Here is a 113517-nt window from a genome sequence, read left to right as displayed (position 1 = left end):
GGTTGATACTGCCAACGGAGTCGTACCCCGACTGGGTTTGGGTTTATCCAAGCTAGAATGGATGTTTCCCAATACCGATCTGCAAATCCATATGCACCGTGCACCAAAGGGTCGCTGGCTCGGTATCGAAGCGGTGCAGCAATACGGTGATGATGGTATTGGCCTGACCAGTGCAGTGCTGCATGACATATATGGGCCATTTGGTCGTAGCGAGCAGATTTTGACCATTCGACCAATGCCGCGCTAATACTTTAGATGTTTTGGTAAATAAAATAATATGTTGTATTCAATTAATTATACAAATGGTTGAAAACCCGTTTTAATAAACCTCACCAGATGATATTAATCATTGTAGAGTAAGGCAGAGGTTGTTATGAAAACATACATTCATTTTTCCAAAAAATTGACGACTATCTGGGAGATATTGCTAGCAGCCTATTCAGAATAGTCGCTCACATTCGCGCTTTGCGTCTTAAGTTTGACCCTCAGGGATACTAAAACACCGCTTTGATAGACAAATGCGGTGTTTTTTTATGGAATATCGCTTTAATGCTTGAATTTTTTTTGCCTGCCCCTATCTGTATAAACAGCCTAATGGGCATTAACGCAAAGCGCAGCCAGCACGATACGCGGTGTCTTTGTTATTGTGGTCATTATTTTTTATACCAAAAGGAGTCTTTTAATGAGTGAGTCTACTCAAGCAGATAGCCAAAACCCTGAACTAAAAAAACACAGTTTTGAAGCTGAGGTCGCGCAGTTATTGCACTTGGTGACCCATTCTCTTTATTCAAATGCCGACATCTTTGTCCGCGAATTGGTATCAAATGCTTCTGATGCTTGCGACAAATTGCGCTTTGAAGCCAACAACGATGACAGCCTTTATGAAGATGACGGCGAGCTGCGTATCCGCATTGCAGTCGATACCGAGGCAAAAACCATTACCTTTACCGATAATGGTATTGGTATGAATGAAACTGACGCCATCGAAAATCTGGGTACGATTGCCAAATCAGGTACCAAAGCCTTTTTGGACAAGCTGTCTGAATCACAAAAACAAGACGGTCAACTGATCGGTCAGTTTGGTGTGGGCTTTTACTCAGGTTTTATCGTGGCCGATACCATCACTGTCGAATCACGCAAAGCAGGCGAGCCTGCGGATAACGGCGTACGCTGGGTATCAGATGGTACAGGCGTGTTTACCGTTGAAACCATCAACAAAGCTGAGCGCGGCACGGCCATCACCTTGCACCTAAAAGAAGAATATTCTGAGGGCGAAGACAACTATCTTGATCGCAGCAAAATCAAGCGTTTGGTGAATAAATATTCAGACCACATCAGCTTACCGATCCAGATGCGTAAAGAAGTATGGCAAGAAGACGCCTCAGAAACCGATAGCGATGATGAAAACGCCGCACCAGCCAGCGGTGAGATGGTATTGACCGACGAGTGGGAAACCATCAACAAAGCCAGTGCCTTATGGACACGCTCAGCGTCTGACATCGAAGACGACGAGTATGTCGATTTTTATAAAAACATCACTTATGACATGGATGCGCCGCTGACTTGGACGCATAACCGCGTTGAAGGTCGTGTCCAGTATACCCAGCTTTTATATATCCCCAAAAACGCACCGATGGATCTATACACACGTGAGCAGCAGCATGGTTTAAAGCTGTATGTGAAGCGCGTCTTTATCATGGACGATGCTGAGCAGTTGTTGCCAATGTACTTGCGCTTTGTAAAAGGGGTGATTGATTCTGCCGACTTGCCGCTGAACGTCAGCCGTGAGCTGCTACAAGAGTCGCGTGATGTGAAGTCTATCCGTGATGGTAACGCACGCCGCATCTTGACCTTACTTGCCAGCTTAGCCAATAGCGAAGACAGTGATAAGCAAGAAAAGTTCGCCCAGTTTTATAGCGAATTTGGCGATGTGATTAAAGAAGGTCTGGGCGAAGATATGGGTAACCAAGCGCGCATCGCGAAGCTCTTGCGTTATGCGACCAGCACCCATGATGGCGTTGAAACCAGCTTTGAAGATTACAAAGCCCGCATGAAAGACGGTCAAAAAGCCATTTATTACCTCACCGCAGACAACCTTGCTGCCGCCAAAAACAGCCCACAACTTGAGCTGTTTAAGAAAAAAGGCATCGAAGTGATCTTGATGACCAGCCGCGTTGACGAATGGGCGATGAACTTCCTGACCTCGTTTGATGAGACGCCACTACAAAATATCGCCAAAGGCGCGGTAGATTTGGGCGACCTACAAGATGAAGAAGAAAAAGCAGAAGCGAGCAAAGCACAAGAAACGCTCAAGCCTGTGGTTGATAAGCTCAAAACCACCCTTGGCGAGCGTGCTAAAGACGTTAAAGTCTCAACGCGTTTGGTTGATAGTCCTGCCTGTTTGGTGGTTGGTGAAGGGGAGCTGTCACCGCAAATGATTCAAATGCTTAAGCAAATGGGTCAAGAGGTGCCAGAGAGTAAGCCCACGCTTGAGATCAACCCTGACCATCCACTGATCCAAAAGCTCGATAGCAGCGCGCAGTTTGATGACTTGGCACAGGTTATTTTTGATCAAGCCTTGTTGGCAGATGGTGGTCAGTTAGAAGACCCAGCTGCTTACCTCAAGCGCGTTAATGAATTGTTGATGAAGTAAGCGGTTTACCGTACTTTAATAGATAAGTGATACAAAAAAAGAGGCCTATTATTTGAGCCTCTTTTTTTATGGGTATTTGCTTTGGTCGCGGTGTCTTAGAGTATTACGACAGCTTGCAACAATAGCGTGAGTAGGACGTTATGATACTTATATATCAAGTGGTATTGTGAGTTTGGTGATAAAAGCTGGGCTTTACAAATTAGTCTTATCCTCTTAACTCACAATCCGTTACAATTCCGATAGGTTAGCCAGATAAACTGGCTAAGCTGTTAAGCTGGCACTGTCAAAATAGCAGGTCAGCTTATTGCGCAGGCCGCGTGTTCGCCACTAGATACTATGATATGAGTGGCTATGTGATAACGACAAATGGGTGCGATGCTATTACCCATTGGTGGTTATGTCTTCGTGTTTCGTCAGCCGAAAACTGGATAGAGGTTCAAGTCTTTGTCACTCTCGTCGCTCAAAACCATTTCCTTACAGCGTTTTTCGCTCAACTTTGCTGCCAATATTATTGCGTCGCTGTGGATGCTGGTGGGCTCAACACGCGCTTTTTCTTGGGTGAAACCTACCTTTATACAGTTTGCCGTCTTCGCACTGTTGGCGCTTGGCAGTAACGTGCTGTTTTCGTGGCTGGCTGCAGAGAGTGGCAGCATTTTTAATGAGCAGGGCTTGGTCAGTTATCTGATTTGGCCGACCATTATCTTGCTTGGCGGTATTATTTTAGCCAGACGCTCAGGCAATCAGACGCTGGTATTTGTACCTGTGGTACTGTGGCTCACCGCCGATACGCTTTCCGCACTTTTACAAAGTATCGTCCAGTTTCTGGGCAGTCATGGCTGGCTGCCAGAATGGAGCTATTCGTTTTTACCCATTTTATTTTTGGTGTTATTTTTGTGGCAGACGCTGGCGCTTTTGTGGATTTTTGCGCGCCGCATGCGTACCCCGTGGTGGGAGCGTATCATTGTACTGATCGGCTCAGTGGCACTATTGACTATTTGGCAAAGCAATGTGACCGATCAGCCGATATTCAAACAAATTCCTGTTCAGCCAGTGCTCGCAGAAGCCGCGTTTTATCAGCAGCCAATATTGTTAGATCAAGCCTTAAGCAGTATTGATGCGGACATCCCTGGCAAGACTGATTGGTACTTTATGGGCGTGGCAGGATTTGCTGAGCAGGACGTGTTTCGCTCGGAGATTAATAAAGTAAGGCAGTTATTTGATGTGCGTTTTGGTACCAGCGGTCATTCATTGGCATTGATCAACAATACCTATAGCTGGATGGATGAGCCAGTGGCAAGCAAAACCAGTATCCTACGCGGTCTTAAGCGCATTGGTCAGCAGATGAATGCCGATGAAGATGTGCTATTTCTGACGTTATCCTCGCATGGCAATCAAGATCTATTTCAGCTCGCCAATCCGCCGCTTGATATGGAGAATATGGAGGCGTCATGGCTGCGCGACGCACTTGATGCGTCAGGTATCCGCTGGCGTGTCATCGTGGTATCGGCTTGTTATTCAGGGTCGTTTATTGATGAGCTAGCCTCACCAACGACGGTGGTGATTACCGCATCGGCCGCTGACAAAGCCTCATTTGGCTGCACCAATACCGCAGAAATGACCTATTTTGGCCAAGCCTTTTTTGCAGAAAGCTTACGTGAAAACACCAGTTTCGCTGCTGCCTTCAATGATGCCAAATTACGCGTGAGCGAGCGCGAGGGTTTTATGGGCTTTGAGCCGTCTGAGCCGCAAATGGCGGTTGGTAGCCTAATGAGAACCGCGTTGCCAGCATTCGAGCGGGTACTGTTTGATCAGTCAGGCGTATCTACTGCAGTCAGTAACTCGGTGAGCGTAGGATCAGAAACAACGGTAGACCATCTCCCAACCACGCCCTAGTGGGTATTGCGAGATGCTAAATAGTTAGCAACTTTTATACAACAGTCTGTCTTTAGACCTCGCTCATTTGAGCGATCAGTTTTTGTTATAATACTGGACGGATATGACTATTAGAGTGGTCTATTATTGCTCAGCAATGAGTAACGGCAAGGCTCAGGATGACCCTTGCCCTCAAGTCCGCCCAGTTTTGTTCACATAAAAATTTTGTTCGCAAAATAATAACCATAGCATAACCCTCACTCTCGTACTTATTAGGAGCATATTATGAAAACCACTGCTGCCATTGCTTGGGAAGCCAACAAGCCGCTGACGCTGCATGAAGTCGATTTACAAGGGCCAAAAGACAATGAAGTTTTGATTGAGCTAAAAGCCACTGGTATCTGCCATACTGACTATTACACATGGTCAGGTGCCGATCCTGAAGGCCGTTTTCCTGCAATTTTGGGTCATGAAGGTGCGGGTATCGTGCTGGAAGTGGGCAAAAATGTAAAAAGCCTTAAGCCTGGCGATCATGTGATTCCGTTATACACCCCTGAGTGCCGCGAGTGTAACTTTTGTCTACATCCAAAAACCAATTTGTGTCAAGCCATTCGTACCACGCAAGGTGAAGGGGTAATGCCAGATGGCACTTCACGCTTTAGCTTTGATGGTGAGCCAATTTTGCATTACATGGGCACATCGACCTTTGCCCGTCACACCGTGTTGCCTGAAATTGCGGTTGCCAAAATTCGTGAAGACGCCCCGTTTGATAAAGTCTGCTACATCGGCTGCGGCGTGACCACTGGGGTAGGCGCAGTTGTATACAGTGCCCAGATGGAAGCGGGCGCGACAGTTGCTGTGTTTGGTTTGGGCGGCATTGGTCTAAACGTCATTCAAGGCGCCAAGCTCATTGGCGCACGCCGTATTATTGGTATTGACTTGGACCCAAGCCGCGCTGAATGGGGTCGCCGTTTCGGTATGACTGACTTTATTAATCCAAGCGAAGTGGATAATGTGGTCGATCATATCGTACAAATGACAGGTGGCGGTGTTGACTATTCATTTGAATGTATTGGCAATGTTGAAGTGATGCGCCAAGCGCTAGAGTGCGCTCATAAAGGTTGGGGCCGCTCGATTGTGATTGGTGTGGCTGGCGCAGGACAAGAGATCAGCACCCGTCCGTTCCAATTGGTCACTGGTCGTAAATGGGAAGGCTCAGCCTTTGGTGGCGCGCGCGGCCGTACCGACGTACCAACCATCGTAGATTGGTATATGGAAGGCAAGATTGATATTGATTCACTCATCACGCACAAGCTTAAGCATGAAGAGATCAATAAAGGCTTTGAGCTGCTCAAAGATCCAAACTGCATTCGTAGCGTGATTGAATACTAATACCAGTGTTATTCGTGCATTGATCGTTTGGTAAAAAATCATTTTGGTAAGACCCCACTAAGCAGACATGACGACCATCGTCGTTGTGTCTGCATTTTCGCCTTCGATGCACCATCACTCATAAATGACGAACGAATCAAAGGATAAAGCGGTATGAATTATTATCATCATAGCTTACCTGCAGGCTCAGTACTGACCAGAACCAGTCGCAATCGCTGTTTTGACGGTGAGCAGCATTATTACCGTCATGAGTCCAGCGCGACGAAGACTCCCATGACGTTTAGTATTTATTTGCCCGATGAAGCATTGCTCGGACATCAGTGTCCTGCGATACTGTATTTATCAGGGCTTACCTGCACAGCGGACAACGTCACGCACAAAGCGCATGTGCAACAAAAATGTAGCGAGCTTGGCATGATCTTTATCGCTCCTGATACCTCGCCGCGCAGCACAGATGACAACGACGTGGCCAATGATGAGCGCTATTTTGTTGGGCAAGGGGCCAGTTACTATGTCGATGCCACCAAAGCGCCGTGGTCTGAACATTTTAATATGGAAACCTACATCGTTGACGAGCTTTATGATGTGCTGCGCTCTGAGTTTCCCATCAGCAATGTCGGCATTATGGGGCATTCGATGGGTGGACATGGCTCGTTATTGCTAGGGTTCAAGCATCCAGGTAAGTTTATCAGTGTCTCGGCGCTGTCGCCTGTGTGTGCTGCCAGTGAGTCGATGTGGGGGCAAGCGGCCTATACTGAATATTTTGGCGATGACCAAGCGCTGTGGGATGAAGCCGACGCCTCAAAAATGATCGCTAAGGTAGGACGTCAATACTCTGCTATTTTGGTGGATCAGGGCGGCGACGATGAGTTTTTGTTAGAGGGTCATTTGCAGACTGAAAAGCTACAGCAAGCATGTAGAGAAGCGCAGCAGCCACTGACCCTGCGTTATCACGCCAGCTATGATCACAGCTACTATTTTATCCAAACCGTGGTCAACGATCATATTGAGCATCACTGGCGCATGGCACAACTTGGCTGATAGCGCTATGCTATAATCAAGCCATGAATAATGGGGCGCACTTGCTGATATCCAGTATACAGTCAGTGCGCACTATGATGATAAGCCGTTTATTAGGCTTTTTTTACCCTTATATCAAAGCTACTGCTGGATACCATTATGACTAAGACCGTTGCCAATACAAAACCTGCTAACTATCTGATAGCACCGTCCATTTTGTCTGCTGACTTTGCTCGCTTGGGTGAAGAAGTAGAGCGTGTGCTTGCTTCAGGGGCAGATGTGGTGCACTTTGATGTGATGGACAATCACTATGTACCCAACTTGACCTTTGGTAGTATGATTTGTAAAGCGCTGCGTGATTACGGTGTTGATGCGCCTATTGACGTGCACTTAATGGTGACACCTGTCGATAGTATGATTGAGCAGTTTTTGGAAGCAGGGGCGAGCATCATCACCTTTCATCCAGAAGCCAGTCATCACGTTGATCGCTCTCTTCAGCTTATCAAAGATGGCGGCGCTGAGTGCGGCTTGGTATTAAACCCTGCCACATCACTGCATCATCTTGATCATGTGATGGATAAGGTGGATCAGATCCTACTCATGAGCGTCAACCCAGGCTTCGGCGGCCAATCATTTATTGAGGCCACTTTGGATAAAGTGCGCGCCGTACGCAAGCTTATTGATGCCAGCGGCCGTGATATCAGACTTGAAGTGGATGGTGGTATTAAGGCCAATAACATTCGTGCCATTGCTGAAGCGGGAGCTGATATGTTTGTTGCAGGATCTGCAATTTTTAATCAAGACGATTACCGCGCCGCTATCGATGCCATGCGCGCAGAATTGGCGCAAGTACAGGCATAATGAATATGCAACCATCTGATCAACAGACGACCGACAAGGCAACATCGGTACCAAGTAATGAGCAGCACCTTGTGCCCAAATACATCACCGTTGGGCTGGCACTGTTTTCGTTGGTATTGAGCCTTGCAGGCTACGGTTTTCGCTTGGCGGTTGGCCATGAGACAATGGCGGTCTTACGTCATGCGGCAGTGATTGTGCCGGCGTTTGTACTGGGCATCCCGCTGCTGTTTTGGCTGGGCTCGCGGCTGTTTAACAAAATACAGCACACCAATATCGAGACCAGAAACGCCTTGAGTCTTGGCTGGCTGACAGCTTGTGTGTCTTTATTATGGTTGATGGGCTCTTATAGTTGAGCGCCTGCGTTACCAACAACCCACCTTCTTTTTTATCGCTAAATAAGCAGCGCTAACCTTGCGCGGCTGGATGCTTTTATGCAAAAAACATGGGCTAAGATCACGGATACTATTTTTCCTAAAGACATTCCTAACGGCTTGATTCTCACGCTAATCATCGCCTGTCTGCTGCTTGGGCTTGCCTCATTACGTCACGGCACGGGCATTCAAGGGTGGCTAAATGTCATTGAAAACTGGTTGCTGATGCTGCTTATCTTGCCAACAGCCACGGCAACTGTTGCACTGCCATTTAAATACCGTGATCCAAGTTTTGAACTAAAGCTCACCTACTATATGGGTATGTTCGTCGCCTTTTTATTTACCCTTGGTAAACTGCGCTACTGGCATTGAACAATGATGATATAGTCAAAGGACAATGCTATGAAGACAATACAAGACGACTCCGAGTGCCTGCTGACCGGTTTGCTCTTGAATTTTACTGATAATGCATCCATTGAATGATTATTACATATGTGCCTGAGCTGAGGGTTGGTAATTAACCAACCCTCAGCTCAGGACAACGAGGAACAACTGATATGCCCCACAATACAGACAATGACATAGAAGCTGATTACGAACATAGTGATCCGTTTGCAGGCTTTGCCAAAGAAACCACATTGGAGCTGATCGCTGCAGATGATGGTACGCTGATGTTGCGTGATGCGGATAAAAGTGAAGAGCCGCTGATGACGATTGATTTTTCAGACAAACTTAAAGAACTGCTGGGTAATGATACCCAAGCGATCGGTCAGCATATGATCCAAGCTGCCATACAAGTGATCATGCAAAAGCAGATGAGTCAATGGCATGCGCACGTTTATGATAAAGAGCCAACAAACTATAGCTGATGCATTGACGCCAAAATATACAATAATTCAAACGTATTTATAATAAAAAAAGGGCTTATCCGAAGATAAGCCCTTTTTTTGTGCATATGATATTAGATGATAGATACAACCGTCGTCTGAATATCAAATATGCCATCAATGATGGTTAACCACCATTATTTGATTTTTGCTTCTTTAAAGATCACATGCTGACGGACTTTAGGATCAAACTTTTTGATCTCCATTTTGCCAGGCATAGTGCGCTTATTCTTAGTAGTGGTGTAGTAGTAACCAGTACCAGCGGTCGAAACCAATTTAATTTTATCTCTCATAATCGCTTTCCTTTAAGTGGTGGCATGCAAGTGCGTGTTTTAGATTTTTTGACCTTGTGCACGCAAATCAGCTAGCACTTTATCAATACCAAGTTTATCGATGATACGCATACCTTTGGTAGAGATACGAAGACGGACAAAACGGTTTTCAGATTCTACCCAAAAACGATGGCTTTGAAGGTTTGGTAGAAAGCGACGACGGGTTTTGTTGTTTGCGTGCGAAACATTATTACCCACCATAGGGCGCTTTCCAGTCACTTGGCAAACTCGAGACATGGCGAACTCCTAATCTATGAGGTATGAGGGTTTCTCATACCAGTCTGGGCAAGTTGCGCGATTTTGCGGCATGGACACAGCAAGCGACATCATTGCACCAAACAAAACTATATGAAGGTTGAGCTGGCAGTTCTGCTATCTAAAGGCAAATAACAGGCCCACCAATTCAGAAAATTTTAAAGCCGACATTTATACCACAAAACGCATCGATATTCAAATTATTTTGTAATTAACGTCGTCGTTAAGGGGTGTCATTATACCTGAATTAAGCAAGCTATGTTATTGATTACTGAATGCTAATAGATGAATTTTTGGTTGTAAGTTATGACAAAAGTCAGTAAAGTTGTTGTTAGAAATTTCACACAATTTGTTAACATGAATGATATGATAGCGATATCGTTTATGTTTACTTTTTTTTGATATTGGTATGATGCATGGAGACGGATTGTCTTGCCTTGCGCATGCTGCTACGGAGTTCAAAACCATGTCACATTGCTTGTTGCCACTCGGCTCTAAATTCTTTCAGTTAACGACGCTTAGTGTTGCATTATTGCTAGCCGGTTGCGGTGGTGGTGGCACAGATACGATCGCGCCAGTTCCTGATACAGGTTTGGTTCAAGTTACCGATCCTGCTGATCCTAACTTGCCACCTGATAGTAGCACCACTCAGGCAAGTGAGATTTATTTATTGTCTAACTATAGTGGCATCAAAATGACTCAAGGGTCGACTATCAACATTACGGCTTTAGTATTGGATGAAAAAAATGGAGTAGCGAGTGAGCAGGCAGTCACTTTTAAAATTTCGGATCCAGAAGTAACAGGTGTTTTTAGTAGTTCCCAATCTGAAATTATAACTGACGAAAATGGTAAAGCTACTATTAAACTGGAAGTTATAAACCCTTTGACTGACGTGCAACGTGAATATCTCATTAATAATGGAATAACTGTTGAGGCCAGCATTGGCAATATCACTAAATCCATTAAACTATACGGATCAACAGGCAATACGGACCTTGAAAAACAAGATATTTATGATGCATTTATTTCATCTGAGAAAAATAAACTGTTGACAGGTGAGGATCAAACCTCGGTCAATATTAGAGTCACGGACAAAAATGGCGGTATTGTGGCAGGTGTCCCTGTGATCATCGGTATCGCTGACGCTGCAACTTATGGACTGTCTTTGAACACTACGTCTAAACAGCTGACAAATAGTGAAGGCTTAGTCACAGTTGAGTTACTGCAAAGTAGAGTAAGCACTGATGCCCAGCTGAATCATGAAAGTGTATTAACTATCGTTGTAGATGATGAGAAAAATAGTATTGTAGAGCAAAGCTTTCCCATTATTGTATCAGGTACAGAGACAGAAAATGTCAGTTCCACTAAAAACACGGTTACTGATGCGGAAAATTTCAGCATATCCGGTCGAATCATTGATGGCGCCTCAAAGCCTGTTGCTAATGCAAAAGTTATTCTGTATAGCAATGTTCAAGAAGCAGGTGTTGGAACGACTGACGTTAATGGCAGTTTTATATTTGATTTGAATGCATCTAATTTGACCCCTGATGCAGATGATAATTATGTATTTAGTATTGAAGTGAGTGGTGATGAGGTCAGTCAACGCATTCCTGACATATTGACGGTAGTATCTATAGATAGCTCCAGTATGAGCTTTTCGCAGCCAAATGATGTTATTACCGGCCAAAGAGAAAGGCTATTGCTCAATGTTCCAAACGCTAATGATGGTGACTTTGTAGCTATCTCAACCAATAAAGGCAAAATTTTTACAAGCAGTACGGAAACTCAAGGTAGCTCACGCCGCTTGTTGCCAGTTGTCAATAATTCAGTAGAATTTTATATAGCATCGGATGTTCTAGGTTCTGTATCTATAACGGCAGAGTACGGCCAAGAGCAAAAGAGTACGGTTCTAAATATCGTATCCATCGATCCTCGTAAGTTGCTTTTGCAGACTAAGCGTAGTGTGCTTACAACAGGTGGGTCTACTACGGTTATGGCAAAGATTTTAGATAATAACGATGCACCTGTCAAAAATGCCATTGTACAATTTACCACGACTAGAGATTCTTCTGGCGGAAGACTAGATCGCAGTGTTGCGTATACCAATAACGACGGTGAAGCTGAAGTAACCTACTTTGCAGGCAACAATGCAACCAGCACGGATGGTGTTGTTATCGAAGCGCAGGTTCAATCTATCAGGTTACCTAATGGTCAAGAGAAAGCAGTTAATTCTATCAGCAACATCGCAAAAATTACTGTGCAGACCATCTCATCGTTTATTAGCTTTGCTTTTGCTGATAAAGTCGCAGCAGGCCCTAATGAGGTATACTATTATCGTCAAGGGTCAATCAGTGTACTTAACAGTACCGGTAAACCTGCACGACAGCAGCCAGTATCAATCAATGTAAGAAGCGAAGATTATCTCAAAGGCTATTATAGTATTGTTAGACAAACTATTGATCCAGATTACTGGGTTCAGAACTCAGTTCTTTGTAAGAATGAAGATGACAACAATAATGGTATTTTAGATCCAAATGAGGATTTTAATGGTAATGGTCAGTTAGATCCCATTAATATTGCTGCCGTACTTAATGAAAATCGCCAAGAGATTGACTCTACACAAAGTTTTAACTTTGTAACAGACGATGCGGGAAAAGTCGATTTCTCAATACGCTATCCAAAGCAATATGCTGAATGGTATAGAGCCAAAGTGACTGTCAATACCAGAGTGGATGGTAGCGAATCCCAGCAGTCACGAGTTATTGATTTTCCAGTTCTGGTTGACGATGTCGCAATTGGCTCGAACCCAATACGTCCAAACTTCAGAAGCCCTTTTGGTACTGATTTAAACTGTTCATCACCTAATTAATATTTGGCTTACTTTCACAAACCCCCAACTCGTTGGGGGTTTTTATGCTAAACACCACAGAAATACTAAAAACCACAAACATCCTCAGCAAAACACCACAAAAGCGATTAAAATAGCCAGCTACTCATACTGCGCGAGCATCAGCGTGGTCATTGATTACTATTTTCTTTTTTAATTGGGCGTATTATGTCAGAACAAAAAACCGATACCTCTTCTATTGATACCGCAACGCTACTGATCAAATGTAAAGATCAAGCGGGCATCGTGCAGGCGGTCTCCGAATTTACGCATCGCTATGGCGCTAATATCATCACGCTAGATCAGTATTCGACCGCGCATGAAGGCGGTCAATATTTTATGCGTTTAGAGTTTGCGCTGGCAGGTCTTAGCAGTATTATTGATAATTTTGAGGCCAGCTTCGCGCACACTGTGGCCAAACGCTATGACATGACGTGGCGTTTGCATGACAATGCGATCAAGACCAAAGTGGGTATTTTGGTCTCTAAGTTTGATCATGCGCTGCTTGACTTACTGTGGCGTCATCAGCGCGGTCTGCTTGACTGTGAGATCACCTCAGTGGTGAGCAATCACCCAGATTTGCGTCAAGCAGTAGAGAACTTTGGCATTACCTTTCATCATGTGCCCGTGACCAAAGCCAATAAGGCGGAAGCAGAAGCGGAGATTCATGAGTTGATGGCGGATAATGATTTACTGGTATTGGCGCGCTATATGCAGATATTATCGTCTGACTTTGTTGAGCGCTGGCCAATGCAGATTATCAATATTCATCATTCTTTCTTACCCGCCTTTGTCGGTGCCGACCCATATCGTCAGGCGTATGATAAAGGGGTTAAGCTGATTGGGGCAACGGCGCATTATGTGACCGCAGAGCTGGATCAAGGGCCGATCATTGAACAAGATGTACACCGCGTGACGCACCGTCAATCAGTGACTGAGCTGCGTGCAATTGGGCGTGACGTTGAGCGTAATGTGCTGGCGCGTGCGGTCAACTGGCATGTACAAAATCGCGTTATCGTTGCGGGGAATAAAACGGTGGTGTTTAACTGATTTGTGACAGCTGGGTGTGATATGTAGCGCGGCGGCAGCTGATGGGTTATCGTCGATAAAAGGGCCGAGATCAAGTATCTTGACCCTTTTTTTATAACACCAGTTCTAACACAAATTTACTGCCCACAAAACCAATCGCTAATAAGATAAAGGCATAAATGGTGATGTTTGCCGCCCGTTTACCGCGCCAGCCTGCGCGCCAGTTACCGATCAGCAGCGTTCCAAGTAGTAACCATGATAGCACGCTAAACACGGTTTTATGAGCGATATGCTGTGTCATCAGGTCTTGTACATAGATAAACCCAAGGCCGAGCGCCGTACTGAGTAGCACAAAGCTGACCAATATCATATCGAGCAGCAGCCCCTCCATGCTTTGTAGTGACGGCAGCTTATTAACCCAAAAGCGATGAATGGTATGGTGCTTGAGTTCACGAATCTGCAAACGTAAAAAAAGCGCTTGTACCGCTGCCATCAATAGCACACAGTAAGCAGCGAAAGAGAGCACGATATGCGCTTCCAGACCGACGGTGACATTAGTTAGCGGCTGATAAGGGGCGCGACCCACAAAACCGATGGTCAGACCAAGCAGCCCTGTGGGCGCGGCGAGAATACCAAGACTGAGTATGGGACGGTACAGACAAAACAGGATATAAAACAGCAAAAACAATAAGCTGATAAAGCTGATAACATTGAATATGTTAAAATTTAAACCATATAACGTGACGATATACGGGTACAAAAGTATGGCGTGTGCCGTAATGCCGATCAGCAAGGTACTTATGCTAATAACTTTATGAATCGGCACATTTTTTGTCAATGCCCAACTGATGTGGATACTGACTGCGATATACGCCATACTAGCTATCACAAACGCAAGTAACACAGGCAAGCCTCATTGAGTATCAGGAGTGCTTGGATCAGATGATCACTTAAGGGCACTCAAGTTCACGCTAAAGTGGTATGATTAGAATAATGCTTCAATTTATCATAAAATAGAGACGGATTGAGAATCATCTCGCTTATTCTTTACGTTAGATGCATTGCATGTCATCGTAATCTTAAAAATGCATGGCTATCAACCAATGCTCAAGCCGCCACGTTATTTGGCCACTGTTATTTCAAATACTTGTTTTTTTAATTGCTTGCCACATTCATTATTCACTGAGAGTTTTATATGTTTGATACCTTAACCGAACGCCTATCATCGAGTTTGCGTAATATCGTTGGCAGTGGGCAGCTGACTGAAGACAATATTAAAGACACGCTACGTGAAGTGCGTATGGCACTACTAGAAGCAGATGTGGCTTTGCCTGTGACGCGTGATTTTGTCAAACGGGTCAAAGAACAAGCTTTGGGCGCTGAAGTGCTTAAAGAGTTGGCTCCAGGCCAAGCCTTTGTCAAAATCGTCCATGATGAGTTGACCGAAATGATGGGCAGTGCTAACCAGCAGCTAGAGATGACGGGTAAGCCGCCAGTGGTGTATTTGTTGGCAGGTTTGCAAGGGGCGGGTAAAACCACCACTGCAGGTAAACTGGCCAAACACTTACAAGAGCGCCAAAAGAAAAAGGTAATGCTGGTATCGGCCGACGTTTATCGCCCTGCTGCGATCAAGCAGCTTGAGCAAGTGGCAGGTCAAGTTGATGCTAAGTTTGTCAATTCAAGCAGTGACGAAAACCCAATTGATATTGCCAAGCGTGCGATTGAAGAAGCTAAGATTCAGTATCAAGACATTCTGATTATTGATACTGCAGGTCGATTGCATATTGACGACACCATGATGGATGAAATCAAAGCACTAACTGCTGCGGTCAATCCTTCTGAGACATTGTTTGTTGTTGATGCCATGACGGGTCAAGATGCCGCCAATACTGCCAAAGCCTTTAATGATGCACTGCCATTGACAGGCGTTATCTTAACCAAAACAGACGGTGATGCGCGCGGCGGTGCGGCGCTGTCAGTACGTGCCATCACAGGCAAGCCAATTAAGTTTTTGGGTCGCGGCGAAAAGCTGGACGAGCTAGAAGTTTTTCATCCTGAGCGTATCGCGCAGCGTATCCTTGGTATGGGTGACGTACTGAGTTTGGTCGAGGAAGTAGAACAAAAAATCGACCGTGACAAAGCCGAAAAAATGGCGAAAAAGATGCAAAAGGGTGGTGATTTTGACCTTGAAGATCTATTGACCCAGTTCCAACAAATGAAAAATATGGGCGGTATGGCAGGCTTTTTAGATAAGATGCCGGGTATGGGCGGCTCAGACATGCAAAAAGCGGTTGAAGATGCCAAGCCTGAAGAAAAAGTGCGTGAAATGGAAGCACTAATCAACTCGATGACGCCATTTGAGCGTCAAAACCCAGACAAAATTAACCCAAGCCGCAAGCGCCGCATTGCTGCAGGTTCTGGCCGTGAGATTCAAGACGTTAACCGTTTGCTCAAGCAGCATAAGCAGATGGCAAAAATGATGAAAATGATTTCCAAGCCTGAAGGTATCAGCAAGATGATGAAAGCCATGCAGGGTCTGACTGGTGGTGCATCTGGTGGCGGTGGCCCCTTATTTGGTGGTGGCAACCAAGGACAGGGCGGCATGAAAGATGTTAATCAAGCCGAAATGGCCAAACAGATGGGTCTAGATCCCAACAACCTGCCAAGCACCGAAGAGATGCAAAAGCAAATGCAAGAGATGCAAAATCAAGGGCCAAAGAAATTTAAAACCCGCTTTTAAATCATTGGTCGTTAACGATTAGCTGCTATAGCTAAAAAGAAAACCCCAGCACTGGACTTAGTACTGGGGTTTTTTATGGGATATCAATATATGGTTGAGATGTTTTAAAGCCATATCAGCAGCACCTCTCGTAGTGATATTATTGTCCCCAACGATCGTAAAGGGTTCATTATGCCATTAGTCGAGATTTGGTAGATGCTGATCAAAGCGGTAGCTTTGCTCGTCAAGCAGATCAATACCGCAATCAAGCTGGCTGATCCAATCTAAAAACTGATGAAACATCTCAGACCCTTCAAGGCGGCAGCCATGCTGTGGCACCATCATATTGACATCCAAATCCCGTATCGCTTCTGCCCACAGCCGTGTTACCTTTTTACTGGTCATATAGCGGCGGTGAAAACCTTCCATATTGCTGATATGAGTACGGAAGTTCTTGACCATCTCGCCTGAATTACCAACTAAGGACGCGCCCATATCACCTGAAAATAAAATCTTACTGATGGGATCATAAAATTGGAAATTACCGACTGAATGCAAAAAATGAGCAGGTAAGGCGACGATACCGCTACTGCCAAGTGGATAGTAGCCACCACTGTCTGGCATGGTAATGAGGCGCTCAGCCAGATTTTGTTTTAAACGACCTTTGGTAAACGCTGAGTTGTAATGCGGCAAAAACCGCTCCCACAGCTTAGGAATCAGTAGCTTGGCATGCTCGACATGAATGAGCCAGCGCGGCATAGAGGCAATGATATCAGGGTCTTGGTGAGAGCCGATTACGTAGCGGATGGTGTTTAGCCGCGTGTGTTTGACAATGTTTAGCGTCAGCGGGCTAAAGGTCAAATCACCACCCGGGTCAATCACTGCTGCATCTTTGCCATCAATAATTAAAAACTGGTTGGATGGGACGCTCTCTTCATCATGCGGCATAGAAAACGCCACACATTTGTGATGGCCATCATCGTATAAGACGTGGTGATGCATGCAGTGCTCCGGCAGGTCGTGCTAGGAAAAGAAAGGGGAAAGTCATTATAGGGTATGTGGATTTAAATATAAAGCGCCTATGTCGCTAAACGCTGTCTCTATAAGCGATGCGCACGATGGCATGATATGTAGATACCTCACAAAGTTATGAATAAGGTATGAAAAACGTAGAAAGTCATAAAACTTACCCATGCTAAATGCTATCATAGGCGCACTTTTTTACCGCCTGTCAGTTCAGCCGAGGTCATGATGTTTTTAGCAATGGATACCGTATTTGATCAGTGCTCAGTCGCTATATTGGATGACACTGGTGCGGTACTGTTTAGTCATACGTTATCAGGTAAGCGCCAGCAAACGCAGCAAATTTTACCGATGATTGATGCTGCAATGGCTGACTGTCAGTGCAGCCTTGCAGATATACAGGCGCTCATCTTTAACCGAGGCCCTGGAGCCTTTAGCGGTATTCGCATTAATACCGCTGTGGTGCAGGCGCTGTCGGTGGCACATGACTTGCCTTGCGTTGGTGTATCAAGTTTGCAGGCCATCGCTCAAAACGCCTATCATCAGCACGGCTTTACTGAGTTATATAGTGCTCTTGATGCACGCATGCAGCAGGTCTATTTTGGCCATTATCAGTTGCAAGGCGATATCATGCAGCCAGTAGTCGATACCAGTAGTGCTCAAAAAAAGGATAGCGAGCAGCTATTTGATTACGACTGCCAAACGGTACTCAATATTCCCATCGTCGGTAATGGCGCAGGCTTACTCAACTTGCACACCGCACAAATCTGCTATGAGGATATCTGCCCTGATGCAGTAATCATCGGTGAGCTTGGTCGTGCGCAGTTTTCGGTATCTGGCGGGGTTGAGGCGGCATTGGCATTGCCCAAGTATCTGCGCAATCAAGCATGGAAAACCCTCAAAGAGCAGGGCAAAGCGTGAGCATGCATTTTATAAATTGATGACACGCCCTAAAGTATCAAACGGTCTGTATCACTGGTATTCATAGCAGCGTACCGTATCATAATAATAGAAAGCCGCCCGTAGGCGCGTTTTTAGGAAAGCGATTGTGGATATATTTTTATTAATTCAAGCGGTCATCATGGGTATTGTCGAGGGCATCACCGAGTTTTTGCCCATCTCCAGTACTGGCTATCTCATTTTGTCAGCAGATGTGATGCAGTTTTGGGACAAAGACAAAGTCGATTTATTCGTCGTGGTGGTACAGCTGGGGGCTATTTTGGCCGTCATTTATGACTATTGGGGGCGGTTGTGGCAGGCGCTGATGGGGCTGATTACGGGTAAAGCGGAAGGTCTGAGCAATCCAAGACAGCTGGGTCTGAGCCTGATTGTGGCGACCATTCCTGTGATGATTGTGGGATTCACCTTTGCCGATCAGATTAAGGCGTATTTGTTTAACCCGATTACTGTGGCTATTATGCTGATTATTGGCGGCTTATTGATTTTTTATGTGGAAAAGCGACCAAAAACCATTGTGGCGCACGAGGCAGAAGAGATCAGTCTAAAAACCGCGCTGTTGATTGGTTTGTTTCAATGTTTGGCGCTGATACCCGGCACGTCGCGTTCAGGATCGACCATTATTGGTGCGCTGTGGCTTGGTGTATCGCGCAAGGCATCCGCTGAGTTTTCTTTTTTCTTAGGCATTCCTGTGATCATTGGTGCCGCTTTACTTGATTTGCTAAAGCATGGTGATGTATTGACCAGTAGTGAGGATTGGTTGGTACTTGGGGTGGGTACGGTGGTGTCGTTTATTGTGGCGCTACTGTGTATCCGCTGGCTGGTTGAGTGGGTCAGTCGCCGCGACTTTACCATTTTCGCATGGTTGCGTATCGTAACCGGGGTATTGGTACTTATTGCGGCCTGGGGCTTTGGTTATCAAATTTCTGCGTAAGTGTCCATATTAGGGGCACGCTCTAGGGCATGTCTCTAATTCAAACGTTTATCACCATTTTTAAAATAGGGGCACGCCCTAGTGTCCGCGTTCACAATAAGATGTTATCTGTAAATAAAGAAGCCATGACGATGTCAGTAACTTCAGCGCAACATATATCCCATTGCCAGCTGCTCTATACAAACGAGTCGCAGCAGGCGCAAGTGGCGCAGCTTTGTCAGCTGGCGAAGACGCATTGTCCATCGTTAAGGCTGAGCGTGGAACAAAGTTTGGTCAAGCTGACCCAAAAGCGCCGCGAGCAACTCAGTATGGTGGCGGCGCAGCCGATATTGTTGCTCGATGATAAAGGTAAATTATCATGGCTGAGTGCAGGGCTAAGCGTGGCTCCAGAGTGGGATAAGCTACAACGGCGAGTGGTAAGTGCAGGGCGCAAGTCTGAGCTGTTGCTGCAAGCAGCTAAAATCAGTGCCGATAGCTGTGTGCTGGATGCGACAGCAGGGTTTGGTCATGATAGCCTAATACTGGCGAGTACCGGCGCGCAGGTGACCATGCTTGAGCAGCAGCCAGTGATGGCGCTATTGCTACTTGCTGAGCAGCAGCGAATGGCGGCGCAGCCCAACTGGCAAAAGCTGATGGCGCGTTTGCAAGTCATCAATATCGATGCGATAAGCTATTTTGAGCAGGCTAAGCAAGCCAAGGATACTGATTTTGATGTGGTGTATCTGGACCCGATGTTCCCAGAAGACAGTTATCAAGATAAAAAGACAGGCAAAGGGGCTAAGGTAGGCAAGCACATGCAGGCGCTGCATCATTTGGCATTACCGCCCACACCTAGTGAGGAGCGGGTGCTTTTGAGCCAAGCGTGTGGTTTACTGGACGGACAGAAACCTATCAACCATCAAGACCGCGCTAGCGCGGTAATTAACCGCCGCGTGATTGTTAAGCGCCCTCAGCATGCACCGCATTTGGCCGATCAAGTCCCTGATGACAGCTGGCACAATGATGCGGTACGTTTTGACGGCTATTTTATAGCAACTTATTTATAGCAACTTAGTGCCTGTTGTGCCTGTTTTTGTACCGATTACCCATCATAGCATACGGCGTCTTGCCGATTCGTTTATACTGTCTAACATCCCTTTTTTTACTGCGATAAACTGCCATTCTTATGACCATTACGGCACCAACCATGACTCTAAAAGATAAGTTGCATGCTTATATTCAGCTGACTCGCTTTGACAAACCCGTGGGCATTGAACTGCTATTGTGGCCCACTCTCTGGGGCGTATTGTTTGCCGCGATGGGCGCAGCGCAGCAGCAAGGCTTAACGGCAGGATTGCCGAGCCTCTCTATTTTTGTGATTTTTGCGTTGGGTGCAATTTTGATGCGCGCGGCGGGCTGCGCAATCAATGATTTTGCTGATCGCAAAGTTGATGGTCACGTGAGCCGTACTAAGGGCCGACCACTGGCTGATGGTCGCCTGTCAGGCATCGATGCGGTCAAGGCCTTTTTGGTATTGACCTTGCTCAGCGCCAGCTTGCTGTTTTTATTACCGCTATCTGTATTTTACTGGTCACTTGGGGCGGTGGTGCTGGCGTTTATTTATCCGTTTATGAAGCGCTTTACCCATTTGCCGCAGGTATTTTTGGCCGCTGCGTTTGGGTGGGCGATACCAATGGCTTATGTGGCGACAGTGGGCGCGCCCGATATCTGGTGCTGGCTGCTGTTTGCTGCTTATATGTGTTGGACGGTGGCGTATGATACGCAGTATGCGATGGCCGATCGTGAGGACGATCTAAAAATTGGGGTAAAATCAACGGCAATACTCTTTGGCCGCTTTGATGTGGTAATCGTTTCTATTTTACAGACGCTGTTTTTGTTACTGATGGGCGTGGTGATGTGGCATTATTTTGCGCCCACGACGCTTGGTATCGCGCCGATCTTTGGTTTGGCGCTGGTGGCGATGATGTTTGCCAAACAAAACAGCGCCTGCGCCACGCGTGTGCCGATGGCTTGTTTTCAAGCTTTTTTGGCCAATATCTGGGTAGGACGTTATGTATTTGCACTGGTCGCGGCAGTTTGTCTGTGGACCAGCTTAAATGTATAAGTCCAAACAGCCAAATCAATCGCTGTCCGCTATCAGCGAGGCACAGCAGCGCAATTTGGCTGAGCAAGGTCTGACGCGTGAGCAGGTGATTGCGACAGAACGGCAGCTGGCTAAGTTTGCCAACATGATGGATGCGGTAGTGCGCATACCGTTTACCAAGCAAGGGGTTGGGGCTGATGCCGCGCTTTCGACATTGCCGCTGGCGGGAGATGTTGCAGGGCTGATATTGACCAGTTATGCCTTTATCTTGGGCCGTCGCCTTGGCGTACCCGTACAGAAGATGACGCCTGCTGTGAGACTGGCATTACTGGATATGGTGGTGGGAGTGATTCCGGTTGCAGGGACGCTGATGGACGTATTTATCCGCCCAAGTCGCAAGACCTTGGAGATCGTGCATCAGCACTTGCAGACTGAATATGGTATCAGTGATACCCGTCATCTGGATCGACCCTTTTTACATCAGCGCCTTGAGCAAAAACAACAGCAGCATGCGTTTTGGCGAAAGCCTGTTGTTGCGTGGCTGTATCTGCATATCCCTGATTTTTTGGGCGTAGTGGTGTTGGTGTTGTTAGGTTGGGCACTATGGAGTCTAGCAAGCTGGCTGGTGGGTATATTTGGTCAATTAGCTGGCTTTGGGTAAGGCATCGATTGCGCCACCGTGATGTCGCTCACGATACTGGCGCTAGCCTCTCACGCTACTATTGTTACCGCCAGTCTTGTTTTGATATTATTTTTTCATCCGCTTTTTTATGATATAGGTAATGGTCATGATGCAACGTCTAAAAATCGTTTTTAGTGGTCCAATGGGCGCGGGCAAAACCGAGGCCATTGCCAGTTTGTCTGATATTGATGTGGTGTCGACTGAGGTGCAAAACACCGATTTGGGCGCGCATACCAAGTCGTTGACCACGGTAGGGATGGATTATGGTGAGTTAACCGTTGATGGTGGCACCAATATCGGTCTATACGGCACGCCCGGTCAGGAGCGTTTTAGTTTTATTTGGCCAATCCTGGCACAAGGCGCGCTGGGGGTGATTATTTTAGTCGATCATTCTGCGGCTGATCCGATTGCTGATATGGCACACTATTTGGAAACGTTTGATAAGATTTATCAAGGCCGCATTGTTATAGGTGTCAGTCATTTTGATGAACAGCCTGAGCGCCCCTTTGATATCTATCGTGAATGGCTGCGAAAAAACGATCGGGTGCTGCCCATTTATCCTGTTGATATGCGCAAAAAAGACGATGTATTGCTTTTGGTTGAAACCATCATCACCGCACTTGAGCAAGAGTAGCTACGCGCTTCTTGAGTGTCATTATCCCACTGATACCTCGTTAACGTAAATGGAGAGTTTATGCTAAATGACACGCTATTTCAGACCGATGCCAGCCGCGTCAAACCTTCTGATAAGTACTTGGCTGCTGCCAAAGAAGTGCTGCATAATTTGGTACATACCACCAGCGGTATTGATGGGGTGCTATTGGCATCAACAGATGGCTTTGAAGTCACTTCAATTTTTCAAAAAGATTACGATGCAGGCAAGCTGTCTGCTGTAGGCAGCTCTATTTTGGCATTGGTACAGGCCTTGACTACTGAGGCACGGTTGACTGGTTGTCGTTCGGTGATTTTAGATGCGGAGGATGGCAAAATCATGATCAGTGCGGTTACCAATAAAAATCAGCCGATGATTATTATTCTTGTCACCAAGCAACAAGTGCTACTCGGTCAAATCATGCATGGGATGACCAAAGCCACCACTCAGCTGGTGACCTTAGATGCGCAGTATCATAGTAAGTAAATAAGCCCTATCCTCATGAGCATACTATCAAAAGCCTATCGTTACGATCACGATAGGCTTTTTTGTACATGATAGGTTTTTTTATAAGGGTTATTTCTTAAACTCACTGATAGCGGCTTTACGCGCTGCTTTGTGATCGACCATCGGGGCAGGGTAGTCGATGTCAGCAGCCTGTGCATCTGTTTTATCTTTCTTTTTGTTTTTCTTATTTTTGTCGTCTTTTGAATCGTCGCCCAATGCTTTACGCAGCTTGGCTTCAGAATGTAGGCTGCTGGCGGGTAGATCAGCAAGCTCAGGCAGCCACTGCTTGATAAACACGGCGTCCTTATCATGGCTTTTACCTTGGCTAAAGGGATTCATGATACGAAAGTAAGGCGCGGCATCGGTACCGGTGGAGGCGCTCCACTGCCAGCCGCCGTTGTTGGACGCAAAGTCACCGTCAATCAGGTTTTGCATAAAATAACGCTCACCCCAGCGCCAGTCAATCAGTAAGTCTTTGGTCAAAAACATCGCCGTCACCATGCGCAAGCGATTGTGCATAAAGCCAGTGGCGTTCAAGCAGCGCATGGCGGCATCGACTAGCGGCACACCTGTCTTACCCATGCGCCATGCGGCAAAATCGTCTTCATCATATGACCAGTCAATCTTATTATCCACGTCTTGCTTGTAGGCTTGATGTCGAATCAACTTAGGCTTGTCGCTCAGCACATGGCGATAAAAGTCGCGCCATGCCAACTCACTGATCCAGCGGTTGATGTCTTCGTTATCGCCGTCGTTGCCGTGCAGTTTGTCTTGCGCTTTGGCTGCTGCTAGGTAGCAGACGCGTGCGCTGATCGCGCCGATGGTAAGGTAGGCCGATAGGCGACTGGTGGCATGGTAGCTGGGCACATCATAATCGTTGATATCGTCACTGATAAAGGCTTTAAGGCGCTCGTTGGCTCCACTTTCTCCTGCTGCATAGATGTCACGCGCCTCTGCCAGCTGAGCCTCGATATCAATGTGGCTTAAGTTTTTTTGCTTGGCGCCCTGCTTCTGATAGTCTTTGACCACTTGTTTTGCCAGCTTGTCGATATTTTTGGTGCCATGAACGCTATCGTAATTTGACGGCAGTGATGACGTTAACGAGTAGGTGGTAGTGACCGCCGCTGCCGTGTGTGACTCAATGGATGAAGCATCCACGGTATGTCGCCATTTTTTATAAAATGGGGTGAATATCTGATACATGGTGTCATCGTTGGTGGTGATGCTTTGCGGTGGCAAGATACATTGGTCATGATGCAAGATAAAATCGATGTCTTGCTCAGCCAAGCGATCCGCAAGCGCATTATCACGGTTGATCTCGTTTTCTTCGTATTCATGGTTGGCGGTCACGCAGCTGATATTCGCCTTTTGGCAAAGCGCGTCCAGCGCATCGATACAATCCTCAAAGCTGGGACAAACCGCAACGCTGAGCGTGATACCCAGCTGATCTTGTAAGTCTGCTGCCAGTTTGGGTAAGGTGCGGCAGATCAAATCCACCTGCGCGGCAGAGGTGTCATGCTGCTGCCACTGCTCAGGGGTCAAAAAAAACAGCGCTGATACCGCCGCCTCATTGTCTTTTGCTTGCTCGCACAATGCCGCAAGTGCGGTGTTGTCTTCAAGCCGCAAATCGCGCCGAAACCACATCAAATAATGTGGCGGGTGTTGGTTGTTGTCCTCGTCTGCTGGCGCGGCATCTGGCATAAAACTTTCCTTTTTTTTGTTGTAAGCGAAACTGTGAATCACAGCTGATAAAAGTATGCTAGGATAAGTTTTCGCATGCAATTTATTCCCGCTTGGGTTAACAAATTGCCATCATTTCTTAACGGTCATCCAGACAGGGTGGCGGTATTTTTTTATCTGATTTTTTGCGTATGCCCCAAATCATGGTGACGATAAAAGACAGTAAGTGAGAAAATAACAAGGCGGTATGATGCAGGTTAAGTTTTGCGGGTTTACTGAGCTTGCGGATGTGCGCGCCGCAGTCAAGATGGGCGCTGATGCCATTGGTTTGGTATTTTATCCGCCAAGTCCGCGTGCTGTCACGCCTGAGCAGGCAGCGAGGTTAAGTGCGGCCGTGCCTGCCTTTACCAGCGTGGTAGCGTTGGTGGTCAATATGTCTGAGCCTGAGCTGGTCAGCTTGGCGCAAACCGTACCCTTTGATGTGATCCAGTTTCATGGTGATGAGTCGCCTGATCTGTGCCAGCAGCGTGCTGCTGCCGTCAACAAACGCTGGATCAAGGCTTTACGTATCGATCAGCAGACCGATACTCTCGATAGTATTCATGAGCAGATTGACGCCTACGCTCATGTGGGTGCCAGTAGTATCTTGCTTGATGCTTATCACAAAGCGGCTTATGGCGGTACAGGGCAGCGCTTTGATTGGTCATTGATTCCTTCTGAGGCCAGTTTGCCGATTGTGCTCGCCGGCGGCCTGACGCCTGACAATGTCGAAGGTACGTTGTCGCTACCGATTGTGGCGGTCGATGTGAGCGGCGGCATTGAGTATGCCAAAGGCCGGAAGGATGCGGAAAAAATGCAGCGCTTTATGACAGTGGTGCGCGCTTAGCCGTGTGGATATCGCCTAGCGTGGCAAGACGCTGCTGACAACTCTTGAAAGGACGACAACATAAATCAACAACATAAATCAACAACATAAATCAACATGGTAACGGCTGTATCGGCCACATTGACCATCATCACTGAATGATGGTCACAATAATAATGAGGACAAGACAATGCTCGTGATGGTAACAGGTGCAAGTGCTGGTTTTGGTGAAGCAATCGCTCGCTTATTTGTAGAAAAAGGCCATACGGTGATTGGTACAGGTCGCCGCAGTGACAAGCTGCAAGCGCTACAAGGCGAGCTGGGTGAGCGCTTTATTCCGCTGGCTTTTGATATCAGCTCGCAGAGCGACACCAAGGCGGCGCTTGAGTCATTGCCCACCTCGTTACCAAACATCGATGTATTGGTCAACAATGCAGGCTTGGCACTTGGTTTGGAGCCTGCCCATGAAGCCAAGCTGGACGACTGGCAACGCATGATTGACACCAACGTCACTGGCCTGTGCAACATGACACGCATGATCCTACCCAGCATGGTTGAGGCCAACTCAGGATTAATCATCAATATGGGCTCTATTGCGGGCACGTACCCTTACCCAGGCGGTAATGTATACGGCGCGACCAAAGCCTTTGTTAAGCAGTTTAGCCTCAACCTGCGCGCTGATCTTAGAGACACTGCTGTGCGCGTCTCAAACGTGGAGCCGGGCCTGTGCGAAGGGACAGAGTTCTCTAATGTGCGCTTTAGAGGCGACGATGCCGCTGCCGAAAATGTCTACAAAAATGTCAATGCGGTTACCCCAGCCGATATTGCTGATATCGTCTTATGGATTGCCGAGCAGCCCAAGCATGTTAATATCAATGCCATTGAAGTTATGCCGACGGCGCAAACATTTTCACCATTATATGTGGATCGCAACCACTAGAATTCATCATACACAAGGATATACCCATGCCAAGTGCAGACACCATTAACTTTACTGCCCAGCCCGATGCTCGTGGCCACTTTGGCGTACACGGCGGCCGCTTTGTCTCCGAAACCCTCATGGCAGCGCTAGAAGAGCTTGAGACGCTATACACCAAGGTAAAAGCCGATCCACAGTTCTGGGAAGAGTATCACAATGATTTGGTCAATTATGTTGGTCGTCCAACCCCGCTGTATCACGCCAAGCGTTTGAGCGATGAAATTGGCGGCGCGCAGATTTATTTTAAACGTGAAGATTTAAACCATACGGGCGCGCACAAGGTCAATAACACCATTGGGCAAGCACTACTGGCGAAGATGTGCGGCAAAAAACGCATCATCGCCGAGACAGGCGCAGGTCAGCACGGCGTGGCCACCGCCACCATCGCCGCTCGTTTGGGCCTTGAGTGCATCGTCTATATGGGTGCTGACGATGTTGAGCGCCAAAAAATGAACGTTTATCGTATGCGCTTGCTGGGCGCAAAAGTCGTGCCTGTCACCTCAGGCTCGCGCACGCTAAAAGATGCGATGAACGAAGCCATGCGCGATTGGGTCACCAACGTCGATAGCACCTATTACATTATTGGTACCGTTGCAGGCCCGCATCCTTATCCGCTATTGGTTCGTGATTTTCAAGCCATTATCGGTAAAGAAGCCCGCATTCAGCATCTAGAAAAAACAGGCAAATTGCCTGATGCACTGGTTGCTTGTGTGGGCGGCGGCTCTAATGCTATTGGTTTGTTCTTTGATTTCCTAAACGATCCTGAAGTCAAAATGTATGGCGTTGAAGCCTCAGGTGATGGTATCGAGACAGGTCGTCATTCCGCACCGTTATCAGCAGGCCGTATCGGCGTTTTGCATGGTAACCGCACCTATCTGATGGCAGATGATGACGGTCAAATCCAAGAGACGCATTCCATTTCGGCAGGTCTGGACTACCCAGGCGTCGGCCCTGAGCACAGCTTCTTAAAAGATATGAAGCGCGTCGAGTATGTTGGCTGTACTGATAAAGAATCTCTTGACGGCTTCCATCAAGCAACCAGCAAAGAGGGCATTATCCCCGCGCTTGAGTCTGCACATGCCGTTGCTTATGCCTTAAAGCTTGCCAAAACCATGACCCCTGACCAGACCATTATCGTTAATATGTCAGGTCGCGGTGACAAGGATCTGCATTCTGTCATGCAAGCAGAAGGGATTGAGATGTAGGCCAGTCGTACACAGCGCATAACCACCGTGTTATGCGCTTCTATTACAAAATGCGCTGAGCTTGATTTAGAGCAATGATTGAACCCTTATTATTGAGAATTTCTATGACCCGAATTGAAAGCATCTTTGATATTTTAAAAGCAGACGGTAAAAAAGCCCTGATTCCTTATGTGATGGCAGGCGACCCTCACCCATACGTCACTGTTGACCTATTGCATGACTTGGTAGCACATGGCGCGGATATGATTGAGCTGGGCTTGCCTTTTTCTGACGCGATGGCAGATGGCCCGACGGTTGCACTGGCAGGCGAGCGAGCACTGGCCGCTGGAACCAGTACCCGTGATGCGCTAAAAATGGTTGCGGAGTTTCGCAAAAAAGACACGCATACCCCGATTATTCTGATGGGCTACCTAAACCCAGTCGAGATTATCGGCTATGATAATTTTGTCGGCTTGTGCGAGCAGGCGGATGTCGATGGCGTCTTGATGGTGGATTTGCCGCCTAGCGAAGCAGGCAGCTTTACCAAGCATTTGACCAATCACACAATGAATGAGATCTTTTTGCTCTCACCAACCACGCTGCCTGAGCGCCGCCAGCAAGTGCTCAAACACTGCGGAGGTTATATTTACTATGTGTCGTTAAAAGGGGTCACAGGCTCCGCCACCCTCGATACCGACGATGTGGCGACTCATGTACAAGCCATTAAAGCAGAAACTGACCTGCCCGTATGTGTGGGCTTTGGTATCCGTGATGGCGCCTCTGCCAAAGCGATCGGCGCGCATGCTGATGGGGTGATCGTTGGTAGCGCCTTGGTGCAGAACTTTGCAGACGTGGGCGATGATGCTGTCGCCATCGAAACGGCCAAGCAAAACATCTTGGCAAAAATGGATGAGCTGCGCAGTGCGCTTGATAGCTTGTCTGCATAAACTGGGTGCAGCACGGCTGGCTATGTCAGGCGGTGCTAACCCAGTGATCAGTGCTTGTATCATCTGGATACGGAATCACTTTGCTAAATTTAGTTTACGTGTGTAAACTAATACCACGTATAATTTGTTACAAATGACCCGATAGCGTGTCTCATAGCCATATCGGGCATGGCTGATTTTTTATTCCTAAGAGCAGGTGTATGAGTAAACGTGCTCCCAAGCCTTTGATAATGGCGAACATTATGACCGATACGATAAAAAAAACCGATGACACGGCAAACCCTGCTGCTACTGCGCGCAAATCATGGTTTGATCGTTCTGTGCCTGGCGTCAAGCAACAGCTGACCGCGCCATTGACGGCTATTGAGACCGAGCCATCAACAGAATGCCCAAACTGCCATTCAAAAATCACCAATACCGCCCTGATTTTTAACAGTTATGTGTGCCCGCATTGTGACCACCATTTGATCATGACCGCTCGTGAGCGCTTGCAGTGGTTTTTAGATGACGTTCAAGGTGAGCTGGGGCAGCAATTTACGGCTAAAGATCCGCTCAGCTTTGTCGATAGCAAGCCCTATCCGCAGCGCATGAGTGAAGCGCAAAGCAAAACGGGTGAGACCGAAGCCTTGATCGTCATGCATGGCAAGCTGCGCAATCTGGATGTGGTGTCTTGTGCCTTTGATTTTCGCTTTATGGGCGGCTCCATGGGTTCAGTGGTTGGCGATCGCTTTGTTGAAGCGGCGGAATATGCCCTTGAGAACGAGATGCCATTGGTCTGTTTTGCAGCATCTGGTGGCGCACGTATGCAAGAAGGTCTGTTGTCTCTCATGCAGATGGCTCGTACAGCCTCGGCTATTGAGCGTCTGAGACTGGCGGGTATTCCTTACTTAGTGATTTTGACCAACCCTGTTTATGGCGGCGTGACCGCCTCATTGGCGATGCTTGGTGATATTCACTTGGCTGAGCCAAAAGCCATGATTGGCTTTGCAGGCAAACGCGTGATCGAGCAGACGGTGCGCGAGACATTAGAAGAGCCGTTCCAGCGTGCTGAGTTTTTGCTTGAGCACGGCGTGGTTGATGAAGTGGTGCATCGTCATCAGCTTATTGATACCACCTATCGCTTGCTGGCCAAGTTGTGTAAACAGCCCAATATCAATGCCTAAGGGTTAGGCCTGATACCTTATTGATACTGGTTATCTACGTTTGCATTCGCTGATTATCATAAGGTTGTCACAAAATAGCATTTATCGCCTACCGCGATAAGTGCTATTTTTGGTTTTGCGCTTTGGTTTCAAGCGTGGTTGTTATACACTGCGTTAAGTTCTGATCGTGCATCTTTTTCAATAGGTTTTGTCCATGTCTGCATCTCCCTCAGCTGTATCTTCTAACCAACCACCGTTGTCTACCAGCGCTACGGTTGCAGCCAGCCCAAGCGCGACAGCCAGCCTGACCGAGTGGCTTGATTACATGCAGCAGATACACGTCTCTGCTATAGATATGGGATTGTCACGGGTGCTTCCCGTGGCCGAAAAGTTGGGGTTGCTCACCTCAGCAAAAGAAAATGCCTATGTGTTTACCGTGGCAGGGACAAATGGCAAAGGCTCCACCACAGCAGTCATCAGTCAGATGTGTACGGCGGCAGGCTATAAAACGGCGCTGTATCAGTCGCCGCACTTGAGCCAGTTCAACGAGCGTATCCGTATCAACGGTGAGATGGCCAGTGATGAGACGTTGGTGGCAGCTTTTGTGCAGGTAGAAGATGCACGGCTGGCGTGTGAGTTGACCTTATCTTTTTTTGAGATGACCACGCTTGCGGCATTACTGATATTTGCACAAGCAGATTGTGATGTATGGGTGCTTGAGGTGGGACTCGGTGGTCGCCTTGATGTGGTCAATATCATTGATCCTGATTTGGCGGTGATTACCAATATCGGCATCGACCATGTTGACTGGCTGGGTGACAATATTGAGGACATCGGTCGCGAGAAAGCAGGTATCCTGCGCGACGGTATTCCATTGATTTATGGTTCAGAGCAAATGCCAGCCAGCGTTCAGGCGCGCATTGAAGCGCACAAGGTCAACTGCTACCAAGCGGGTCGAGACTTTGCCTATCGCGAGCAGGATAGCGACAGCTGGCTATATAGCAATGCGGCGGTAACGCTAAGCTTGCCGCGACCAGCCTTGTCACTAATCAATACCGCCAACGCGCTTTCGGCGGTGCTGGCAAGTCCTTTGACTATCAGTCAGCAAGCGATTGAAACAGCGCTCAGATCAGTACGTTTGGCAGGACGTTTTGAGCGTCGCAGTATTGCGCACCGCCAATGGTTATTCGATGTGGCACATAACGAGCAAGGCGTGGCATTTTTGCTGAGTCAGTTAATACCATTATGGCAGCAGTATAAAGTGGCGCAACAAGATACCGCTAACAACGCGGCACCTGCACGCATTCAAATGGTATTTTCGATGCTTGCAGACAAAGACATTGAGCTGGTAGTGACACAGCTCACACAGGCAGGTCTTCCTATCGACAGGTGGTATATCGCCCCGATCGATCACCCACGAGCTGCCGATATCGCGCAGCTACAAGCAGCCTTAAACAGCCATGTTAATGCTGACAATATTTATAAATATGCTGATTTGGCCACCGCCGCGCAGGCTGCATGTGATGAAAGCGGCGCTCAGGACTTGATCGTCGTGTGCGGTTCGTTTCATACCATTGGCGAAACACTGGCCGCGCTTGGTGCTTGATATGGCTCATGATATGGCCGCTTTTTACTCAGCATAACGCTGGACTCGCGGCAGACATAAATAAAAATATGCTTTATAATCAATGTGTTTTGACAAAGTATAGACTGTTTTGATAAGCGGAAGACGCAGAATTGACTGCGTTTGACCATGTAACCTGATTACCGACGACGAGATGTGAACGAATGAATTTTTCGAGACAAGCCCTATTGGGCATGGGTATGATTATTGGTGGCAGCGTGATGCTCTACGCCGTGGTAAATCAGGTTACTACCTCCAATACGCCGCCAGCTGAGCCTGCCATCGTCGAACCAGCCGCCGCGCAGACAAACGCCCCTAAGCCATTGACCACGGATGTCGAGACTGAAAAGCGTCTGCTGGCTCAAAAACAAAAAGAGCGTGCTGCCCGCGTGGCTGAGCAAGAAAAACGCGCGCAGTTGTTTTTAGCAGAGCAAGAAGCGGCAGAAGCCCAAGCGCTGGCCAAGTCGCGTGCTGAAAACCAGCAATATGTTGAAAACAGTGCCTCTATTGGCGGTGAAAGTGATAGCCCTGAGGCTGCTGCACAAGAAGAAACGGCAGAAAAAACAGATGAGAGTTCAAAAGAGCCAGAGCTTGCAAAACCAATAGTACCAGAAGCCTCGCAAATTGCAGAGGACAAACAAGACGCCAAAAAAGCGGCTGAAGAAAAGGCAGCCGAAGCCAAACGTGCTGCTGAAAAGGCAAAACAAGAAAAAGAGCAAACTGCTAAAAAAGCTGAACCTGCACCCAAAGATGGCTATAAAGTCCAAAGTGGCGACGTTCTCGGCAAAATTGCGCGCCGATATGGCGTGTCGGTTGCCGCATTGGCACAAGCCAACAACATGTCACCCTCTGATTCGCTCAAAGCGGGTAAAACAATCGTGATTCCCACGCCAAGCGAAACCAAAGAGCTGGAGCGCAAAGCAGAAGCGGCCAAAAAAGAACAAGAAGCTGAGCGCAAAAGACAGAAAGAAAAAGCGTTGGCAAATAAGTCAGAAGCCTCCAAAGCTAAGGCGCAAGAAAAACTGCGTGAAGCGCGTCAAGAAGTCAAAGAGACGGATGCCAAAGGCAGCTTTGGCGTTCAAGTGGCTTTAGCAACCAGCCAAAATGCGGCAGATGATGTGGCTAAGAAATTCGAGGCAGCAGGCTACAAAGTCAAAACCAGCCGTACCAGTCGCGGGGTACGTGTCGTCGTTGGCCCTGAGCGCGGCAAAGTGGCCGCTCTCGCGCTAAAAGACAAAATCAATAGCGATCCTGAGGTCAAAACCACCAGCGCATGGGTGTTGTACTGGTAGGTTCTCTACTGGCAATCATGGTTGTCTCGGCACAAAAAAACACGGCTCAAATGGTCGTGTTTTTTTGTGCCTTTGTTTTATAAAATCAATAGATACTAGGGCGTGTGCCTAATTCAAACGTTTATCACTAAATGGGCTAAAAATGGCTAAATTATTGGCAGTACAGACATGGCTATCATACGCTTTCACACTGAATAGATGATAAGTATAGAGAGGCCTAGATATGAGCTAATGCAAGTGAGTGAGGATGAGTAAGTATCAACCACGCATTTCAATTAACTATTTCTGATAAATGGTGTTCATACGGGTTGGGTGTGGTTTTGGCTAGATTTACCAGCAGGCGGATAAATCACCAATGGTCGCCCATCTTCAAAATACAATCCCGTTCTAGGCGGCGCGTCTTCCTCCCATATTATGGGTGGCTGGCGTGTGTCATAAAAGTCCCGCCGCGTAAACCATTCAACATAGCGTGCGCGGCGTAGGCGGCTGGTATCGATGTGATGAAGATCGTCGTTATTGTCTCTGTCATACCATCGGTGTAGCGGAAAATCCCCCGCCATCCAGTCAGGCCGTACAAAGTCAGTCACGCCCTGAGGCAAAAAGAACCGTCCTTTAATCACCCCATAGCGTTTATCAATTATCACACGCCCATAGTCGGCAATATCAACCCAGACACTGCTGAATTGCTTGGTCTGCATGTGCGTCATCTTACGCTGTAGGTTGTCTCTTGAGTTGATACCGACCCAGTTGATTGGCTCAAACGGATAACTGCCCATAAAAAACTTAATCGCCAGCTCCCAATGCTCGTTGGTCTGTGCTGCATGGTTGTATAAGATCAAATCCAGCTCGCCTGCGGTCTGTTTGCCGCGAAACAGCTGTACGTTGCTGGCCAGCAGCTCATAAGAATGTGTACCGCAGGTAAAGCCATCCTCAAGCCAAAAGGACAACAAGCCCTCAAAGTGAAAACCCAAACGACTTGGGCTGGGGCGCGACATGAGGTAGCGGGTTAACGCTTGATAGGCATTGGTCGTATCCAGCTCTGTGAGTCGCTGCCCATACGCCTCAAATTGGGCGTGCCAAAAGCTGGGCGGATGTACCTCGACTTGGTGAGTATTATGATGCGGTGCAACATCAAGCCATGTGGTCAGCACGTCTGGGCAGGATATGACGTATGCCAAGTCACGGACAAAAGGTCTTTGGTAACGCTCCCAAGGGGCGGGCGGGACAGTGGCAAGCTCGGTCATAGGGCAACCCAAATCATTAAATCAATGAATGAAACCTTACCGTACCCACTGCGCCGCCTAATGTCTAGAGGCGGCAGGTAGCGTGGGTATGGACTGCGTAAGGGTAGTCAGCGGTTTTGTTATATGGGCATGATCAGGGTGATATTGTGAATGGTAATGTTGATATCGTTTGGAAAAAAAAGATAGGGTACGAGAATAAAAATCAGCTTGGCTAGTAACGGCGATAGCCATTGCCATAGTTTGGTTAACAGATGGCGGGGTTGATTTGGGGTGTTAGGGTTGGTCATGTCCAATAGCTCCATATTATGCCGTGACGGTGGGTCACGGCTTATATGGTTCTATGATATTCCTTGGCTTCATCTGAGAAAATTCCCGAACCCCAGTGTTTATTGATATAAACGGGAGCTTTATGTGTTTAGGGATATTACTTCTTCATGATTAGGGATATTTCATCAGAAGTATTTTTTGAGGGTTTACCGCCTTTTTTTGCATAATCTGGGGCGATATCTGATAGCCAGCCTCTTATAGCTTTGTTATCAGGGAGTAAACTAGGTGCTACATTATGCATTACGTGTCTTATCTGCTGCACCATATCACCCGTTCTAATCATCTTATTGGTATCCATACTCCAAATATAATTAGCAAGTGCTTTACTTGTAGAAATAATGTAGGCTTTGTCAACATTGTATTTGAAAATACCTTGTAACTGAATATCATCAATTGGTTGGTTTGCTAATTTAGCCTTGGCTTGTGCAAGTTGATCTTCAAGATCTGTTATTCTCGATTGAAGTTCTAATGTAGATACTTCATTCCTTCTATATTTAGTCATCGTTAATGCTAATATTTCATCATAAATAATTGACTTGGAAATTCCAACTGGTGAGTGATATCCATATTCTTTAGTGCTAGGTTCTACATCTTCAACTGTAAAATGGTCTTTTAAACCTATTAATTTAAACAACTTTTGATTTCTTGATTTTTCAGCTTTCACTGTATCATTACTGTAAACTGTATAATCTAGACTACTAGAGCTTTTTAAATCTAAATTTAGTTCTTTTATAAATGAAATTTCTTCAAGCGCATCTATACTGTAGTAAAAATCAATCCTGATTGGTACATAAAAACCTAAGTCGTCATCAGTGCTCAAGCAATCATCAAAAAATTCATTACAAAACATCATATAGTTAAAAAAACCATCTTTTGTAATCTCCCGAAGTAGTATGCCAGTTTTATATTCGCAACAAATATCATCATAGTCATAGATACGATAGTGACGATCAATATAATACTCGCACACTTTTTCATCAAAATAATTGTGTAGCAGAAATGAAGCTATATCTTCAATTGGATCTCCCAACTTGTGAGATATGTAACACAAAAAATCTTTAGGTGTAATATACCTGCTTGCTTTCTCTCTTGCCTCATCTAATAAACCCACATTTACACCTCTATACCTTGAAAGATTAGTTAGAAATCAATACCAGCTTAACAGTACGTGAAAGGCTATCATTTCGTTCGGGTAATTACTTTTAGCCTTGCAAAATCATGATCTGTCCAACTCAAACCAATGTATTTTCTTAGTATAAATACTTCTGCTAGCCGTGTGCCAAATTTAAGCCAAAAAAAAGAGCCAGCAACCTAAGTTACTGACTCTTTTTAATATTTGGTCGGAACGGCAGGAAGTAAATATTAGTTATAAGATACTGTTTTATATAGATATTAATTTATAAAAATTTCTCAATACCAACGATAATACCAACAATTGATTTTGATAAGGCTATTTTTGGGGCTGTTTGCTTCTGCTATCGCTATTAATTTGTAATTGCTCGCTATTGTTATTTTTTAATATTACTCAGCATCAGGGTGTTAAGCATTTCACACCCTTTCATGGGGTTAATTTGGTAACGGCTGCACGCGCTCGATTAATACCGCGTTTATGCGTGCAAATATGGCGCGTTTTGTGCGCGTTAATTCTCCCCACTGGGGGTTATCTCCTAAATTTCCGCCATTGGTGGATATTGGCTGTGCTGCCAGCCTTGCCGTTTTATTGCCGTTCTGTGCGCGCTTTCTCAGTCTGACCTATATAAATCTATACCGAAAAATACCCGCTTGATGCGCTAATGCCTCGGATAAGTCCAAAGCTGGACGCATCTTAGGTGATGATTTTGCTTAACTTCCGCCATTGGCGGGGATTAAATGCCAGAAAAGATATATCCAAAAATGGGGGCATCTATTTACATTTACGGCTTGCCCTAGTTTTATTGATAGCCATCTGCTATAGGCTAATATTGATAAGGGTTTGCGCTGTTTTCATCGCCATTCGCTTTTTGTTTCTCGTATCACTAGGTAAACCTAAATGCCGCATTTGGGTGCTGTGTCTGTCCTCATTTTGAGGCTGGGATATAGCATCTTTGGTATTCCGCATTTGGGGTGAGCTTGGTAGATATGCTACTGATTGCCACCGTAAAATTGCGTTGGCTGTGCTTCCTGCTTCCATGATCGCGCTATTTCCTGATTTCTTTTTAAAGCAGTCCGAAAAACCTTAACCGCTGCTTTGGGTGGTGGTGTTCTTGCTTCCTTTTGTGCGTGCTTTCTATGGGTGTCGTAGCGCCTACGCCCTCCCCAAAGTGGGGGAAGGGTTGAGATGCGCTCAGATTTGGGCGTATCTCTGATATACGGGTATCCCCAAAAGTTTGCACGTTCAGCCCCCAATGGGGGACGTATCTTAGATGGGGCATTGCTAGTGCTGCCCTTGCTCTTTACGGGTATTTGAGCCATTGGCGCTGATTTATTGATGGCGTAGGCTGTCATGGGTAGATGATCGGATTTGAAATCTAGGCAAGGTGGTATCTTTACACTATAAAAAAAGCAGACGATAAACTCCTACCTTTCATTATTTTTTACTGTACCTTATGTTTTTTAACGGGACAGACGGGACAAGCGGGACAGCCCCCGTGGTTATTGGCTTTCAGCCGTCCCGTTTGTGTTTTTCGCTACGGGACAGAACGGGACAAAGTGTTATATTATAACAATCCTGTCCCGTTTGTCCCGTTTCCGTTTTTGCTTGCGGGACAGCGCTATCCCTTGCTGTGTAAGGGCTGTCCCGTCTGTCCCGCTTGTCCCGTTAGTTTTTAAGATTCACAGCAAAGTATGTTGGCAGTAACCGCGTAAACAGACGGGCGCACGTTGCCGCTAAATAAGGTATTTGGCGTTTTGTAGGTTTTACGGTCGCCCTGATTTAAGAGTAACAAGCCCGCATCATCTAACACCTGCAATACCTTTCGCTTATTAAAAGGCGAACATACTTGGCTAAAAGTTTGGGTAGAAAAGTAATAGTCCCCTGTGTCCTCGTTGCGATAGCCTACACGGTTGGGTGTTCTTTCCTCAAAGTTTGGGCGGCTGCTGGTGGTCTGAAAACAGGGCTGAAAGCGACTTGATCCGTGCTGTTCAATAAACGCTTTGATATGCTCTATGATTTGGCGCTGCTCATGCTCACCATCACGCCCATAGTTATCAAGCCAATTATTTAAACAAATCATAACGGCTGTCGTTGCCTGTCCTGCTTGCCAGCCTGTTATACCTGCCTGTGTTGCCAGCTCTCCAGCTGCGCCCACGATAGCGAACCGTTTAGCCACTCTATGCGCCTGTGCTGTCAGGTCACTGTACTGGCTCATAAAGTTATCAATCAGCGTCCTTGCCGCCTCTGTGGTGGCTGTCTTATCGCTGGTGATATGCTCAAGCCATGCTATGCCAGCCGCGCCATAATGAGCGCGTGATAATTCGTTGATCCTATCGGCTTGTGCTGCGCCTGTTGTTCCCAGTACCAAGCTATCAAAGGTTTTTAAGTCTTTGCCAGCATCAGCATCAATGTGAGCCACCCGAACCTCTATACCTGCATTGGTTTTTTGTCCCGCTTGCGCCATGAAGTTTTGTAGCGACTCCTCACCATTGGACAAAAAGATAATGCGCCACTCTTTGGCTAGGCGATTGTGTCCCGTGGTGGTGCTGCGTCCTTTACCTTGACCATTAGCCAGCATATAGACGGTCTTACCGACTATCTTAGGATCACATTCGCTGATCTCATCAAGTGGCAGAAAACTGTCGTTGTGCTCGCTTGCTGTGCCCTCTAGGGCGTTGTCAGTGCTGCGCCACGTTTTAACGTACCTATCAGGGTTGCCCCACACGCTAGCCGCCACTTTAAGCGATAGGGATTTACCCATACTTGATGATCCTAAGAGGTGAAAACCGCCGCCATCATATTCTAGTAGCTCCAGTAATTGCCCAGCAAACGCGCAAGCAATAGAGAAAACAAAACGGCTTTGTTCGGCTAAAGGTTTGCACAACTTATCACGCCACTGGGCAAGCTCTCCTTGCTGGGATAGGGTGCTATTGATGGCATGGGCAGACTGATAAACAATCAGCTGCTTACCATCACTGCCTATTGCCCTGTCAGGTAGTATGTATTGCTTTTCATGCCAGCCCAGCTTATCAACACATAACGCCCGTTTGTGAATTGGGTAGTTTTGAATATAGGTGTCTAAGTAGCTGCGCTGTTTGGGGTTGGTGGTAATATTCAAGCCTTGGCTGGCAAGCTCTTTGCGGTATTCCCTTGCATCACCTTGTAATAGTGCTAAAGGCATTGACCACTTATGAATGATACCGTCATCATCACGCCACTGTAGCAGCCGCCCCCATGTTCCGCTGGCTGTGTCCCGTGTCTTAGCGATAACCTCTATAGGCGAACACACAAACGCCTTAAACTTGAAAGTTATGTTTGCTGGGTCATCAAGATTATATTTCACGAAAAATAGCCCATCATGGTAAAGCTCAAAGCGACCATCAGCATAGATCATAGGTTCATTCATCTGCGGATCATCTCGCCATTCAGGATAGTATGCCGTATCTTGCAAGCTGATTAATTGGGTGTCATCAGCGGACAATATGGCATCATAGCTACCACTTTCTAGCATAGTGATGATATGAGCCACCGTAACCAATGCTTGCGCCTTTACGCCTGCCAGTAGATTTATCAAGCCCTTATCATCAAGTGTCATCGGTACGGTAACCTGTGATCCGCTGCCCCAGTGCTGCACCATCTTTTTAAGGGATTGCTTTGTTTTTTGTGGGCTGACAATGATTGTCTTATCACTACCCATTAGGTAGGTATAAGCCTCAATACCGTCATCTATATTATTGAAAGCGATCACTTCATTGGCTTTGTTTGGCTCACCAATGACGATAGCGCCATAACCTGTAGGATCAATGACAATGGGCTGTGCTTTGCTGTTTGGTGTGTAGAATATCGCGCCTACTGTACTGCCTTGCTTGTCTTGCAGTCTTAGGGCGATTGTGCCCGCCGTGGCTATCACAGACGCATCATCTGTAGTAAGATTGTCCGTGACACTTATTAAGCTGTGGGGCGGTAATAGTCCGAACAACTGGTTTAATAGGTGATCGTCTGCTAGCCCTTGCTGTGGGGCATCGTCAAAGCTGTTGAGCATGTCCGAAAAGCCTGCGCTAAATGCGCGGGCTTTTTCATGGGTGTTTGTTTGGGTTGAGGTGGTCATTTATTCCCCCTTAGCTGGTGACTGGTTCGGCTTACGCGCTGCCTTATACTTTTGGTAATGGCGTTTGCGCTTGGCGTGCTTGCGGCTGTATTTACTAGATGGGCGGCTCATAGATCGCCCACCTTACCGAAGCGTGTCTTTGCTAAGGTTTTATTGATGCTCTCCAGTTGGTCAGTAAGTAGGTTTGACCATGTGCAAGTGGCATCATGGGCAAGGCGTGCCATAGACTTGGCGGCTTCACCCTCTATCCTTTCATAATGGATAAGCCCCAGTAAGTGACCAATATCATTAATGACATTGATTGCCCCATATATATCATCTGCGATATGTGAGAAGTCAAAGGCAGGTATAACAATTACTTCCTTATCATCATCAGCGCTGGTATCAATCACCTTGCGGCTGGGCGTGCCTGCCATGTTAAACAAGGTGGCCACCGCTTGCCGATTGGCTGGCGTGTCGTGGAATAGTGACGGCAAAGCATCGTTAGGTAATACGCGCCCATCACGGTAAAAGCCGTGGCTATTATCACCATGTCGGATAATCAGCCTTGTGCTGTCCTTATCGCTGCCATTAAGGTAAAGCGTATAGCTACTATCACCGATAGACGGGCATAGCACGCTATCGCCTGCCTTAAAGGTGGCTGGTGCGTGGTTGGTCATGGTTTGGGTATTGGCGGTGGTATTGATTGACTTAGGCATGATGATTGCCTCCTGTTATTTTTTGAGTGAATGCCACGCTATACGGTAAAAGTATAGGGTGACGGGTCTTACTCTCGGTCTTAACAGTGACCGCCCCGCATATTCGCCTTTCGGCTGTTGTATTTTGCAGCGTCAACCCGTCATAGTCGGTCGGCAAGGGGATTGCCTTAGATATGATGGTTTGCCCCCTTGTGGCGCTGTTATATGCGCGTGGGGCTGTGCTTGATTGTATAGTGACAGCTTGAGAGGCTGCGCTATTATCAGGCACAAAAAAAGCCAAAGGTTTACGACTTGGCAAGTCGCTGTTAAGTTTTGAGAGGTCTATATAGTAACCGCTTGTGCCATCTGCTGCAATCAGTTTCGCAGGGGCAGGCTGGCAGGCAGTAATCCAAAATACCAGTGAAGCAATGCCCAGCCATAGGGCAAAGGTCACTAGGTAGGATAGTATGCCGTTGGTTTGTGCTTGTGGCTCACCGTGTGCCCCGTGCTGGGGCTCTGGCGTGGTGTGGGTGTGCTGGTGCTTGCTCATGCTGCCGCCCCTTTAGATAGGCGCTCAGCGTCATCTATCCAATACTCTGCATAGTGTTTGCCGCTGTCACTGGTCACGATTTTACTTTTAATAGGTTCGCCGCTGGCGCGTAAGTCACTGATACGCTGGGCAAGGCAGGTAATGCGGTATTCCTCAAACGCCTGATAGGTGCTGATTGTCTTGCCAGCCAGTAGGTGCGCCATGATGATCTGGCAGTAAGTTTGTTTTGTCTGCTGTGGATTCGTCTTAGCTGTCATGGCTTATACCTCGCTGCTGGTTGATGCAAGGTTGTTTAGCCATTGATGCACGTCTGCATAGCGCCATGCGGTCATGGTGGGGGACAGTTTGACGGGGGCAGGGAAGCGCCCATCTTTTGACCATTCAAACAAGGTGGTTTTGCTAAAGGGTAGAAATGGCAGAATATCTTTGGCGCGTCCCATGCCCGTTACCGGCATCTGTATTGCCTCAGAATGCGCGGTAACGGGCTGGGTGTCGGTTGGGGTGCTGCCAGTAAAGGGAATCACTGGGGCTGGCTGGTGTGGGTGTAGGTGTGTCATTTTTAACTTCTCCATATCGTATGATTTGTATCGCTGCGTTGTTCTGCGATATGAATAGAATAGACAACAAAAAACCCTCTAAATAGAGGGCTTACGGGCTGTAAAAGGTATTTAACGGGGTGTTTATTCCGTGATAGGTAATTGTTTTTTGAACAAAAGGTCAATATTTACTTTTTGCTTTTCATCATCACTTTGTCTGCCTTGTTTAAAACCTAAGTTTTTTAAGTGATTATCGTACAAGGTGTCATATGTTACCGTTAAATTATTAGCTTTATCTTGCTGTTCATCAGCTAGTACAAACGCTAACTCTTTCATGTATGGCACTATATAGTTAGCTATATCGCCTTTTCTTAACTTGCCTTTGTAGTCTAGATCAATCAATACAGTGGCAAGGCTTCTATTAAACTGCTTGATAGCCTCTTTCTTTATATTGTGAATATCAGTGTTTGACTGTGTAATGCTATCAGCTGGCCTGTCTGCCAGTGCTGCATTAGCTTGTGCTAATTGGTTCTCAAGGTCTGATATTCTTTTTTCTGCTATCTGTTGAGTTAAAGCTGTCTTTTTCTTTATGCTTTCAAAGTTGCGTTTGCAGTAGTCGTAATCTGACTCAAGATTTTTATAATCTACTGATAACCTATCTAACTTATTTTTGCATTTCTCTAGCTCCTCTCTACTACTTTCATATAGCTTCTCTCGGATTTCGTAAAGAGCTTCAGGTGATCCTTTCTTGTTGAATAGTTCTTGATATTGGGCTTTGAGCTTCTCGTTATCAGCTCTCAATATGTCATATTCTTTAGGCAATCCTTGAAAAAAAGCTAACTCGTCACCCTCGCTTGTGTAGTCTGCATCTGTTATATCGGGTGACTCAGTATTAAATATTACTTGTTCAGGTAGCTGCATACCTAAATTAATTAGCTGTTCTACAAATCTCTTTTTGCCAAAACCTAGCTTATAAATTGGATTGCCTGTTCCAATACTTTTATGGTCAATACACTCTTTTAATTCATGAATAATAGACTCAAAAGTAATATAAGGTTCGCAAGTTGATTGCTCGTAGCTACTGCATACATACACGGCTTTAACTGAATGTGGGGTAATCAGTAGTAAATAAGTCTGCTTTCTTAGAAATGAGCTTGTTACAAGTTCAAAGGCTTCTTGTAGAGTACCTTTGCCATGTTCCGATACAAAATAAACGCTATCAAAAATTGATATGAACTGTTTATCTTTACGCTGTTTTTGCTGTTCAAAAAAACTCACATTCACACCCTTACACCCTTTAATCAAAATAGGTGCAAGGCAGTGACAGCATAAGGGTGTGTAAATAGCTGTCGTTCGGGTAATTAGTCCTAGCCTTGCATAGTTGGTGCTAAGCCTTAGCCTAGCTTTTGTTTGTGTTGTTTGAAGTCTGCACGGATCAGGTTGTCCAGCTTGCCAGCGTAAGCGTTATCAATGAAATTTGCCCAGTCATTCATCATGTCTTTTCTATAGGGTAGGTGTTGCGCTCCGTTGTATGCCTTGCTGATCTTGTTTTCTTTTTCATGTGCTAGCTGTAGCTCTATCGCTTCGTGCATGTATTCCTGTTCGTGTAGGGTAGTGCTGGCAAGTCCACGGAAGCCGTGCCCTGTCATACGTCCTTTATAGCCCATGCGCCATAGGGCAGTGATAAAAGCATTGGTACTGTAGGGCTTACGGGTTGAGGTATTAAAGAAAACGTATTGATCCGAAAAACCTAGCGCCTTGATCTGCTCCAGTATCGCCATTGTTTGCGGTGCAAGTGGTACTAGGTGTGGTCTATCCATTTTCATTTTATCGGCTGGTATGCGCCATACCTTATCTTTGTAGTCTATTTCTGACCATTCCATGAAGCGCAATTCTTGAGTACGCACAAACGTATAGCATAAAAACCACAAGCCCAGCTTCACCAATAGATCACCATCATAGGCGTTAATATCTTGAAGTAGTCTAGGTAATTGCTGGCTGGTCACACGGCTATGGTGCTTCACCTTATGCGGTTTTAGTGCTTCGGTTAAGTCGTTGGCTGGGTTGGTATTGGTTAAGCCCTCACGTATGGCTTGCTTGAATATCTGCCCTACTTGACGCATTGAACGCCTTGCCATGTCACTAGCGCCCCTCGCTTCGATAGCTTTACCGATAGCCAAAACATCGGGCGCGGTTATGTCCTCTATATTCATGTGACCAATGACGGGCTTAATATCGCGCTGGTACTGTGAATAGTCACGGCTATAGGTGGTAGGGGCTATGTGTGCCTTGCGGTCATCATGCCAACGCTGGGCTAGGGTATCGAACGCCCTTGATCCGTCATTGTCGGCTTGTGTCTTTTTCTTATCGTCTTTAGGGTTTACGCCATAGGCTATCAAGCGTTTGATCTCAATATTGCGCTGCCTTGCGTTCTGTAGGCTCATGACTGGATAAGTGCCAATAGTTAAGGTTTGTTGTTTGCCTTGCCACCTGTAGGCGCTGATCCATGACTTCACGCCCGTATAACGCACCCATAATTGCAGCCCGTTACCGTCACTATGCTTGTCAGGTCGCTTTGTCTTAATAGAGGTGGGGCTGGGTGATAGCTTATTGATGGCGGTATGAGTTAGGGGCATGAATCTATCCTTTGTTGGTATTGTCCATGTTGGTACTGCTCAATACCAACAATAATACCAACATTCTATATAGAACGCCATACACCTATACAATAGTGAAAACCCAAAAAACGCCCAAAATAAAGGGCATACGGTCTATGACGGTATGCCCTAATATTGTGTTTGGTCGGAACGGCAGGATTTGAACCTGCGACCACTACACCCCCAGTGTAGTGCGCTACCAGACTGCGCTACGCCCCGAATGACTGACTATTTTACGCAAAATCGCACATATTGCAAGGGTTAATTATCACCCGCTGCCAGATGGCCTTTTTTGCCTGCATAAAATCCAGTCATATAGGACACAGCAGAGCAAGACTAGCCCAGCAGTTCTTTGAGGACTTGGTTGACTTGCTGCGGGTTGGCACTGCCGCGACTGGCTTTCATCACCTGACCGACCAAGCCGTTAAAGGCTTTTTGTTTGCCGCCACGATACTCTTCGACCATCGTTTGATTGTTGGCGATAACTTCTTCGACCATGGCCTTGATCGCTCCTGTATCGGTCTCTTGTTTGAGGCCTTTTTCTTCGATGATTTTGTCCGCTGCATCATCGGTATCGCCGCCTTCACGTTCATAGAGCGCGGCAAAGACTTTTTTCGCCATTTTGCCAGATAGGGTGTCGTCATTGATACGCTTGAGTAGACCTGCCAGCTGCTTGGCACTGATCGGGGCATCGATGATGTCTTTGTCATCTTTATTGAGTGCGCCGAGCAAGTCGCCCATCACCCAGTTGGCCGCGATTTTGGCATGTGCGTCGCTGATATCAGCAACCACGTCTTCAAAGTAGTCCGCAATCTGGCGGCTACCCGTCAAGATACGCGCATCATATTCAGACAAACCCAGCGCGGTCTCAAAGCGTTCGCGGCGCGCGACAGGCAACTCAGGCATGGCCGCTTTGATCTCATCGACAGTATGCTGCTCAATACGGACAGGCAGTAGGTCAGGGTCGGGGAAGTAGCGATAGTCGTTGGCGTCTTCCTTGGTACGCATGGTACGCGTCTCATCCAGCTCAGGGTCATACAGCATGGTGGCTTGTACGACCTTGTCGCCATCTTCGATAATATCGATTTGGCGCTCGATTTCACGCTTGATGGCGCGCTCGATAAAGCGGAACGAGTTGAGGTTTTTCAGCTCGGTACGTGTGCCCAGCTCAGCGCCTGGTTTGCGTACAGAGACGTTACAGTCGCAGCGGAATGAGCCTTCAGCCATCACTGCATCTGAGATGCCAAGCCAAGTGACCAACTGATGAATGGCCTTAATGTACGCCAATGCTTCATCGGCAGAGCGCATATCAGGCTCAGAGACGATTTCGATCAGCGGCGTGCCTGCGCGGTTTAAATCCACTCCAGTCATGTTATCGACAGCGTCATGTACCGACTTGCCAGCATCTTCTTCTAGATGCGCGCGGGTGATGCCCATGCGCTTGGGATATTCGTTTTTCTCACCTTCATTCACCATCACATCGATGTAACCGCGCCCAACAATGGGATTGGCCATTTGCGTGATTTGATAGCCTTTTGGCAAATCAGGGTAAAAATAGTTTTTACGATCAAAGGTGTTGAATAACCCCAGCTCAGCATTGACGCCAATGCCGAATTTTAGGGCGCGTTCGACCACGCCTGCATTGAGCACGGGCAATACGCCGGGCAGGCCTAAGTCAACGATACTGGCTTGACTGTTTGGCTCATGACCAAAATCAGTGGGCGCGCTTGAAAAGATTTTACTTTCCGTATTGAGCTGGCAGTGAATCTCGATACCAATGACCACTTCGTAGCCATCGACCATCAAATCCGTACGGACGCTATCGGTTGTGTTTGCTAGAGTCATTATACGGTCTCCTTCGCGATGAGCGAGCGTTGTAAGTGGTGATCAGTGTGCTGCTGGAATAGATGCGCGGTGGTGAGCAGTTGGCTTTCTTGCCAATGCTGACCAATCAGCTGCAAGCCCACAGGTAGGCCGTCATCGGTCAAGCCAACAGGCTGACTGAGTGCAGGCAAGCCTGCAAGGTTGACGCCGATGGTGTAGACGTCGCCCAAGTACATGGTGGCAGGGTCTAGGTTGTCACTGAGTTTGTAGGCGGCGGTTGGCGCGGTTGGGCTGGCGATCACATCACAGTTGGCAAAAGCGTCATCAAAGTCTTTGATGATCAAGCGGCGCACTTTTTGCGCTTTGGTATAGTAAGCATCAAAATACCCAGCCGATAGGGCATAAGTACCCATCAAGATACGGCGCTGTACTTCAGGGCCAAAGCCTTCAGAGCGGGTACGCGTGTACAGGTCGATCAAGTCTTTTGGGTTCTCACAGCGATAGCCAAAGCGCACACCATCAAAGCGTGATAGGTTTGACGACGCTTCTGCAGGGGCGAGCATGTAATAGGTGGCAAGGGTGATTTCAGGATCAGTGATGTTCACCTCAACGATTGTTGCACCCAGCGCTTCATACTGTGTCAGTGCGGCGCGGACCACTTGCTCTACATCAGACGCCAAACCAGTGCCGAAGTATTCTTTTGCCACACCGATACGCAGGCCTGCCAGCGGCTTGTCGCTTGCTTTGGCTTGGGCGTCTTCGATGTCTTGCACATAGTCGGGAATGTCATGTTTGATCGAGGTGGCGTCGTGTGGGTCATGGCCGACCATTGGCTGGAGCAAATAAGCGCAGTCTTTGGCGCTGTGACCCATGGTGCCTGCTTGATCCAAGCTTGAGGCATAAGCGATCATACCAAAGCGTGATACGCGGCCATAAGTGGGTTTAATACCTGTCAAACCACAAAATGAGGCAGGCTGACGAATCGAGCCGCCAGTATCGCTACCAGTGGCCACAGGTACAAAGCCTGCCGCGACGGCTGCGGCACTACCGCCTGATGAGCCGCCCGGTACACGGTCAAGATCCCAAGGGTTATGCACCGCGCCATAATGCGAGCTGCCGTTGTCCGAACCCATTGCAAACTCATCCATATTGAGCTTGCCCAAGCTGATCATACCTGCTTCATCTATCGCCGACACGATGGTGGCATCATAAGGGGCGATAAAGTTGTGTAGCATTTTTGAGCCGCAGGTGGTGAGCACGCCACGAGTACAAAAGATGTCTTTATGCGCCATAGGGACGCCGAGTAAAGGACGGTTGTCGCCTTGCAGACGCATGTTATCGGCAGCGCGTGCTTGGGCGCGTGCAGTATCCGAGGTATGAGTGATAAAGCTGTTGACCTTGCTATCAAGGGCCTCAATACGCTTTAAATAGTGTTCTGTCAGCTCAAGACTGCTGAACTGCTTGTCTTGTAAACCAGTAATCAGCTGCTCAGTGCTTAGATGATGAAGCTCAGACATAATGTGTCGTCCGTCAAAGTATAAGAATGAAAATAAAAAAAGGGGTGAAATCTGCGGTTATCGCATTATTCAATCACTTGCGGTACCAAATACAAACCAGCTTCTACGTTTGGTGCCATCGATTGATTGCGCTCGCGGTCGATTTCGTGATCGGCAAAGTCAGCGCGCAGCTCTTGGCAGGCTTCATGAATATTGGCAAGTGGGGTCAAGTCATCAGTATCAACAGAGGCAAGCGTCTCCATCAAGCTCAATATCTTGCTGATGTCATCAGCGTAGCTGTCAGCGGTGCTTTCATCCACACCCAGACGCGCCAGTTTGGCAACTTCGAGTATTTCTTGGCGACTGACATTGCTGTCAGCGGTTGAGGGCTGCTGTGACATAGTCTCTCCAGTTTGGGACAGTTATTATTTAAACAATTAAAAGGGGAATGTGGTTCAACACAATGGTTGATAAATCAGCCACTTTACTTATCAATGACAAAGTGTGGCGATATTCGCTGTTTATTATAAAGCATCTTCGGTCAGTTTACAGAGCGTAGGCCGAGCAAGTGACCAACGTTTTGTGCTGGCGGGTGATTATCCCTAAGATGGGGTGATGAACCATACATTTTTGCCTACAACGAGTGCTCAAAGCATCATTGACAGACAAGCCGTAGTCAATGCGGCTCATTACCTTGCACAGTTTTGCGGGTTACGACCACATAGCGTCGTCTGCGCCATTTAGTACAAAGCTTGTATCCACAAGGCCAAAGCGCTGTGTTTTCTATGTTGAACTCAGTATAATTTAGCGCAATTTTATCATTATTGTTGGGCTTTGACTTGTTGCAAAAGTAAACTTTCGCTACAGTGAGTGTCTGATGACGGCTATTTAACACCTACGAATAACGTCTTATTTTTTGATCTGCATCACCACAAGACGCTGGATACTGAAGTCATGAATCTGCTTGGATTTTTATCAAATAACATTGCCATCGATCTTGGCACGGCCAATACCTTGGTATTCACGCCCAAAAAAGGCATTGTCCTTGATGAGCCGACCATCGTCGCCCTGCGCACCAGTCGTACTGAGCGCCCAAGTGTGGCTGCCGTTGGCGTCGATGCCAAGCAAATGCTGGGGCGTACTCCAATGAATATCACTGCCATTCGCCCTTTAAAAGATGGCGTGATTGCCGACTCTGAAGTCACCGAAGAGATGCTCAAATATTTTATGACTAAGGTTAAAGCAAAGCGTCTGTTTGCGCAGCCGCAGATAGTCGTTTGCGTGCCTTGCCAGTCTACCTTATTTGAGCGTAAAGGCATTCGCCGTGCTTTGCTGTCTGCAGGAGCCAGTAAAGTGTGGTTGTTAGAAGAGCCGATGGCTGCAGCGATTGGCGCAGGCTTGCCTGTGCATGAGGCCAGTGGCTCAATGATCATAGATATCGGCGGCGGGACGACAGAGATTGCGATCATTGCGCTGTCAGGCTGCGTCTATGCTGAGTCGGTACGAATCGGCGGCGATGCTTTTGATGAGGCCATCATCACCCATGTGCGCCGGCATCACGGCTGCGTTATCGGTGAAACCACCGCTGAGCGCATCAAAATAGAAGTCGGCACCGCGCTGGATAGCGATGAGCCGTTATCGATTGAGGTACATGGACGTAGTATGGCAGAAGGCGTGCCAAAAACCCTAACCGTCACCTCAGGTGAGATACAAGAAGCGCTTGCTGACCCACTGCGCGGTATCATGAGCGCCGTCAGATCCGCACTGGAGCAGACGCCACCTGAGCTGTCTTCCGACATCGCCGAGCGTGGCATTGTGTTAACGGGCGGCGGCGCGCTACTACATGGTATGGACAAGCTGATTTCAAAACAGACTGGACTGCCTGTGATTGTCGCCGAAGAGCCGCTCACCTGCGTGGTACGCGGTGGTGGTCTGGCGCTTGATTACATCAAGGACAAACGTCTCAATACCATCTTTGTTTAAGCCAATGCACTCACCAAGTCAGATACCAAGTCAGCTTATGCGTACCTCAGAGACCTTATGAATTTAGAGACCTTCTCGCGTAAGCGCTTATCTAAGCGCGGCATTGGCATTGCGCTGATTACCGCGTTGGTACTGATGTGGTTTGACAGCAAAAATCCCGCATGGTTTGCACCGCTACGGAGTCTCAGCCATGCTGCTATGCAGCCTATCTATCAGCTGTCTTTACTACCCAGCTATACCGAACACTGGGTCAGCGGTAGCCTGCGATCCAAAGAAGCCCTGCGCCGTGAAAATATCATGCTTAAGTCGCAACTGATGCACGCCCATGCCAAGCTGCAACAGCAAGATTATATCTTGGCAGACAATGCGCGTTTGCAACGAATCTTGTCTACCACTACTGCTAAGCAATTTGACATGAATCTGGCTCAAATCATCGGTACAGACACCAATATGCGCAAACAAGTCGTCGTGCTGAACAAAGGCGAACATGACAAGGTGCAAGTGGGACAGACCGTGATAGATGAACGGGGTATCTTGGGTCAAATACTAAATGTCTATCCCAATACCAGTCGGTTGCTGCTACTGACAGATGAGCAGCAGTCGGTTGCAGTGACCATCAAGCGCACAGGGCAAAACGCTGTAGTGACAGGTAAAGGCAACCCGCAGTCATTGCAGCTTGACTATATGCTTAAGACAGCAGACGTACGCGTCGGTGATGAGCTGGTATCCTCAGGTTTGGGCGGGCGCATCGTCGCTGGCTATCAAGTAGGGCGCGTATTGCGCATTGAGGATGATACAGATAGCGATTTTCAAAATATCACGGTGGCACCTGCTGCTGATTTTGTAGACAGCGCTTATGTGTTGATCTTACAAAGCCCATCATCGCCATCCACTGACGGGGCAGCCAGCCGCGCCTTTGCTGCCAATACTGAGTCATAAATCGTTTTGGGCATATGTTTATATAGGCGTACTGATGACATATTTTGACGCTAAGTACAGCACCACGCAGCTGCTTTTGACCATGATGATCAGCTTTTTATTGGCGGCAGCAGTAACGATCTATCCGCTAAGCGCAGAGTGGGGCAGTTGGCGTCCTATGCTGCTGCTGATGGTACTCATTTTTTGGCGCTTATATCAGCCGCGCTATATTGGCGTTTTTGCCGCCTTTATCATAGGGCTGATGGCTGACTTGTTGATGGATACCCGCCTCGGTCAGCAAACATTTGCTGCCGTATTGGCAGTTGTGACGCTCAGTATCACCCACCGCAAAACTCAATATTTATCTTGGTTGCCAGCATGGCTACTGGCAGCGCTTGGACTGAGTATTTTTCAGTCCAGCTTATGGCTGATACAGTCTATTGAGCAGCCGGTAATGACAGAGCATCCTATGCAGTCATTATTGACCAGCATCGGATCATGGCCGTTATTATTGCTGCTATTGCGCCGCTTTACAGCCTAATCCATTCAAAACCCATTTTTTAAAGAGAAACAGATCATTATGATAATACTCGCTTCAGGATCGCCGCGTCGGCGTGAGCTGCTGGCAAGCGCGCAGATCGACTGTACCGTCATGAGCGTTGATATTGACGAGACGCCGCAGGATGGTGAGCATCCTACTGACTATATTCAGCGTATGGTTGCCACCAAAGCAGAGGCTGCTATTACCGCACTATGCCGCGACGACAGTCCATGCGCCATAGCAGAGCAGGCCATACCAACCGTACTGACCATTCTTACTGCCGATACCATCGGTGTATTACCGGATGGTCTGACTGTGTTGGTCAAGCCTGAAGACAGCACGCATGCCTATCGTATGTGGCAACAGATGTCAGACGCCACGCACCAAGTATGGACTGCAGTGCAAGCAACTCAAGTACGTGTTGAAGCAAATATGCAAGGTGACACTGTGGCCGAAGTGATGTGGCAGCAGCGTTTTATTGAACGTACCGATGTCACTTTTGTGCCGCTGACTGCAGAGATGATGACAACATACTGGGCAACGGGTGAGCCTGCTGATAAGGCTGGTGGTTATGCCATTCAAGGTTTGGCCGCGGCGTGGGTGACGCGCATCAACGGCAGCTATACCAATGTGGTCGGCCTACCATTGGCACAAACCCTAGCACTACTTAATGATGCCAAAAGACAGGCATTTACGAATGCACATTAAAAAAACCAGCATGGCGTGCTTGGTTGATATCAGTGCTGCATCATAGGCAGCATCTGGTAGATTTGTTACACTGTTAACGCATCAAATGCGCTGTCAATTGCGACTGGCAGCATCAATTTGACCCCCTATCATCAACAATAAGAGAAGAGGCACTATGTCTGAAGAACTGCTTATCAATGTTAGCCCTATGGAATCTCGCGTGGCAGTGTTGGACAACGGTGTGCTCAGCGAAATTTATATTGAGCGGCATCATAAACTGGGACTGGTGGGCAATATTTATTTGGGAACAGTGGTACGAGTTCTGCCAGGCATGCAGGCGGCCTTTGTTGATATTGGTCAATCAAGAACCGCATTTTTACATGTTAATGACATGCAGCGTCCGCAGCCTGTCGCCAGCAAGCCCAAGACCGTCAGTAGTATTCCTGAGCTGACCAGTGACCCTGATACCGACGTTGACATCCCAGTCATGCCGCCAGTGGTCAGCACAAAAAGCACCGAGCTGGTTGCCGTTGCCAGCAGAAACCTGATTCAGCACCGCCTACACGAAAGCCAGCGTATTCTTGTGCAGGTCACCAAAGACCAGCTGGGCAGTAAAGGCGCACGCTTGACCACCAATATCTCGCTGCCATCACGCTATTTGGTATATCTACCATCCAGTACCCATATTGGTATTTCACAGCGCATCGACAGTGAAGAAGAGCGTCACCGCCTAAAAACTGAGCTTGGCAACTTGATGCAAACTGTCAATCTAAAAGGCGGCCTCATCGCCCGCACCGCCGCCGAGCGCGTTCCCGTCGAAAAGCTCGAAGAGGATATCTACTACCTTTTGCAGTTGTGGCGCACCGTTTGTGCCCGTCGCCAAGAGATCAATCACCATCAAAGCTCAGAGCTGATCTACCAAGAGTTGTCACTGCCACTGCGCTCCCTACGTGACCTCGTACATGCAGGTACCGAAAAAGTCGTCGTGGACAATGCCCAAATTTATGCGCAAGTGCGTCACTTTGCTCGAGAGTTTGTACCTTTCGTCTATGATCGCATTACCCACTATACCGCCGAGCCTGCGCTGTTCGACGTTCACCGCGTCGAAGAGGACTTACGTGACGCGCTAAAACGCCGTGTGGATCTCAAATCTGGTGGCTACCTGATTATCGATCAGACCGAAGCCATGACTACCATTGACGTCAACACAGGCTCTTTTGTCAGTGGCCGCTCATTGGAGGATACGGTCTACAAAACTAACTTGGAAGCCACACATGCCATTGCCCGTCAGCTACGCCTGCGTAACCTTGGCGGTATCATCATTCTCGACTTTATCGATATGCTTGAGCAAGAGCACAAAGATGACGTACTGACCAGCTTGCAAGAGCAGTTGACCCAAGACTATGCCAAAACCAATATTACGCAAGTCAGCGAACTTGGCTTGGTTGAAATGACGCGCAAACGGACGCGTGAATCCCTCGGTCAGCAGCTGTGTGAGCCATGCTCCACCTGTCAAGGTCGCGGCTTTGTCAAAACTGCTGAGACCGTCTGCTTTGAGATATTCCGCGAAATCATGCGCTGCGCCCGTACCTACAACTCACCCAAAAAATTCACCGTCGTCGCTCATGCGGCAGTGATTGACCTGCTGCTGACTTCAGAGGCGGATACAGTAGCCGACCTAGAATATTTACTGGGTCGCGTCATCACCTTTGAAGTTGAAAACCTATATACCCAAGAGCAATATGACATTGTTCTAGACTAAGTAAATAGATACAACAACGTTGATAACAAGCCAAAAAAGCTAAGAATATTGAGCTTTTGGCAGCACCGTTCTCAAAACTGCTGCTCAGATAGTCCTTGCAATTGTCTGAATGCAGTGTATAATAAGCACCACTGAATTATAAGCGCACGGCCAAGCAAACAGCTGGCGCTATGACAGCTAGAGCATCGTTTCTAGCACTATTTCATATGCCTTTGCTGCTTTCCAATTAATAGGAAGGCTGGCGGGGCTTTAAATTATTTTGCTTTTAGCACGCTGCTGGTTCTATTTAAGAATATAAAGCCGCTTGAAGTAAATCTTTAACCAAACGGCTTTTAGTCATCCACTTGCAGCGCAAGAATGACAAAAGCACATATTAGGAGCTTGCTGGCATGGCTAACCAGAGAATCCGTATCCGTCTTAAGTCTTTTGATCATCGTTTGATTGATCAATCTGCACAAGAGATTGTTGATACTGCAAAGCGCACTGGTGCGCAAGTTTGTGGTCCTGTACCGTTGCCGACTCGCATTGAGCGATTCAACGTCCTAACCTCGCCACACGTCAATAAAGACGCTCGTGACCAGTACGAAATTCGTACCCACAAGCGTATGGTTGATATTGTTCAGCCTACTGACAAAACTGTGGACGCGTTAATGAAGTTAGATTTAGCGGCGGGTGTCGACGTTCAAATTGCTTTGGGTTAATGCAAATTAAACACCCAACCCATTCATAGAAGATATAAAGAGGTTTAAAATGGCGATCGGTTTAGTCGGTAAAAAATGCGGCATGACCCGTGTCTTCACTGAAGCAGGTGCGTCTATCCCTGTAACCGTGATTGAGGTCGATGCAAACCGCATTACTCAAGTAAAAAATACTGATACAGATGGCTATCAAGCCATTCAAATCACCACAGGTACTCGTCGTGACAGCCGCGTAACTGCTGCACAGAAAGGTCATTTCGCGAAAGCTGGCGTTAAAGCTGGTCGTGGTGTTTGGGAATTTCGTGCCAACGAAAGCGATCTTGAAGGTCGTGAAGTTGGTGGTGAGATCCTAGCTGACCTATTTGAAACAGGTCAGATGGTTGATGTCACAGGACAGAGTAAAGGTAAAGGCTTTCAAGGCGGCGTGAAGCGTCACAACTTCAGCATGCAAGATGCCACCCATGGTAACTCAGTGTCTCACCGTGTTCTTGGTTCAACTGGTCAAAACCAGACACCAGGTCGCGTATTTAAAGGCAAAAAGATGCCAGGTCAGATGGGTAACAAGCGTGTAACCGTTCAAGGCCTAGAAGTGGTCTCGGTTGATGCCGAAAAAGGGTTACTTGTCATCAAGGGTGCTATCCCAGGTGCCAACGGTGGCGATGTCATCGTACGTCCGTCAATCAAAGCCTAAGCAAGGGGATTAACGTGGATTTAAAAACAGTTACAGGTGCGGCGGTTGAGCTTTCTGACACAGCGTTTGGTCGTGAATTCAACGAAGCATTAGTGCATCAGGTTGTCACCGCATATCTTGCTGGTGCTCGCCAAGGCACACGTGCACAAAAAACCCGTGCCGAAGTTTCTGGCGGTGGCATCAAGCCATGGCGTCAAAAAGGTACTGGTCGCGCTCGTGCAGGCTCTATTCGTAGCCCAATCTGGCGTTCAGGTGGTCGTGCATTTGCTGCAAAACCACAAGACTGGTCACAAAAAGTTAACCGCAAAATGTATCGCGGTGCTATGCAGTGCATCCTAGCCGAGCTAGTACGTCAAGAGCGTCTAATCTTGGTTGAAGAATTAAGTGTTTCTGCACCTAAGACCAAAGAGCTGATCGCAAAGTTAAGTGAACTAAATGCCCCTCGTGCATTGATCGTCACCAAAGAAGTTGACGAAAACTTATACTTAGCAGCCCGCAACATTCCACACGTCAATGTACTTGGTACAAACGAAGTGGATCCAGTGAGCCTGATCGCCTTTGATAAAGTGATCATGTCAGTCGAAGCTGCGAAACAATTTGAGGAAGCACTAGCATGAATAACGCAAGACTTTATCAGGTCTTAAAAGGACCTGTATTCTCAGAAAAATCTCAAATGCTCGGTGACTCACTAGGTGTTCAGGTATTTAAAGTTGATACTAACGCCACTAAACGTGAAATCAAAAAAGCAGTTGAGTTAATGTTTGAAGGTGTTGAAGTCACTCGCGTGAACACTTTGAATGTTAAAGGTAAGACAAAGCGTTTTGGTAAAAGCATTGGCCGTCGCAACGACTACAAAAAAGCCTATGTTACCTTAAAAGCTGGTCAAGATGTACAAATGGCTGATGCTGGTGAAGAAGTCGCAAACACGACTGACTCTGCTAGTGAAACAGCGAACAACGAATAAGGATAACACTCATGCCTATCGTAAAAGCAAAGCCAACATCACCAGGCCGTCGTTTTGTTGAAAAAGTGGTGCATCCACACCTTTACAAAGGTCGTCCTCATGCAGCACTTGTCGAATCAAAAGGCAAGTCAGGTGGTCGTAACAACAATGGTCGTATTACCACTCGCCACATTGGCGGTGGTCACAAGCATCATTACCGTGTTATTGACTTCAAACGTACCAAAGATAATATTCCAGCGACCGTAGAGCGCATTGAGTATGATCCTAACCGTACTGCACACATCGCACTAGTAAGATATGCTGATGGTGAGCGTCGTTATATCATTGCTCCTAAGAAACTGGCTGCTGGTGATACTGTACAATCAGGTGAAAATTCACCGATCCGTCCAGGTAACTGCTTGCCACTTAAAAACATCCCATTGGGTACTGTGATCCATAATATCGAATTAAAAATCGGTAAAGGCGCACAGATGGCTCGTTCAGCGGGTGCAGGCGTACAGCTACTAGGCCGTGATGGTATCTATGCGATTCTTCGTCTACGTTCAGGCGAGACTCGTCGTGTTCACGTCAACTGCCGTGCGGTTATTGGTGAAGTTTCTAACACTGAAAACAACTTGAAATCACTTGGTAAAGCCGGTGCTTCACGTTGGCGCGGTGTTCGTCCTACCGTTCGCGGTGTGGCAATGAACCCAGTTGATCACCCACATGGTGGTGGTGAAGGTCGTAACAAAGGTCGCCATCCAACCAGCCCTTGGGGTCAGAAGTCTAAAGGACTTAAAACGCGTCACAATAAGCGTACTGACAGTATGATCATCCGTCGCCGTCGCGCCAAGAAGAAATAAAGGAAGAATTTCATGCCTCGTTCATTGAAAAAAGGTCCATTCATCGATGCGCACTTGTTTGCCAAAGTTGAGACTGCAATTGAAACCAACTCACGCAAGCCCATCAAAACTTGGTCGCGCCGCTCGATGATTCTGCCACAAATGGTTGGCCTAACTTTATCTGTTCACAACGGCCGTACTCATGTACCGGTTATCGTAAGCGAGCAGATGGTTGGTCATAAACTAGGTGAATTTGCCCCGACTCGTACGTATCGTGGTCATGGCATTGACAGAAAAGCTAAGAAATAAGGTGCTTACCATGGAAGTAACTGCAAAATTACGCGGTGCCGCCATCTCGGCACAAAAAGTTAGACTCGTTGCTGATGAAGTTCGTGGCAAATCTATTGAGCGTGCTTTGGATATCCTAACGTATAGCAATAAAAAAGGCGCTGTGTTTGTTAAGAAATGTCTTAACTCAGCCATCGCCAATGCCGAACATAATCACGGCTTAGATATTGACGACCTTAAAGTCTCTACTATCTATGTTGATGAAGGCATCACGCTAAAGCGTATCCTACCACGTGCTAAAGGTCGTGCTGATCGTATCAGTAAGCGTACCTGTCACATCACTATTAAGGTAGGAGAATAAGTTATGGGTCAAAAAGTACATCCAATCGGAATTCGTCTTGGTGTTGTCAAAAAGCATAATGCAAACTGGTATGCTGATCCTAAACAATACTCAGAATACCTCATCAACGACATCCAAGTACGTGAGTTTTTACGCAAAAAGCTAGATAACGCGATGATCAGCAACATCATGATCGAACGTCCTACTGGCGCTGCTAAAATCACCATCTCTACTGCACGTCCTGGTATCGTTATTGGTAAGAAAGGCGAAGATATTGAGAAGCTTCAAAAAGAGCTGACCAAAATTATGGGCGTACCTGCTCAGGTCAATATTGAAGAAATCACATCTCCTGACCTTGATGCCCGTCTGGTAGCAGATGGCATCGCAAGCCAGCTTGCTCGCCGTGTTATGTTCCGCCGTGCGATGAAGCGCGCTGTGCAAAACAGCATGCGTTCAGGCGCTAAAGGTATCAAAGTTGAACTTTCTGGTCGTCTTGGCGGCGCTGAAATTGCTCGTACTGAATGGTATCGTGAAGGTCGTGTACCATTACACACCTTACGCGCTGATATCGATTATTCATCAGTACGTGCAGAAACAACTTATGGCACTATCGGTGTGAAAGTTTGGATTTTCCGTGGGGAAATCCTTGACGGTATGAACAGCGTATACAATCCCGTCAACGAAGAGAAGCCTCGTGCGCCAAAACGCCGTGGTCGTGGAAATCGCCGGAACTCAGACAGAGGTTAAACTATGTTACAACCAAAACGTACCAAGTTTCGCAAAATGCATAAGGGGCGTAACACAGGGCTAGCTCATCGTGGAAGCACCGTTGCTTTTGGACAAATTGGTCTAAAATCATTGACGCGTGGTCGTATGACCGCCCGTCAAATCGAAGCAGCACGCCGTACCATTACTCGTAAAATCAAACGTGGTGGTAAGATTTGGATTCGTGTATTCCCAGACAAGCCAATTACCAACAAACCATTAGAAGTACGTATGGGTAAAGGTAAAGGTCCAGTCGAATATTGGGTATGCGAAATCAAACCTGGTAAAGTGCTATATGAAATCGAAGGGGTTTCAGAAGAGCTTGCTCGCGATGCCTTAACGCTTGCTGCAGCAAAACTGCCCTTTAAAACTACCATTGTTAAGCGGACGATAATGTAATGAAGATCAGTGAATTACGTGATAAATCATTAGAAGAACTGACCCAGTTACTTGATGAAAAGCAACTTGATGCTTTCCGTATTCGTATGGCTAAAGCAACTGGTCAGTTGGGTAATACCCATGAAGTCAGAGACAATCGTCGTACGATTGCTCAGATTCAGACTTTGATTAACGAGAAACAACGAGGCGACTCATGAGTGATAACAATCAAGCACCCACAAATGCTAGCGTCTTAACAGGACGAGTTGTCAGCAACAAGATGGACAAGTCCATTACTGTTTTGATTGAGCGTTTGGTTCGTCATCCTTTGTATGGCAAACAACTTCGTCGTTCTACTAAAATCAAAGCACATGATGAAAACAATGTCTGCCAGCAGGGCGATCTTGTACGCATCAAAGAAACGCGTCCAATCTCTAAAACTAAAGCGTGGACTTTAGTGGATGTGGTTGAAACAGTAGAAAAAATCTAAGTAAATTGCATTAAAAGCCAGAAGCTGTTAAAATAGCCGCCTTTTAAGGATGCTGATTGCGCCGAGCGTAAATCATTCACATTAAGAGCAAAATACGGTTATTTATATTAAAATGCCGCTTGCTCATACTGTGCTAGCGGCAGCAACTGGTTTTTATTGCTCACATGTGTGGAGTAACGCTATGATTCAGACTGAGTCTATGCTGGAAGTTGCAGACAATAGCGGTGCAAGACGAGTTCAGTGCATTAAAGTACTGGGTGGCTCTCATCGTCGTTATGCATCGGTTGGCGATATCATTAAAGTGACGGTTAAAGAAGCCATTCCTCGTGGTCGTGTTAAAAAAGGCGACGTGATGAATGCAGTAGTTGTACGTACCAAAAAAGGCGTTCGTCGCCCTGACGGTTCTGTGCTACGTTTTGACGACAATGCTGCGGTTTTGTTGAACCAAAATAAAGCACCTATTGCAACTCGTATTTTTGGACCGGTAACTCGTGAACTACGTGGTGATCAGTTTATGAAAATTGTATCCCTAGCACCAGAAGTATTGTGAGGTAACCCATGGCTAAATTACGAAAAGGCGATACAGTTGTTGTGATTGCTGGTAAAGACAAAGGCACGCAAGGCACTGTTCAAGCCGTAAAAGGTGATCGCATTAAAGTCGAAGGCGTTAATATTGTTACTAAGCATCAGAAGCCAAATCAGGCAACTGGCGCTGAAGGTGGCATTGTTAAGCAAGAAGCTTTTTTGCATATTTCAAATGTCGCAATTTATAATGCGCAAACCCAAAAAGCAGATCGTATTACTTATCAGTTTGGCGAAGACGGCAAGAAACAACGCGTCTATCGTTCAAACGGTGAAGTAGTGGCGACTGCGTAAGACACTAAGGGTGTAATGGTAATGGCAAGATTAAAATCTTTATATAACGATGAACTAAAGCAGCAAATCAAACAAGAGCTTGGTTTAGACAATGTGATGCAAGTACCTAAGATCACCAAAATCACCCTGAATATGGGTGTTGGTGGTGCTTCTCAAGATAAAAAACTACTTGAAGGTGCAGTATCGGACATGACCGCTATCGCTGGTCAAAAACCTGTTGTCACTAAAGCGCGTAAATCAGTTGCTGGTTTTAAAATTCGTGAAGAATGGCCAATTGGCTGTAAAGTAACGCTACGCGGTGAGCAAATGTACGAATTTTTAGATCGTCTCATTGCCATTGCGATTCCTCGTATTCGTGATTTTCGTGGTTTTTCACCTAAAGCATTTGATGGACGTGGCAACTACTCATTGGGTATCAAAGAACAGATTGTATTCCCAGAAGTAGATTTCGACAAGATTGACCGTATCCGTGGTATGGATGTGACAATCACCACGTCAGCTCAAACTGATGATGAAGGTCGTGCGTTGCTTAAAGCATTCGGCTTCCCATTTAAATAAGGTAAAGACGTTATGGCAAAGAAGAGCATGATTAACCGCGAATTAAAGCGCGAGAAAATGGTTGCCAAGTACGCTGAAAAGCGTATTAAGCTAAAAGAGATCATTAGCGATGTAAATGCAAGTGATGAAGAGCGTATGGACGCGATGTTAGAGCTGCAAGCTCTGCCACGCAATGCCTCTCCAGTGCGTTTGCGCAATCGTTGTGGTATCACAGGTCGTCCTCATGGCTACTTCCGCAAGTTTGGCTTGTCACGCAATATGTTGCGTGAGCGTGTCATGCAAGGCGATGTGCCTGGTGTTCGTAAAGCAAGCTGGTAAGGAGTAACTACATGAGTATGCAAGATACCGTTGCGGATATGCTAACTCGCATCCGTAATGCGCAAATGGCGAATAAAGTATCCGTAGATATGCCAAGTTCAAAGCTACGCAAATCAATCGCTGATCTATTGGTTAGCGAAGGCTACTTGACCAGCGCTGCTGTTGCTGAAGAAGGTAATGGCAAAGCAAATCTATCTATCGAATTGAAATACTTCGAAGGTAAACCTGTTATCGAAACGATCCAGCGTTATAGCCGTCCAGGCCTGCGCCAGTTCCGTGGCAAAGACAATATCCCTACTGTTAAACAAGGTATGGGTGTTGCTGTTGTATCTACCAGCCAAGGTATCATGAGCGATCGTGCTGCACGTGCTGCAGGCATCGGTGGCGAAATCATCGCCTTTGTTGCTTAATAAGGTAGTGCAATAAAGTCTATTTGAGTATCCTAAGTAGCTACTGATTTGCTAAAAATAAGTAGCGCTATCATTACTGTGATACCTAATAATCTTATTTATGTTTATTAGTGCTTAACGAACTCAATTATGCTAAACTAGCAGGCTTTTTAGCCTGTTAGTTTTTTCGCAAATATAAGTTGTTAATTTTTTAAAGGAATACTCCTATGTCTCGTGTGGCTAAAGCCCCAGTAGCGTTGCCTAATGGCGTAAGCGTTACTTTGAACGATCGGCAGGTCGAAGTGAAAGGCAAGAACGGTAACATGTCTTTACGCCTGCATGAATTGGTCGAGCTGAAACAAGAAGATGATAATATCATTCTCTCACCTACAGTCGATACTAAAGAAGCTATGATGCATACCGGCACCATGCGCGCCCTTATCAACAATTATGTGACTGGCGTTAATGAAGGTTTTGAAAAACGTCTTCAACTGCTTGGTGTTGGTTATCGTGCACAAGCTACTGGCAACAAAGTAACTTTAAATATCGGTTACTCGCACCCAGTAGAGTACACGTTACCTGAAGGTGTATCAGCTGAAACCCCATCGCAAACTGAAATCTTGCTAAAATCTAACGATAAGCAAAAGCTCGGTCAAGCAGCGGCTAATATCCGTGGTTTCCGTCCACCAGAGCCTTACAAAGGCAAAGGTATTCGTTATAGCGACGAACATGTGGTTCGCAAAGAAGCTAAGAAAAAATAAGGTGAGTTGAAATGTTTGATAAAAAAGCAGCTCGTCTGCGTCGAGCTAAAAAAACCCGCGCACATATCCGTCATTTGGGCGTTTATCGTCTGACGGTTAATCGTACGCCAAAGCACATCTATGCCCAGGTTATCTCTCCTGCTGGTGGCGAAGTGATCGCTCAAGCCTCTACTTTAGATGGCAGCTTGCGTTCTGGCGCTACTGGTAATGTTGATTCAGCAACGTCTGTAGGTAAAATGATCGCAGAACGTGCTAAAGCAGCTGGTATCACCAAAGTTGCTTTCGACCGTAGTGGTTTTAAATATCATGGCCGAGTAAAAGCTTTAGCTGAAGCTGCTCGCGAAAATGGACTGGAGTTTTAATCATGGCGAAAAATGAACAGACAGACGGTTTAGTAGAACGCTTGGTTACCGTTGATCGCGTTGCAAAAGTGGTCAAAGGTGGTCGTATCTTTTCTTTCACTGCATTAACAGTAGTGGGCGACGGTAATGGTCGTGTTGGTTTCGGCCGCGGTAAAGCACGTGAAGTGCCAGCTGCCATTCAAAAAGCATTAGAAGCTGCCAAACGTAATATGATTACTGTTGAGCTAAATGATGCAACCTTGTATCACCCAATCAAAGCACGTCATGGTGCAAGTAAAGTCTATATGCAGCCTGCATCTGAAGGTACTGGCGTTATCGCTGGTGGCGCAATGCGTGCGGTATTGGAAGTTGCTGGTGTCAAAGATGTTTTGACTAAATGTTATGGTTCTACCAACACTGCTAACGTTGTACGTGCAACGTTTAACGGTTTGCGTGATATGTCAACTCCAGAGAAGATGGCAGCTAAACGTGGTAAATCTGTAGACGAAATTTTGGGCTAACTTAGAGTAGGTGAGTTACGATGAAAACAATGAAAGTCACTCAAACGAAATCGGGTGCCCATCGCCTTAAGAGCCACAAAGCGTGCTTGAAAGGATTGGGTTTACGCCGTATCGGTCATACTGTTGAAGTTGAAGATACCCCTTCAACTCGTGGTATGGTGAATAGCGTTAACTACATGGTAAAAGTGGAGGAAGCGTAATGGGTCTTAGATTAAATGAATTATCACCAGGTGTTGGCGCGAAAAAAACCGCACAACGTCGTGGTCGTGGTATCGGTTCAGGCCTTGGTAAAACTGGTGGCCGCGGTGTAAAAGGTCAAAAATCACGTTCAGGCTCTAGCATTCGTGCAGGCTTTGAAGGTGGTCAAATGCCATTATATCGTCGTTTGCCAAAATTTGGTTTTACCAGCAAAATGGCAATGACAACAGCAGAAGTTCGTCTTTCTGAGCTTAGGCAAGTTGAAGGCGATGTGATCAGTGTTGAAACTTTGAAAGCAGCCAACATTATTCGTCATGACATGAAACGTGCTCGCATTATCTTGTCAGGTGAAGTCACTCAAGCATACACTTTTCAAGGTGTTAAAGTGACTAAAGGTGCCAAACAAGCAATCGAAGCTGCTGGTGGTAGCATCGAGGAGTAGTAACGTGTCTAAACAATCAATGTCTTCGGCTGGTATACCGCTTAATCCGTTAGCCTTCATACGTAAGTATGATGAGTTGTGGTCGCGCTTACTTTTTTTAATCGGCGCATTGATTGTTTATCGTTTAGGGTCACATATTCCTGTACCGGGCATTAACCCAGACAATCTGGCAGAGCTGTTCTCGCGCAATGAAAACACCATTTTGAGCATGTTTAATATGTTCTCAGGTGGCGCGCTTGAGCGGATGTCGATCATGGCGCTTGGCATTATGCCGTACATTTCAGCGTCAATTATTGTACAGATGATGTCAGCAGTCCTACCATCGCTTGAAGCACTCAAAAAAGAGGGCGAAGCAGGTAGGCGCAAGCTAAACAAGTATACTCGTCAGGGTACACTTGCCTTAGCTTTTGTGCAGTCATTAGGGATGTGTGCTGGCTTAATCAGCCAGAATTTGACACTATCTGTTGGTCTAACATTTTACATTCCTGCTGTGACATCACTGGTTGCAGGGGCGATGTTTTTAATGTGGCTTGGTGAGCAGATTACCGAGCGCGGTGTTGGTAATGGCATCTCGATGCTTATTTTTGCCAGCATTGTTGCGGGTACACCCGGTATGATTTCACAATCTATTGAGCAGGTAAATCAGGGTCAAATGAACCTGATCGTCTTGTTTATCTTTGTGATTCTTGGTGTGGCGGTAACGGCAGGCATTGTATATATTGAGCGTGCGCAGCGCCGTGTACCTGTTAACTATGCCCAAAAGCAGCAGCAAGGGCGTAAGATCTATGCTCAGCAGCAATCACATTTGCCACTGAAGATCAATATGGCAGGTGTTATCCCTGCTATTTTTGCCAGCTCGCTGTTGCTATTTCCAGCAAGTTTGGGTCAATGGGTCGGCCAATCAACTGATCCCACCTTTATACAAAAGATACTACAAAATATGGCACTGGTCTTGTCACCAGGACAGCCCTTGTATTTGGTTTTATTTGGTGCGATGATTATCTTCTTTTGCTATTTTTATACAGCATTGGTCTTTAGTCCGCGCGAAGTTGCCGAAAACCTTAAGCGTAGCGGGGCGTATATTCCAGGTATTCGTCCTGGACAACAAACTCAACGTTACCTCGATCATGTGTTAAACCGTTTGACCTTTATTGGCGCAATATATATGACGGTCATCTGTTTAATGCCAATGATCATTCAGTCGTCATTTGGTGTGCCATTCCATCTCGGTGGTACGTCGCTACTGATTATGGTGGTTGTGGTAATGGACTTCATATCGCAGATTCAAGCGCATTTGATGACCCATCAATATCATGATCAGACGTTAATTCAGTCACCTTCTCGATCTTAGATATTTTATATTAGACGAGTAAAGTGATATTCCAAGGAGCATGCGATGAAAGTTCAAGCATCAGTTAAAAAAATCTGTGGTAGCTGTAAAGTGGTACGCCGTAAAGGTAGAGTACATATTATTTGCACAGCTGAGCCACGTCATAAGCAGCGTCAAGGTTAATGTTATTGGCATTAGAAACTATTCTTTTGCTAATAATACAATCAAGACTTGAAAAAAAATGGCGGATGCGATATCATCCGCCACTTGCCGTAGTTCATACTGCTGTTTTTAAGAATGGCATCATAGTGTAGGTCACCAGCTGATTGGCAACTAGGTACATAAACTTAAGCAGGCAGTATTAACCGCAATAAATCTGAAGAATAGGGCTCTATTTATCGTAAATAGCGACTATTTTTCTTTAATGGAGAGAAATCAATGGCTCGTATTGCCGGTGTTAACATTCCGGATAATAAGCATGCTGTTATTTCACTAACTTACATCTTTGGTATCGGTCGCACTACTGCTCAGAAAATATTAGAAGCAGTTAATATTGCACCGACTACTAAAATCAGTCAGTTAGATGATACACAGTTGGATGCTATCCGTGCAGAAATTGCAAACTTTACAACCGAAGGTGATCTTCGTCGTGAAGTGTCAATGAATATCAAGCGTTTGGTCGATTTGGGCTGTTATCGTGGCATTCGTCATCGTCGTAACTTGCCTGTAAACGGCCAACGTACGAAAACGAATGCGCGTACTCGTAAGGGTCCACGTAGAGCAATCAAAAGATAATTAACTTAGGAAGCTAAAAGATGGCTAAAGACACTCGTAGTCGCAAGAAAGTGACTCGTCGTTCAGTATCGGAGGGCGTAGCCCATATCCATGCGTCTTTTAATAACACCATTGTTACGATTACCGATCGTCAAGGTAATGCATTGGCTTGGGCCACTTCAGGTGGACAAGGCTTCCGTGGTTCACGTAAATCTACACCATTTGCAGCTCAGGTTGCAGCTGAAGTCGCTGGTAAAGCGGCTCAAGAATATGGTGTTAAGAATGTCGATGTTTTGGTCAAAGGACCAGGACCGGGTCGTGAGTCTGCGGTAAGAGCACTAGGTGCATTGGGTTATAAAATTAATAGCATCTCTGATGTAACCCCAATCCCACACAATGGTTGCCGTGCGCCGAAAAAGCGCCGCGTCTAATATTTAAGACGAAGCTTTTTTATCCCAAAAGCTTAAGGAGACATAAAAATGGCCCGCTATATTGGACCAAAACTAAAATTATCACGTCGTGAAGGCACAGACTTAGGTCTTAAGTCTGGCGTTAAACCTTATGACGTGAAAACTAAGAAAGCTGCGCGTCCACCAGGTCAGCATGGCGTTAGTCGTAACAAAACTTCAGAATATGCTCTACAATTGCGTGAAAAGCAAAAAGTTAAGCGTATTTACGGCGTATTAGAGCGTCAGTTTGCGAACTATTATAAAGAAGCAGCGCGTAAACGTGGTGCTACTGGCGAAAACTTGCTAGCAATGCTAGAAAGCCGTTTAGACAACGTTGTGTACCGTATGGGCTTTGGCTCAACACGTGCTGAAGCACGCCAATTGGTTAGCCATCGCGCTGTAATGGTAAAAAAAGCTGGTCGTGACGAGTTTGTTCGTGTGAACATTCCATCAATTCAGCTACAAGACGGTGATGTCATCGCCATCCAAGAGAAAGCTCGCGAACAACTGCGTATCAAGAATGCTATTGAACTGGCGACCCAACGTGGTATTCCAGAGTGGCTAGACGTTGATCACAGCAAACTACAAGGCACGTTCAAACAAGCGCCTGATCGCATTGATCTACCTGCTGAAATCAATGAAAGCTTGATCGTTGAGCTGTACTCTAAATAACTGACGTTAAGCAAACAACGTTAATTAAACCAGTTAAATAAATCGAGGTGACATCATGATGCTAAATGCAACTGAGTTTCTAACACCGAATGCCATTAACGTGGATACGGTCAATGAAACGATTGCGAAAGTCACGCTCGAGCCGTTAGAACGCGGCTTTGGGCATACCCTAGGGAATGCCTTACGCCGTATTTTACTGTCTTCGTTACCTGGTGCTGCAGTCATTGAAGCTGAGATTGATGGTGTTGACCATGAATACTCTACGCTTGAAGGGCTGCAAGAAGATGTGCTCGATTTGCTTTTGAACCTCAAAGGCCTTGCGATCACTCTTCATGACCAAAATGAAGTATTCTTGACCTTGGATAAACAAGGTCCAGGCACCGTTACTGCTGCCGATATCTCTTTGCCGCATAATGTGGATATCACGAATCCAGATTTGGTATTGGGAACATTGAGTGAGCGTGGTCATCTTAAGATGCGCCTACGTGTGGTAATGGGTCGTGGATATGAGCCAGCAAACCAGCGCCGTGAAGATGGTGATACAAAAGCAATTGGTCGCCTAAAGCTTGACGCAAGCTTTAGCCCAGTGCTTCGAGTCGCTTATCAAGTTGAGAACGCTCGTGTAGAACAGCGTACAGATCTTGATCGTCTTATCATTGAGCTTGAAACAAATGGCACTATTGATCCAGAAGAAGCGATTCGTAAAGCAGCAACTATCTTGCAGCAACAGATTTCTATCTTTGTTGACCTAGAAGCTGAAGAAGCGCCTGAGCCTGTGAAAGAGAAAGAAGAGGTTGATCCAGTGCTACTACGCCCTGTAGACGATCTTGAACTAACGGTTCGCTCAGCCAACTGTTTGAAAGCTGAAAACATTTACTATATCGGTGATTTGGTACAACGTTCAGAGACTGAACTACTCAAAACCCCAAATCTTGGTAAGAAATCATTAACAGAAATCAAAGACGTACTAGCATCTAAAGATTTAGAGCTTGGCATGCGCCTTGATAATTGGCCACCCGCTGATTTACGTGTTGATGACCGCTTTTCTTATCGTAGCCGTTAAACTTTAAGGATATTTGACCATGCGCCATCGTAAGAGTGGAGTCAAGCTGGGTCGTACCAGCAGTCATCGTAAGGCAATGTTCCAGAACATGACCAACTCACTATTTGAGCATGAACTGATCAAAACAACATTGCCAAAAGCTAAAGAATTGCGCCGCGTTGCCGAGCCATTAATCACTTTAGCAAAAGAAGATAGTGTTGCAAACCGTCGTTTGGCTTTTAGCCGTATGCGTAGCAAAGCTATGGTAGGTAAACTATTTGGTACTTTGGGTCCTCGTTATCAAACGCGTCCAGGTGGCTATTTACGTATCGTAAAATGCGGTTACCGTGACGGTGATAATGCACCTATGGCTTATGTAGAATTGGTTGATCGCGACTAATCTGACAAGCTATCTGTATGTTGTATAAAAAAGCTCCAATAACTTGGAGCTTTTTTTATGGGCGATGACTTGACTACATTAGTGACAGACAAGAGATCGCATGAGCTATCAATAGCCTATAATATGGTGTGGCGCTATCAAGCTATAACAGGAGTGCGCTGACATCGGCCGCACCTTGTCTGATCAGCTCTGGTTGGCTACTGGTCATATCAACGATAGTGGTGAGCTTGGTGGTTTTAATACCTGCATTGATAAGGGCATCAATTTGGGTGCCCAACAGTTCTTCGATATCAAAAGGGTCATCGAGGACGCGATCATCATTAGGCAATAAAAGAGAGCTGGTCAATATCGGCTCATCCATAGCAGTCAGCAAGGCCTGTGCAATAGGATTACTAGGGACACGGATGCCAATGGTCTTTTTCTTGGGGTGGGCTAATTTTTTTGGTACATCTTTAGTGGCATTTAAGATAAACGTAATTGGCGCAGGTGTATGCGCTTTTAATTGCTTAAATTGGACATTGTCTACTGTGGCATAAGTGGCAATTTCACTCAGATCACGGCACAGCAACGTGAATTGGTGCTTGTCGTCAAGCTCGCGAATATGCTTGAGCTTGTTTAGTGCGTCTTTGGCACCTAAGCGGCAACCGAATGCGTAACTGGTGTCTGTAGGGTAGACGAGCAGCTGGTCATTACGTAGTGCGTCTGCTGCCTGTTCGATAAGACGAGGCTGCGGATTGTCTGGGTGAATATAAAAAGTTTGCATAAAGTGCTCCTTGATCATTATTATTAGTATGATTTATTCGTTATGAACGCTGTTAATTAAAACCGTCACTCAAGTCATCAGTATAACGCTTGCATTACCAAGGTAAAAGTGCGATCACGTTACGGTAAAAGGGCAGTGTGTGAGTGAGAATGTATTTATCGTAAGCAATAGGATAGTTTGAACAGTGTTTTGCTAAGTAAACGATTAGCCATGACAAATCGTGAGTAATGCCAGCAGTAATACCTTGGCATCTTTGGGCAGCTGCTTTGGTGACTGGATATATTGCTGTGCTTGCTGATAAACATCGCCAGCAAAAGTGCTACCAGAGGTGTCAAAATCTGCAAACAAGTTGTCTTGTGATACGCGAAAATGCCGACCACAAGCTAGGGTGAATAAGCACTCTAGAGCCTGTGGTTTGATCTCAACGCGTTCAAAGGCTTGCTGCTGCGCTAGACTACGGCCATCAGGGGCATACCAGTAGCCAAAATCTGATAGTAATCGGCGCCGACTACCAGCAATACACCAATGGCTGATTTCATGTAATGCACTGGCAAAATAACCGTGAGCGAACTCAATGCGAGCAGGTTGATGAGGATTGGCAGGGTAGTATTCGGGCTCGGCGGTACCTCGCACCAAGGTGACATTTTGCTCAGCAAATAAAATATTAAATAAGCTAATCAGCCACTCCGTGGCCTGCAACTCTATAGCTGCTGCATTATATGCTGGCTGATTGATCACATTATGCGGTACTGAAAAACCGATAGCCTGCCACTGCGTCTGCAAATGAAGTATCATTTCTGTGCTGATACTCAAACTGGTATTTAGCTCACATTGGAGCTGTTGTTGTAACTGGGCGTCATGATGATTGCCAAGTAAGTTAGAGAAGTCAGGTTGCTGAATAGTTGAGGACATAGATGAGATGATGATCCGATAAAAGAGACACGTGCGCGTCGCTATGGGTTTGGCATTATAGACAGCGCGCAAAAATCGTAACATACTACTGCTGGCACCGCGTGATGCTTTCCGTTAGTATGACCGCTAATATTATACACCGTTTTGATCAATGAGGCCGCGTATGTCAAGCATGCAAGCAAGTAAACAAGCTGCTACTACCAACAGCCATTCAGGATTATTACCTGAAAACATCGTGCTGGATAAATGGGCAGACAGTGGTTTTGAATGGACAGGCATGGTAATGCCATCAACCTTTGAACGCTTGGCTGCTATTTTGAGCACAGAGCATGAGCAGCCATCACTTAAAGCCAGTATCACTCTATATCGGCACAATAACGTGCTTCATCTGGGTTTTGAGTTAGAAGGTGAGGTTTGGCTCACTTGCCAGCGCTGCCTGCAACCGATTGCTATCGATTTGACGGATGAGTACGACATCGCTCTGCTTGATGATGAGAGCCAAGTACGCTTGGTTGATGAAGAGCAAGACTATCTGCTACTCGATGAAATCATCACTGAGCAGTCCCCTGAGCGTCTGTTGCCACTCAAAAACCTGATTGAAGATGAAATACTCCTGAAGACGCCTATGGCACCCAAGCATGATGACTGTGAAATGGCGGTTGAGCAAGTGGGTGATATCCCAGAAGAAGAAAATGAAAATCCTTTTGCAGCTTTAGCGGCACTAAAAGGAAAGCTGTCTTAAGCGATGGTTTTGTTCTAAAATCTCGCTGCAATAGCGCGCTAAAATGGAATAAAAATTCCTTTGATAGTGGGCATGAAATGGGGGTTTATTAATCCTAAAAACATGCGTATAATGTTCGGTTTATTGCATTCTGGCAACAAGCTACTCATCAATAAAGGCCAAGCACACTGATTATCCATGTGATCGGTGCTTGTCTGGTACTTTAATGATGGTGGTAAACCGGTTAATTTAATGATGCGTAAGGCCTAGGTTGTTGTGATTATATAGCCTGTGTCAGTATCGATTAAAGCTGAATTTTAAGCTTACCCTTTTAAGTATAGGAGCTATATCATGGCTGTTCAAAAAAGTCGCAAAAGCCGTTCTCGTCGTGACATGCGCCGTTCACATCACCACATGACTGTGGCTGAGCTCAGCGTAGATGCCACCACTGGTGAAAAACATCGTCGTCACCACATGACTAAAGATGGTTTCTACCGTGGCCGTCAGTTATTTAAAGTCAGTCAAGACGCTTAATATATTGGCCACACATTGCTGACATTAAGGTCAGTCTAATCATTTCACAATGATTGATGACAGTCAGTAAGGTTTGACAATAGGCATTAAGTGAGCAAGAGCCAAGTTATTTCGCTATCATATATTATGTGGCAAGATAACTTGGCTTTTTGTTATGTGTGATTTTTACTCTGCTAACGCTGACTGGTTGTTCAGTGCACATCTGATATCATTACTTTGTCGCAAATCTTGTCAGCTTCATCGCTAAGTTACCTGTGCTAGGCTATGATATTGCACTGTGTCAGTGTATAGTTTGAGCCTGATTGTTTGTATTAATCCTCTATTACTATGATCCCAGTTTGACTAACGGGCATCTTTTATCGTTTAAGGAATATTGGTTATGGCATCTGCATCCGATGTGACAGCGACCCAGCCACCACGTATTGCGGTCGTTTTCCCAGGACAAGGTTCACAAGTGGTCGGCATGACCAGTGAGCTTGCTGAGCGTTATCCACAAATCTATGATACCTTTGCTGAGGCCAGCGCCGCGCTTGGGGAAGATCTGTGGGCAATTTGTCAAGATGAAGAAAAACTCAACCAGACACAGTACACGCAGCCTGCACTATTGGCAGCCAGTATTGCTATTTGGCGCGTTCTGCAAGAAAAGCTTGAGTATAAGCCCTGCTATCTGGCAGGTCACTCACTGGGTGAGTACAGCGCGCTTTGTGCGGCTGGTGTGATAGAGTTTGCTGATGCCATACGTTTGGTTCATGCGCGTGGACAGTTGATGCAAGAAGCGGTGACGGGCATCGACACGGCCATGGCAGCGGTGCTTGGACTGGAAGATCAGCGCGTACAGACGCTTTGTGAGCAAACCACTGAGCACGTTGAAGAAGCCATTGTTAATGCAGCCAACTTTAATAGCCCAGGTCAGGTGGTTATCTCTGGTAATGCTGCTGGCGTTTCAGCGGTGATTGACAAAGTACAAAATATGGGCAAAAAAGCCATACCGCTAAAGGTCAGCGTACCATCACATTGTGCATTGATGCAACTTGCTAGTGAGGCGTTGGCAGAAGCCTTGGCCGCTATCAAATTTGAGCAAGCTAATATTCCAGTTATTCAAAATCGTCATGCACGCGTCGAAACAAATATTCAAAATATCAAGCACGCATTGACAGAGCAGCTGAGCGAGCCTGTGCTGTGGTCACAGACCATGCAAGAGCTGGCAGACAAACAAATCAGTATTTTGGTGGAATGTGGTAGCGGCAACGTGCTGAGCAACTTAGCAAAACGTCAAACCAATCCGATCACCAGTTACCCAGTTGATAAGCCTGTACGTTTAGATAAATTAATGGAGATTTTAGCATGAGTAGAACGATCACTTTAGTCACAGGCGCAAGCCGCGGTATTGGCAAAGCAGTGGCCAAGCGATTTGCTAAAGAAGGACACTTTGTCATTGGTACCGCAACGACTGAAAAAGGCGCTGAGCTGATTGATGACTACTTACATGACACAGGCGGTATTGGCCGCGTTTTGGATGTGCGTGATCCTGCGCAAATCGAAAAGCTGTTTGAAGAGATCGAAAGTGTATATGGTGCGGTACAGGTATTGGTCAATAATGCAGGTATCACCAAAGACGGCCTCTTGATGCGTATGAAGGATGAGGATTGGGATAGTGTTATCGACACCAACCTGACGTCTGTATACCGCATGAGCAAGCGTGCGGTACGTGGTATGATGAAAGCACGCCGCGGCCGTATCATTAACATCAGCTCAGTTGTGGCGCAGATGGGTAACGCAGGGCAGTCTAACTATGCTTCTACCAAAGCTGGTGTTGAGGGCTTTAGCCGTACACTGGCACGCGAAATTGGCTCACGTCAGATCACCATCAACTGTGTGGCACCTGGTCTGATCGAAACAGACATGACAGATGAAATGGACGAGCGTTTACTCAACTCGATGCTGGATGCCGTACCCATCGGTCGCTTGGGTCAACCAGAAGACATCGCTGCAGCCACATTGTTCTTGGCCAGTGATGAAGCCAGCTATATCACAGGCGCAGTGATACCTGTCAACGGTGGTATGTACATGTAAGGAAAGGTTTACCACGTATAAAGACACAATAAATATTTGTGTGAACGAGTGTAAACTGTGATCAAGGATGCTATAATAGCAAATAATTTTGTACCAAAGACTGGTATGGTTGACAGGTCACAAAAAATTCAAACACGATGCAAGTATGGTTGCAGTCAGATAGTAAAGATGACAGCGCAGGTTGCATTATATATACTAGCATTCGCTTAAAGAAACCAGTCATTTGATGGTTTTTAAAATACTGACATAAAAAGGAGTAATTATATGAGTAATGATGTTGAGCTAAGAGTAAAATCTGCCGTTGCAGAACAATTGGGCATGAACGTTGAAGACATCAGCAATGATGCTTCTTTCATGGAAGATCTTGGTGCAGACTCACTTGACTTGGTCGAGTTGGTTATGTCATTTGAAAGTGACTTTGGCATCACTATCCCTGATGAAGATTCAGCGGAATTGACCACAGTACAAAAAGCAATCGACTATGTTAAGGCACAACTATAAGTTGTCATTAACGATTGGTTGATCGTTTTAGTGCCGCTTATCTTTTTGATAGGCGGTTTTTTTTGGCTTACTATTTATCTTTTAACGCTAGTACCCAGTGAGTCTCAGCAAATTTATTAACATAAGCGGTGCCTAATTAACATTACTCAACATACCCTTACTATCAAAAGTAAGCGCCTTTGTTATAATCAAAATCAGTCGGTAGCTGTTGATGACCGTTATTTATCTTGAATCAATCTTAATAGCCAAATAATTATCATCAATACTACGAACGATCAAGTACAACGACCAAAACAAACAAAGTAAATAATAATATTTTAAGGATTAAGCATGGGTATTTTTAGTTTTGCAAAAGACATTGGTGACAAAATTTTTAATCGTGATGACGAACAGCATCAAGCACAAACTGAGACAAAAGCTGACGCCAACACACCAGCAAAAACGACTGAACCATCAGCCCAGTCAGTAGCCAACATTTTGCTTCGTCGCATTCAGCAACAAAATCTGAATATCAGCGATCTAAAAGTAAAATATAACGGTTCAACTGATACTGCAGAAATCAGCGGCACAGCGAAAACCCAAGCAGATCGTGAAAAAGCGATCATTGCTATCGGTAACGTACAGAACGTCGCTAAAGTGATCGACAACATCGATATTCAAGAAGATGCACCAGAATCAACCATGTATACCGTAAAATCTGGCGATAGCCTGTCTAAAATCGCTGAAGATGTCTATGGCTCAGCTGACGAATACATGAAAATTTTTGAAGCTAATAAGCCAATGTTATCAGATCCTAATAAGATTTATCCAGGTCAAGTATTGCGTATTCCTAAGCCATAATATTTCATGCGAGCAGTCAACGTATTTTTAGCTTGGTAGAGATTTAGATTAAAATAATTATTAAATACCTCTCACATATTGAGAGGTATTTTTTTGTCTTAAAATACGCTTTGCATTTTTTCAGTATGAGTCGTATAGAGGGCTACAGCTTTTGCTGTTGCTCTGCTATTGCCCAATGAATGTGTTCATCAAGCATGTCGCCATGTATATCGAGCTTCGAGCGGAGGTGCTCAATAACCTCATGACGGGCTTGTGCATTGCCAAGTGCGATGGCCACGTTACGCAAAAAGCTGACATAACCAGTACGCCGAATCGGACTGCCTTGGGTATACTGCAAAAAGTCGTCCTCTTGCCATTGCCAAAGCGATAGTAGGCTGCTGTCATCGAGGTTGTGTCGGGGTGCAAAGTCATCGACGTCGGTCAGCTGCGCGTAGCGATTCCAAGGACAAATCAGCTGACAGTCGTCACAGCCAAAGATACGGTTACCAATAGCGCGGCGGTACTTGATATCGATGCTACCTTTATGCTCAATGGTTAAATAAGAAATACAGGCCGCTGCGTTCAGCTCGTGCGGGGCGACAATGGCTTGAGTAGGACAAATATCGATACAAGCACTGCAGCTGCCGCAGTGTGGTTTGACGGGCTGATCATCGGACAGCTGAAGACTCATAAACAGCTCACCCAACACAAAAAATGAGCCTGCTTGCTTGTTAAGCAATAAAGTATGTTTGCCTGTCCAGCCCAGACCTGCAGCATCAGCGATTGGGCGCTCAAAAATAGGCGCAGAATCACTAAACGGACGAAAAACGAAATCAGTATCGGCTCCGATGTTGAGATGCTGCCATTCAGGGAGCATGGCCTCTATTCGCTGCGCCAGCTGCTTTAGACGACTGCGCATGACTTTGTGGTAGTCGCGTCCTCGGGCATAGCGAGCAATGATACCGTGATTGGGGCGGTCATTATCTGTCACGCGCCGCGGGGTTGGCGCTTGTGTCAGATAGTCCATACGGACGCTGATGATGGTCTTTGCGCCTTCTACCAAGTCTTCAGGGTGCGCCCTCAAGTGATGGTTGTTGTGCATAAAGGTGAGCTGACCTTCATAGCCTTTGGCCAGCCATTGCTGCAATTGATCCATTTGTCGTTTGAAAAGCGGATGATAGACGGATAGAAATCCGCAGTCGGCAAAGCCCAGCGTTTGTGCCTGTTGTTTTATCCAAACTTTAACATCTGCAGCTGTGGTAAAGGTAGTTGGCGTAACCACTGGTATATCAGTGGCTGAGGCAGCTTTTTTCATAGTTTATCGTAACCAATGGCATTAATGTGCTCATGATAAGGTAGATTGCCAAGAGCGCAAGCACAAAAGTAAATAAAGCCTTGTGTATAACGATACAAAAAATCAGGATTGCCTTTGTTACGCTAAGTGGGCATCAATATAAGGAGTAATGATAATGACAAATTTGTACACGAGTCAGCAAGTCTATGCCATGGAGCAAGCGTGGTTTGATCAAGGTCACGACAGCTTTGGCCTAATGCAACAAGCCGCATGGCAAATGACACAAAAGATAATAAAGACTGCAGGTCGTCATGAGGAATTACGGGCGTGTGTGTGGGTCGGGCAGGGTAATAATGGCGGTGATGGTTGGCTTGTGGCTCATTATTTGCAGCAAGCAGGCTGGCAAGTACAACTTGTGACGATTGGTTTTGATAAAGACGCCTTATCGCTTGATGATGTGCATGACAGTAATACTTCTGATGCTGTCAAAGCGCAGCAAATGGCATTACAGGTAAACTGTCCTTATTATCGTCTTGAAGATCTGATGCAAGATCAGGGTGACGAACAGACGCAAGATGGCGATTTGTTTTCAGTTATCGATACCTTACTCTCCAGTGCTGATATTTACATCGATGCCATCTTTGGTATTGGTCTTGATCGTGTGCCTTCTGGTATTTACAAGTATGCCATTATTGCCTTTAACCATTGTGCGCAGAAGGATAAGGCGCTGGTTATCGCTGTCGATATTCCAAGTGGCCTTGTGGCGTCTACGGGGCAGGTCTTTGATCAACTGGCAGTGTCAGCGGATGTGACACTGTGCTTGGTCGCCCGCAAATTTGGCTTACATACCAAAGACGGTATGGATCATGCGGGTCGAGTGGCGGATATACCACTGATTCCGCATGTATCGCCTGCGCCTGTGGCGACATTATTAAATGAGCCATTTTCTATTACCGCACGCCAGCAAAACAGCTATAAAGGCAGCTATGGGCATGTATTGATCATCGGTGGCAATCGTATCGATGGTTCACAAGGGATGGGCGGTGCGGCGATTTTATCAGCCTCAAGTGCTATGGCCACTGGTGCAGGAAAAATTACCGTTGCTTGCCACGCTGCTTTTCATGGCGCGCTTTTGACTTCACTGCCCGATGCCATGACCATGGACTTGCATGATACCGAAGGGGTAAAACACCTTATTGCTGATGCCGATGTGATTGCCATCGGTATGGGGCTGGGACGTGATAAAACCGCAGCAGCATTGTTTAACACCTACCTCAAAGCCAGTATGAGTAAAGAAAAATTGTTGGTGATTGACGCTGATGGCCTATACCACCTAGCCGCATTGCATCATGGTGACCATGAGCTCGCGAACACGCTGCGTGAATACAGTCGCAGCCATACAGTGCGCTTAACCCCGCATAGCGGTGAAGCTGCGCGACTACTCAATCAATCTGTCAGTGAGGTAGAGGCTGACCGACTGGGTGCTATCAGTCAGTGTGCATCACTTTACGGCGGTGATTGGGTACTAAAAGGCGCAGGCTCGTTGGTATGTGAGCAGGGTCAATGCTATGTATGCGCGACTGGAAACGCAGGTATGGCCAGCGCAGGTATGGGCGATGTGTTATCAGGGGTGAGTGCAGGCTTATTGTCACAGCAAGATATGACAGATGCGGCGCGCAGTTTGCGTCAGTCCGTACTGATTCATGGGCAGGCAGGTGATGTACTGGTCAACCAGAATGTTGGTTGTACTACCTCGCTTATGACTGGTCAGCGAGGGCTACAAGCGCAAGATATGCCTGCTGCCATCCGTCATGTGATGGCAGCCTTGAGCGATTAAAGTAAGCGATTAGCTAGAGCAGTATTGAGTGATCGCTTGCTGGACACGCTCACGCTTGAGCTCGATTTCGCGGCCATCTAGATAGCGTCGATTACCGTTGTCATCCATCTCGTAAATGCGGCCACCCACGTTGAGGTTGGTCAAGTTATTACGTAACGACTGACAACGCTGTGCATTGGCATTGGCCTCTTGCTCTTTGATGCGTGCCTCTAACTGCGCCACACGCTGAGCTTCAGGATCAATGGTATTGGACTCTTGGTTGGCATCGGTCTTACCGGCCATTTGTCCCGCATCGTTCTGGCGACCATCGCTACGGAACTCAATAACTTCATAATCATTGTTGTTTTGCGGGGCATGTTGGCTATATTTTACCTCGCCATGCGCGCCGACAGACTTGTAAACTTGAATGGCGTGACTGGCGTTCATGGTGAGCGCCAATACGCAGCTGGTACCAAGCAGCTTGATGGCGGTATTCATCATAGTTGCATATGCCATGGTAGCAATCCTCTTGAGCAATAAAAAAGATGATTTTTCATGTGTCAGCGTGACTCTTGATATGGTGCTGAGTAACGATGTGCGAATAATAAAGCAAGTGCCAATACAGTAGGATTTGATTCTAACAAAAAACACTTATTAATGTACATCGTTTAATAACCATAAGTTGGGAATAGCTGTCAGAACTTTTTCTTGACAATAGTGGCTAAAGCGTTGAATATAATAACTGTTGATTGGTCAGTGAGCGGCATTTATGATTTTGCCGTAGCACTTGAAAATAACCATCGCTAAGCCATTTATCAGTGGCTCAGTTTGAGGTGTTTTCTTTGTGACAAGAGCTCAGCATGGATAGTTTTTACACGACTACCTCTCGTTGTACTGCTTGTCTTTCGGACTTATCGGTCTACAATGACTAAGATAAACTTATTATTTGCAATGCAAATTGCAGTACCAGATTATGATGGTAGGTTATGTACATATGGGTCAGAATGACTTGCCCATGTTATGTATAATCTATTACAAGCATTATATCGAACTATCCTAATTTTTTTGGATTTGCGCTATCGTATTTTGCAGTGTCATGGTTATAAATAATAAGCTGCCTTTATTGATGTGTTCACATCTTGTCACTGTATTCTCATAAGTCTCCCATCACAAATTGACCTTGTATTTTGCTGTGTTCGAGTAACAGGCTGTCAGTAGTAACAGCTGTACTTTGGCATGGTGGGCACACATTCTGAATATGGACAAGGATCAGCAGATTATTTTGCATCTTTAAACCCAGCAAGTACGCTTTGCATGGTGTTGGTGCAAAAAATAAAATGCTGTTCTGCGCCGCAAAAAAAGGTGATGACAGTGACGCAAACCACGCAAAGTCCGAATATGACTGGACATACCCAAACGGGTAATGCCGCCAAACATTTTGATGAAAAACAGCAGCAGCTCGCTGAAGGCAACCATCAACCCGTGATGTTGTCTGGCGCTGAAATGCTGGTGCAATCGCTTACCGATGAAGGTGTCAAATATATTTTTGGTTATCCTGGTGGGGCGGTTCTGCATATCTATGATGCGCTGTTTCAGCAAGACAACATCGAGCACATCCTTGTACGCCACGAGCAAGCCGCTGGTCATATGGCTGATGCTTACTCACGTGTGACAGGCTATACAGGTGTGGTACTAGCGACCTCTGGCCCGGGTGCGACCAATACGGTCACTGCCATTGCAACGGCCTTTATGGACTCTGTGCCAATGGTGGTAATCTCAGGGCAGGTGCCAAGTAGCTTGATCGGCGAAGACGCTTTCCAAGAGACTGATATGGTGGGTGTCTCTCGCCCTATCGTGAAGCACAGCTTTCAGGTGCGCCATCCAAGCGAAATCCCTGCCATTGTCAAAAAAGCCTTTTATATTGCCCAATCAGGTCGCCCTGGCCCCGTCGTCATCGACGTGCCAAAAGACATGACCGCCCCGAACGAAAAATATGTGTATGAATACCCACAAGAAGTCTTTGTGCGTTCGTACCAGCCGTCTATCAAAGGTCATACAGGGCAAATCAAACGAGCTGTTGAGACTTTGCTAAAAGCCAAACGCCCTGTAGTCTACTCGGGTGGCGGCGTTATCTGGAGCAATGCGCATAAAGAGCTGACTGAGCTTGCACATCGTCTCAATTTACCCGTAACCAATACGTTAATGGGTCTTGGCGCATTTCCTGGCTCTGATCGTCAGTTCCTAGGTATGCTTGGTATGCATGGCACCTATGAAGCCAACATGACCATGCACCATGCCGATGTTATTTTGGCAGTAGGTGCGCGTTTTGATGACCGTGTCACCAATAACGTCAAGAAATTCTGTCCGAACGCGACGATTATCCATATTGATATCGATCCTGCATCGATCTCAAAGACCATCAACGCCCATATTCCAATCGTTGGCGACGTCAAGTCAGTTTTGACAGACATGCTAGAGAGCATCGGTGATAAAACGCTAGAGCAGCACGCGCTGATTGACTGGTGGTCACAGATCAATGAATGGCGTAAGCGTCACAGCTTGCAGTATGACACCAACACCGATAACGGCATCAAGCCGCAAAACGTGGTGCAGACCCTATGTAAAGTGACCAATGGTAATGCCATTATTACCAGTGATGTCGGTCAGCATCAGATGTTTGCCGCGCTATATTACACTTACAATGAGCCGCGTCAGTGGCTAAATTCAGGCGGCCTTGGTACCATGGGTGTCGGCTTGCCGTATGCGATGGCCGCCAAGCTTGCCAATCCTGAGCGTGACGTGGTGTGTATCACTGGTGAAGGCTCTATTCAAATGAATATCCAAGAGTTGTCAACCTGTTTGCAGTACAACTTGCCAGTTAAGATTCTAAACTTGAACAATGCTCAGCTTGGTATGGTGAAGCAGTGGCAAGATATGCTGTATGAAGGCCGTCATGCGCAGTCTTATATGAACTCACTGCCAGATTTTGTGAAGTTGGCCGAAAGTTATGGTCACGTTGGTATCAAAATCACGGATCCTGAAACCATGGAAGCACAACTGGCTGAAGCCATGGCCATGAAAGACAAGCTGGTATTTATCGACGTTTATGTCGATCGTAATGAGCATGTGTATCCTATGCAAATCGCTGGGCAAGCCATGCGTGATATGTGGTTATCAAAAGGGGAGCGTACCTAATGCAACAACAACATCTGATTTCGGTATTGATGGAAAACGAAGCGGGATCGTTGTCGCGTCTAGTCGGTTTGTTCTCACAGCGTGGCTATAACATTGAAACTTTGAATGTCGCGCCTACGGATGACCCAACCATTTCACGCTTGACGTTGACCACCATTACCTCGCCTGAAAAAATTGAACAAATCACCAAGCAGCTGCATAAGCTGATCGAGGTGGTCAAGGTATTGACCCTATCAAACACAGTACACGTTGAGCGTGAGCTGATGTTGATCAAGGTTCGTGCCACCAATAGCGTACGTGAAGAGATCAAGCGTAGCGCTGATATCTTCCGCGCCCAAATCGTCGATGTGACGTCGAACCTATACACTATCCAAATCGTAGGCGATACCGCCAAACTTGATGGTTTTATTGAGGTTATCGGTCGCGAGCGTATCTTAGAAGTGGTACGCTCAGGTGTGATTGGTATTGCTCGCGGTGAGAGAACCTTAAGCATATAATGGTGGCCACCAACGTGTAGCAACCATTAAACTCATTTTTAAATATTATTTTAGACTTAACACAGTATCGATGTGTCAGTACATCTAGCACAATAGCACATCGGTGCTCACTACCCATGGCTATCCATGATTGAGGACAAGGACTCTATATATGAACGTTTTTTATGACAAAGATTGTGATCTCTCTATTATCCAAGGTAAAAAAGTTGCCATTATCGGTTATGGTTCACAGGGACATGCGCACGCGCTAAACCTACAAGACTCAGGTGTCGACGTCACCGTTGGTCTACGCGCAAGCTCAGGTTCATGGAAAAAAGCTGAAAACGCAGGACTAAAAGTTGCTGAAGTAGAAGACGCCGTCAAAGCTGCTGACGTGATCATGATTTTGACTCCAGATGAGTTCCAAAAAGAGCTTTATAATGACGTGATCGAGCCAAACATCAAAGAAGGCGCGACATTGGCTTTCGCTCATGGTTTTGCGATTCATTACAACCAAGTGGTACCACGTGGCGACCTTGATGTGATCATGGTTGCACCAAAAGCACCGGGTCATACCGTTCGCTCTGAGTTCACTAAAGGTGGCGGTATCCCTGATCTTATCGCGATCTATCAAGACGCTTCAGGTCAAGCCAAACAGCTAGCGCTATCGTATGCTGCGGGCGTAGGTGGTGGTCGTTCAGGTATCATCGAAACCACGTTCAAAGACGAAACTGAAACCGACCTATTCGGTGAGCAAGCGGTTCTTTGTGGTGGTGCTGTAGAATTGGTTAAAATGGGTTTTGAAACCCTTACTGAAGCAGGCTATGCACCAGAAATGGCTTACTTTGAGTGCTTGCATGAGCTTAAACTCATCGTTGATTTGATGTATGAAGGCGGTATCGCTGACATGAACTATTCAATCAGTAACAACGCTGAGTACGGCGAATATGTGACTGGCCCTGAAGTCATCAACGAGCAGTCTCGTGAGGCCATGCGTAATGCGCTAAAACGCATTCAGTCTGGCGAGTACGCCAAAATGTTCATCTCTGAAGGCGCAACCAACTATCCATCAATGACAGCTCGTCGCCGCAACAATGCAGCTCATGACATCGAAACCACAGGTGCCAAATTGCGCGGTATGATGCCTTGGATCGGTGGCAACAAAATCATCGATAAAGACAAAAACTAATCAGTATGTATATTTATGGTCGATAACCGCATCATAGACGCTGATTATTGACTAAAATGTAGTAAAAATTGAGTTTGTGACCCATGTTATCCCATTGATAGCATGGGTTTTTTGTTATCAAACCCCATATTCTGGTGTCAGGTCTTTACTGACACTGCTTGAAAAGCAGCACCAGCCGCCATATATAGACAGCTGGCATAAGCCGCGATAGACGGTCAGTGCTGTGATGACTCCTTTTTATTCTCAGATTATAGGTTGTATGTTGTGCAAATACTTTTTCCAGAATGGCTGACACCGCAGTTTGCCTATGTATTTTTGAGCGCTGTAGTCGCTATTCTTATCTGGATAGAAGGGGAGATGCTCAAGCGTAGCGGTGGTAAATTGCCAAAATCTGCGCTTTTTCGGTTCAGTTCACTGCTAGATACGGTATGGTTTTTTATCTCGGTGGCGATGCTTTATATCATTGACTTTGAGCCATTGGCACTTGCTGTGCCTACCGCTTACGGTATTTATAGCACCTTTGGCTGGATTTATGGCACGCGCCTGCTTAGACGTAAAGGTATTCCTGATTCACCAAAAGATTTGGTCATACCGCCTAAATACATTGCTTATAGTCAGTCCTTTGCGCTGATCTTCTTTGCACTTTGTGTATTGGTAATGGCAGCACCTTGGCTACCGTTACAAATCGCTTAAGCCATCTATATTTTTAATAAACTTGTGTTTGTTGAAAACCAAAAAATAATTTACAAAACTACCCAATTTAATCTGTCAATCCCCCTAAAAGCTGCTATACTAAAGCTGTACTCATGGGACTTGAGACAAAAATCGTGGTATATCAAGAAGATATACGATTGACTTTGTTCTGAGTATTTGCTCCAAGCTTATGTGAGTATTTATCAATTAATCGGTGTTGACACACGTCTCATCAACAGTTAAAGAGTTAGGAAAATTTATGTCTGATAAAGTTGAAGGCACTGTAAAGTGGTTTAACGAAGCTAAAGGTTTTGGTTTTATCGCTCAAGATAACGGCGGCCAAGATGTATTCGCTCATTACAGCGCTATCCAAGGTGGCGGTTTCAAAACCCTAGCCGAAGGCCAAAAAGTGTCTTTCATCTTAGGTGAAGGCAAAAAAGGCCCACAAGCTGAGCAAATCGAAGCCCTCTAATCTTACGGTCTAATAGATTTGACTGACATGTCAGACAACTTTATTAATCATCAGATTATCTGTACGCTAGATTACTTTGTTTGTTAAAACAAAAAATATTGTTTAGACTGTATCTCAAAAGCAACCTCTTATCAGGTTGCTTTTTTTTGTCAAAAAATTGTCAATACAGATCATCATGATGCTCATTTGGCCCTAGTGAGGGATCAAGAAAAAATACAAGGAATCAAAATGGATTGGCAAGCATGGTTTGCGACAGACTGGCGGCAAGTGGTCGGTATTGGGTTATCCGCGCTGGGGTTTTATGTCGCGCTGATATTGTTTACGCGTCTTATGGGGTTACGTAGCTTTTCTAAGCTTTCCAGTCATGATTTTGCTATGACCGTGGGCATTGGCAGTATCCTTGCATCGACCGTATTATCTGATTCGCCCTCACTACTGCAAGGCTTAGTTGCAGTGGCAGTGCTGTTTGTCATGCAAGCGGTGGTATCGGTCGTCAGGCGCAAAGTAAAGCCTATCAAGGCATTGATTGATAATCAGCCTATTGTGATTATGAGTCGCGGTGAATATATCACAGACAATCTCAAAGAGGCCAAGCTCAGTACCAGCGATGTACAAGAGGTGCTGCGCAAAAATGGCATCAAGTCGAAAACAGAAGTTTTTGCTGTGATTATGGAAACCACTGGTGACCTGAGCGTCATCAAGAACAGTGATGTACCGCCAGACTGGAATTTGTTTGATGATATTCGTGATTATCAATGCCTGAAAGAAAGTTAAGACGGAGAATATGATCTGTGTTACATTTTTTGATAATAAAATGTGCAGCACAAAAAGTCAGTCAATGTTATAACTGTAGGGACTTTAGGACAAACCCCTAAAAAGTATCAGTATACTAAGGATAATTTAAAAAAATCTTTCTGATATGAAAAATAGTAATAAATTTATGACGCATTATTCACGGTGTCGTCTTGACCTAGTCGAGATGCTCACGCAAGATACATGGGTCCTATAAATAATAGGCAGCGCTCATAGCGTAAGCCTTTTGGCTATTGTATTGACAGTGGTCAGCCAATAATTTTAATGATTTATTTTTACTCATAACATTCATAAACGAGGAACGTATGAAAGCATTAGTCGCGGTCAAGCGTGTTATTGATTATAACGTGAAAGTTCGCGTGAAAGCGGATAACTCAGGTGTCGATCTATCAAACACCAAAATGTCTATTAACCCTTTTGACGAGATAGCCGTTGAAGAAGCCGTCCGTTTAAAAGAAGCAGGCGTCATTGATGAAATTATCGTCGCTTCCATCGGCCCAAAAGAAGCGCAAGAGCAAATTCGTGCCGCGCTAGCCCTTGGTGCAGACCGTGGCGTGTTGGTACAAAGTGATGACAAGCCTTATCCCTTACAAGTGGCTAAGATTCTAAAAAGCATCGCTGAGCAAGAAAGTACCGACATTATCCTATTGGGTAAACAAGCCATTGATGATGATAACAACCAAACTGGCCAGATGCTTGCTGCTTTGATGGGTATCGGTCAAGGTACTTTTGCGTCAGAAGTAAAAGTTGAAGGCGACAAAGTCAACGTCACTCGTGAGATTGATGGCGGCCTACAGACCGTTGCTTTGGCACTACCTGCGGTCATCACCACAGATTTGCGTTTGAACGAGCCACGTTATGCAAAATTGCCTAACATCATGAAAGCGAAGAAAAAGCCACTTGATGAGAAAACGCCAGCGGATTTTGGTGTTGATATGACCTCTAAGCAAGAGATTTTGAAAGTTGTGCCACCTTCTGAGCGTAAAGCGGGTATCAAAGTCGCGTCAGTAGATGAGCTCGTTGACAAGCTAAAAAATGAAGCGAAAGTCATCTAGTATCATAAAGCGTTTGGCTGCCGTTGAGCGAAACTAAAACCGAGCATGATGATACGCCAATAGGACGTAAGCCATGCCACGCTCATTTGAGTAGCCCTCTGTTGTGATGATAAAAACAGACGATTATGCGAATCAATAAAGGATAAAAACAATGGCAATTTTGGTATATGCAGAACACGACAATGCCAGTCTAAAAAAGGCAACCTTGAACACGATTGCTGCAGCAAAGCAGATGGGCGATGATGTACACGTATTGGTCGCTGGTAGTGGTAACCAAGCCGTCGCTGATGAAGCGGCAAAAGCTGAAGGCGTTAGCAAAGTACTGCTCGCTGACGATGCTGCTTATGAGCATCAAATGGCAGAGAATATTGCACTGCTGGTAACGGATTTGGCTGCTGATTATAGTCATATCGTTGCGGCGGCAACCACCACTGGCAAAAACTTCATGCCACGCGTTGCTGCATTGCTTGACGTGAGCATGGTATCAGACATCACCGCTGTGGTTGATGCACAGACTTTTGAGCGTCCAATCTATGCTGGTAATGCCACTGCAACCGTTAAAACAACGGAAGACAAAGTGGTGGTGACGGTACGTACCACAGGCTTTGATCCTGTTGCGGATACTGGTGGTTCAGCGGCAGTTGAAAGCATCGATAATGTACAAAGCTCTGATAAATCAAGCTTTGTAAACGAAGAGATGGCCAAATCTGACCGTCCAGAATTGACCTCAGCAGATATCGTTGTCTCTGGTGGCCGCGCATTGGCTAACGGTGAAAATTTCACCAAATATATCGAGCCACTTGCTGATAAGCTGGGCGCTGCCATCGGTGCCTCTCGTGCCGCTGTAGATGCAGGCTATGTGCCTAATGATATGCAGGTCGGTCAGACGGGTAAAATCGTTGCACCGCAATTGTATATCGCAGCGGGTATCTCAGGTGCGATTCAGCATTTGGCAGGTATGAAAGACTCTAAAGTGATCGTTGCGATCAACAATGATCCAGAAGCACCAATCGCTAGCGTTGCGGACTACTTCTTAGAAGCAGATTTGTTTGATGCGCTGCCTGAGTTGACCAGTAAGATCTAATACGGCAATTCATTAGCGTATAATCAGAAAAATCCCGCTATTATCGATAGCGGGATTTTTTTGTATCAAACAGCAGGTGAGGTAAGCTGGCAGCGCTTAGTTATAATTGCTCAGTTGTAATCGCGTTGACGCAAGGTCTCGTACAAGCAAAGCGAACCTGCAATGGCCACATTGAGGCTTTCTTGACCATTGGGCTGTGGTAGCGCAATTGGGGTGGCGCACTGCATCAGTTCATCAGTGACACCCTGACCTTCATTACCCATAATCCAAGCCACAGGCGCCCGCAGGTCGTGGCTGTAGATAAGCGTATCCGTGTGCGAGCTGGTCGCCAGTAACGGTATACGCACGTGATCCAAAATGTCCTGACTGCTCAGACCTTCGTAAATGTGCAAGGCAAACTGTGCGCCCATGCCAGCACGCAATGTCTTGGGTGACCATGCTTGCGCGGTCATATTGGTACACAGCACGTGACGAATACCAACTGCGGCGGCGGTGCGTAGCAGGGTACCGACATTGCCGCTGTCTTGTATGTCATTTAAGATCAAGCAGTCACTCTCTATGGTGGGCAGGTCAGGCACAGGCGTATCAATGATGGCCATGATATCAATGCCTGTACCTAAGCTACGAATGCTTTGGTACAGGGTATCGGTCAAGGTCAACAGCGTGGCACGGTTGTGACTTGGCAACTGCGACAATAGTTGCAGCACCTCAGGATGGGTTTGCGCGGATTCTGCAATCATGACCTGCTTGATGGGATAATTGCTGCGCAAGGCGGCATCAATCAGATGCGCGCCTTCCAGTACGGTCTGGCCTTGTTTTTTGCGCTGGCGAGCTTGAGTCAGCAGCGCTTTGGTGAGCTTGACCGTTTGGTTTTTGTCAGAGGTGATGCGCTCTGTGGGGTACAGTGTCATAGTAGACCGTTTACTCATAAAAAAATAAGGTAGATGAATAACGCATGCTGTGATTGCGTTTATTCGCCTGCATGTTTCTCGTGCAAGTCTTTAACATAGTTGACTTCGTTTTTGCTGCCCAGTACCACAGGAACACGCTGATGAATGTCAGTAGGCTCAATGTCTAAAATACGATTGACCGCATCGGTTGCGCCGCCGCCTGCACGTTCGATCAACAGACTCATGGGGTTGGCTTCGTACATCAAGCGCAGTTTGCCTGCTTTATGGGCATACTTGGTGTCAAAGGGGTAGGTGAATAAACCGCCACGGCATAAGATACGATGGACATCGCCGACCATAGCCGCGACCCAACGAGTGTTAAAGTCACGACCACGCACGCCAGCTTCACCTGCGATCAGCTCATCGATATATTGCTGCATCGGCGCGCGCCAATAACGATAGTTTGAGCTATTGATGGCGTATTCGCTGGTATCCGCATCGATTTGGACATTATTTTGTATCAGCACATAGTCGCCATTGTCTGGATCGAGGCTAAACATCAAGACGTTGTCTGCAATGGTCAAAGCAAGCATGGTAGAGGTGCCATATAGCAAATAACCGGCTGCCAACTGCTGGTTGCCAGCTTGCAAAAAGTCGTCGTTATTACTTTTTTGACCTTGACGCTGATAAGGTAGGACAGAAAAAATCGTACCAACCGCCATGTTGATATCGATGTTTGATGAGCCATCTAGAGGATCAAACAACACCAAAACGCTGCCATCAACGTTGGCTGGGGTGGCATCATCCAGCTCTTCTGAGGCGACGCCCGCACAATGGGCATTTTTTGCCAGTGCTTCTAGTAGCAAGTCGTTAGCGAGGACGTCGAGCTTTTTTTGTTCTTCACCTTGGACGTTTTGATTGCCCGCTTCGCCTAAGATATCTGCCAATGCGCCTTTGCTGAGCAGCTGCGAGATGGTTTTGCCCACTTCGGTGATGGTGGTGATGACATCACTGACCGCAGGGTCGATATCTTGGGTGTTTAGATAGTGTGCTAAGGTGGTCATAACAATTCCTAGTAAATGCGATTATAATAAAACATGACAGTCAAAGATCAGGATGGTCTTAACAGTAAGACGCAAATAAGTCGCTAAATATCCGAATAGCCGCCGCGGTATCTTTGTCCTGACCGCAAAATCAGCTACACTATATCTATAAATGGGTTAGGCTTGCCGCTTATCAGGACAGATGTCGACTGATGGGCCGTTGCGACGAGTGGTTTTTAGCAGCTTGTGCCACTGCGGTAAAGTGTAGCAAATAAGCGCCAAAATGTCCTTGTATCTCTAAGCTTGATTGACTCAATATAAACCAACTATAAAGACGTGCCATTATGCCAACTTCGACCAATACCGTCTCGCCAACTGCTTCTGCCAAACCTGATCCTGATACCGTTCACCAAAAGCTCAATGCTTCCTTAAGTCGTCCGCAGCTCAATACAGATGGCCATTTGCGCCATTTTTTAGGGGTTGAGGGGTTAAACAAAGCTCAGCTACAGGCCATTATCGCTAAGGCTGAGACTTTTTTTGATGAAAATGGTCAGCTGATTAATCGCCCTGAGCTTGACGGCTGCACGGTGATGAATTTGTTTTTTGAGCCATCAACGCGCACGCGTACAACCTTTGAGGTGGCAGAAAAACGCTTGGGTGCCAATGTCTTGAATATTGATATCGCGCGCTCAAGTACCAAAAAAGGCGAGAGCCTGCGCGATACCTTATGGAACCTTGAGGCAATGACCGCTGATATCTTTGTGGTCCGCCATTCGGCATCGGGCGCGGCTCATTTTATGGCGACAGAAGTGACACCAAATATCGCCATCATCAATGGTGGTGACGGCTGGCACGCTCATCCTACCCAAGGCATGCTCGATATGCTGACCATTCACCGTGAAGCGCCGCGTCCGTTTGAGGAGTTGTCGGTTGCCATCGTCGGTGATATCAAGCATTCACGAGTGGCGCGATCTGATATCAGCGCCTTACAGACACTTGGCGTGAAAGATATTCGTGTCATCTCGCCGCGTACGTTGTTACCGAAAGGTATTGAGCGCTTTGGAGTGACAGTATATGAAGACATCGACAGCTGCGTGACCGATTGTGACGTCATCATGGGTCTGCGTATTCAAAACGAGCGTATCGGCTCACCGCTATTGGCCTCCTCAAGTGAGTATTACAAATATTACGGCATCACCCCAGAGCGTGTTGCCCTTGCCAAGCCTGATGCGCTGGTGATGCACCCAGGACCCATGAACCGAGGGGTTGAGATTGCCTCAAGTGTGGCAGACGGCGTACAGTCGGTGATCCTCAAGCAGGTGAATAACGGTATTGCCATTCGTATGGCAGTGCTATCGCTCGCGATGGAAGGGCAGCGCGCGCATCAAGCCTCCCTTTGATAGGGGTAGGGCAGCACCTGTGACTGCCTTATCAATAGTGCGCGCCCTGATCTACGCGTTATGCGACTCCTTTCTTGACTTATTTTATTATCAATACGGTAAACATGCTCATGACCCATACCACTGCTACTGATGTGCCAATGACCAATCTACTTCCTAGCGCGTTTCAAGCGGCGCTACCTACTGCGGCAAGCTCGCGAATCGCTGAGCTGAGTGCTGACCGCGAAACTTGGCTATTGCCGCCACTGGTGGATCTCTGTGCGCGTTTGCGCGAGCCAGGTAAAGAGCAGCATGGCACGCTGGCGTCAGAAGGCCAAGCAGCGCGTGCCAATGGCTTTTTGCACGTGGTGACACCACCAGATACAAGCCCAGTTTTAGAAAATGGCTCACTCCTGAAAGGCTTACGTGAGCGTGCGCGCGAAGATGGCGGTATCTATTTGCATATTTTGGGTGCATTGACTGCAGGCTTAGAAGGCGAGCGCCCCTCTAATATCGCAGGCTTAAAAAAAGGCGGCTGTATTGCGGTATCTAACGCCCGCCGTCCGTTTAGTAATGACTTGGTGCTGCTGCGTACCCTTGAGTATGCTGCTACTTTTGGTATGAAAGTATTCTTTTATCCTGATGAACCCAGCTTGTCAAAAGACGGCGTGGCGCATGAAGGCTATATCGCCTCGTATCATGGCTTGCAAGGTATCCCTTGGATTGCTGAAACCGTAGCTTTGTCTACCCAGTTACTCATGGTAGAAGAAACCGGCGTTGCGGCGCACTTTAGCCAACTGACTTGCAAATCATCGGTTGAGCTGATGCGCTGGGCCAAGGACAAAGGGCTGCCTGTCACTTGTGATGTGGCCATGCACCAGTTGTATCTGACCGATGATGATTTAGAAGGTTTTAACGCGCAGGCCTATGTCTTACCGCCGCTACGCAGTAATACCGATCAGCAGGCACTACGCCGCGGCCTTGCCGATGGCACGATTGATGCCATCTGTAGTCACCATGAGCCATTGAACAGCACTGCTAAAAAAGCACCGTTCGCCGAAAGTACACCCGGCATCTCAAACTTTGATACCTTTATGGCGCTGGCATGTCAGTTGGTACGCGATGACGTGCTGACCTTGACGCAGCTGGTCGATAAGATTTGTCTCAATCCTGCCAAGATTGCGGGCATTGACAATCAGTACGCCGATATTGGCGGCGCGGTATTGGTTGACCCCAATCGAGAGTGGCAAGTGACGACAGACGCCATGCGTTCAAATGGTAAAAACACGCCGTTTTTCAATCAGCAGCTACAAGGTCAGGTCGTGGAGACCTTCTTTGGTTAAGCTGCCTCTGCAGGATGACCATCGGCATCCTTCCTCAGAGAGTACGCTGCCACCACTGGTGTCTGAGACTGCCATACCATCTCCAGAAGCTACTGCCAGCGAGTCGATCAAAGCAGTCGCGATTTATGAGATCGTCAAGGGTGTGGGTGCGTTGGTGGGTGCGGGTGCGCTTTGGATATGGCACAACAACCTGAACCAGTGGCTGGACAGCATTGCCAGTAGTTGGCAACAACGCTTTGGCACCTTTTTAGCGCCGCAAGTAGATAGCGTGGTTCAGATTGCGCAGCAAGCCAGCAAAAACTGGCCGTTGTTTTTACTACTGATCTTTGCTTATGCCAGCTTACGCTTTGTCGAAGCATATGGGCTTTGGAAAGACAAAACGTGGGCGTATTGGTTTAGCGTCATTGGCTACGGGATATTTATTCCCATCGAGCTGTACTATCTGGTGGTCAGCCCCTTTGACTGGTTCAAACTGGGTATTTTTATGCTAAACGTGGTGATCGTCATCGTGGTCTATCGCAATATGAAGCGTAAAGGGCTGATTTAGTGATCAGTTATTATTGTCCATTCTATATATTGGCCTAAGAAAACCGCCGTCAGCATTTATATATCATGATGCTAACGGCGGTTTTTTTATGACTACTGACGTGCTTGGGCTGTTTAGCTACCTAATTGTTTTTTATGGGCAGGGCGAATGGTGCGCGCTACCTTACCAATGCTCAACCCTTGCACCAGTATTGAGAACACCACTACCGCATAGGTAAGCGCCAGCAAAATATCTCGCTCAGGGCCTATCGGCAACTGTAGTACCAATGCCACAGATATCCCGCCGCGCAGTCCGCCCCATGTCAGCACCTTCCATGCACCAGAGGGCAGCTCAAGCTGTTGGTGCAAGGTTTTGGTGGTCATGCCCACTACCGTTAGACGTGCTAATAATGCAATCAAAATCGTCAAGCCTGCGGCGATAAACAAGTTGCCAGAATAGGCAATCATTACCACTTCAAGGCCGATTAACACAAACAAAATCGCGTTTAAAATCTCATCAATCAGCTCCCAAAATAAATCCACATAGTGACGGGTCTTGTCACTCATCGCCAGCGCCCGTCCACGGTTACCGACCATCAGTCCCATCATCACCATCGCGAGCGGCCCTGACAGGTGCCAGTGACTGGCCAATGCGTAACCACCGATGACGCCTGCCAAGGTCAATAGCACCTCTTCTTGATAACTGTCGATACTTTTAAGTAGATAGTACAAAATACCACCAAGCACCAAACCGAATAGGATACCGCCGCCCGCTTCGACCGATAAGGTATGCGCCACATAGTTGGCAGTTGGAATATCACCACTGGATAAAATGCCCAGCAGCAGGACAAAGATAACCACGCCGATACCATCATTAAACAGCGACTCACCAGCGATAACGGTTTCGATACTTTTGGGCGCGCCCGCCGATTCCAAAATACCCATCACCGCAATGGGATCGGTCGGTGATATCAGTGCGCCAAACAGTAAGCACCAGATATAAGGCAATCCAAAGCCCAGTAGCGGCAACAAGTAATAAACCGCAGTGGCAATGATGACTGCCGATATCAGTGTTCCTAGGCACGCTAATAGTCCAATCGGCAGCTTATAGCGTTTTAAATCAGCAATATTGACATGTAGCGCCCCTGCAAACAGCAGCATCGAGAGCATACCGTCCAGCAGCACCTCAGTGAAATCAAGCTGATCGAGTAAGCTGACTTCATAATCAATCAGTTGATCGAAGCCCAAAAAGCCCAAAAATATGGCACCGATGGATAACAACATCGAAATAACCATCACCCCAATGGTGGTAGGTAGGCCAATAAAGCGGTGATTAACATAGGTCAGCAGCGCGGTGATGGATAAAAAGATAGCACTGATTTCAAGTACGGTCAGACTGTTTGCTGATGCCATAATATGGGTCTCAAATAAATACAAAAAACACTTAGCCAGCAGGCCATAGCATAAAGGAATGGGCTAGCAGAGGGTAAAGGTGCGAGCTGTTTGTCGCACCTTTTGATGGGTCTAGCTTGATTGGGCCTCTAACTGATGATGGATACGTGAGTTAAAGTCGCCGACATACTCAAAATATTGATGCTGCGCGTCATCATCATTGATAAACTGCCGTGCGTGTTGGCACATATTCACCAAGTCTGTCGCCAGCTCACTGTAACTAAGATTGGCTTGACCCGCACGCTCGATCAGCGCCAACTCATGGAGCAGGGTCTGGCGCTGAGCGCTGTTGACTCGCGCATAGTTTAGATCAGTCATCGCTCGGCAAAGGGCTTTTAGTACCATCAGATCTGTCATGGCATAACGGCGTATTTCACCAAGCGACATATCCAGAAAATCAGAAATTTGCGGCGTTTTGATCACCAGTGCCAATACCGCTTCATTTGGCTCATTGATTGCAATATCAGTCGAATCATTATCATGGGGCGGCGTATAAAAATAATAAGGGCTGGGCGGTTGCCGGCGCATCATAATGCTCAAGCATAGTGTTAACGTTTGCACGCAGTTGACCGCCGTTTTTGGATCATTGATACCAGGAGAGAGCGCCCTTATTCCAATTTCGGTCACTTGGCTTAGACTATAACCGATATCACTAGAGTGGGTTTGACGCCGCTCCAGATGCAGGCAAGTCGCCAAGCGTTGCCAAAACATACCATCAGGAGTACGCGGTAACAGTACCAGCCCTGAGGTTTTGGTTTTTGTCTCATTGGATTTATGATCATTAGGCCGCTGATAAAAATAGCCGATGACGTTTCTGTCCGTTACGAACTCACCTAAATTCGTGCGTAGCTTGATAACGCCGCCATAATCTTTGGCAAGCGTCACCAATGACTCAGAATATATCCGCTGCACATAACCTGTCGTTGGCCCATAAATGGGCGTGGCTGGCCAAGACTCGTACTCTTTGACGTTTTGGCTCACCACATTGCGATGATGTGCGAGATCGCAGTGGTCACTATACCAATGATTGATATTAATGATCGCGTCATCGCTGGCCCCTTGGATAACATGGGAGGCTTGAATGGCATGAACCATGTGCTGAACGAAATAGACCAATAGCAGCGCGCAGACAATCGCCATGACGATGGCAAAAGTCACTGACAGCTGCGGCACGCCGTAAGAGACATCGTATTTATGAATGGATTTTAACACCAATAAGCTATAGCTGAAGGTACCAATAAAGGCACCGAGCACAAACTGATTGGGTGTATCGGTCAAAAAGTTACGCAGCAGACGTGGGCCAAACTGCGATGAGGCCATCGACAGTACGGCAATGGTGATTGAAAATGTCGTGCCTGCCACGCCCAGTACCGCCCCTGCGATGGACGTCATAATCGCACGTGCTGCTTCATCATTGCCAGTAAAGGCAAAGCTGATGTCTTTTATTGAGGCGCGATCAAATTGGCGATCAATGCCCAATAAAATGGGCGCCAGTATGGTGCCAAACAGCACGCACGTGGTGGGAATAAACCAATAAGAACCAATCATCTTTTGCCATAAATTGTGCAGGCGGGCGGGCAGGTCAGCGAGGGTTTGTAGTGACCACAAGCGGATAAAGCGTTTAAACCAATAGGTACTGGCTGCCGCGGTGTTGGTAAACAGGTTTTTTTGAGAATCGTTATTCAACGTCAGAGTTTTCCTAATATGAGCGTCATGCTGGCGTGATCGATCAGCAGTGCTAGCGCGGTACGGGGTTATCAGCTTCGGTAATAATGTCGTTCATATCCTCTTTGGGAATAAGCGACTCATGATTATAATTGTCATGTTCCACTACGCCATCTTCATCAAAGGCTTCTGCCTCAAAGCGTGGTTGCTGCTGCTCATGTATGCTGTCTTTTGGCGACTTTTTGCGCGGCTGACTGTGAGCAAAGATGGCCGCAAGTGGCAAATTTAGCTGGTCTTTAGCACAGGCTTCGGTATGAATAAATCGACGTACCAATAGGCTCAACCACGGATTTTGTTTTTCGTTTTTCATCTCATCGAGCTCGTCTTTGATGGGCAGCGGATAGGGCAAGGTACGGTAAAAATCCCATAAGCTCATTTGATTGAGATCTCGTTTGAGTACGTAATCATCCTCGCTAGTACTGGTAATTAAATTACTGTCTTTGAGGTAGTTGATATAGGTATACCACTTTGGTAACTCTTTACGCCCCAGTACGTCGCGCAGTTGCTGCTCACTGACGCTATTGCCTTTTTGATGCTCACTATAGATCAAGTTGAGCATATCTAATAAACTGAGCAGCGGATGACGCGGATAGACTTCTTTGGTCTCAAAAATCGTCAAGGTATAACTGATTTCCACACCCAATAAGATCAGGTTCCACGACAGATAAATCCACAATAAAAAGATTGGTAAGGCCGCAAACGCGCCATAGACGGCTTCGTAACTGGTAAAATTGGTCATCACTGTACCAAAGATGTGCTTGAGCAACTCAAAAATGATGGCCACGATGATGCCAGCGAGGGCCGCATTTTTGAAAGGAACTTGCGCCTTTGGAATAAACCAATACATGCCAATAAAGCCGCCAACCGTCACCCCAATCGATACAGCCTGAACCCAAAATGACCAGTCAATACCGTAGCCTGCCACTTGACCGTTTAACACACTCAAGCTCTGGACAGCACTAGAGGCCAAAAATGCTGTACCCAGTACCAATGGCCCCAAGGTTACGATGGTCCAATAGCGCATCATACTCCTAAGACCACCAGAGCGATCTTCGACGCGCCAGATTTGGTTAAAAGCACGCTCAATAGTGGTCAAGGTTACAATGGTGGTGACAAATAAAATCATCGCCCCGATAATGGTTAAATTAGAAGATTTTTCAGCAAAACTATTGATGTATTCGCTGACCTGCAAGCTTGATTGCGGTAATAAATTGCTATAAATGACCTCATAAATCTGCGCGCGCACTGATGATAATGCAGGTACTGATGACAAAATCATCAATAACACGGTCAAAATCGGTACAATAGACAATAAGGTAGTGTAGGTCAATGAAGCTGCTTTTTGTTGGCAGTCGTCTTCAAAAAAGTGCCGTATCAAAAACCGTAAAAACAGAAACCAGCGCTGTTTGGAAAAGGGAATTTTTTTTAATAAGTTTTCCATGTGAGCCATTTAATAAAAAGACGTAAAAGTTAAAAAATAGTGTAACAAACATCACCCATGCGCATCTGCTCCTTATTTGTGTCAAAATGCATGTAAGCGCCTGCACAGCAAGTAAAACGACATGAAGAGATTAAGTCGCCATTATGCCTCAGTGACCATAAGGGTAAAGGCGGTGGTTTACTGTCCGTTGGTCACTGAGGCATAATGGCCGCAGCAAGAGTCTCATCTCGCCGTAGTGTCTTGGTGAGAGAGCACCTGCTTAAGCCATTGGTGGCGACTATAATGGATCTGATTTAAGGATACTTATCTATGAGTGAACCCAACCCCTATGTGCTGGTACTGTACTACTCCGGTCATGGCACCACCAAAATGCTTGCCTACGCCGTTGCTCAAGGCATCGAAGAGGCGGGGCTAACCGCGCGTATCCGCACGGTGCCAAGCGTCGCACCTGAAACGCAGGTCAATAAGCCCGCCATTCCTGATGAAGGCGACTTGTATTGCACCATGGATGATCTCAAAGGTTGTACAGGGTTGGCGCTGGGTAGTCCAACGCACTTTGGCAATATGGCTGCCCCAATGAAATATTTTTGGGACAATACGGTGACGCTTTGGCTGGCTGGAGACTTACAAAACAAGCCAGCGTCCGTATTTACAGCGACAGGCTCCATGCATGGCGGACAAGAAACCACACTGCTGACGATGATGTTACCATTGATGCATCACGGTATGATGATTGTTGGTTTGCCTTATGCCGAGCCTGCCTTAAACCGTACCTCACGCGGCGGCACGCCCTATGGCGCAAGCCATATTAGTGGTGCCATGCATGATCAGCCTATTGATACTGACGAGCGTGAGTTGGGTATCGCGCAGGGCCGTCGCCTAGCCATCAGTGCCAAAGCGCTCGCGCAAGCCAACTGGTCACGCTAAGCGCCTTATACCAGTATTATTGCCGATTAGGAAGCTCATATATCTGATGTCAAACCATACCGATTCCTCCGCTGCTCATGTGTCTGCATCGTCTACAAATGCATCTGTTGGTCAGTCTCGTGCTGAGCGCCCATCGACCCCACCTGAGCAACCGAGTAAACCCATTGAGCCGCCACGTCGCCGCCTGCTCGTCACTTGGCTGCTTTGGTTGGCGTATCGGCTGTTTGGTTTGCCAATTTTTATTAGCGTTTTTAATCCAAGCAGTCCCGATATCATTGGCGGTATTGCGTGGCAAGCGCTATGGCTGGTACCTGCGTTTGTTTTGACGCCATGGGTACTACGCGGGCGCTCGCCTTATGCGCTATTGATTAGTAGCATGTTTACGCTGGTCTATTTGGGCGCCAGTGGGGTGATATTGTTTACCCGTGTCTATGGCAGCAGTTGGGCTGAGATAGCGGTATATTTGATGGATTTTTTGCTATTGTTCGCCATCAACTTTTGGCTGTTCATTTTGCTCAAACGCTTGCCATCAATGAACAACGTCGTCAAGCGTCCCCGCCAACGTTAATGGTATCGGCTCATACTCATACATAGACAGCAGATAAAAAAGCGGCGCTCACCATATTAGGATGAGCGCCGCTTTTTTATGGGTGAAATGTTTTGATAAACGTGATGCTATTTCACCTGTGTCAGCTCTAAATCCATTTTTTTACCATCATTGACTTGGCTAACCTTGATAGGTAAGTAGTCAAGGCTGGGTGCGAGCCAAAAACTGGTCGAACGACTGTTATCATCATGGATACGATCGACACGTACCGTATCAAAGGTACCTGCAGGTACGGTAATGGTGGTATTACCAGATTTTTTGAACGGCGTTTTTTCAACCTTATTTTTTTTGGCCATGTAATAGTTGCCTGAGAATTTACCGCTCATCAAATCTTGGCGGATTTGCACTTCAAGGCTGAGATCATCAAAGGCCTGCTGCGGCATACCAAGCGTCGTCGATTTGCCCTTATAGTTGCTGACCACTTGTTTTTTGCTGGGGTCAAAGCTGAGCTTATGGGTGCGACCAATTCCAAATAACTTGTAAGTGGTGCTGGCTTGGCTTGGACTTACCTGATTGCCGCTAATGGTAAAGCGGCTGTGCTGCGCGGCACTGGCGACACCTGCCACACGGGCGTTGACATCATATTGCCACGTGTTGCCAGATTTGCTCAGGGTACGGGTGGCTGTACCTTTGTATTTGTCTTCTACCGTGAAGCTATACTCTGCGGTTGAAGGTTGCAGTGTTTGGGCGCTGGCAAAGGCAGGCGCGCTCATACTGGCCGCGCCAACTGCGGCAATGCCTACTCCAGAGGTGAGCTTGCTTAACAGTTTTGACTTAAAAGATGACGGTTTTTGGGTATTGTGACTCATGATATATCCTCAATTGATGTATTGCTTACTTCTTTCATTATTTTGAGCCTCGTCTTGTTTATTGAATGGCTCTCGATACGATCAGCAGCGACCATGGTGATTATTTATTACTTACTTCAATTGGCCCAGTGATTGAAAAAGTCATTAAGAAATGCAGTGTAAGATAGCCATTATGATGGTCATATACTGTTACATTTTCAAGGGACGCGGTCACTGGCCACGTTTGGGTTTTGTTGTCTGTGTTGCCAAACACGTGCTGGCATTGCTTGTTGGTAACCACGCGTCAATAAGCTCTCTAGCTTCTTAGCCATTTGGCGATCTTATACAAACGACAGATAGAAAATGGCAATGATCAGCGGTATTTTTGCCCATCATTCGCTTTGTTAGCCCCGTAGCGGCCATAAAATGTGCGGTATTCTTGTAAATTTTTTGCCGTGACACTTGAAGCCATTTCATCTTGCCCCCACTTTTTGAAACAAGCTCAAGTTAGACTTGAGCCACTCACATTGAATAAACCCATAAACTAAGACTAAATTTTGGAGTCAGACTGATGAACATTCGTCCTTTACATGACCGTATCGTCGTTCGCCGCATAGAAGAAGAAACAAAAACTGCAGGCGGTATCTTATTACCAGGTTCTGCACAAGAAAAGCCATCACAAGGTGAAGTATTGGCAACGGGCAACGGTCAAATTCGTGACAACGGTGAAACCCGTGCGTTAGATGTCAAAGTTGGCGACAAAGTCTTATTCGGTCAATACGCTGGGCAAACGGTTAAAGTTGACGGCGAAGAACTATTGATCATGAAAGAGTCTGACGTATTGGGCGTGTTAGAAGCCTAATCAACGACGTATTCGTTTAAATAACAATGTCTCAGACGATTTAATTATATTATTGGAGTAATTTAACATGGCAAAAGACGTAAAATTCGGCATAGATGCCCGTAAACAAATGATGGACGGCGTAAACGTTCTAGCAAACGCAGTACGCGTCACCCTAGGCCCTAAAGGTCGTAACGTGGTTATCGACAAATCATTTGGCGCGCCAACCATCACCAAAGATGGTGTCTCGGTTGCTAAAGAAATCGAACTTGAAAACAAATTTGAAAACATGGGTGCCCAGCTTGTTCGTGAAGTGGCTAGCCGCACCAATGATGTTGCTGGTGATGGTACAACGACGGCGACCGTATTGGCTCAGTCAATTTTGCAAGAAGGCATGAAGTCAGTCGCCGCTGGCATGAACCCAATGGATCTAAAACGCGGTATCGACAAAGCTGTTCGCGCCGCCGTGACCGAGATTCATGAGCTATCAACACCAGCTGATGACGAAAAAGCCATCGCGCAAGTCGGGTCTATCTCTGCTAACTCAGACACCAAAATCGGTGAGTTGATCTCACAAGCGATGCAAAAAGTGGGTAAGCAAGGCGTGATCACCGTTGAAGAAGGGTCAAGCTTTGAAGATACCTTAGAAGTTGTCGAAGGTATGCAGTTTGACCGTGGTTATATCAGCCCGTACTTTGCCAACAAGCAAGACAGCCTGACTGCTGAATTTGAAAACCCATATATCCTATTGGTTGACAAAAAAATTAGCAACATTCGTGAGATTGTGCCATTACTTGAGCAAGTCATGCAGCAAAGCAAACCATTGCTAATCATCGCTGAAGACGTAGAAAACGAAGCATTGGCAACCCTAGTTGTGAACAACATGCGTGGCGGCTTGAAAACTTGTGCCGTTAAAGCACCAGGTTTCGGCGATCGTCGTAAAGCCATGCTAGAAGACATCGCAACGCTAACAGGCGGTACGGTTATCTCTGAAGAGATTGGTCTGAGCCTAGAGACTGCAACCCTTGAGCAATTGGGTACGGCGAAAAAAGTCACGGTTGGTAAAGAAAACACCGTCATCGTTGATGGCGCTGGTAACTCAGCTGATATCGAAAACCGTGTTGAGTCTATCAACCGTCAGATCGCAGAGTCTACCTCTGACTACGATAAAGAAAAACTACAAGAACGCGTTGCGAAACTAGCAGGCGGTGTCGCAGTGATCAAAGTTGGCGCAGCGACTGAAACAGAAATGAAAGAGAAGAAAGACCGTGTTGACGATGCGCTACATGCCACTCGCGCAGCGGTTGAAGAAGGCGTTGTCCCTGGCGGCGGTGTGGCATTAGTTCGTGCTATGAATGCCTTGTCTGAGCTAAAAGGCGATAACGATGACCAAGACGCCGGTATCAATATCCTACGCCGCGCGATGGAAGCACCACTACGTCAAATCGTAACCAACGCTGGCGAAGAAGCCTCTGTCGTCGTAAATGCAGTGAAAAATGGTACGGGTAACTACGGCTATAACGCTGCCTCTGGCGAATACGGCGATATGCTTGAGATGGGTATCCTTGATCCAGCCAAAGTATCTCGTTCAGCACTAGAAAACGCTGCCTCTGTTGCTGGCCTTATGCTCACCACTGAAGCCATGATTACTGATTTGCCACAAGGTGATGACGGTATGGCTGCTATGGGCGGCGCTGCTGGTGGCATGGGCGGTATGGGTGGAATGGGCGGCATGATGTAATTTTACTTATGCTGCAAAGTGGTTTGTCTTTGTCAGACGCGCTCAATGTACAATAAGTACTATTCTCGCTCGTCTTCCTCGATAAATCACTTTTCGCAAAAAGTAAAATCAACCTCATAAAGTCTATTTGACTATCAAAGGCTCTGCTATCGAAAGATAGCAGGGCTTTTTTTGTGGCTCTTTTTATATTATTTAAAGGTTAGACTGAAATCACATAGATTTTTAGTTACGAACAATCAACTGATCAACCAGTTTGAGCCAAAAATTAATTTCTTCAATCTGTTCACTGCGTTTGAGCTTCCCGTAATCGTTTGGAAAAGATTCGATTTCAAGTTTAACGTTCAAATTACCACTGACGATATTAACAAAGCAAAAACTACTTTCACGAGCTGTCTCATTTTTATTGGTAGCACCAATGTTTATCGGTGATTGACAAACTGGTTCACTAAGCTTTATAAACTTACTGGGTATAGTGATCCCTTTCCAGATATAGTCTTCTTTAGTGTAATATTGAAATTCTGGTTTACGGATATCTAATGACTGTTGACTCAACTCAATTGTGACTTTACTTTTGGGGTTTGGCGTACGAGTACTTGGGGCATCAGCTGCATAGATATCCTCTATACCAGCGTGGACGTAATTCTGTTCTAATATAGCGCTCCCATCGCATTTCAATACACCCGGATCCTCATATCCATAGCCGCATTTTAATTTATCTTTTTGTCCCATCATGTCGGCTGGTATGCATAAACTATAGATAGCATAACTATCGTAATCAAGTAGGGTGCGGTTATTGTTTGCATGTTTCTCATTTTCAGGAGGTGGTAAGCATTCTATCGCTGCAAGTGAAGGCGGTAACTCTATAGCTTCTGCTTTTTCGCCAATAAAGTTATCTGCAAAAAAACCTAAAATTGCAACAAAACCGAGAATATACAAAGAACGTTTAAAAATATTTTCCATAAGGAGAATTGTTTAACCTGTACTGATTTGTGAATATCAATTTATTATTTAGATTGTTATAGATATAGACTGATGTTTACAACAGGCTATTAAACTTAAGTTATGTTTTTTCGATAGGTTGAACGATATCATTTAATAATCTGAGCCAATGGTTGATATTTTTCTTGGCATCATATTCACTAAATACTGTATCTTCTTCACCTACTAATAGAATTGATATGCCGATATCAAGACTGTTATACGATAGTACAGCTCGACACATCGAAACATTAAGTCGACTTGCTTTACTGTCACAAACGAAATCTTCGTGAAATGTAAATTTTTCAACGTTACGCAGATCACTTTTGCTAAAATGAAGTTGCTTTTTATTGGCTTTAGTATTGCCTGTAGATTTAAAGCCCTGCTGCGAAAAATCATATGTAACTGAGCTTTCAATATCTGGTGCATCTTTATTGTAAAGAGAAATATCTATGGTGTCCCCATCGTTGGTTAAGCTATATTGTTGATATAATTCAGCTTCATTACCACAAAAAGCCTGATGGAACCCTTCTTTTTGGCATCTCAAATACTGTTTGTTCTCAGTATCATTCTTACTCAAACAAATAAAATAAAGCGCATAATCATCAAATGCTACTAAGGCACGGTTACGTTTTGCGTGGTCTTCGTCTGTTGGCTCAGTAAAACACTCTACTTCATTAAGCATTCCTACTAGCTCTGGTGAGTTGGTATCTCTGGTACTGAAATAGTAGATAGTATAGACAGTAAGTACGAAAGCAATGGTATAGAACGCTCGTAGCTTAAAACTAGGCATTTCAGGCTTCCTAAATATAAATTTGGTTGATTATTATAATTTGTTACATAAATATAATCTATGGATATTTTGCTGTAATATTAATTACTTTTTTTAATAAAAAATATAAAACCCCGATAGTTTGAACATATCGGGGTTTTTATGGTGTTTGGGCTGACAATAATACATGATGGTGACAAGGTATTTGTTTAAAAATATTCGCCTAATAGTCACCCATTATTCCGCTGCATCGCGTCTAAACGTCCACGTCTTATCATCAGATGCCTCTTCGCAATAATAATAGCCTGCCAAATTAAAGCCCTTTAACTGTTCAGCGTCGGTGATTTTATTGTCTGCGGCGTATTTCACCATCAAGCCACGCGCTTTTTTGGCATAAAAGCTGATGATTTTATAACGGCCATTTTTCATATCTTCAAAGCGCGGAGTGATGACCGTCGCATCTAGTACCTTTTTCTTTACCACCTTAAAGTACTCATTGGAAGCCAGATTGACCAATACACGGTTGCCGTCAGCATGCTGCGCCTCGCTGATGTACGTATTTAATAGCGCAGTGATGGTGTCATCCCAAAACTCGTATAGATTCTCCGCGTTTGCCGTCTTGAGCTTGACGCCCATTTCGAGTCGGTAAGGCTGCACCAAATCCAGTGGTTTGAGCACGCCATACAGTCCTGACAAAATACCCAAATGCGTATTCAGATACTTCATGGTGTTTTTATCCATCTCATAGCTGGCAAGCCCCGTGTAGACATCACCGTCAAACAAATACGCCGCAGGTCTGGCATTGTCGATCGTAAATGGTTGTTGCCATGCTTGATTGCGCATCACGTTGAGCTCGGCAAGCTCGGCTGAGATGCTCATTAGCTCTTGTAGCGCTAGCGGATCTTTGGTTTTGAGCACCCGCATCAAGGTGGCTGCCTGCTCAAGTAGTGCAGGCTGACTGTAATCAGCGACAAGATCAAGCGGGATGTCATCTTGTTGATTCAAAGATTTGGCAGGGGAGAGCACAAAATACATTGTCATTCCTCATCATCTAGGACTGGTTGAAAAAAACCTCTAAATATAACAATAAAAATTATGACAGCGAAGTCAAAATAATACTTTTTAGCCAATTTGTGGCCGTCAATAAGTAATGAAATAAAGTAAGTGGTATTTCGATAATAAATGTTCGTGATGTAGGCTAGCATATCATTTATTTAATTGATAGTATCTGGTATTACTATGTTCACAACATGATGTTCACTCATCAAGAGTGCAACATTTGCTTCACTGCTAAGTGATGTTTGCAGTCTCTCAACCCGTGCAATAGATTTCATCAAGGATCGATGCAACCGCATCACTCATTACAAGGAGACAGTATGAAAATCGGTGTTATCAGTGCCGACAGTACACAGGAAAACCGTGTGGCACTCACCCCAGACGCAGTCAAAAAATTGCAAAAACTGGGCTGCGCAGTGGTGATACAGTCTGGCGCAGGCCTCGGTGCTTATTATACCGATGCGCGTTATCAAGAGGCAGGTGCCAGCATCGCGCTGACCAGCGAAGAGGTTATCGCATCGGTGGATATCATTACAGTGGTGAATGACCTACCAGCTGACATGGCGCAGACCATGCAATCAGGGCAGCTACTGATCGGTATGCTCGATCCTTATCGCAACACCCAGCTTGATACTTATAGTGCGCGCGGCGTCTCGGCCTTTGCTATGGAGCTGCTGCCGCGTACGCTATCCCGTGCGCAAAATATGGATGTACTGTCATCGCAGGCCAACCTTGCCGGCTATAAAGCGGTATTACTGGCAGCTAACGAATACTCCCGTCCTTTCCCGATGTTTATGACTTCAGCAGGCACGGTGAAGCCTGCCAAAGTGATTATTTTGGGGGTTGGTGTGGCAGGCTTGCAGGCGATTGCCACAGCCAAGCGATTGGGCGCAGTGGTTGAAGCCAGTGATTTGCGCCCTGCGGCCAGAGAACAAGTCGAGTCATTGGGCGGCAAATGGCTGGATGTGCCCATGAGTGAGGAGGAGGCACAACAAGCCAAAGCCACTGGCGGTTATGCATGGACACCATCGGCGCAGTATATCAAAGACCAAGCTGCCGTGGTGGACAAAGCCTTGCGCGCCGCCGATATCGTCATTACTACCGCTCAGATCCCAGGACGACAAGCACCAAAGCTGGTACATCAAGATACCTTGGACAATATGAAAGCAGGTGCAGTGCTCGTCGATATGGCAGCAGCAACAGGCGGCAATGTCGCAGGCTGCATCGCCTATGAGACAGTTACCACGGACAATGGCGTACGTATCGTTGGCGCGGCAAATATCCCGTCTATGCTGGCGGCGCAGTCTTCAGATTTATACGCCAACAATTTGGTGAATTTTATCACCACCCTGATTAAACGCGACGAGGCGGATAATGCATCTGAGCAGGCAGCACCGACATTACATCTAGACATGGATGATGAGATTCAAGGCGCATTGGCCGTCACCCATGAAGGACAGGTACGTTTGCAGCAGCGCTAGCACATTGCCAGCCGCTAAGCACAGTAAATTGAGCACAATAAACGGATTTTAGGAGGATCAGATGATAGCGACTGTTTTGGGCGCAGCAATGGGCAATACCCCGTTCGTGGCGATTTTTACCATATTTGTACTGGCTATCTTTGTAGGATATTACGTGGTGTGGGGTGTCACGCCCGCGCTACATACGCCGCTAATGGCAGTGACCAACGCGCTATCGAGTATCGTGATCGTCGGTGCGATGCTGCAGACGGTAACCATCAATGGCAGTGATTTTAGTGCCACCAGTTTGCTGGGTGCATTTGCGGTATTTTTAGCCAGTATCAATATTTTTGGTGGTTTTGCGGTGACTGAACGCATGCTATCAATGTTCAAACCCAAGCCTAAAAAAGCGACAACAGATACTGGGGGTGAGGCATGAATCAAATGAATGTCATCGCTGCCAATGCAGACTGGTTTTATCTTATCGGGGCCATATTGTTCGTGCTGACTTTACGCGGCTTGTCCAGTCCCAAAACGGCGATACGTGGTAACCGTTTGGGTATGGCCGCTATGACCATCGCCGTTGTCACCACCTTTTTCTTAGCCGAAGGGCCTGTATTGTGGCTGATTATCGGTGCGATGGTTTTGGGTGCGATTGTGGGCATTTGGAAGGCCAAAACTGTTGCCATGACGCAGATGCCTGAAACGGTGGCGCTCATGCATTCCTTTGTTGGTCTGTCTGCCGTTGCCATCGCTTTGGCCACCGTATTGCATACCGAACAAGCGCACAGTACGGTTGCGCGCCTAGAGCTGTTTGTGGGCTGCTTTATCGGTGCGATTACCTTTTCGGCCTCTGTTTTTGCCTTTGGCAAACTTGCGGCGAAAAAGTGGGCAAAAACCCTAACAGGCAACTGGGTTAAGCCCGTACAAGCGCTATTGTTTGTTGCGATGATCGGTTTTGGTGCCGTGTATTTTATGACTGACTCCTTACCAGCATTTTATGCGATGTCACTCTTAGCCATTATTTTTGGTTGGATGTGGATCGCGCCCATCGGTGGCGGTGATATGCCAGTAGTGGTATCGCTATTGAACTCATTCTCTGGTTGGGCAGCCGCTGGGATTGGTTTTACCCTTGGCAACTCGATGCTGATTATCGCAGGCTCACTCGTTGGTTCATCAGGGGCGATTTTGTCTTATATCATGTGTAAAGCCATGAACCGTTCACTCTTGAATGTATTGTTTGGAGGTATGGGCACATCAGCGGTGGCAGCAGGCGGCGATGATGGTGCACCCAAAACCTACAAGTCTGGCTCAGCAGAGGATGCTGGGTTCTTAATGGCCAATGCCAGTGATGTCATCATCGTACCCGGTTATGGTATGGCACAAGGCCGCGCCCAAAATGCCGTCAAAGAGATGTACGAGTTATTAAAAGAAGAGGGCGTCAACGTGCGCTTTGCCATTCATCCTGTCGCAGGTCGTATGCCAGGCCATATGAACGTCTTACTTGCTGAAGCCGACGTGCCTTATGATGATATCTTAGAAATGGATGAGATCAACTCAGACTTTGCCAGTACTGATGTGGTATTGGTTATTGGTGCCAACGACGTGGTTAACCCTGCGGCAAAAGATGATCCTGCGTCCCCAATCTTTGGTATGCCTATCCTTGATGTCACCAAGGCCCAAACCGTTATGGTCATCAAGCGTTCCATGAGTACCGGTTATGCAGGTTTGGACAACAGCCTCTTTTATATGGACAAAACCATGATGATCTTTGGTGATGCCAAGAAAATGGTCGAAGAGATGGTACGCAGTATTAATGGCGGCGGTCACTAATAAAAGTGACGGCTATAAAAGTGACTGCCATTATCTCAGCGGCTGACTGCATGCGTCTATATTATCCGCTGTTAGCAGCGGATCGTGATGCTAAGATACGTTGATGTGTTAGTCACTATGAGAATTGACGGCAATTAAAAAAGTCACTGTGGTGGCTTTTTTTATGGGCGTTCTTTATCACGATATTGTTTTCGTCATCATCGCTTTGTGACTATTGACGCCCCCATTTAACCAGACAGAGAGCTGCCCATGAACATGTTACTGCGTTTTTTTATCATGACTGCCTTACTCAAGCAGCAACTGAAGCAAGACTCTGTTCAGACGCGTCTTAGCCATGAGCAGCTTTGTGCGCCAGTCGTGCGCCATTATCGAATCCTGCCGCATGACATGGGATTTCGCGACCATTTGCCCAATTATCGTTATCTCTCATTTATTGAGCTAAACGTGACACACTGGGTCACGGCACGCTGTCATCAAAAAGGTATTAAACCTCTTAAATGGGTCATCGCCATGCAAGAAATGGTCTATCTCAAACAAATCAAATTTTTAGATAAAATGACGCTTAGCAGTGCGGTTGCAGGCTGGGATCACAAATACGTGTATTTTGAGCATCGATTTTTTGTCAAAAACCAACTCATGGGCGTTGGTATGACCAAGTTTGTCTTTACCGATGATACCGGCATACGCACACCAGAGCTGCTAGATATGGTAGGCGAGCGGTTGACCGATGTGATTAACACATGGAATAACCACCAAGCCGCTGTAAAATCTACCAAGTCTGCATAAACGGCATTAACAACAGCATGAAGAAATGGTAGTGAGAATTGCATTGTACAAGAACTTGGCTATAATCATTTGCTGAATTTTGGTACGATGGAGTCCATCAAATCGTCAATATCAAGGCGACACTACTATTTCTAAAACGACTAAAAAAGGTACCGTTATGACGCCACAAAAATTAAAATGGACAGACAGCTTAGATATCGCCATTGAGCTTTATGAGAAATTTCCAGAGACTGATCCGCAGTACATACGTTTTACCGATTTGCATCGCTGGGTCACTGAGCTTGAAGGTTTTGATGATGACCCACAACGCTCAAACGAAGGCATTTTAGAAGCCATTCAAATGAATTGGATCGACGAAGCAGACTAATCAATTCGCTCTGTAAGCATAACGATAAGTAAGAAATTAAACCAACAGACAATAAAGGCCGCATCATGACATCACAAGTTAAAGAATTACCAGAAGCGATAGCGTGCAGCGGTATCAGCGTCCGTACCACCAATAACGCTGAGATCAGCCATGATACTGCCAAATTGGGTAGATTATGGCAAAAGTTTTATCAAAATTATGCGGGTCAACTTCCTGAAGGCGAAGATATTTACGGTATCTATCACAATTACGAAAGCGATGATCTAGCAGGCGCGTTTGATGTTGTCGCAAGCTGGAAAACTGCTAGCGAGCAAAATGCTCAATCAGAAAGTAAAATTGCGGCTAATATGAGTGATGTAGTAGAAGTAAACATACCTGCAGGAAAGTACTTGGTGTTTTCTGAAGAAGGTCATATGCCTAATACTGTCATGAATGCATGGGAGAATGCGTGGGAATATTTTAATACGGCAGACTGTGAGCATACCCGAACGTTTAATGTAGATTTTGAACATTATATCGGTGGCAATTTAGAATACGGTCAAGTTGATGTGTATATTGGGATTGAGTAATCGCTGATACAGTAACGCTTCAGTGCAACAAGGGTTAGTTATCACTATAAGGTAAGCCATCTATCAGATTAACGATGCGATTATCAAGCTTAAAAGTTGCGTGAGTGAAAGCCACAGGCTAACGAAGTGATACTTATGATAAATACCTTATTACAATGACGATTGACCATCAACAACTGCTACATATAACGCTTATAGTCATTGGTCTGGCAGTAAGTATCTCTATTAGCGGTGGTCTTATTGCTTTTGCTACCCCGCTTTATTTAAAATACAAACGTGCAAAGACAGGTTGGATAATATGTGAGGCACAGGTAATTGGTATGAGCATTGGCTTGTATGATGAATACACTGAAGGCATTGTACCTCATGTTTATCCAGAGATTGTTTATAAATATCATTATAAAGATTGTCAATACCAATCCAAACAAGTCACATTTTCTATTCATGACATGAAAGTCGTTAGACCTATGTTTAATGACTTGATAAATCGGTATGATCCACTTCCAGTATGGTGGAATCAGTTAACGCTGGGTGACCTTATTTGTATTAAGGTAAACCCCAAAGCACCGTATGAGGCTATTATTGTTTTTTCAGGCTATTTAAATCAGCGGTGGCGGTATTTGATGCTCATGCTGATAGGGATACTGTTTTTAAGCCTAACACTATGGGTGGTAGGTTTAGTCTTATACGTTTAATTTTCCACAGTAGTGGCTAGCTTTTGTAGACATAGTATCTTGTACGTAAAAAAAGCGCTATTTATATTGATAGATACCGCTTTTTTTTATGCTTAAAAGTATTAGTTACTTGACCAACAAATTCTCCAATATCCCTTCATAAATCTGCGCCAGTTTACCCAAGTCATAGACTTCTACTTTTTCATCCACTTGATGAATCGTGGCATTACGTACGCCAAGCTCCACAACTTGTGCCCCTGTTGGCGCGATAAAGCGACCATCAGATGTACCGCCAGAGGTAGATAAGGTGGTATCAACATCGGTTACTTTTTTGATGGCATTTTGACAGGCCGAGACCAGTTTGCCTTCAGGGGTCAAGAATGGTTGTCCTGATAACTTCCAGTTGATCGCGTAACTGGCTTTATTGTCTGAAGTTTGGTTATTAGGGAAATGTTTATCAAAGATAGCATGGGTTTTTGCTTTTAGCTCATCTTCAGTCGTTTCAGTTGAGAAACGGAAGTTAAAGACAACGTTTAGCGTTTCAGGGATGACATTGGTTGCACCTGTGCCACCATTGATATTTGATATCTGCAATGACGTAGCAGGGAAATAATCATTGCCATTATCCCATGCAGTCGATGTCAGTTCAGCAAGGGCAGACATCGCTGCATGAATCGGATTACAGGCCAAATGCGGATAGGCGACGTGACCTTGTTTACCTGTAACCGTCAGCTCCGCACCAAGTGAGCCACGACGACCGTTTTTGATGATATCGCCTAACGTATCAGTGCTTGATGGCTCACCCACGAGACAGTAGGTAATTTTTTCGTCACGCGCTTCTAGAGTCTCGATCACTTTAACCGTGCCATTAATTGACGGCCCTTCTTCGTCCGAGGTGAGCAAAAAAGCAATTGAGCCATTGTGCTCAGGATAATTGGCAACGAAACGTTCAACCGCAATAGTAAAAGCCGCGATACCGGTCTTCATATCAGCCGCACCGCGCGCCCATAGATACCCATCAGCTATGGTTGGGCTAAATGGCGGATACGTCCAGTTGTTTTCATCACCCGTTGGTACGACGTCAGTATGACCGGCAAAACAAATGACGGGATCAGTGTTACCACGACGCGCCCACAAGTTTTTGACTTCAGCGTGTTCGCCCTTTGCTTGTCTATCACCATAGTACATAAACTCGCAGTCAAAGCCTGCTTGCTCCAAACGCTCTGCCAATATATCTTGGCAACCGTCATCATCGGGCGTTACTGAAGGACGCTCTAACAGTGCAATACTCAAGTCTAAGGTTGCTTGCTGGTGAGTTGTTTGCTGGTGAGCGCTTGTTTGGGTGTGAGAGTCAGACATGGTTAAACCTTCTGTATAATAATTGAAATATGAGATATAAATGGATAATAAAGGGTAATACTAAACCTCTACTTCGACAAAGGGTACAAGACCGTCACGGCGCATCCACGTGGCAATAGAATAGCGCTGACGATGGGCAATTTGCACTTGATGACGTAGATCGCTGTCAAAGATAATGAGTCTGTTGGCGACTGGCATGATCTCATGATGGACGCCATGCTTATCCACGACTTCTAGCGCGCCGCCGTCAGTCGACTCCCAATCATCATTGAGATAAAACACCGCCGAGATTACCCGCTCATCGCGCCCAATAGGGTTGTCGCTATGCCATTGATAACCAAAGCCAATCGGATAACAGGCATAATGCGCCTCACTATGGCGAATACCCGCAAACAAGCTACGGTTAAACAGAGCGGCGAGTGTGTTAATGCTTTGTAGATAATGATAGCCTGCAAAAAAGTTCTCAGTGATCCAGCGTATTCTATCACCGCGTATATCACTAATACGAATGCCATCGGTTAGGGCGGCATCCCGATACTCAATAAAGCCACTTTCTGCCTGCAGTGCTAAGAGTGCTTTGTCTGTGAAGACATCATCAAGGACCATCCAGCCCTCAGTGATAAAGCGATCAAGGGCGCTGCTATCAAATATTTGCGCCCAGTCAATAGCAAAATCCTCGGCTTGCAAAACGGGAGCTGCATCTAACAGCTGATGCGACTCAATCACCCCATCCATCGCCAATTCTGTCACTTTTAAGTTACTGATGATCTTTGTCATCATTTATCCACGCCTCTTTTACCAAAACCATCGTTATCTTTTACTCCGCCTATGCTACCATAGATACAATTTTTCTTATTTAAACTTTTGAGATTATGAACTATAAACACGCCTACCACGCTGGTAACTTTGCTGATGTGGTCAAACACATTTTATTGGTACAACTGCTTAACCAACTGGGGCAGAAAAACAAACCGTTTTATGTGCTTGACGCCTATGGCGGTCGTGGACTGTATTCACTAAGTAGTGAGGAAGCACGCAAAACAGGAGAGGCCAACGGTGGTATTCAGGCTTTTTTGAAAGCGGATATGGAAAAAGCCCCAGCCGCTGTCAAAGACTATATGGAAGGCATCAAGCAAGCCAAATTCACTTACGACAATAAAGTCTATCCGGGTTCACCGTGGTGGATTGCGCATCATGTTGAAAAAAATCCTGAGGCAGGTGTGCGCGGCGAAGCGTTTGAAGCCAAAGCCAGTGAATACGATGCCCTGAATTACCAGCTACATAAGTTGCCAATTGGTATTCACCATCGCGATGCGTTTGAAGGTATCACTGCTGTTATACCGCCAAAAGAAAAGCGCGGTTTGATTTTACTTGATCCACCTTTTGAGCAAGAGCACAAAGACTTTACGCGTTTGATTAACCTGTTGGTTGCCGCTTATAACAAATGGCCACAAGGCACCTATGCGCTGTGGTTCCCCATCAAGAATATCGAAGCTGTTGAGCTGTTCTACAAAAAGCTCAAACGTACTGAGATGAGACGTCAATTGGTGTGTGAGCTAAACATCTATCCTAATGACATCGCCGTGGGTCTAAACGGTACAGGAATGCTGATTATCAATCCGCCATGGCAGTTTGACAACCATGCCCGCGAGATTTTACGCTTCTTACAGCCTATTTTAAAAGTTGCAGACGCACCCGATTTATCGCCAGACAGTGCCACTAACGTGCGCTGGTTGGTTGGAGAGTAAGGATATCACTATGACCACTCCGCCGCGCGACCCCGCTCACAAACCGCACAGCCACAATGACGCACCGCATAGTGCCGCCACTGGAGCACCGTATACTGATGAGCATGATTTCAATATGCATCTGGCAGATACCGACAATTATGACGGTCTGACCTTTGAAGTGATTGAAGCTGAGGTAGCTGAGGGCAAACGTATGGTCAGTCGCGGTGTGTATCTTCCGGCCAACCTCATTACCACCTTATCACTGCTTTCGGGTTTTTTCTCCATTTTGGCCAGTACCCAAGGCGAGTTTTACAAAGCCTCGCTAGCTATTTTTCTATCAGGCATTTTAGATGGTATGGATGGTCGGGTTGCGCGCATGCTCAACGCGCAAAGTCCGTTTGGTGAGCAATATGACTCACTAGCGGATATGCTCGCGTTTGGTGTTGCGCCCGCGATTTTGGTTTACAGCTTTGCCTTGCAGCCACTTGGTCGCATTGGTATTGGCTGTGCTTTTGTCTTTACCGCGTGCGCCGCCTTTCGTTTGGCTCGCTTTAACGTACAGATTGGGGAAGTGGACAAAAAATACTTTGTTGGCTTAGCCAGTCCGCTAGCAGCTATCTTGGTCACCGCTGCAGTCATGGTTGCCGTCGATCATAACGAATGGATAGGCCAATTTGATACGCTCGTCATGATGTTGTTTGCCACTTGGGTGGTGGTATGTGGCCTACTGATGGTCAGTAATGTCAAATACTACAGCTTTAAAGAGTTTGATAAAAAGAAAGTCCCATTTGTGGTGCTGATCGTTGGTGTCTTGGTGATGAGTATTGTGCTGTATGATATTCCTGTCGGTATCTTAGCGATTGGCCTGATCTATGCCCTTTCAGGTATCGTTGCTACCCTTAAAAGTAAAATTAAAGGCTAATATCAAAAATTAATGCCGTAAATGACCGCTTATGATAACCAGTAAGCGGTTTTTTTGTGCTTGATCCTAAAAGATTTTAAAAATTAAAAAAACAAGAGAGAGGGAGAGATTATAAATAAACC

At 46.3% G+C, this 113517-nt stretch carries 122 protein-coding genes and 1 tRNA gene (1 of these 123 only partly in view); 90 read left to right on the top strand and 33 right to left on the bottom strand.

The features are described from left to right. The 9 genes from ACFI32_RS06790 to ACFI32_RS06750 form a co-directional block, all read left to right on the top strand. Nucleotides 1-247 carry the end of a thioesterase family protein gene (locus ACFI32_RS06790; protein ID WP_462625748.1) on the top strand. It extends 569 nt beyond the left edge of the window, so 247 of the gene's 816 nt are visible here — the last part of the coding sequence; its start codon lies beyond the left edge, outside the window; the stop codon is at nucleotides 245-247. A gap of 435 nt (nucleotides 248-682) precedes the next feature. Further along, on the top strand, nucleotides 683-2653 hold the full coding sequence (gene htpG, locus ACFI32_RS06785; protein WP_462625747.1) for a molecular chaperone HtpG: 1971 nt from the start codon (nucleotides 683-685) through the stop codon (nucleotides 2651-2653). A 444-nt stretch (nucleotides 2654-3097) separates the two neighbouring features. Further along, nucleotides 3098-4546, top strand: a complete 1449-nt coding sequence (locus ACFI32_RS06780; RefSeq protein WP_462625746.1) for a C13 family peptidase — start codon at nucleotides 3098-3100, stop codon at nucleotides 4544-4546. Nucleotides 4547-4810: 264 nt separating this feature from the next. Continuing rightward, a complete protein-coding gene (locus ACFI32_RS06775; protein ID WP_462625745.1) occupies nucleotides 4811-5917 on the top strand; it encodes an S-(hydroxymethyl)glutathione dehydrogenase/class III alcohol dehydrogenase in 1107 nt (368 codons plus the stop codon). 153 nt (nucleotides 5918-6070) lie between these two features. Continuing rightward, on the top strand, nucleotides 6071-6958 hold the full coding sequence (fghA, locus tag ACFI32_RS06770) for an S-formylglutathione hydrolase (RefSeq protein WP_462625744.1): 888 nt from the start codon (nucleotides 6071-6073) through the stop codon (nucleotides 6956-6958). Nucleotides 6959-7096: 138 nt separating this feature from the next. Then, complete coding sequence (rpe, locus tag ACFI32_RS06765) at nucleotides 7097-7798, top strand: ribulose-phosphate 3-epimerase (RefSeq protein WP_462625743.1); 702 nt, start codon at nucleotides 7097-7099, stop codon at nucleotides 7796-7798. Then, complete coding sequence (locus tag ACFI32_RS06760) at nucleotides 7798-8151, top strand: hypothetical protein (protein ID WP_462625742.1); 354 nt, start codon at nucleotides 7798-7800, stop codon at nucleotides 8149-8151. The genes rpe and ACFI32_RS06760 overlap by 1 nt, the downstream gene beginning before the upstream one ends. A gap of 78 nt (nucleotides 8152-8229) precedes the next feature. After that, nucleotides 8230-8541, top strand: coding sequence for a hypothetical protein (locus ACFI32_RS06755; RefSeq protein WP_462625741.1), 312 nt, complete (start codon nucleotides 8230-8232; stop codon nucleotides 8539-8541). A 185-nt stretch (nucleotides 8542-8726) separates the two neighbouring features. Further along, entirely contained in the window at nucleotides 8727-9038 is a 312-nt protein-coding gene (locus ACFI32_RS06750) for a hypothetical protein (RefSeq protein ID WP_462625740.1), read from the top strand. A gap of 155 nt (nucleotides 9039-9193) precedes the next feature. Here the strand turns inward: ACFI32_RS06750 and rpmG are convergent, their stop codons facing one another. Both rpmG and rpmB read right to left on the bottom strand, forming a co-directional pair. Then, nucleotides 9194-9349, bottom strand: coding sequence for a 50S ribosomal protein L33 (rpmG, locus tag ACFI32_RS06745; protein WP_010201403.1), 156 nt, complete (start codon nucleotides 9347-9349; stop codon nucleotides 9194-9196). A gap of 39 nt (nucleotides 9350-9388) precedes the next feature. Then, the gene (gene rpmB, locus ACFI32_RS06740) at nucleotides 9389-9625 is read right to left on the bottom strand and encodes a 50S ribosomal protein L28 (protein WP_462625739.1); all 237 of its coding nucleotides are present in this window, start codon (nucleotides 9623-9625) and stop codon (nucleotides 9389-9391) included. A gap of 427 nt (nucleotides 9626-10052) precedes the next feature. Here rpmB and ACFI32_RS06735 point away from each other — a divergent pair, with 427 nt between their 5' ends. Together ACFI32_RS06735 and purU are read left to right on the top strand one after the other, a co-directional pair. Next, nucleotides 10053-12512, top strand: coding sequence for a carboxypeptidase-like regulatory domain-containing protein (locus ACFI32_RS06735; protein WP_462625738.1), 2460 nt, complete (start codon nucleotides 10053-10055; stop codon nucleotides 12510-12512). Between the two features lie 186 nt (nucleotides 12513-12698). After that, nucleotides 12699-13580 (top strand): formyltetrahydrofolate deformylase, encoded by an 882-nt coding sequence (gene purU / locus ACFI32_RS06730; protein WP_462625737.1) that lies wholly within the window; start codon nucleotides 12699-12701, stop codon nucleotides 13578-13580. A 91-nt stretch (nucleotides 13581-13671) separates the two neighbouring features. Here the strand turns inward: purU and ACFI32_RS06725 are convergent, their stop codons facing one another. After that, on the bottom strand, nucleotides 13672-14436 hold the full coding sequence (locus ACFI32_RS06725) for a cytochrome C assembly family protein (RefSeq protein WP_462625736.1): 765 nt from the start codon (nucleotides 14434-14436) through the stop codon (nucleotides 13672-13674). A 318-nt stretch (nucleotides 14437-14754) separates the two neighbouring features. Between ACFI32_RS06725 and ffh the strand changes: the two genes are divergently transcribed. Beyond that, a complete protein-coding gene (ffh, locus tag ACFI32_RS06720; RefSeq protein ID WP_462625735.1) occupies nucleotides 14755-16299 on the top strand; it encodes a signal recognition particle protein in 1545 nt (514 codons plus the stop codon). A 177-nt stretch (nucleotides 16300-16476) separates the two neighbouring features. Here ffh and ACFI32_RS06715 read toward each other — a convergent pair whose 3' ends face one another. Further along, nucleotides 16477-17280 (bottom strand): oxygen-binding di-iron domain-containing protein, encoded by an 804-nt coding sequence (locus ACFI32_RS06715; RefSeq protein WP_462625734.1) that lies wholly within the window; start codon nucleotides 17278-17280, stop codon nucleotides 16477-16479. Between the two features lie 249 nt (nucleotides 17281-17529). On the opposite strand from ACFI32_RS06715, the gene tsaB reads away from it, so the two are divergent. The 7 genes from tsaB (at nucleotide 17530) to ACFI32_RS06680 (ending at nucleotide 23095) form a co-directional block, all read left to right on the top strand. Then, on the top strand, nucleotides 17530-18222 hold the full coding sequence (gene tsaB / locus ACFI32_RS06710; protein ID WP_462625801.1) for a tRNA (adenosine(37)-N6)-threonylcarbamoyltransferase complex dimerization subunit type 1 TsaB: 693 nt from the start codon (nucleotides 17530-17532) through the stop codon (nucleotides 18220-18222). A gap of 127 nt (nucleotides 18223-18349) precedes the next feature. Next, entirely contained in the window at nucleotides 18350-19192 is an 843-nt protein-coding gene (locus ACFI32_RS06705) for an undecaprenyl-diphosphate phosphatase (protein WP_462625733.1), read from the top strand. A gap of 131 nt (nucleotides 19193-19323) precedes the next feature. Continuing rightward, nucleotides 19324-20238: a class I SAM-dependent methyltransferase gene (locus ACFI32_RS06700; protein WP_462625732.1), complete on the top strand. Its 915-nt coding sequence runs from the start codon at nucleotides 19324-19326 to the stop codon at nucleotides 20236-20238. Nucleotides 20239-20378: 140 nt separating this feature from the next. Further along, complete coding sequence (ubiA, locus tag ACFI32_RS06695; RefSeq protein WP_462625731.1) at nucleotides 20379-21296, top strand: 4-hydroxybenzoate octaprenyltransferase; 918 nt, start codon at nucleotides 20379-20381, stop codon at nucleotides 21294-21296. After that, a complete protein-coding gene (locus ACFI32_RS06690) occupies nucleotides 21289-21936 on the top strand; it encodes a DUF4112 domain-containing protein (protein ID WP_462625730.1) in 648 nt (215 codons plus the stop codon). The genes ubiA and ACFI32_RS06690 overlap by 8 nt, the downstream gene beginning before the upstream one ends. A gap of 121 nt (nucleotides 21937-22057) precedes the next feature. Continuing rightward, nucleotides 22058-22591, top strand: a complete 534-nt coding sequence (locus ACFI32_RS06685; RefSeq protein WP_462625729.1) for a GTP-binding protein — start codon at nucleotides 22058-22060, stop codon at nucleotides 22589-22591. A 60-nt stretch (nucleotides 22592-22651) separates the two neighbouring features. Further along, on the top strand, nucleotides 22652-23095 hold the full coding sequence (locus ACFI32_RS06680; RefSeq protein ID WP_462625728.1) for a roadblock/LC7 domain-containing protein: 444 nt from the start codon (nucleotides 22652-22654) through the stop codon (nucleotides 23093-23095). A gap of 90 nt (nucleotides 23096-23185) precedes the next feature. Here the strand turns inward: ACFI32_RS06680 and ACFI32_RS06675 are convergent, their stop codons facing one another. Continuing rightward, on the bottom strand, nucleotides 23186-24817 hold the full coding sequence (locus tag ACFI32_RS06675; protein ID WP_462625727.1) for a cryptochrome/photolyase family protein: 1632 nt from the start codon (nucleotides 24815-24817) through the stop codon (nucleotides 23186-23188). A 226-nt stretch (nucleotides 24818-25043) separates the two neighbouring features. Here ACFI32_RS06675 and ACFI32_RS06670 point away from each other — a divergent pair, with 226 nt between their 5' ends. From ACFI32_RS06670 to ACFI32_RS06640, 7 genes are all read left to right on the top strand, one after another. Then, nucleotides 25044-25682 carry a phosphoribosylanthranilate isomerase gene (locus ACFI32_RS06670; RefSeq protein ID WP_462625726.1) on the top strand — a complete coding sequence of 213 codons (639 nt, stop codon included), beginning with the start codon at nucleotides 25044-25046 and terminating at the stop codon, nucleotides 25680-25682. Between the two features lie 169 nt (nucleotides 25683-25851). Next, a complete protein-coding gene (locus ACFI32_RS06665; RefSeq protein ID WP_462625725.1) occupies nucleotides 25852-26601 on the top strand; it encodes an SDR family oxidoreductase in 750 nt (249 codons plus the stop codon). Nucleotides 26602-26627: 26 nt separating this feature from the next. After that, complete coding sequence (gene trpB, locus ACFI32_RS06660) at nucleotides 26628-27845, top strand: tryptophan synthase subunit beta (RefSeq protein ID WP_462625724.1); 1218 nt, start codon at nucleotides 26628-26630, stop codon at nucleotides 27843-27845. Nucleotides 27846-27949: 104 nt separating this feature from the next. After that, the gene (gene trpA / locus ACFI32_RS06655; protein ID WP_462625723.1) at nucleotides 27950-28771 is read left to right on the top strand and encodes a tryptophan synthase subunit alpha; all 822 of its coding nucleotides are present in this window, start codon (nucleotides 27950-27952) and stop codon (nucleotides 28769-28771) included. Between the two features lie 230 nt (nucleotides 28772-29001). Then, a complete protein-coding gene (gene accD / locus ACFI32_RS06650) occupies nucleotides 29002-29934 on the top strand; it encodes an acetyl-CoA carboxylase, carboxyltransferase subunit beta (protein ID WP_462625800.1) in 933 nt (310 codons plus the stop codon). A gap of 304 nt (nucleotides 29935-30238) precedes the next feature. Next, nucleotides 30239-31519 carry a bifunctional folylpolyglutamate synthase/dihydrofolate synthase gene (locus ACFI32_RS06645; RefSeq protein ID WP_462625799.1) on the top strand — a complete coding sequence of 427 codons (1281 nt, stop codon included), beginning with the start codon at nucleotides 30239-30241 and terminating at the stop codon, nucleotides 31517-31519. Between the two features lie 182 nt (nucleotides 31520-31701). Beyond that, on the top strand, nucleotides 31702-32829 hold the full coding sequence (locus ACFI32_RS06640; protein WP_462625722.1) for a LysM peptidoglycan-binding domain-containing protein: 1128 nt from the start codon (nucleotides 31702-31704) through the stop codon (nucleotides 32827-32829). Nucleotides 32830-33128: 299 nt separating this feature from the next. Here the strand turns inward: ACFI32_RS06640 and ACFI32_RS06635 are convergent, their stop codons facing one another. The 13 genes from ACFI32_RS06635 to gatC form a co-directional block, all read right to left on the bottom strand. After that, nucleotides 33129-34073: a DUF1853 family protein gene (locus ACFI32_RS06635; RefSeq protein ID WP_462625721.1), complete on the bottom strand. Its 945-nt coding sequence runs from the start codon at nucleotides 34071-34073 to the stop codon at nucleotides 33129-33131. A gap of 424 nt (nucleotides 34074-34497) precedes the next feature. Next, nucleotides 34498-35511 (bottom strand): hypothetical protein, encoded by a 1014-nt coding sequence (locus ACFI32_RS06630; RefSeq protein ID WP_462625720.1) that lies wholly within the window; start codon nucleotides 35509-35511, stop codon nucleotides 34498-34500. Nucleotides 35512-37204: 1693 nt separating this feature from the next. Then, nucleotides 37205-39640 carry a DUF927 domain-containing protein gene (locus tag ACFI32_RS06625; protein WP_462625719.1) on the bottom strand — a complete coding sequence of 812 codons (2436 nt, stop codon included), beginning with the start codon at nucleotides 39638-39640 and terminating at the stop codon, nucleotides 37205-37207. Nucleotides 39641-39747: 107 nt separating this feature from the next. Further along, a complete protein-coding gene (locus tag ACFI32_RS06620) occupies nucleotides 39748-40338 on the bottom strand; it encodes a hypothetical protein (protein WP_462625718.1) in 591 nt (196 codons plus the stop codon). Continuing rightward, nucleotides 40331-40867, bottom strand: coding sequence for a hypothetical protein (locus tag ACFI32_RS06615; RefSeq protein ID WP_462625717.1), 537 nt, complete (start codon nucleotides 40865-40867; stop codon nucleotides 40331-40333). Before ACFI32_RS06615 ends, ACFI32_RS06620 begins: the two co-directional genes overlap by 8 nt. Beyond that, entirely contained in the window at nucleotides 40864-41124 is a 261-nt protein-coding gene (locus tag ACFI32_RS06610; protein WP_462625716.1) for a helix-turn-helix domain-containing protein, read from the bottom strand. Before ACFI32_RS06610 ends, ACFI32_RS06615 begins: the two co-directional genes overlap by 4 nt. A gap of 3 nt (nucleotides 41125-41127) precedes the next feature. Next, nucleotides 41128-41424 (bottom strand): helix-turn-helix transcriptional regulator, encoded by a 297-nt coding sequence (locus ACFI32_RS06605; RefSeq protein WP_462625715.1) that lies wholly within the window; start codon nucleotides 41422-41424, stop codon nucleotides 41128-41130. A 123-nt stretch (nucleotides 41425-41547) separates the two neighbouring features. After that, the gene (locus tag ACFI32_RS06600) at nucleotides 41548-42681 is read right to left on the bottom strand and encodes a hypothetical protein (RefSeq protein ID WP_462625714.1); all 1134 of its coding nucleotides are present in this window, start codon (nucleotides 42679-42681) and stop codon (nucleotides 41548-41550) included. Nucleotides 42682-42797: 116 nt separating this feature from the next. After that, entirely contained in the window at nucleotides 42798-44039 is a 1242-nt protein-coding gene (locus tag ACFI32_RS06595; RefSeq protein WP_462625713.1) for a tyrosine-type recombinase/integrase, read from the bottom strand. 163 nt (nucleotides 44040-44202) lie between these two features. Then, nucleotides 44203-44279: transfer RNA gene (locus ACFI32_RS06590), tRNA-Pro, on the bottom strand. Between the two features lie 117 nt (nucleotides 44280-44396). After that, the gene (gatB, locus tag ACFI32_RS06585; RefSeq protein WP_462625712.1) at nucleotides 44397-45905 is read right to left on the bottom strand and encodes an Asp-tRNA(Asn)/Glu-tRNA(Gln) amidotransferase subunit GatB; all 1509 of its coding nucleotides are present in this window, start codon (nucleotides 45903-45905) and stop codon (nucleotides 44397-44399) included. After that, on the bottom strand, nucleotides 45905-47401 hold the full coding sequence (gene gatA / locus ACFI32_RS06580; protein ID WP_462625711.1) for an Asp-tRNA(Asn)/Glu-tRNA(Gln) amidotransferase subunit GatA: 1497 nt from the start codon (nucleotides 47399-47401) through the stop codon (nucleotides 45905-45907). The genes gatB and gatA overlap by 1 nt, the downstream gene beginning before the upstream one ends. A gap of 65 nt (nucleotides 47402-47466) precedes the next feature. After that, entirely contained in the window at nucleotides 47467-47781 is a 315-nt protein-coding gene (gene gatC, locus ACFI32_RS06575; RefSeq protein ID WP_462625710.1) for an Asp-tRNA(Asn)/Glu-tRNA(Gln) amidotransferase subunit GatC, read from the bottom strand. 553 nt (nucleotides 47782-48334) lie between these two features. On the opposite strand from gatC, the gene ACFI32_RS06570 reads away from it, so the two are divergent. From ACFI32_RS06570 to rplQ, 33 genes are all read left to right on the top strand, one after another. Continuing rightward, a complete protein-coding gene (locus tag ACFI32_RS06570) occupies nucleotides 48335-49363 on the top strand; it encodes a rod shape-determining protein (RefSeq protein WP_462625709.1) in 1029 nt (342 codons plus the stop codon). Nucleotides 49364-49420: 57 nt separating this feature from the next. Beyond that, nucleotides 49421-50302, top strand: coding sequence for a rod shape-determining protein MreC (gene mreC / locus ACFI32_RS06565; RefSeq protein ID WP_462625708.1), 882 nt, complete (start codon nucleotides 49421-49423; stop codon nucleotides 50300-50302). Between the two features lie 34 nt (nucleotides 50303-50336). Beyond that, the gene (gene mreD / locus ACFI32_RS06560) at nucleotides 50337-50822 is read left to right on the top strand and encodes a rod shape-determining protein MreD (RefSeq protein WP_462625707.1); all 486 of its coding nucleotides are present in this window, start codon (nucleotides 50337-50339) and stop codon (nucleotides 50820-50822) included. Between the two features lie 36 nt (nucleotides 50823-50858). Further along, nucleotides 50859-51530: a Maf family protein gene (locus ACFI32_RS06555; RefSeq protein ID WP_462625798.1), complete on the top strand. Its 672-nt coding sequence runs from the start codon at nucleotides 50859-50861 to the stop codon at nucleotides 51528-51530. A gap of 154 nt (nucleotides 51531-51684) precedes the next feature. Then, nucleotides 51685-53271 (top strand): Rne/Rng family ribonuclease, encoded by a 1587-nt coding sequence (locus ACFI32_RS06550; protein WP_462625706.1) that lies wholly within the window; start codon nucleotides 51685-51687, stop codon nucleotides 53269-53271. Nucleotides 53272-53660: 389 nt separating this feature from the next. After that, nucleotides 53661-53972 (top strand): 30S ribosomal protein S10, encoded by a 312-nt coding sequence (gene rpsJ / locus ACFI32_RS06545; RefSeq protein ID WP_010196670.1) that lies wholly within the window; start codon nucleotides 53661-53663, stop codon nucleotides 53970-53972. Nucleotides 53973-54021: 49 nt separating this feature from the next. Further along, nucleotides 54022-54660: a 50S ribosomal protein L3 gene (gene rplC, locus ACFI32_RS06540; protein ID WP_462625705.1), complete on the top strand. Its 639-nt coding sequence runs from the start codon at nucleotides 54022-54024 to the stop codon at nucleotides 54658-54660. A 14-nt stretch (nucleotides 54661-54674) separates the two neighbouring features. Beyond that, nucleotides 54675-55277: a 50S ribosomal protein L4 gene (gene rplD / locus ACFI32_RS06535; protein WP_462625704.1), complete on the top strand. Its 603-nt coding sequence runs from the start codon at nucleotides 54675-54677 to the stop codon at nucleotides 55275-55277. Further along, nucleotides 55274-55624, top strand: a complete 351-nt coding sequence (gene rplW / locus ACFI32_RS06530; protein WP_462625703.1) for a 50S ribosomal protein L23 — start codon at nucleotides 55274-55276, stop codon at nucleotides 55622-55624. Before rplD ends, rplW begins: the two co-directional genes overlap by 4 nt. 11 nt (nucleotides 55625-55635) lie before the next feature. Continuing rightward, nucleotides 55636-56466, top strand: coding sequence for a 50S ribosomal protein L2 (gene rplB, locus ACFI32_RS06525; RefSeq protein WP_462625702.1), 831 nt, complete (start codon nucleotides 55636-55638; stop codon nucleotides 56464-56466). A gap of 12 nt (nucleotides 56467-56478) precedes the next feature. Further along, nucleotides 56479-56754: a 30S ribosomal protein S19 gene (rpsS, locus tag ACFI32_RS06520; protein ID WP_462625701.1), complete on the top strand. Its 276-nt coding sequence runs from the start codon at nucleotides 56479-56481 to the stop codon at nucleotides 56752-56754. Between the two features lie 10 nt (nucleotides 56755-56764). Next, nucleotides 56765-57094, top strand: coding sequence for a 50S ribosomal protein L22 (rplV, locus tag ACFI32_RS06515; protein WP_169393469.1), 330 nt, complete (start codon nucleotides 56765-56767; stop codon nucleotides 57092-57094). Nucleotides 57095-57097: 3 nt separating this feature from the next. Further along, on the top strand, nucleotides 57098-57820 hold the full coding sequence (gene rpsC / locus ACFI32_RS06510) for a 30S ribosomal protein S3 (protein ID WP_462625700.1): 723 nt from the start codon (nucleotides 57098-57100) through the stop codon (nucleotides 57818-57820). A 3-nt stretch (nucleotides 57821-57823) separates the two neighbouring features. Further along, nucleotides 57824-58237 (top strand): 50S ribosomal protein L16, encoded by a 414-nt coding sequence (gene rplP, locus ACFI32_RS06505; RefSeq protein ID WP_025644399.1) that lies wholly within the window; start codon nucleotides 57824-57826, stop codon nucleotides 58235-58237. Further along, complete coding sequence (gene rpmC / locus ACFI32_RS06500) at nucleotides 58237-58434, top strand: 50S ribosomal protein L29 (RefSeq protein WP_462625699.1); 198 nt, start codon at nucleotides 58237-58239, stop codon at nucleotides 58432-58434. The genes rplP and rpmC overlap by 1 nt, the downstream gene beginning before the upstream one ends. After that, entirely contained in the window at nucleotides 58431-58706 is a 276-nt protein-coding gene (gene rpsQ, locus ACFI32_RS06495; protein WP_462625698.1) for a 30S ribosomal protein S17, read from the top strand. Before rpmC ends, rpsQ begins: the two co-directional genes overlap by 4 nt. Before the next feature lie 181 nt (nucleotides 58707-58887). Next, nucleotides 58888-59256, top strand: coding sequence for a 50S ribosomal protein L14 (gene rplN / locus ACFI32_RS06490; RefSeq protein ID WP_131668169.1), 369 nt, complete (start codon nucleotides 58888-58890; stop codon nucleotides 59254-59256). An 8-nt stretch (nucleotides 59257-59264) separates the two neighbouring features. Further along, complete coding sequence (gene rplX, locus ACFI32_RS06485; RefSeq protein ID WP_462625697.1) at nucleotides 59265-59582, top strand: 50S ribosomal protein L24; 318 nt, start codon at nucleotides 59265-59267, stop codon at nucleotides 59580-59582. A gap of 21 nt (nucleotides 59583-59603) precedes the next feature. After that, nucleotides 59604-60140, top strand: coding sequence for a 50S ribosomal protein L5 (gene rplE / locus ACFI32_RS06480; protein WP_462625696.1), 537 nt, complete (start codon nucleotides 59604-59606; stop codon nucleotides 60138-60140). A 12-nt stretch (nucleotides 60141-60152) separates the two neighbouring features. Next, entirely contained in the window at nucleotides 60153-60458 is a 306-nt protein-coding gene (gene rpsN / locus ACFI32_RS06475) for a 30S ribosomal protein S14 (RefSeq protein WP_462625695.1), read from the top strand. Nucleotides 60459-60469: 11 nt separating this feature from the next. Next, the gene (gene rpsH / locus ACFI32_RS06470; protein ID WP_462625694.1) at nucleotides 60470-60868 is read left to right on the top strand and encodes a 30S ribosomal protein S8; all 399 of its coding nucleotides are present in this window, start codon (nucleotides 60470-60472) and stop codon (nucleotides 60866-60868) included. A 206-nt stretch (nucleotides 60869-61074) separates the two neighbouring features. Then, the gene (gene rplF / locus ACFI32_RS06465) at nucleotides 61075-61608 is read left to right on the top strand and encodes a 50S ribosomal protein L6 (RefSeq protein ID WP_462625693.1); all 534 of its coding nucleotides are present in this window, start codon (nucleotides 61075-61077) and stop codon (nucleotides 61606-61608) included. Between the two features lie 11 nt (nucleotides 61609-61619). Continuing rightward, the gene (gene rplR / locus ACFI32_RS06460) at nucleotides 61620-61970 is read left to right on the top strand and encodes a 50S ribosomal protein L18 (RefSeq protein ID WP_462625692.1); all 351 of its coding nucleotides are present in this window, start codon (nucleotides 61620-61622) and stop codon (nucleotides 61968-61970) included. A gap of 2 nt (nucleotides 61971-61972) precedes the next feature. After that, on the top strand, nucleotides 61973-62470 hold the full coding sequence (gene rpsE, locus ACFI32_RS06455; protein ID WP_462625691.1) for a 30S ribosomal protein S5: 498 nt from the start codon (nucleotides 61973-61975) through the stop codon (nucleotides 62468-62470). 20 nt (nucleotides 62471-62490) lie between these two features. Continuing rightward, on the top strand, nucleotides 62491-62670 hold the full coding sequence (gene rpmD / locus ACFI32_RS06450) for a 50S ribosomal protein L30 (protein WP_462625690.1): 180 nt from the start codon (nucleotides 62491-62493) through the stop codon (nucleotides 62668-62670). Further along, on the top strand, nucleotides 62670-63110 hold the full coding sequence (gene rplO, locus ACFI32_RS06445) for a 50S ribosomal protein L15 (protein WP_462625689.1): 441 nt from the start codon (nucleotides 62670-62672) through the stop codon (nucleotides 63108-63110). Before rpmD ends, rplO begins: the two co-directional genes overlap by 1 nt. A 19-nt stretch (nucleotides 63111-63129) precedes the next feature. After that, the gene (gene secY / locus ACFI32_RS06440; protein WP_462625797.1) at nucleotides 63130-64461 is read left to right on the top strand and encodes a preprotein translocase subunit SecY; all 1332 of its coding nucleotides are present in this window, start codon (nucleotides 63130-63132) and stop codon (nucleotides 64459-64461) included. Nucleotides 64462-64506: 45 nt separating this feature from the next. After that, nucleotides 64507-64623, top strand: a complete 117-nt coding sequence (gene rpmJ, locus ACFI32_RS06435) for a 50S ribosomal protein L36 (RefSeq protein ID WP_010196721.1) — start codon at nucleotides 64507-64509, stop codon at nucleotides 64621-64623. A 255-nt stretch (nucleotides 64624-64878) separates the two neighbouring features. Then, the gene (gene rpsM, locus ACFI32_RS06430; protein ID WP_462625688.1) at nucleotides 64879-65235 is read left to right on the top strand and encodes a 30S ribosomal protein S13; all 357 of its coding nucleotides are present in this window, start codon (nucleotides 64879-64881) and stop codon (nucleotides 65233-65235) included. A gap of 20 nt (nucleotides 65236-65255) precedes the next feature. Beyond that, the gene (rpsK, locus tag ACFI32_RS06425; protein WP_025644368.1) at nucleotides 65256-65645 is read left to right on the top strand and encodes a 30S ribosomal protein S11; all 390 of its coding nucleotides are present in this window, start codon (nucleotides 65256-65258) and stop codon (nucleotides 65643-65645) included. Nucleotides 65646-65693: 48 nt separating this feature from the next. Continuing rightward, entirely contained in the window at nucleotides 65694-66335 is a 642-nt protein-coding gene (gene rpsD / locus ACFI32_RS06420; protein WP_462625687.1) for a 30S ribosomal protein S4, read from the top strand. A 55-nt stretch (nucleotides 66336-66390) separates the two neighbouring features. Further along, nucleotides 66391-67398 (top strand): DNA-directed RNA polymerase subunit alpha, encoded by a 1008-nt coding sequence (locus ACFI32_RS06415; RefSeq protein WP_462625686.1) that lies wholly within the window; start codon nucleotides 66391-66393, stop codon nucleotides 67396-67398. Between the two features lie 19 nt (nucleotides 67399-67417). Further along, nucleotides 67418-67777 (top strand): 50S ribosomal protein L17, encoded by a 360-nt coding sequence (gene rplQ, locus ACFI32_RS06410; protein ID WP_169393449.1) that lies wholly within the window; start codon nucleotides 67418-67420, stop codon nucleotides 67775-67777. A gap of 142 nt (nucleotides 67778-67919) precedes the next feature. On the opposite strand, the gene ACFI32_RS06405 is transcribed toward rplQ, so the two are convergent. Next, on the bottom strand, nucleotides 67920-68540 hold the full coding sequence (locus tag ACFI32_RS06405; protein ID WP_462625685.1) for an L-threonylcarbamoyladenylate synthase: 621 nt from the start codon (nucleotides 68538-68540) through the stop codon (nucleotides 67920-67922). A 204-nt stretch (nucleotides 68541-68744) separates the two neighbouring features. Continuing rightward, nucleotides 68745-69452, bottom strand: coding sequence for an elongation factor P hydroxylase (locus tag ACFI32_RS06400; protein WP_462625684.1), 708 nt, complete (start codon nucleotides 69450-69452; stop codon nucleotides 68745-68747). A gap of 163 nt (nucleotides 69453-69615) precedes the next feature. On the opposite strand from ACFI32_RS06400, the gene ACFI32_RS06395 reads away from it, so the two are divergent. From ACFI32_RS06395 to lysM, 6 genes are all read left to right on the top strand, one after another. Beyond that, the gene (locus tag ACFI32_RS06395) at nucleotides 69616-70194 is read left to right on the top strand and encodes a YceD family protein (RefSeq protein ID WP_462625683.1); all 579 of its coding nucleotides are present in this window, start codon (nucleotides 69616-69618) and stop codon (nucleotides 70192-70194) included. Between the two features lie 330 nt (nucleotides 70195-70524). Beyond that, nucleotides 70525-70707, top strand: coding sequence for a 50S ribosomal protein L32 (gene rpmF / locus ACFI32_RS06390; RefSeq protein WP_199507791.1), 183 nt, complete (start codon nucleotides 70525-70527; stop codon nucleotides 70705-70707). Between the two features lie 379 nt (nucleotides 70708-71086). Beyond that, complete coding sequence (fabD, locus tag ACFI32_RS06385) at nucleotides 71087-72055, top strand: ACP S-malonyltransferase (RefSeq protein WP_462625682.1); 969 nt, start codon at nucleotides 71087-71089, stop codon at nucleotides 72053-72055. Continuing rightward, entirely contained in the window at nucleotides 72052-72780 is a 729-nt protein-coding gene (fabG, locus tag ACFI32_RS06380) for a 3-oxoacyl-ACP reductase FabG (RefSeq protein WP_462625681.1), read from the top strand. Before fabD ends, fabG begins: the two co-directional genes overlap by 4 nt. A 264-nt stretch (nucleotides 72781-73044) precedes the next feature. After that, entirely contained in the window at nucleotides 73045-73281 is a 237-nt protein-coding gene (acpP, locus tag ACFI32_RS06375) for an acyl carrier protein (protein ID WP_462625680.1), read from the top strand. A 330-nt stretch (nucleotides 73282-73611) separates the two neighbouring features. Next, nucleotides 73612-74121, top strand: a complete 510-nt coding sequence (lysM, locus tag ACFI32_RS06370; protein ID WP_462625679.1) for a peptidoglycan-binding protein LysM — start codon at nucleotides 73612-73614, stop codon at nucleotides 74119-74121. A gap of 142 nt (nucleotides 74122-74263) precedes the next feature. On the opposite strand, the gene queG is transcribed toward lysM, so the two are convergent. Next, entirely contained in the window at nucleotides 74264-75415 is a 1152-nt protein-coding gene (gene queG, locus ACFI32_RS06365; RefSeq protein WP_462625678.1) for a tRNA epoxyqueuosine(34) reductase QueG, read from the bottom strand. A 154-nt stretch (nucleotides 75416-75569) separates the two neighbouring features. Between queG and ACFI32_RS06360 the strand changes: the two genes are divergently transcribed. After that, on the top strand, nucleotides 75570-77231 hold the full coding sequence (locus tag ACFI32_RS06360; protein ID WP_462625677.1) for an NAD(P)H-hydrate dehydratase: 1662 nt from the start codon (nucleotides 75570-75572) through the stop codon (nucleotides 77229-77231). Between the two features lie 9 nt (nucleotides 77232-77240). Here ACFI32_RS06360 and ACFI32_RS06355 read toward each other — a convergent pair whose 3' ends face one another. Further along, complete coding sequence (locus ACFI32_RS06355; RefSeq protein ID WP_462625676.1) at nucleotides 77241-77726, bottom strand: DUF4124 domain-containing protein; 486 nt, start codon at nucleotides 77724-77726, stop codon at nucleotides 77241-77243. 969 nt (nucleotides 77727-78695) lie between these two features. Here ACFI32_RS06355 and ACFI32_RS06350 point away from each other — a divergent pair. The 8 genes from ACFI32_RS06350 (at nucleotide 78696) to ACFI32_RS06315 (ending at nucleotide 86187) form a co-directional block, all read left to right on the top strand. Next, nucleotides 78696-80405, top strand: coding sequence for an acetolactate synthase 3 large subunit (locus ACFI32_RS06350; protein WP_462625796.1), 1710 nt, complete (start codon nucleotides 78696-78698; stop codon nucleotides 80403-80405). Further along, the gene (gene ilvN / locus ACFI32_RS06345; protein ID WP_462625675.1) at nucleotides 80405-80902 is read left to right on the top strand and encodes an acetolactate synthase small subunit; all 498 of its coding nucleotides are present in this window, start codon (nucleotides 80405-80407) and stop codon (nucleotides 80900-80902) included. The genes ACFI32_RS06350 and ilvN overlap by 1 nt, the downstream gene beginning before the upstream one ends. Before the next feature lie 151 nt (nucleotides 80903-81053). Continuing rightward, a complete protein-coding gene (gene ilvC / locus ACFI32_RS06340; RefSeq protein ID WP_462625674.1) occupies nucleotides 81054-82070 on the top strand; it encodes a ketol-acid reductoisomerase in 1017 nt (338 codons plus the stop codon). A gap of 264 nt (nucleotides 82071-82334) precedes the next feature. Further along, nucleotides 82335-82763 carry a hypothetical protein gene (locus ACFI32_RS06335; protein WP_462625673.1) on the top strand — a complete coding sequence of 143 codons (429 nt, stop codon included), beginning with the start codon at nucleotides 82335-82337 and terminating at the stop codon, nucleotides 82761-82763. Between the two features lie 259 nt (nucleotides 82764-83022). After that, nucleotides 83023-83235: a cold-shock protein gene (locus ACFI32_RS06330; protein ID WP_462625671.1), complete on the top strand. Its 213-nt coding sequence runs from the start codon at nucleotides 83023-83025 to the stop codon at nucleotides 83233-83235. Nucleotides 83236-83463: 228 nt separating this feature from the next. Then, nucleotides 83464-84009 carry a DUF421 domain-containing protein gene (locus ACFI32_RS06325; protein WP_462625670.1) on the top strand — a complete coding sequence of 182 codons (546 nt, stop codon included), beginning with the start codon at nucleotides 83464-83466 and terminating at the stop codon, nucleotides 84007-84009. 344 nt (nucleotides 84010-84353) lie between these two features. After that, nucleotides 84354-85103, top strand: a complete 750-nt coding sequence (locus ACFI32_RS06320; RefSeq protein ID WP_462625669.1) for an electron transfer flavoprotein subunit beta/FixA family protein — start codon at nucleotides 84354-84356, stop codon at nucleotides 85101-85103. A gap of 151 nt (nucleotides 85104-85254) precedes the next feature. Continuing rightward, on the top strand, nucleotides 85255-86187 hold the full coding sequence (locus tag ACFI32_RS06315) for an electron transfer flavoprotein subunit alpha/FixB family protein (RefSeq protein WP_462625668.1): 933 nt from the start codon (nucleotides 85255-85257) through the stop codon (nucleotides 86185-86187). Nucleotides 86188-86297: 110 nt separating this feature from the next. Here the strand turns inward: ACFI32_RS06315 and ACFI32_RS06310 are convergent, their stop codons facing one another. After that, entirely contained in the window at nucleotides 86298-87098 is an 801-nt protein-coding gene (locus ACFI32_RS06310) for a TrmH family RNA methyltransferase (RefSeq protein WP_462625667.1), read from the bottom strand. 59 nt (nucleotides 87099-87157) lie between these two features. Beyond that, complete coding sequence (locus tag ACFI32_RS06305; RefSeq protein ID WP_462625665.1) at nucleotides 87158-88141, bottom strand: class 1 fructose-bisphosphatase; 984 nt, start codon at nucleotides 88139-88141, stop codon at nucleotides 87158-87160. Between the two features lie 323 nt (nucleotides 88142-88464). Here ACFI32_RS06305 and ACFI32_RS06300 point away from each other — a divergent pair, with 323 nt between their 5' ends. The 3 genes from ACFI32_RS06300 to ACFI32_RS06290 all read left to right on the top strand — a co-directional run bounded on the left by ACFI32_RS06300 (nucleotide 88465) and on the right by ACFI32_RS06290 (nucleotide 91389). Beyond that, nucleotides 88465-89520 (top strand): aspartate carbamoyltransferase catalytic subunit, encoded by a 1056-nt coding sequence (locus ACFI32_RS06300; RefSeq protein ID WP_462625664.1) that lies wholly within the window; start codon nucleotides 88465-88467, stop codon nucleotides 89518-89520. A 140-nt stretch (nucleotides 89521-89660) separates the two neighbouring features. Then, on the top strand, nucleotides 89661-90842 hold the full coding sequence (locus ACFI32_RS06295) for a dihydroorotase (protein WP_462625795.1): 1182 nt from the start codon (nucleotides 89661-89663) through the stop codon (nucleotides 90840-90842). Next, a complete protein-coding gene (locus ACFI32_RS06290; RefSeq protein ID WP_462625663.1) occupies nucleotides 90835-91389 on the top strand; it encodes a DUF2127 domain-containing protein in 555 nt (184 codons plus the stop codon). The genes ACFI32_RS06295 and ACFI32_RS06290 overlap by 8 nt, the downstream gene beginning before the upstream one ends. 113 nt (nucleotides 91390-91502) lie before the next feature. Here the strand turns inward: ACFI32_RS06290 and ACFI32_RS06285 are convergent, their stop codons facing one another. The 3 genes from ACFI32_RS06285 to ACFI32_RS06275 all read right to left on the bottom strand — a co-directional run bounded on the left by ACFI32_RS06285 (nucleotide 91503) and on the right by ACFI32_RS06275 (nucleotide 95985). Beyond that, the gene (locus ACFI32_RS06285; protein ID WP_462625662.1) at nucleotides 91503-92780 is read right to left on the bottom strand and encodes a cation:proton antiporter; all 1278 of its coding nucleotides are present in this window, start codon (nucleotides 92778-92780) and stop codon (nucleotides 91503-91505) included. 111 nt (nucleotides 92781-92891) lie between these two features. After that, nucleotides 92892-94505, bottom strand: coding sequence for a DUF2254 domain-containing protein (locus tag ACFI32_RS06280; RefSeq protein WP_462625661.1), 1614 nt, complete (start codon nucleotides 94503-94505; stop codon nucleotides 92892-92894). A 52-nt stretch (nucleotides 94506-94557) separates the two neighbouring features. After that, nucleotides 94558-95985 carry a YihY family inner membrane protein gene (locus tag ACFI32_RS06275; protein WP_462625660.1) on the bottom strand — a complete coding sequence of 476 codons (1428 nt, stop codon included), beginning with the start codon at nucleotides 95983-95985 and terminating at the stop codon, nucleotides 94558-94560. Nucleotides 95986-96294: 309 nt separating this feature from the next. On the opposite strand from ACFI32_RS06275, the gene wrbA reads away from it, so the two are divergent. Next, the gene (gene wrbA, locus ACFI32_RS06270) at nucleotides 96295-96912 is read left to right on the top strand and encodes an NAD(P)H:quinone oxidoreductase (protein ID WP_462625659.1); all 618 of its coding nucleotides are present in this window, start codon (nucleotides 96295-96297) and stop codon (nucleotides 96910-96912) included. A gap of 46 nt (nucleotides 96913-96958) precedes the next feature. Beyond that, on the top strand, nucleotides 96959-97480 hold the full coding sequence (locus ACFI32_RS06265) for a hypothetical protein (RefSeq protein WP_462625658.1): 522 nt from the start codon (nucleotides 96959-96961) through the stop codon (nucleotides 97478-97480). A gap of 107 nt (nucleotides 97481-97587) precedes the next feature. Here ACFI32_RS06265 and ACFI32_RS06260 read toward each other — a convergent pair whose 3' ends face one another. Next, a complete protein-coding gene (locus ACFI32_RS06260; RefSeq protein WP_462625657.1) occupies nucleotides 97588-98328 on the bottom strand; it encodes a DUF3108 domain-containing protein in 741 nt (246 codons plus the stop codon). A 547-nt stretch (nucleotides 98329-98875) separates the two neighbouring features. On the opposite strand from ACFI32_RS06260, the gene ACFI32_RS06255 reads away from it, so the two are divergent. Both ACFI32_RS06255 and groL read left to right on the top strand, forming a co-directional pair. Next, complete coding sequence (locus tag ACFI32_RS06255) at nucleotides 98876-99169, top strand: co-chaperone GroES (RefSeq protein WP_462625794.1); 294 nt, start codon at nucleotides 98876-98878, stop codon at nucleotides 99167-99169. A 67-nt stretch (nucleotides 99170-99236) separates the two neighbouring features. Next, nucleotides 99237-100889 (top strand): chaperonin GroEL, encoded by a 1653-nt coding sequence (gene groL, locus ACFI32_RS06250; protein ID WP_462625656.1) that lies wholly within the window; start codon nucleotides 99237-99239, stop codon nucleotides 100887-100889. A 222-nt stretch (nucleotides 100890-101111) separates the two neighbouring features. On the opposite strand, the gene ACFI32_RS06245 is transcribed toward groL, so the two are convergent. The 3 genes from ACFI32_RS06245 to yaaA all read right to left on the bottom strand — a co-directional run bounded on the left by ACFI32_RS06245 (nucleotide 101112) and on the right by yaaA (nucleotide 103674). Continuing rightward, nucleotides 101112-101849, bottom strand: coding sequence for a hypothetical protein (locus ACFI32_RS06245; protein WP_462625655.1), 738 nt, complete (start codon nucleotides 101847-101849; stop codon nucleotides 101112-101114). 100 nt (nucleotides 101850-101949) lie between these two features. Continuing rightward, nucleotides 101950-102660, bottom strand: coding sequence for a hypothetical protein (locus ACFI32_RS06240; RefSeq protein WP_462625654.1), 711 nt, complete (start codon nucleotides 102658-102660; stop codon nucleotides 101950-101952). 216 nt (nucleotides 102661-102876) lie between these two features. Then, nucleotides 102877-103674, bottom strand: coding sequence for a peroxide stress protein YaaA (gene yaaA, locus ACFI32_RS06235; RefSeq protein WP_462625793.1), 798 nt, complete (start codon nucleotides 103672-103674; stop codon nucleotides 102877-102879). Between the two features lie 341 nt (nucleotides 103675-104015). Between yaaA and ACFI32_RS06230 the strand changes: the two genes are divergently transcribed. The 7 genes from ACFI32_RS06230 (at nucleotide 104016) to ACFI32_RS06200 (ending at nucleotide 109405) form a co-directional block, all read left to right on the top strand. Beyond that, complete coding sequence (locus ACFI32_RS06230) at nucleotides 104016-105176, top strand: NAD(P) transhydrogenase subunit alpha (protein ID WP_462625653.1); 1161 nt, start codon at nucleotides 104016-104018, stop codon at nucleotides 105174-105176. A gap of 61 nt (nucleotides 105177-105237) precedes the next feature. Beyond that, nucleotides 105238-105594, top strand: a complete 357-nt coding sequence (locus ACFI32_RS06225; protein WP_462625652.1) for a proton-translocating transhydrogenase family protein — start codon at nucleotides 105238-105240, stop codon at nucleotides 105592-105594. Nucleotides 105595-105599: 5 nt separating this feature from the next. Next, entirely contained in the window at nucleotides 105600-106988 is a 1389-nt protein-coding gene (locus ACFI32_RS06220; protein WP_462625792.1) for an NAD(P)(+) transhydrogenase (Re/Si-specific) subunit beta, read from the top strand. A gap of 249 nt (nucleotides 106989-107237) precedes the next feature. Beyond that, on the top strand, nucleotides 107238-107774 hold the full coding sequence (locus tag ACFI32_RS06215; protein ID WP_462625651.1) for an acyl-CoA thioesterase: 537 nt from the start codon (nucleotides 107238-107240) through the stop codon (nucleotides 107772-107774). A gap of 157 nt (nucleotides 107775-107931) precedes the next feature. After that, on the top strand, nucleotides 107932-108141 hold the full coding sequence (gene iscX / locus ACFI32_RS06210) for a Fe-S cluster assembly protein IscX (RefSeq protein ID WP_011279849.1): 210 nt from the start codon (nucleotides 107932-107934) through the stop codon (nucleotides 108139-108141). A 65-nt stretch (nucleotides 108142-108206) separates the two neighbouring features. Beyond that, on the top strand, nucleotides 108207-108710 hold the full coding sequence (locus ACFI32_RS06205) for a GyrI-like domain-containing protein (RefSeq protein ID WP_462625650.1): 504 nt from the start codon (nucleotides 108207-108209) through the stop codon (nucleotides 108708-108710). A 155-nt stretch (nucleotides 108711-108865) separates the two neighbouring features. Further along, entirely contained in the window at nucleotides 108866-109405 is a 540-nt protein-coding gene (locus ACFI32_RS06200) for a hypothetical protein (RefSeq protein WP_462625649.1), read from the top strand. A gap of 105 nt (nucleotides 109406-109510) precedes the next feature. Here the strand turns inward: ACFI32_RS06200 and dapE are convergent, their stop codons facing one another. Next, on the bottom strand, nucleotides 109511-110743 hold the full coding sequence (gene dapE, locus ACFI32_RS06195) for a succinyl-diaminopimelate desuccinylase (RefSeq protein ID WP_462625648.1): 1233 nt from the start codon (nucleotides 110741-110743) through the stop codon (nucleotides 109511-109513). Between the two features lie 60 nt (nucleotides 110744-110803). Then, nucleotides 110804-111523, bottom strand: a complete 720-nt coding sequence (locus ACFI32_RS06190; protein WP_462625647.1) for a 2OG-Fe(II) oxygenase — start codon at nucleotides 111521-111523, stop codon at nucleotides 110804-110806. Nucleotides 111524-111615: 92 nt separating this feature from the next. On the opposite strand from ACFI32_RS06190, the gene ACFI32_RS06185 reads away from it, so the two are divergent. Together ACFI32_RS06185 and pssA are read left to right on the top strand one after the other, a co-directional pair. Then, nucleotides 111616-112491: a 23S rRNA (adenine(2030)-N(6))-methyltransferase RlmJ gene (locus ACFI32_RS06185; protein ID WP_462625646.1), complete on the top strand. Its 876-nt coding sequence runs from the start codon at nucleotides 111616-111618 to the stop codon at nucleotides 112489-112491. Nucleotides 112492-112606: 115 nt separating this feature from the next. Further along, nucleotides 112607-113395 carry a CDP-diacylglycerol--serine O-phosphatidyltransferase gene (pssA, locus tag ACFI32_RS06180; RefSeq protein ID WP_462625791.1) on the top strand — a complete coding sequence of 263 codons (789 nt, stop codon included), beginning with the start codon at nucleotides 112607-112609 and terminating at the stop codon, nucleotides 113393-113395. The last annotated feature ends 122 nt before the right edge of the window (nucleotides 113396-113517 follow it).

Source organism: Psychrobacter sp. PSi21, assembly GCF_054960615.1.
This window is presented reverse-complemented; position numbering and strand designations above follow the sequence as displayed.

What these genes read in the sequence shown, in the direction of transcription:
- htpG (WP_462625747.1), top strand. Translation starts at nt 683, where the DNA reads ATGAGTGAGTCTACTCAAGCAGATAGCCAAAACCCTGAACTAAAAAAA.
- ACFI32_RS06775 (WP_462625745.1), top strand. Translation starts at nt 4,811, where the DNA reads ATGAAAACCACTGCTGCCATTGCTTGGGAAGCCAACAAGCCGCTGACG.
- fghA (WP_462625744.1), top strand. Translation starts at nt 6,071, where the DNA reads ATGAATTATTATCATCATAGCTTACCTGCAGGCTCAGTACTGACCAGA.
- rpe (WP_462625743.1), top strand. Translation starts at nt 7,097, where the DNA reads ATGACTAAGACCGTTGCCAATACAAAACCTGCTAACTATCTGATAGCA.
- ACFI32_RS06760 (WP_462625742.1), top strand. Translation starts at nt 7,798, where the DNA reads ATGAATATGCAACCATCTGATCAACAGACGACCGACAAGGCAACATCG.
- ACFI32_RS06755 (WP_462625741.1), top strand. Translation starts at nt 8,230, where the DNA reads ATGCAAAAAACATGGGCTAAGATCACGGATACTATTTTTCCTAAAGAC.
- ACFI32_RS06750 (WP_462625740.1), top strand. Translation starts at nt 8,727, where the DNA reads ATGCCCCACAATACAGACAATGACATAGAAGCTGATTACGAACATAGT.
- rpmG (WP_010201403.1), bottom strand. Translation starts at nt 9,349, where the DNA reads ATGAGAGATAAAATTAAATTGGTTTCGACCGCTGGTACTGGTTACTAC.
- rpmB (WP_462625739.1), bottom strand. Translation starts at nt 9,625, where the DNA reads ATGTCTCGAGTTTGCCAAGTGACTGGAAAGCGCCCTATGGTGGGTAAT.
- ACFI32_RS06735 (WP_462625738.1), top strand. Translation starts at nt 10,053, where the DNA reads ATGATGCATGGAGACGGATTGTCTTGCCTTGCGCATGCTGCTACGGAG.
- purU (WP_462625737.1), top strand. Translation starts at nt 12,699, where the DNA reads ATGTCAGAACAAAAAACCGATACCTCTTCTATTGATACCGCAACGCTA.
- ACFI32_RS06725 (WP_462625736.1), bottom strand. Translation starts at nt 14,436, where the DNA reads ATGGCGTATATCGCAGTCAGTATCCACATCAGTTGGGCATTGACAAAA.
- ffh (WP_462625735.1), top strand. Translation starts at nt 14,755, where the DNA reads ATGTTTGATACCTTAACCGAACGCCTATCATCGAGTTTGCGTAATATC.
- ACFI32_RS06715 (WP_462625734.1), bottom strand. Translation starts at nt 17,280, where the DNA reads ATGCATCACCACGTCTTATACGATGATGGCCATCACAAATGTGTGGCG.
- tsaB (WP_462625801.1), top strand. Translation starts at nt 17,530, where the DNA reads ATGTTTTTAGCAATGGATACCGTATTTGATCAGTGCTCAGTCGCTATA.
- ACFI32_RS06700 (WP_462625732.1), top strand. Translation starts at nt 19,324, where the DNA reads ATGTCAGTAACTTCAGCGCAACATATATCCCATTGCCAGCTGCTCTAT.
- ubiA (WP_462625731.1), top strand. Translation starts at nt 20,379, where the DNA reads ATGACTCTAAAAGATAAGTTGCATGCTTATATTCAGCTGACTCGCTTT.
- ACFI32_RS06690 (WP_462625730.1), top strand. Translation starts at nt 21,289, where the DNA reads ATGTATAAGTCCAAACAGCCAAATCAATCGCTGTCCGCTATCAGCGAG.
- ACFI32_RS06685 (WP_462625729.1), top strand. Translation starts at nt 22,058, where the DNA reads ATGGTCATGATGCAACGTCTAAAAATCGTTTTTAGTGGTCCAATGGGC.
- ACFI32_RS06680 (WP_462625728.1), top strand. Translation starts at nt 22,652, where the DNA reads ATGCTAAATGACACGCTATTTCAGACCGATGCCAGCCGCGTCAAACCT.
- ACFI32_RS06675 (WP_462625727.1), bottom strand. Translation starts at nt 24,817, where the DNA reads ATGCCAGATGCCGCGCCAGCAGACGAGGACAACAACCAACACCCGCCA.
- ACFI32_RS06670 (WP_462625726.1), top strand. Translation starts at nt 25,044, where the DNA reads ATGATGCAGGTTAAGTTTTGCGGGTTTACTGAGCTTGCGGATGTGCGC.
- ACFI32_RS06665 (WP_462625725.1), top strand. Translation starts at nt 25,852, where the DNA reads ATGCTCGTGATGGTAACAGGTGCAAGTGCTGGTTTTGGTGAAGCAATC.
- trpB (WP_462625724.1), top strand. Translation starts at nt 26,628, where the DNA reads ATGCCAAGTGCAGACACCATTAACTTTACTGCCCAGCCCGATGCTCGT.
- trpA (WP_462625723.1), top strand. Translation starts at nt 27,950, where the DNA reads ATGACCCGAATTGAAAGCATCTTTGATATTTTAAAAGCAGACGGTAAA.
- accD (WP_462625800.1), top strand. Translation starts at nt 29,002, where the DNA reads ATGGCGAACATTATGACCGATACGATAAAAAAAACCGATGACACGGCA.
- ACFI32_RS06645 (WP_462625799.1), top strand. Translation starts at nt 30,239, where the DNA reads ATGCAGCAGATACACGTCTCTGCTATAGATATGGGATTGTCACGGGTG.
- ACFI32_RS06640 (WP_462625722.1), top strand. Translation starts at nt 31,702, where the DNA reads ATGAATTTTTCGAGACAAGCCCTATTGGGCATGGGTATGATTATTGGT.
- ACFI32_RS06635 (WP_462625721.1), bottom strand. Translation starts at nt 34,073, where the DNA reads ATGACCGAGCTTGCCACTGTCCCGCCCGCCCCTTGGGAGCGTTACCAA.
- ACFI32_RS06625 (WP_462625719.1), bottom strand. Translation starts at nt 39,640, where the DNA reads ATGACCACCTCAACCCAAACAAACACCCATGAAAAAGCCCGCGCATTT.
- ACFI32_RS06620 (WP_462625718.1), bottom strand. Translation starts at nt 40,338, where the DNA reads ATGCCTAAGTCAATCAATACCACCGCCAATACCCAAACCATGACCAAC.
- ACFI32_RS06615 (WP_462625717.1), bottom strand. Translation starts at nt 40,867, where the DNA reads ATGAGCAAGCACCAGCACACCCACACCACGCCAGAGCCCCAGCACGGG.
- ACFI32_RS06610 (WP_462625716.1), bottom strand. Translation starts at nt 41,124, where the DNA reads ATGACAGCTAAGACGAATCCACAGCAGACAAAACAAACTTACTGCCAG.
- ACFI32_RS06605 (WP_462625715.1), bottom strand. Translation starts at nt 41,424, where the DNA reads ATGACACACCTACACCCACACCAGCCAGCCCCAGTGATTCCCTTTACT.
- ACFI32_RS06595 (WP_462625713.1), bottom strand. Translation starts at nt 44,039, where the DNA reads ATGCCCCTAACTCATACCGCCATCAATAAGCTATCACCCAGCCCCACC.
- gatB (WP_462625712.1), bottom strand. Translation starts at nt 45,905, where the DNA reads ATGACTCTAGCAAACACAACCGATAGCGTCCGTACGGATTTGATGGTC.
- gatA (WP_462625711.1), bottom strand. Translation starts at nt 47,401, where the DNA reads ATGTCTGAGCTTCATCATCTAAGCACTGAGCAGCTGATTACTGGTTTA.
- gatC (WP_462625710.1), bottom strand. Translation starts at nt 47,781, where the DNA reads ATGTCACAGCAGCCCTCAACCGCTGACAGCAATGTCAGTCGCCAAGAA.
- ACFI32_RS06570 (WP_462625709.1), top strand. Translation starts at nt 48,335, where the DNA reads ATGAATCTGCTTGGATTTTTATCAAATAACATTGCCATCGATCTTGGC.
- mreC (WP_462625708.1), top strand. Translation starts at nt 49,421, where the DNA reads ATGAATTTAGAGACCTTCTCGCGTAAGCGCTTATCTAAGCGCGGCATT.
- mreD (WP_462625707.1), top strand. Translation starts at nt 50,337, where the DNA reads ATGACATATTTTGACGCTAAGTACAGCACCACGCAGCTGCTTTTGACC.
- ACFI32_RS06550 (WP_462625706.1), top strand. Translation starts at nt 51,685, where the DNA reads ATGTCTGAAGAACTGCTTATCAATGTTAGCCCTATGGAATCTCGCGTG.
- rpsJ (WP_010196670.1), top strand. Translation starts at nt 53,661, where the DNA reads ATGGCTAACCAGAGAATCCGTATCCGTCTTAAGTCTTTTGATCATCGT.
- rplC (WP_462625705.1), top strand. Translation starts at nt 54,022, where the DNA reads ATGGCGATCGGTTTAGTCGGTAAAAAATGCGGCATGACCCGTGTCTTC.
- rplW (WP_462625703.1), top strand. Translation starts at nt 55,274, where the DNA reads ATGAATAACGCAAGACTTTATCAGGTCTTAAAAGGACCTGTATTCTCA.
- rplB (WP_462625702.1), top strand. Translation starts at nt 55,636, where the DNA reads ATGCCTATCGTAAAAGCAAAGCCAACATCACCAGGCCGTCGTTTTGTT.
- rpsS (WP_462625701.1), top strand. Translation starts at nt 56,479, where the DNA reads ATGCCTCGTTCATTGAAAAAAGGTCCATTCATCGATGCGCACTTGTTT.
- rplV (WP_169393469.1), top strand. Translation starts at nt 56,765, where the DNA reads ATGGAAGTAACTGCAAAATTACGCGGTGCCGCCATCTCGGCACAAAAA.
- rpsC (WP_462625700.1), top strand. Translation starts at nt 57,098, where the DNA reads ATGGGTCAAAAAGTACATCCAATCGGAATTCGTCTTGGTGTTGTCAAA.
- rplP (WP_025644399.1), top strand. Translation starts at nt 57,824, where the DNA reads ATGTTACAACCAAAACGTACCAAGTTTCGCAAAATGCATAAGGGGCGT.
- rpmC (WP_462625699.1), top strand. Translation starts at nt 58,237, where the DNA reads ATGAAGATCAGTGAATTACGTGATAAATCATTAGAAGAACTGACCCAG.
- rpsQ (WP_462625698.1), top strand. Translation starts at nt 58,431, where the DNA reads ATGAGTGATAACAATCAAGCACCCACAAATGCTAGCGTCTTAACAGGA.
- rplN (WP_131668169.1), top strand. Translation starts at nt 58,888, where the DNA reads ATGATTCAGACTGAGTCTATGCTGGAAGTTGCAGACAATAGCGGTGCA.
- rplX (WP_462625697.1), top strand. Translation starts at nt 59,265, where the DNA reads ATGGCTAAATTACGAAAAGGCGATACAGTTGTTGTGATTGCTGGTAAA.
- rplE (WP_462625696.1), top strand. Translation starts at nt 59,604, where the DNA reads ATGGCAAGATTAAAATCTTTATATAACGATGAACTAAAGCAGCAAATC.
- rpsN (WP_462625695.1), top strand. Translation starts at nt 60,153, where the DNA reads ATGGCAAAGAAGAGCATGATTAACCGCGAATTAAAGCGCGAGAAAATG.
- rpsH (WP_462625694.1), top strand. Translation starts at nt 60,470, where the DNA reads ATGAGTATGCAAGATACCGTTGCGGATATGCTAACTCGCATCCGTAAT.
- rplF (WP_462625693.1), top strand. Translation starts at nt 61,075, where the DNA reads ATGTCTCGTGTGGCTAAAGCCCCAGTAGCGTTGCCTAATGGCGTAAGC.
- rplR (WP_462625692.1), top strand. Translation starts at nt 61,620, where the DNA reads ATGTTTGATAAAAAAGCAGCTCGTCTGCGTCGAGCTAAAAAAACCCGC.
- rpsE (WP_462625691.1), top strand. Translation starts at nt 61,973, where the DNA reads ATGGCGAAAAATGAACAGACAGACGGTTTAGTAGAACGCTTGGTTACC.
- rpmD (WP_462625690.1), top strand. Translation starts at nt 62,491, where the DNA reads ATGAAAACAATGAAAGTCACTCAAACGAAATCGGGTGCCCATCGCCTT.
- rplO (WP_462625689.1), top strand. Translation starts at nt 62,670, where the DNA reads ATGGGTCTTAGATTAAATGAATTATCACCAGGTGTTGGCGCGAAAAAA.
- secY (WP_462625797.1), top strand. Translation starts at nt 63,130, where the DNA reads ATGTCTTCGGCTGGTATACCGCTTAATCCGTTAGCCTTCATACGTAAG.
- rpmJ (WP_010196721.1), top strand. Translation starts at nt 64,507, where the DNA reads ATGAAAGTTCAAGCATCAGTTAAAAAAATCTGTGGTAGCTGTAAAGTG.
- rpsM (WP_462625688.1), top strand. Translation starts at nt 64,879, where the DNA reads ATGGCTCGTATTGCCGGTGTTAACATTCCGGATAATAAGCATGCTGTT.
- rpsK (WP_025644368.1), top strand. Translation starts at nt 65,256, where the DNA reads ATGGCTAAAGACACTCGTAGTCGCAAGAAAGTGACTCGTCGTTCAGTA.
- rpsD (WP_462625687.1), top strand. Translation starts at nt 65,694, where the DNA reads ATGGCCCGCTATATTGGACCAAAACTAAAATTATCACGTCGTGAAGGC.
- ACFI32_RS06415 (WP_462625686.1), top strand. Translation starts at nt 66,391, where the DNA reads ATGATGCTAAATGCAACTGAGTTTCTAACACCGAATGCCATTAACGTG.
- rplQ (WP_169393449.1), top strand. Translation starts at nt 67,418, where the DNA reads ATGCGCCATCGTAAGAGTGGAGTCAAGCTGGGTCGTACCAGCAGTCAT.
- ACFI32_RS06405 (WP_462625685.1), bottom strand. Translation starts at nt 68,540, where the DNA reads ATGCAAACTTTTTATATTCACCCAGACAATCCGCAGCCTCGTCTTATC.
- ACFI32_RS06400 (WP_462625684.1), bottom strand. Translation starts at nt 69,452, where the DNA reads ATGTCCTCAACTATTCAGCAACCTGACTTCTCTAACTTACTTGGCAAT.
- ACFI32_RS06395 (WP_462625683.1), top strand. Translation starts at nt 69,616, where the DNA reads ATGTCAAGCATGCAAGCAAGTAAACAAGCTGCTACTACCAACAGCCAT.
- rpmF (WP_199507791.1), top strand. Translation starts at nt 70,525, where the DNA reads ATGGCTGTTCAAAAAAGTCGCAAAAGCCGTTCTCGTCGTGACATGCGC.
- fabD (WP_462625682.1), top strand. Translation starts at nt 71,087, where the DNA reads ATGGCATCTGCATCCGATGTGACAGCGACCCAGCCACCACGTATTGCG.
- fabG (WP_462625681.1), top strand. Translation starts at nt 72,052, where the DNA reads ATGAGTAGAACGATCACTTTAGTCACAGGCGCAAGCCGCGGTATTGGC.
- acpP (WP_462625680.1), top strand. Translation starts at nt 73,045, where the DNA reads ATGAGTAATGATGTTGAGCTAAGAGTAAAATCTGCCGTTGCAGAACAA.
- lysM (WP_462625679.1), top strand. Translation starts at nt 73,612, where the DNA reads ATGGGTATTTTTAGTTTTGCAAAAGACATTGGTGACAAAATTTTTAAT.
- queG (WP_462625678.1), bottom strand. Translation starts at nt 75,415, where the DNA reads ATGAAAAAAGCTGCCTCAGCCACTGATATACCAGTGGTTACGCCAACT.
- ACFI32_RS06360 (WP_462625677.1), top strand. Translation starts at nt 75,570, where the DNA reads ATGACAAATTTGTACACGAGTCAGCAAGTCTATGCCATGGAGCAAGCG.
- ACFI32_RS06355 (WP_462625676.1), bottom strand. Translation starts at nt 77,726, where the DNA reads ATGGCATATGCAACTATGATGAATACCGCCATCAAGCTGCTTGGTACC.
- ACFI32_RS06350 (WP_462625796.1), top strand. Translation starts at nt 78,696, where the DNA reads ATGTTGTCTGGCGCTGAAATGCTGGTGCAATCGCTTACCGATGAAGGT.
- ilvN (WP_462625675.1), top strand. Translation starts at nt 80,405, where the DNA reads ATGCAACAACAACATCTGATTTCGGTATTGATGGAAAACGAAGCGGGA.
- ilvC (WP_462625674.1), top strand. Translation starts at nt 81,054, where the DNA reads ATGAACGTTTTTTATGACAAAGATTGTGATCTCTCTATTATCCAAGGT.
- ACFI32_RS06330 (WP_462625671.1), top strand. Translation starts at nt 83,023, where the DNA reads ATGTCTGATAAAGTTGAAGGCACTGTAAAGTGGTTTAACGAAGCTAAA.
- ACFI32_RS06325 (WP_462625670.1), top strand. Translation starts at nt 83,464, where the DNA reads ATGGATTGGCAAGCATGGTTTGCGACAGACTGGCGGCAAGTGGTCGGT.
- ACFI32_RS06320 (WP_462625669.1), top strand. Translation starts at nt 84,354, where the DNA reads ATGAAAGCATTAGTCGCGGTCAAGCGTGTTATTGATTATAACGTGAAA.
- ACFI32_RS06315 (WP_462625668.1), top strand. Translation starts at nt 85,255, where the DNA reads ATGGCAATTTTGGTATATGCAGAACACGACAATGCCAGTCTAAAAAAG.
- ACFI32_RS06310 (WP_462625667.1), bottom strand. Translation starts at nt 87,098, where the DNA reads ATGACACTGTACCCCACAGAGCGCATCACCTCTGACAAAAACCAAACG.
- ACFI32_RS06305 (WP_462625665.1), bottom strand. Translation starts at nt 88,141, where the DNA reads ATGACCACCTTAGCACACTATCTAAACACCCAAGATATCGACCCTGCG.
- ACFI32_RS06300 (WP_462625664.1), top strand. Translation starts at nt 88,465, where the DNA reads ATGCCAACTTCGACCAATACCGTCTCGCCAACTGCTTCTGCCAAACCT.
- ACFI32_RS06295 (WP_462625795.1), top strand. Translation starts at nt 89,661, where the DNA reads ATGACCAATCTACTTCCTAGCGCGTTTCAAGCGGCGCTACCTACTGCG.
- ACFI32_RS06285 (WP_462625662.1), bottom strand. Translation starts at nt 92,780, where the DNA reads ATGGCATCAGCAAACAGTCTGACCGTACTTGAAATCAGTGCTATCTTT.
- ACFI32_RS06275 (WP_462625660.1), bottom strand. Translation starts at nt 95,985, where the DNA reads ATGGAAAACTTATTAAAAAAAATTCCCTTTTCCAAACAGCGCTGGTTT.
- wrbA (WP_462625659.1), top strand. Translation starts at nt 96,295, where the DNA reads ATGAGTGAACCCAACCCCTATGTGCTGGTACTGTACTACTCCGGTCAT.
- ACFI32_RS06265 (WP_462625658.1), top strand. Translation starts at nt 96,959, where the DNA reads ATGTCAAACCATACCGATTCCTCCGCTGCTCATGTGTCTGCATCGTCT.
- ACFI32_RS06260 (WP_462625657.1), bottom strand. Translation starts at nt 98,328, where the DNA reads ATGAGTCACAATACCCAAAAACCGTCATCTTTTAAGTCAAAACTGTTA.
- groL (WP_462625656.1), top strand. Translation starts at nt 99,237, where the DNA reads ATGGCAAAAGACGTAAAATTCGGCATAGATGCCCGTAAACAAATGATG.
- ACFI32_RS06245 (WP_462625655.1), bottom strand. Translation starts at nt 101,849, where the DNA reads ATGGAAAATATTTTTAAACGTTCTTTGTATATTCTCGGTTTTGTTGCA.
- ACFI32_RS06240 (WP_462625654.1), bottom strand. Translation starts at nt 102,660, where the DNA reads ATGCCTAGTTTTAAGCTACGAGCGTTCTATACCATTGCTTTCGTACTT.
- yaaA (WP_462625793.1), bottom strand. Translation starts at nt 103,674, where the DNA reads ATGTATTTTGTGCTCTCCCCTGCCAAATCTTTGAATCAACAAGATGAC.
- ACFI32_RS06230 (WP_462625653.1), top strand. Translation starts at nt 104,016, where the DNA reads ATGAAAATCGGTGTTATCAGTGCCGACAGTACACAGGAAAACCGTGTG.
- ACFI32_RS06225 (WP_462625652.1), top strand. Translation starts at nt 105,238, where the DNA reads ATGATAGCGACTGTTTTGGGCGCAGCAATGGGCAATACCCCGTTCGTG.
- ACFI32_RS06220 (WP_462625792.1), top strand. Translation starts at nt 105,600, where the DNA reads ATGAATGTCATCGCTGCCAATGCAGACTGGTTTTATCTTATCGGGGCC.
- ACFI32_RS06215 (WP_462625651.1), top strand. Translation starts at nt 107,238, where the DNA reads ATGAACATGTTACTGCGTTTTTTTATCATGACTGCCTTACTCAAGCAG.
- iscX (WP_011279849.1), top strand. Translation starts at nt 107,932, where the DNA reads ATGACGCCACAAAAATTAAAATGGACAGACAGCTTAGATATCGCCATT.
- ACFI32_RS06205 (WP_462625650.1), top strand. Translation starts at nt 108,207, where the DNA reads ATGACATCACAAGTTAAAGAATTACCAGAAGCGATAGCGTGCAGCGGT.
- ACFI32_RS06200 (WP_462625649.1), top strand. Translation starts at nt 108,866, where the DNA reads ATGACGATTGACCATCAACAACTGCTACATATAACGCTTATAGTCATT.
- dapE (WP_462625648.1), bottom strand. Translation starts at nt 110,743, where the DNA reads ATGTCTGACTCTCACACCCAAACAAGCGCTCACCAGCAAACAACTCAC.
- ACFI32_RS06190 (WP_462625647.1), bottom strand. Translation starts at nt 111,523, where the DNA reads ATGATGACAAAGATCATCAGTAACTTAAAAGTGACAGAATTGGCGATG.
- ACFI32_RS06185 (WP_462625646.1), top strand. Translation starts at nt 111,616, where the DNA reads ATGAACTATAAACACGCCTACCACGCTGGTAACTTTGCTGATGTGGTC.
- pssA (WP_462625791.1), top strand. Translation starts at nt 112,607, where the DNA reads ATGCATCTGGCAGATACCGACAATTATGACGGTCTGACCTTTGAAGTG.